Origin of the sequence: Janibacter zhangyanbonis (assembly GCF_050507325.1) — a bacterium.
In the GTDB taxonomy this organism is placed as follows: Bacteria; Actinomycetota; Actinomycetes; order Actinomycetales; family Dermatophilaceae; genus Janibacter.
On sequence record NZ_CP191481.1, the window covers coordinates 2249503 to 2356755 of the forward strand.

General features: G+C 72.3%; 112 protein-coding genes, 6 tRNA genes and 1 pseudogene (2 of these 119 cut by a window edge). 57 read left to right on the forward strand and 62 right to left on the reverse strand.

From position 1 onward, the window contains the following. The 9 genes in view from ACQBJO_RS10930 to ACQBJO_RS10970 are tightly spaced (at most 29 nt apart) and all read right to left on the reverse strand, a layout consistent with a single transcriptional unit that may run on beyond the window. Positions 1 to 555: the 5' portion of a peptidoglycan D,D-transpeptidase FtsI family protein gene (locus ACQBJO_RS10930; RefSeq protein ID WP_430407103.1), read on the reverse strand. 1407 nt of this gene lie to the left of the window's left edge; 555 of the gene's 1962 nt are visible here — the first part of the coding sequence; its start codon is at positions 553 to 555; its stop codon lies beyond the left edge, outside the window. 29 nt (positions 556 to 584) lie between these two features. Then, the gene (gene mreD, locus ACQBJO_RS10935; protein WP_255183836.1) at positions 585 to 1073 is read right to left on the reverse strand and encodes a rod shape-determining protein MreD; all 489 of its coding nucleotides are present in this window, start codon (positions 1071 to 1073) and stop codon (positions 585 to 587) included. Beyond that, positions 1070 to 1846: a rod shape-determining protein MreC gene (mreC, locus tag ACQBJO_RS10940; RefSeq protein ID WP_255183837.1), complete on the reverse strand. Its 777-nt coding sequence runs from the start codon at positions 1844 to 1846 to the stop codon at positions 1070 to 1072. The genes mreD and mreC overlap by 4 nt, the downstream gene beginning before the upstream one ends. Next, positions 1846 to 2898: a rod shape-determining protein gene (locus tag ACQBJO_RS10945; RefSeq protein ID WP_421007324.1), complete on the reverse strand. Its 1053-nt coding sequence runs from the start codon at positions 2896 to 2898 to the stop codon at positions 1846 to 1848. Before ACQBJO_RS10945 ends, mreC begins: the two co-directional genes overlap by 1 nt. A 1-nt stretch (position 2899) precedes the next feature. Then, positions 2900 to 3322, reverse strand: a complete 423-nt coding sequence (gene ndk / locus ACQBJO_RS10950) for a nucleoside-diphosphate kinase (protein ID WP_255186357.1) — start codon at positions 3320 to 3322, stop codon at positions 2900 to 2902. Positions 3323 to 3347: 25 nt separating this feature from the next. After that, complete coding sequence (locus tag ACQBJO_RS10955; protein WP_255183839.1) at positions 3348 to 4175, reverse strand: undecaprenyl-diphosphate phosphatase; 828 nt, start codon at positions 4173 to 4175, stop codon at positions 3348 to 3350. 5 nt (positions 4176 to 4180) lie between these two features. After that, positions 4181 to 4576: a DUF4233 domain-containing protein gene (locus tag ACQBJO_RS10960; RefSeq protein WP_421007325.1), complete on the reverse strand. Its 396-nt coding sequence runs from the start codon at positions 4574 to 4576 to the stop codon at positions 4181 to 4183. A 16-nt stretch (positions 4577 to 4592) separates the two neighbouring features. Further along, positions 4593 to 6035: a bifunctional folylpolyglutamate synthase/dihydrofolate synthase gene (locus tag ACQBJO_RS10965; protein WP_421007326.1), complete on the reverse strand. Its 1443-nt coding sequence runs from the start codon at positions 6033 to 6035 to the stop codon at positions 4593 to 4595. Between the two features lie 20 nt (positions 6036 to 6055). Beyond that, complete coding sequence (locus ACQBJO_RS10970; RefSeq protein ID WP_421007327.1) at positions 6056 to 7681, reverse strand: FAD-dependent oxidoreductase; 1626 nt, start codon at positions 7679 to 7681, stop codon at positions 6056 to 6058. Positions 7682 to 7764: 83 nt separating this feature from the next. Here ACQBJO_RS10970 and ACQBJO_RS10975 point away from each other — a divergent pair, with 83 nt between their 5' ends. The 5 genes from ACQBJO_RS10975 (at position 7765) to ACQBJO_RS10995 (ending at position 12290) form a co-directional block, all read left to right on the forward strand. After that, entirely contained in the window at positions 7765 to 8322 is a 558-nt protein-coding gene (locus ACQBJO_RS10975; protein WP_421007328.1) for a helix-turn-helix domain-containing protein, read from the forward strand. A gap of 93 nt (positions 8323 to 8415) precedes the next feature. Continuing rightward, complete coding sequence (locus ACQBJO_RS10980) at positions 8416 to 9447, forward strand: iron-siderophore ABC transporter substrate-binding protein (protein WP_421007329.1); 1032 nt, start codon at positions 8416 to 8418, stop codon at positions 9445 to 9447. A 10-nt stretch (positions 9448 to 9457) separates the two neighbouring features. Beyond that, positions 9458 to 10480: a FecCD family ABC transporter permease gene (locus ACQBJO_RS10985; protein WP_421007330.1), complete on the forward strand. Its 1023-nt coding sequence runs from the start codon at positions 9458 to 9460 to the stop codon at positions 10478 to 10480. Further along, positions 10477 to 11490 (forward strand): FecCD family ABC transporter permease, encoded by a 1014-nt coding sequence (locus ACQBJO_RS10990; protein ID WP_421007331.1) that lies wholly within the window; start codon positions 10477 to 10479, stop codon positions 11488 to 11490. The genes ACQBJO_RS10985 and ACQBJO_RS10990 overlap by 4 nt, the downstream gene beginning before the upstream one ends. After that, positions 11487 to 12290 (forward strand): ABC transporter ATP-binding protein, encoded by an 804-nt coding sequence (locus ACQBJO_RS10995; protein WP_255183847.1) that lies wholly within the window; start codon positions 11487 to 11489, stop codon positions 12288 to 12290. The genes ACQBJO_RS10990 and ACQBJO_RS10995 overlap by 4 nt, the downstream gene beginning before the upstream one ends. Positions 12291 to 12406: 116 nt before the next feature. On the opposite strand, the gene ACQBJO_RS11000 is transcribed toward ACQBJO_RS10995, so the two are convergent. Continuing rightward, positions 12407 to 12745 (reverse strand): cupin domain-containing protein, encoded by a 339-nt coding sequence (locus ACQBJO_RS11000; protein ID WP_421007332.1) that lies wholly within the window; start codon positions 12743 to 12745, stop codon positions 12407 to 12409. 53 nt (positions 12746 to 12798) lie between these two features. Between ACQBJO_RS11000 and ACQBJO_RS11005 the strand changes: the two genes are divergently transcribed. Continuing rightward, entirely contained in the window at positions 12799 to 13134 is a 336-nt protein-coding gene (locus ACQBJO_RS11005; protein ID WP_421007333.1) for an ArsR/SmtB family transcription factor, read from the forward strand. Then, entirely contained in the window at positions 13131 to 13634 is a 504-nt protein-coding gene (locus ACQBJO_RS11010) for an SRPBCC family protein (protein ID WP_421007334.1), read from the forward strand. The genes ACQBJO_RS11005 and ACQBJO_RS11010 overlap by 4 nt, the downstream gene beginning before the upstream one ends. A 76-nt stretch (positions 13635 to 13710) precedes the next feature. On the opposite strand, the gene ACQBJO_RS11015 is transcribed toward ACQBJO_RS11010, so the two are convergent. Genes ACQBJO_RS11015 through ileS form a run of 3 tightly spaced genes read right to left on the reverse strand, consistent with a single transcriptional unit; the run spans position 13711 to position 18080 of the window. Next, the gene (locus tag ACQBJO_RS11015) at positions 13711 to 14415 is read right to left on the reverse strand and encodes an LrgB family protein (RefSeq protein WP_421007335.1); all 705 of its coding nucleotides are present in this window, start codon (positions 14413 to 14415) and stop codon (positions 13711 to 13713) included. Further along, positions 14408 to 14773, reverse strand: a complete 366-nt coding sequence (locus tag ACQBJO_RS11020) for a CidA/LrgA family protein (RefSeq protein WP_255183852.1) — start codon at positions 14771 to 14773, stop codon at positions 14408 to 14410. The genes ACQBJO_RS11015 and ACQBJO_RS11020 overlap by 8 nt, the downstream gene beginning before the upstream one ends. A 7-nt stretch (positions 14774 to 14780) precedes the next feature. Then, a complete protein-coding gene (ileS, locus tag ACQBJO_RS11025; protein WP_421007336.1) occupies positions 14781 to 18080 on the reverse strand; it encodes an isoleucine--tRNA ligase in 3300 nt (1099 codons plus the stop codon). Between the two features lie 282 nt (positions 18081 to 18362). On the opposite strand from ileS, the gene ACQBJO_RS11030 reads away from it, so the two are divergent. Next, positions 18363 to 18902: an NUDIX hydrolase family protein gene (locus tag ACQBJO_RS11030; RefSeq protein WP_421007337.1), complete on the forward strand. Its 540-nt coding sequence runs from the start codon at positions 18363 to 18365 to the stop codon at positions 18900 to 18902. Between the two features lie 3 nt (positions 18903 to 18905). On the opposite strand, the gene ACQBJO_RS11035 is transcribed toward ACQBJO_RS11030, so the two are convergent. Then, entirely contained in the window at positions 18906 to 19349 is a 444-nt protein-coding gene (locus tag ACQBJO_RS11035) for a MarR family winged helix-turn-helix transcriptional regulator (RefSeq protein WP_421007338.1), read from the reverse strand. An 86-nt stretch (positions 19350 to 19435) separates the two neighbouring features. On the opposite strand from ACQBJO_RS11035, the gene ACQBJO_RS11040 reads away from it, so the two are divergent. Continuing rightward, positions 19436 to 21298 (forward strand): ABC transporter ATP-binding protein, encoded by a 1863-nt coding sequence (locus ACQBJO_RS11040; protein WP_421007339.1) that lies wholly within the window; start codon positions 19436 to 19438, stop codon positions 21296 to 21298. A gap of 133 nt (positions 21299 to 21431) precedes the next feature. Here the strand turns inward: ACQBJO_RS11040 and ACQBJO_RS11045 are convergent, their stop codons facing one another. After that, complete coding sequence (locus ACQBJO_RS11045) at positions 21432 to 22196, reverse strand: lysophospholipid acyltransferase family protein (RefSeq protein WP_421007340.1); 765 nt, start codon at positions 22194 to 22196, stop codon at positions 21432 to 21434. A gap of 85 nt (positions 22197 to 22281) precedes the next feature. On the opposite strand from ACQBJO_RS11045, the gene valS reads away from it, so the two are divergent. Beyond that, positions 22282 to 24900, forward strand: a complete 2619-nt coding sequence (gene valS / locus ACQBJO_RS11050; RefSeq protein ID WP_421007341.1) for a valine--tRNA ligase — start codon at positions 22282 to 22284, stop codon at positions 24898 to 24900. A 51-nt stretch (positions 24901 to 24951) separates the two neighbouring features. On the opposite strand, the gene ACQBJO_RS11055 is transcribed toward valS, so the two are convergent. The 9 genes from ACQBJO_RS11055 to tig all read right to left on the reverse strand — a co-directional run bounded on the left by ACQBJO_RS11055 (position 24952) and on the right by tig (position 35113). Further along, complete coding sequence (locus tag ACQBJO_RS11055; protein ID WP_421007342.1) at positions 24952 to 25683, reverse strand: hypothetical protein; 732 nt, start codon at positions 25681 to 25683, stop codon at positions 24952 to 24954. Between the two features lie 98 nt (positions 25684 to 25781). Beyond that, positions 25782 to 27059, reverse strand: a complete 1278-nt coding sequence (gene clpX / locus ACQBJO_RS11060; RefSeq protein WP_421007343.1) for an ATP-dependent Clp protease ATP-binding subunit ClpX — start codon at positions 27057 to 27059, stop codon at positions 25782 to 25784. A 155-nt stretch (positions 27060 to 27214) separates the two neighbouring features. Continuing rightward, the gene (locus ACQBJO_RS11065; protein ID WP_421007344.1) at positions 27215 to 27820 is read right to left on the reverse strand and encodes a hypothetical protein; all 606 of its coding nucleotides are present in this window, start codon (positions 27818 to 27820) and stop codon (positions 27215 to 27217) included. A gap of 112 nt (positions 27821 to 27932) precedes the next feature. After that, positions 27933 to 28607 carry an ATP-dependent Clp protease proteolytic subunit gene (locus tag ACQBJO_RS11070; RefSeq protein ID WP_072625038.1) on the reverse strand — a complete coding sequence of 225 codons (675 nt, stop codon included), beginning with the start codon at positions 28605 to 28607 and terminating at the stop codon, positions 27933 to 27935. A gap of 28 nt (positions 28608 to 28635) precedes the next feature. After that, positions 28636 to 29217 (reverse strand): ATP-dependent Clp protease proteolytic subunit, encoded by a 582-nt coding sequence (locus ACQBJO_RS11075; protein ID WP_255186358.1) that lies wholly within the window; start codon positions 29215 to 29217, stop codon positions 28636 to 28638. 184 nt (positions 29218 to 29401) lie between these two features. Further along, positions 29402 to 31669, reverse strand: a complete 2268-nt coding sequence (treS, locus tag ACQBJO_RS11080; RefSeq protein ID WP_421007345.1) for a maltose alpha-D-glucosyltransferase — start codon at positions 31667 to 31669, stop codon at positions 29402 to 29404. Positions 31670 to 31680: 11 nt separating this feature from the next. Continuing rightward, a complete protein-coding gene (locus tag ACQBJO_RS11085) occupies positions 31681 to 32418 on the reverse strand; it encodes a PaaI family thioesterase (RefSeq protein ID WP_421007346.1) in 738 nt (245 codons plus the stop codon). An 88-nt stretch (positions 32419 to 32506) separates the two neighbouring features. Further along, entirely contained in the window at positions 32507 to 33673 is a 1167-nt protein-coding gene (locus tag ACQBJO_RS11090; RefSeq protein ID WP_421007347.1) for an MFS transporter, read from the reverse strand. Positions 33674 to 33754: 81 nt separating this feature from the next. Continuing rightward, complete coding sequence (tig, locus tag ACQBJO_RS11095) at positions 33755 to 35113, reverse strand: trigger factor (RefSeq protein ID WP_421007348.1); 1359 nt, start codon at positions 35111 to 35113, stop codon at positions 33755 to 33757. 166 nt (positions 35114 to 35279) lie between these two features. On the opposite strand from tig, the gene ACQBJO_RS11100 reads away from it, so the two are divergent. Then, positions 35280 to 35807, forward strand: a complete 528-nt coding sequence (locus ACQBJO_RS11100; protein WP_421007349.1) for a hypothetical protein — start codon at positions 35280 to 35282, stop codon at positions 35805 to 35807. Positions 35808 to 35848: 41 nt separating this feature from the next. Then, a complete protein-coding gene (locus tag ACQBJO_RS11105; RefSeq protein ID WP_421007350.1) occupies positions 35849 to 36667 on the forward strand; it encodes a dienelactone hydrolase family protein in 819 nt (272 codons plus the stop codon). A 9-nt stretch (positions 36668 to 36676) separates the two neighbouring features. On the opposite strand, the gene ACQBJO_RS11110 is transcribed toward ACQBJO_RS11105, so the two are convergent. Then, positions 36677 to 36753, reverse strand: a tRNA-Pro gene (locus ACQBJO_RS11110). Between the two features lie 91 nt (positions 36754 to 36844). On the opposite strand from ACQBJO_RS11110, the gene ACQBJO_RS11115 reads away from it, so the two are divergent. The 5 genes from ACQBJO_RS11115 to ACQBJO_RS11135 all read left to right on the forward strand — a co-directional run bounded on the left by ACQBJO_RS11115 (position 36845) and on the right by ACQBJO_RS11135 (position 41017). Beyond that, positions 36845 to 36918, forward strand: a tRNA-Gly gene (locus ACQBJO_RS11115). A 79-nt stretch (positions 36919 to 36997) separates the two neighbouring features. Further along, positions 36998 to 37876 carry an iron uptake transporter permease EfeU gene (gene efeU, locus ACQBJO_RS11120; RefSeq protein WP_421007351.1) on the forward strand — a complete coding sequence of 293 codons (879 nt, stop codon included), beginning with the start codon at positions 36998 to 37000 and terminating at the stop codon, positions 37874 to 37876. Next, the gene (gene efeO / locus ACQBJO_RS11125) at positions 37873 to 39030 is read left to right on the forward strand and encodes an iron uptake system protein EfeO (RefSeq protein WP_421007352.1); all 1158 of its coding nucleotides are present in this window, start codon (positions 37873 to 37875) and stop codon (positions 39028 to 39030) included. Before efeU ends, efeO begins: the two co-directional genes overlap by 4 nt. A gap of 2 nt (positions 39031 to 39032) precedes the next feature. Continuing rightward, a complete protein-coding gene (efeB, locus tag ACQBJO_RS11130) occupies positions 39033 to 40358 on the forward strand; it encodes an iron uptake transporter deferrochelatase/peroxidase subunit (RefSeq protein ID WP_421007353.1) in 1326 nt (441 codons plus the stop codon). Positions 40359 to 40444: 86 nt separating this feature from the next. Next, the gene (locus ACQBJO_RS11135; RefSeq protein ID WP_421007354.1) at positions 40445 to 41017 is read left to right on the forward strand and encodes an AMIN-like domain-containing (lipo)protein; all 573 of its coding nucleotides are present in this window, start codon (positions 40445 to 40447) and stop codon (positions 41015 to 41017) included. A 36-nt stretch (positions 41018 to 41053) separates the two neighbouring features. Here ACQBJO_RS11135 and trmB read toward each other — a convergent pair whose 3' ends face one another. The 4 genes from trmB to ACQBJO_RS11155 all read right to left on the reverse strand — a co-directional run bounded on the left by trmB (position 41054) and on the right by ACQBJO_RS11155 (position 44143). After that, positions 41054 to 41770, reverse strand: a complete 717-nt coding sequence (gene trmB, locus ACQBJO_RS11140) for a tRNA (guanosine(46)-N7)-methyltransferase TrmB (RefSeq protein ID WP_421007355.1) — start codon at positions 41768 to 41770, stop codon at positions 41054 to 41056. Positions 41771 to 41828: 58 nt separating this feature from the next. Continuing rightward, positions 41829 to 42911, reverse strand: a complete 1083-nt coding sequence (locus ACQBJO_RS11145; protein ID WP_421007356.1) for a PP2C family protein-serine/threonine phosphatase — start codon at positions 42909 to 42911, stop codon at positions 41829 to 41831. 150 nt (positions 42912 to 43061) lie between these two features. Continuing rightward, on the reverse strand, positions 43062 to 43529 hold the full coding sequence (locus ACQBJO_RS11150) for a ribose-5-phosphate isomerase (RefSeq protein WP_421007357.1): 468 nt from the start codon (positions 43527 to 43529) through the stop codon (positions 43062 to 43064). Positions 43530 to 43540: 11 nt separating this feature from the next. After that, positions 43541 to 44143: a DsbA family protein gene (locus ACQBJO_RS11155; RefSeq protein ID WP_421007358.1), complete on the reverse strand. Its 603-nt coding sequence runs from the start codon at positions 44141 to 44143 to the stop codon at positions 43541 to 43543. 74 nt (positions 44144 to 44217) lie between these two features. Here ACQBJO_RS11155 and pepN point away from each other — a divergent pair, with 74 nt between their 5' ends. From pepN to ACQBJO_RS11195, 8 genes are read left to right on the forward strand one after another with little or no spacing between them, the layout of a single operon-like run. Continuing rightward, complete coding sequence (gene pepN / locus ACQBJO_RS11160) at positions 44218 to 46776, forward strand: aminopeptidase N (protein ID WP_421007359.1); 2559 nt, start codon at positions 44218 to 44220, stop codon at positions 46774 to 46776. After that, the gene (locus tag ACQBJO_RS11165; RefSeq protein ID WP_421007360.1) at positions 46773 to 47687 is read left to right on the forward strand and encodes a mechanosensitive ion channel family protein; all 915 of its coding nucleotides are present in this window, start codon (positions 46773 to 46775) and stop codon (positions 47685 to 47687) included. The genes pepN and ACQBJO_RS11165 overlap by 4 nt, the downstream gene beginning before the upstream one ends. Positions 47688 to 47721: 34 nt before the next feature. Next, complete coding sequence (locus tag ACQBJO_RS11170; protein ID WP_421007361.1) at positions 47722 to 48000, forward strand: hypothetical protein; 279 nt, start codon at positions 47722 to 47724, stop codon at positions 47998 to 48000. A 13-nt stretch (positions 48001 to 48013) separates the two neighbouring features. Further along, a complete protein-coding gene (locus ACQBJO_RS11175) occupies positions 48014 to 48418 on the forward strand; it encodes a globin (RefSeq protein WP_421007362.1) in 405 nt (134 codons plus the stop codon). Beyond that, positions 48415 to 50118, forward strand: coding sequence for a glycoside hydrolase family 13 protein (locus ACQBJO_RS11180; RefSeq protein WP_421007363.1), 1704 nt, complete (start codon positions 48415 to 48417; stop codon positions 50116 to 50118). Before ACQBJO_RS11175 ends, ACQBJO_RS11180 begins: the two co-directional genes overlap by 4 nt. Next, the gene (locus ACQBJO_RS11185; protein ID WP_421007364.1) at positions 50118 to 50669 is read left to right on the forward strand and encodes a dienelactone hydrolase family protein; all 552 of its coding nucleotides are present in this window, start codon (positions 50118 to 50120) and stop codon (positions 50667 to 50669) included. Before ACQBJO_RS11180 ends, ACQBJO_RS11185 begins: the two co-directional genes overlap by 1 nt. Positions 50670 to 50708: 39 nt before the next feature. Then, entirely contained in the window at positions 50709 to 51053 is a 345-nt protein-coding gene (locus ACQBJO_RS11190) for a VOC family protein (RefSeq protein ID WP_421007365.1), read from the forward strand. Between the two features lie 22 nt (positions 51054 to 51075). Next, the gene (locus ACQBJO_RS11195; protein WP_421007366.1) at positions 51076 to 51873 is read left to right on the forward strand and encodes a glycerophosphodiester phosphodiesterase; all 798 of its coding nucleotides are present in this window, start codon (positions 51076 to 51078) and stop codon (positions 51871 to 51873) included. A 10-nt stretch (positions 51874 to 51883) separates the two neighbouring features. On the opposite strand, the gene ACQBJO_RS11200 is transcribed toward ACQBJO_RS11195, so the two are convergent. Genes ACQBJO_RS11200 through ACQBJO_RS11210 form a run of 3 tightly spaced genes read right to left on the reverse strand, consistent with a single transcriptional unit; the run spans position 51884 to position 53777 of the window. Continuing rightward, entirely contained in the window at positions 51884 to 52678 is a 795-nt protein-coding gene (locus ACQBJO_RS11200) for an inositol monophosphatase family protein (RefSeq protein ID WP_421007367.1), read from the reverse strand. Positions 52679 to 52695: 17 nt separating this feature from the next. Next, the gene (locus ACQBJO_RS11205) at positions 52696 to 53325 is read right to left on the reverse strand and encodes a hypothetical protein (protein ID WP_421007368.1); all 630 of its coding nucleotides are present in this window, start codon (positions 53323 to 53325) and stop codon (positions 52696 to 52698) included. Further along, positions 53322 to 53777: an acyl-CoA thioesterase gene (locus ACQBJO_RS11210; RefSeq protein WP_421007369.1), complete on the reverse strand. Its 456-nt coding sequence runs from the start codon at positions 53775 to 53777 to the stop codon at positions 53322 to 53324. The genes ACQBJO_RS11205 and ACQBJO_RS11210 overlap by 4 nt, the downstream gene beginning before the upstream one ends. Positions 53778 to 53864: 87 nt before the next feature. On the opposite strand from ACQBJO_RS11210, the gene ACQBJO_RS11215 reads away from it, so the two are divergent. The 8 genes from ACQBJO_RS11215 to ACQBJO_RS11250 are packed head-to-tail and all read left to right on the forward strand — an operon-like array spanning position 53865 to position 61072. Continuing rightward, the gene (locus ACQBJO_RS11215; protein WP_421007370.1) at positions 53865 to 55982 is read left to right on the forward strand and encodes a RecQ family ATP-dependent DNA helicase; all 2118 of its coding nucleotides are present in this window, start codon (positions 53865 to 53867) and stop codon (positions 55980 to 55982) included. 36 nt (positions 55983 to 56018) lie between these two features. After that, a complete protein-coding gene (locus tag ACQBJO_RS11220) occupies positions 56019 to 56987 on the forward strand; it encodes an acyl-CoA thioesterase (protein ID WP_255183889.1) in 969 nt (322 codons plus the stop codon). Between the two features lie 18 nt (positions 56988 to 57005). Further along, on the forward strand, positions 57006 to 58175 hold the full coding sequence (locus ACQBJO_RS11225) for a ThiF family adenylyltransferase (RefSeq protein ID WP_421007371.1): 1170 nt from the start codon (positions 57006 to 57008) through the stop codon (positions 58173 to 58175). Beyond that, positions 58172 to 59401, forward strand: coding sequence for a molybdopterin molybdotransferase MoeA (locus ACQBJO_RS11230; protein ID WP_421007372.1), 1230 nt, complete (start codon positions 58172 to 58174; stop codon positions 59399 to 59401). Before ACQBJO_RS11225 ends, ACQBJO_RS11230 begins: the two co-directional genes overlap by 4 nt. After that, positions 59402 to 59881 carry a cyclic pyranopterin monophosphate synthase MoaC gene (gene moaC, locus ACQBJO_RS11235; protein ID WP_421007373.1) on the forward strand — a complete coding sequence of 160 codons (480 nt, stop codon included), beginning with the start codon at positions 59402 to 59404 and terminating at the stop codon, positions 59879 to 59881. It abuts the gene before it with no gap. Further along, on the forward strand, positions 59878 to 60537 hold the full coding sequence (mobA, locus tag ACQBJO_RS11240; protein ID WP_421007374.1) for a molybdenum cofactor guanylyltransferase: 660 nt from the start codon (positions 59878 to 59880) through the stop codon (positions 60535 to 60537). Before moaC ends, mobA begins: the two co-directional genes overlap by 4 nt. Further along, the gene (locus ACQBJO_RS11245) at positions 60534 to 60830 is read left to right on the forward strand and encodes a DUF6457 domain-containing protein (protein WP_421007375.1); all 297 of its coding nucleotides are present in this window, start codon (positions 60534 to 60536) and stop codon (positions 60828 to 60830) included. Before mobA ends, ACQBJO_RS11245 begins: the two co-directional genes overlap by 4 nt. Continuing rightward, a complete protein-coding gene (locus ACQBJO_RS11250; protein WP_255183894.1) occupies positions 60827 to 61072 on the forward strand; it encodes a MoaD/ThiS family protein in 246 nt (81 codons plus the stop codon). The genes ACQBJO_RS11245 and ACQBJO_RS11250 overlap by 4 nt, the downstream gene beginning before the upstream one ends. 23 nt (positions 61073 to 61095) lie before the next feature. Here ACQBJO_RS11250 and moaA read toward each other — a convergent pair whose 3' ends face one another. The 4 genes from moaA to ACQBJO_RS11270 form a co-directional block, all read right to left on the reverse strand. Beyond that, positions 61096 to 62097 (reverse strand): GTP 3',8-cyclase MoaA, encoded by a 1002-nt coding sequence (gene moaA, locus ACQBJO_RS11255; protein WP_421007629.1) that lies wholly within the window; start codon positions 62095 to 62097, stop codon positions 61096 to 61098. Continuing rightward, positions 62094 to 62528: a molybdenum cofactor biosynthesis protein MoaE gene (locus tag ACQBJO_RS11260; RefSeq protein ID WP_255183895.1), complete on the reverse strand. Its 435-nt coding sequence runs from the start codon at positions 62526 to 62528 to the stop codon at positions 62094 to 62096. Before ACQBJO_RS11260 ends, moaA begins: the two co-directional genes overlap by 4 nt. Further along, a complete protein-coding gene (locus tag ACQBJO_RS11265; RefSeq protein ID WP_421007376.1) occupies positions 62528 to 63016 on the reverse strand; it encodes a MogA/MoaB family molybdenum cofactor biosynthesis protein in 489 nt (162 codons plus the stop codon). The genes ACQBJO_RS11260 and ACQBJO_RS11265 overlap by 1 nt, the downstream gene beginning before the upstream one ends. A gap of 104 nt (positions 63017 to 63120) precedes the next feature. Then, positions 63121 to 64275, reverse strand: a complete 1155-nt coding sequence (locus tag ACQBJO_RS11270; protein WP_255183897.1) for an acyl-CoA dehydrogenase family protein — start codon at positions 64273 to 64275, stop codon at positions 63121 to 63123. An 82-nt stretch (positions 64276 to 64357) separates the two neighbouring features. On the opposite strand from ACQBJO_RS11270, the gene ACQBJO_RS11275 reads away from it, so the two are divergent. Both ACQBJO_RS11275 and ACQBJO_RS11280 read left to right on the forward strand, forming a co-directional pair. Beyond that, positions 64358 to 64969, forward strand: coding sequence for a TetR/AcrR family transcriptional regulator (locus tag ACQBJO_RS11275; protein ID WP_255183898.1), 612 nt, complete (start codon positions 64358 to 64360; stop codon positions 64967 to 64969). 118 nt (positions 64970 to 65087) lie between these two features. Beyond that, positions 65088 to 66134: an SGNH/GDSL hydrolase family protein gene (locus tag ACQBJO_RS11280; protein WP_421007377.1), complete on the forward strand. Its 1047-nt coding sequence runs from the start codon at positions 65088 to 65090 to the stop codon at positions 66132 to 66134. Between the two features lie 7 nt (positions 66135 to 66141). Here the strand turns inward: ACQBJO_RS11280 and ACQBJO_RS11285 are convergent, their stop codons facing one another. Beyond that, the gene (locus ACQBJO_RS11285) at positions 66142 to 66747 is read right to left on the reverse strand and encodes a pentapeptide repeat-containing protein (RefSeq protein ID WP_421007378.1); all 606 of its coding nucleotides are present in this window, start codon (positions 66745 to 66747) and stop codon (positions 66142 to 66144) included. Positions 66748 to 66833: 86 nt separating this feature from the next. Between ACQBJO_RS11285 and ACQBJO_RS11290 the strand changes: the two genes are divergently transcribed. Further along, the gene (locus ACQBJO_RS11290) at positions 66834 to 67991 is read left to right on the forward strand and encodes a macrolide family glycosyltransferase (RefSeq protein ID WP_421007379.1); all 1158 of its coding nucleotides are present in this window, start codon (positions 66834 to 66836) and stop codon (positions 67989 to 67991) included. Between the two features lie 64 nt (positions 67992 to 68055). On the opposite strand, the gene ettA is transcribed toward ACQBJO_RS11290, so the two are convergent. From ettA to ACQBJO_RS11305, 3 genes are all read right to left on the reverse strand, one after another. Beyond that, positions 68056 to 69738, reverse strand: coding sequence for an energy-dependent translational throttle protein EttA (gene ettA, locus ACQBJO_RS11295; RefSeq protein WP_255183902.1), 1683 nt, complete (start codon positions 69736 to 69738; stop codon positions 68056 to 68058). A gap of 68 nt (positions 69739 to 69806) precedes the next feature. Next, a complete protein-coding gene (locus ACQBJO_RS11300) occupies positions 69807 to 70334 on the reverse strand; it encodes a single-stranded DNA-binding protein (RefSeq protein ID WP_421007380.1) in 528 nt (175 codons plus the stop codon). Between the two features lie 10 nt (positions 70335 to 70344). Next, positions 70345 to 70482, reverse strand: coding sequence for a hypothetical protein (locus ACQBJO_RS11305; protein WP_255183904.1), 138 nt, complete (start codon positions 70480 to 70482; stop codon positions 70345 to 70347). Between ACQBJO_RS11305 and ACQBJO_RS11310 the strand changes: the two genes are divergently transcribed. Next, a complete protein-coding gene (locus ACQBJO_RS11310) occupies positions 70481 to 71119 on the forward strand; it encodes a maleylpyruvate isomerase family mycothiol-dependent enzyme (protein ID WP_421007381.1) in 639 nt (212 codons plus the stop codon). The genes ACQBJO_RS11305 and ACQBJO_RS11310 overlap by 2 nt on opposite strands. Positions 71120 to 71161: 42 nt before the next feature. On the opposite strand, the gene ACQBJO_RS11315 is transcribed toward ACQBJO_RS11310, so the two are convergent. The 3 genes from ACQBJO_RS11315 to ACQBJO_RS11325 form a co-directional block, all read right to left on the reverse strand. After that, positions 71162 to 72820 (reverse strand): GTPase family protein, encoded by a 1659-nt coding sequence (locus tag ACQBJO_RS11315; RefSeq protein ID WP_421007382.1) that lies wholly within the window; start codon positions 72818 to 72820, stop codon positions 71162 to 71164. Further along, positions 72817 to 74535 carry an ABC transporter gene (locus tag ACQBJO_RS11320; RefSeq protein ID WP_421007383.1) on the reverse strand — a complete coding sequence of 573 codons (1719 nt, stop codon included), beginning with the start codon at positions 74533 to 74535 and terminating at the stop codon, positions 72817 to 72819. The genes ACQBJO_RS11315 and ACQBJO_RS11320 overlap by 4 nt, the downstream gene beginning before the upstream one ends. Positions 74536 to 74636: 101 nt before the next feature. Beyond that, positions 74637 to 74710: transfer RNA gene (locus ACQBJO_RS11325), tRNA-Arg, on the reverse strand. 79 nt (positions 74711 to 74789) lie between these two features. Between ACQBJO_RS11325 and ACQBJO_RS11330 the strand changes: the two genes are divergently transcribed. Beyond that, a complete protein-coding gene (locus ACQBJO_RS11330) occupies positions 74790 to 75467 on the forward strand; it encodes a 4'-phosphopantetheinyl transferase family protein (protein WP_421007384.1) in 678 nt (225 codons plus the stop codon). Positions 75468 to 75521: 54 nt separating this feature from the next. On the opposite strand, the gene ACQBJO_RS11335 is transcribed toward ACQBJO_RS11330, so the two are convergent. Further along, on the reverse strand, positions 75522 to 76952 hold the full coding sequence (locus ACQBJO_RS11335) for a PrsW family intramembrane metalloprotease (protein ID WP_421007385.1): 1431 nt from the start codon (positions 76950 to 76952) through the stop codon (positions 75522 to 75524). 277 nt (positions 76953 to 77229) lie between these two features. On the opposite strand from ACQBJO_RS11335, the gene orn reads away from it, so the two are divergent. Further along, entirely contained in the window at positions 77230 to 77856 is a 627-nt protein-coding gene (gene orn, locus ACQBJO_RS11340; protein ID WP_421007630.1) for an oligoribonuclease, read from the forward strand. A gap of 21 nt (positions 77857 to 77877) precedes the next feature. On the opposite strand, the gene ACQBJO_RS11345 is transcribed toward orn, so the two are convergent. The 3 genes from ACQBJO_RS11345 to ACQBJO_RS11355 all read right to left on the reverse strand — a co-directional run bounded on the left by ACQBJO_RS11345 (position 77878) and on the right by ACQBJO_RS11355 (position 80179). Then, complete coding sequence (locus tag ACQBJO_RS11345; RefSeq protein WP_421007386.1) at positions 77878 to 78828, reverse strand: bile acid:sodium symporter family protein; 951 nt, start codon at positions 78826 to 78828, stop codon at positions 77878 to 77880. Between the two features lie 88 nt (positions 78829 to 78916). Further along, on the reverse strand, positions 78917 to 79969 hold the full coding sequence (locus tag ACQBJO_RS11350) for a phosphatase PAP2 family protein (RefSeq protein WP_421007387.1): 1053 nt from the start codon (positions 79967 to 79969) through the stop codon (positions 78917 to 78919). A 134-nt stretch (positions 79970 to 80103) separates the two neighbouring features. After that, positions 80104 to 80179: transfer RNA gene (locus ACQBJO_RS11355), tRNA-His, on the reverse strand. Positions 80180 to 80286: 107 nt separating this feature from the next. On the opposite strand from ACQBJO_RS11355, the gene ACQBJO_RS11360 reads away from it, so the two are divergent. After that, complete coding sequence (locus ACQBJO_RS11360; protein WP_421007388.1) at positions 80287 to 81138, forward strand: copper resistance protein CopC; 852 nt, start codon at positions 80287 to 80289, stop codon at positions 81136 to 81138. Between the two features lie 91 nt (positions 81139 to 81229). Here ACQBJO_RS11360 and ACQBJO_RS11365 read toward each other — a convergent pair. The 3 genes from ACQBJO_RS11365 to bcp form a co-directional block, all read right to left on the reverse strand. Next, positions 81230 to 81305 (reverse strand) — tRNA-Lys (locus tag ACQBJO_RS11365). A gap of 169 nt (positions 81306 to 81474) precedes the next feature. After that, complete coding sequence (locus ACQBJO_RS11370) at positions 81475 to 81777, reverse strand: DUF3618 domain-containing protein (protein WP_255183913.1); 303 nt, start codon at positions 81775 to 81777, stop codon at positions 81475 to 81477. A gap of 15 nt (positions 81778 to 81792) precedes the next feature. Further along, on the reverse strand, positions 81793 to 82263 hold the full coding sequence (gene bcp / locus ACQBJO_RS11375; RefSeq protein WP_255183914.1) for a thioredoxin-dependent thiol peroxidase: 471 nt from the start codon (positions 82261 to 82263) through the stop codon (positions 81793 to 81795). A gap of 83 nt (positions 82264 to 82346) precedes the next feature. Between bcp and ACQBJO_RS11380 the strand changes: the two genes are divergently transcribed. The 4 genes from ACQBJO_RS11380 to ACQBJO_RS11395 are packed head-to-tail and all read left to right on the forward strand — an operon-like array spanning position 82347 to position 84856. After that, positions 82347 to 83039 (forward strand): energy-coupling factor ABC transporter permease, encoded by a 693-nt coding sequence (locus ACQBJO_RS11380; protein WP_255183915.1) that lies wholly within the window; start codon positions 82347 to 82349, stop codon positions 83037 to 83039. Further along, complete coding sequence (locus tag ACQBJO_RS11385; RefSeq protein WP_421007389.1) at positions 83036 to 83338, forward strand: PDGLE domain-containing protein; 303 nt, start codon at positions 83036 to 83038, stop codon at positions 83336 to 83338. The genes ACQBJO_RS11380 and ACQBJO_RS11385 overlap by 4 nt, the downstream gene beginning before the upstream one ends. Positions 83339 to 83363: 25 nt before the next feature. Then, a complete protein-coding gene (gene cbiQ / locus ACQBJO_RS11390; RefSeq protein ID WP_255183917.1) occupies positions 83364 to 84101 on the forward strand; it encodes a cobalt ECF transporter T component CbiQ in 738 nt (245 codons plus the stop codon). Beyond that, positions 84098 to 84856, forward strand: a complete 759-nt coding sequence (locus ACQBJO_RS11395; protein WP_421007390.1) for an energy-coupling factor ABC transporter ATP-binding protein — start codon at positions 84098 to 84100, stop codon at positions 84854 to 84856. Before cbiQ ends, ACQBJO_RS11395 begins: the two co-directional genes overlap by 4 nt. A gap of 9 nt (positions 84857 to 84865) precedes the next feature. On the opposite strand, the gene ACQBJO_RS11400 is transcribed toward ACQBJO_RS11395, so the two are convergent. Next, a complete protein-coding gene (locus tag ACQBJO_RS11400) occupies positions 84866 to 85324 on the reverse strand; it encodes an OsmC family protein (protein WP_255183919.1) in 459 nt (152 codons plus the stop codon). 21 nt (positions 85325 to 85345) lie between these two features. Between ACQBJO_RS11400 and ACQBJO_RS11405 the strand changes: the two genes are divergently transcribed. After that, positions 85346 to 85427, forward strand: a tRNA-Leu gene (locus tag ACQBJO_RS11405). 86 nt (positions 85428 to 85513) lie between these two features. On the opposite strand, the gene rdgB is transcribed toward ACQBJO_RS11405, so the two are convergent. Continuing rightward, positions 85514 to 86143 (reverse strand): RdgB/HAM1 family non-canonical purine NTP pyrophosphatase, encoded by a 630-nt coding sequence (rdgB, locus tag ACQBJO_RS11410; protein WP_421007391.1) that lies wholly within the window; start codon positions 86141 to 86143, stop codon positions 85514 to 85516. Beyond that, entirely contained in the window at positions 86140 to 86898 is a 759-nt protein-coding gene (rph, locus tag ACQBJO_RS11415; protein WP_255183921.1) for a ribonuclease PH, read from the reverse strand. The genes rdgB and rph overlap by 4 nt, the downstream gene beginning before the upstream one ends. A 34-nt stretch (positions 86899 to 86932) precedes the next feature. On the opposite strand from rph, the gene ACQBJO_RS11420 reads away from it, so the two are divergent. Both ACQBJO_RS11420 and ACQBJO_RS11425 read left to right on the forward strand, forming a co-directional pair. Next, a complete protein-coding gene (locus ACQBJO_RS11420) occupies positions 86933 to 88675 on the forward strand; it encodes a glycosyltransferase (protein ID WP_421007392.1) in 1743 nt (580 codons plus the stop codon). Between the two features lie 9 nt (positions 88676 to 88684). Then, entirely contained in the window at positions 88685 to 89539 is an 855-nt protein-coding gene (locus tag ACQBJO_RS11425) for an alpha/beta hydrolase family protein (protein ID WP_421007393.1), read from the forward strand. Between the two features lie 18 nt (positions 89540 to 89557). On the opposite strand, the gene ACQBJO_RS11430 is transcribed toward ACQBJO_RS11425, so the two are convergent. The 3 genes from ACQBJO_RS11430 to ACQBJO_RS11440 are packed head-to-tail and all read right to left on the reverse strand — an operon-like array spanning position 89558 to position 91317. Further along, a complete protein-coding gene (locus tag ACQBJO_RS11430) occupies positions 89558 to 89989 on the reverse strand; it encodes a type II toxin-antitoxin system VapC family toxin (RefSeq protein WP_421007394.1) in 432 nt (143 codons plus the stop codon). Continuing rightward, positions 89986 to 90255, reverse strand: a complete 270-nt coding sequence (locus tag ACQBJO_RS11435; protein ID WP_255183925.1) for a FitA-like ribbon-helix-helix domain-containing protein — start codon at positions 90253 to 90255, stop codon at positions 89986 to 89988. Before ACQBJO_RS11435 ends, ACQBJO_RS11430 begins: the two co-directional genes overlap by 4 nt. Positions 90256 to 90279: 24 nt before the next feature. Next, positions 90280 to 91317: a S66 family peptidase gene (locus ACQBJO_RS11440; protein ID WP_421007395.1), complete on the reverse strand. Its 1038-nt coding sequence runs from the start codon at positions 91315 to 91317 to the stop codon at positions 90280 to 90282. A gap of 50 nt (positions 91318 to 91367) precedes the next feature. On the opposite strand from ACQBJO_RS11440, the gene ACQBJO_RS11445 reads away from it, so the two are divergent. Continuing rightward, complete coding sequence (locus ACQBJO_RS11445; RefSeq protein WP_421007396.1) at positions 91368 to 92000, forward strand: HAD family hydrolase; 633 nt, start codon at positions 91368 to 91370, stop codon at positions 91998 to 92000. A 12-nt stretch (positions 92001 to 92012) separates the two neighbouring features. On the opposite strand, the gene ACQBJO_RS11450 is transcribed toward ACQBJO_RS11445, so the two are convergent. From ACQBJO_RS11450 to clpS, 4 genes are read right to left on the reverse strand one after another with little or no spacing between them, the layout of a single operon-like run. Then, positions 92013 to 92780 (reverse strand): MBL fold metallo-hydrolase, encoded by a 768-nt coding sequence (locus ACQBJO_RS11450; protein ID WP_421007397.1) that lies wholly within the window; start codon positions 92778 to 92780, stop codon positions 92013 to 92015. Continuing rightward, positions 92777 to 93598, reverse strand: a complete 822-nt coding sequence (murI, locus tag ACQBJO_RS11455; protein WP_255183929.1) for a glutamate racemase — start codon at positions 93596 to 93598, stop codon at positions 92777 to 92779. The genes ACQBJO_RS11450 and murI overlap by 4 nt, the downstream gene beginning before the upstream one ends. Next, positions 93595 to 94290, reverse strand: a complete 696-nt coding sequence (locus ACQBJO_RS11460) for a DUF2017 family protein (protein ID WP_421007398.1) — start codon at positions 94288 to 94290, stop codon at positions 93595 to 93597. Before ACQBJO_RS11460 ends, murI begins: the two co-directional genes overlap by 4 nt. Beyond that, a complete protein-coding gene (gene clpS, locus ACQBJO_RS11465) occupies positions 94290 to 94580 on the reverse strand; it encodes an ATP-dependent Clp protease adapter ClpS (RefSeq protein ID WP_072625094.1) in 291 nt (96 codons plus the stop codon). The genes ACQBJO_RS11460 and clpS overlap by 1 nt, the downstream gene beginning before the upstream one ends. 75 nt (positions 94581 to 94655) lie before the next feature. On the opposite strand from clpS, the pseudogene ACQBJO_RS11470 reads away from it, so the two are divergent. The 3 genes and pseudogenes from ACQBJO_RS11470 to ACQBJO_RS11480 all read left to right on the forward strand — a co-directional run bounded on the left by ACQBJO_RS11470 (position 94656) and on the right by ACQBJO_RS11480 (position 99636). After that, positions 94656 to 96041, forward strand: a pseudogene (locus ACQBJO_RS11470) (nicotinate phosphoribosyltransferase). Between the two features lie 101 nt (positions 96042 to 96142). Continuing rightward, on the forward strand, positions 96143 to 97498 hold the full coding sequence (locus ACQBJO_RS11475) for an MFS transporter (protein ID WP_255183932.1): 1356 nt from the start codon (positions 96143 to 96145) through the stop codon (positions 97496 to 97498). Beyond that, complete coding sequence (locus ACQBJO_RS11480) at positions 97498 to 99636, forward strand: molybdopterin oxidoreductase family protein (RefSeq protein ID WP_421007399.1); 2139 nt, start codon at positions 97498 to 97500, stop codon at positions 99634 to 99636. Before ACQBJO_RS11475 ends, ACQBJO_RS11480 begins: the two co-directional genes overlap by 1 nt. 118 nt (positions 99637 to 99754) lie before the next feature. On the opposite strand, the gene ACQBJO_RS11485 is transcribed toward ACQBJO_RS11480, so the two are convergent. Continuing rightward, positions 99755 to 100027 (reverse strand): hypothetical protein, encoded by a 273-nt coding sequence (locus ACQBJO_RS11485; protein WP_430407187.1) that lies wholly within the window; start codon positions 100025 to 100027, stop codon positions 99755 to 99757. Between ACQBJO_RS11485 and ACQBJO_RS11490 the strand changes: the two genes are divergently transcribed. The 5 genes from ACQBJO_RS11490 to ACQBJO_RS11510 are packed head-to-tail and all read left to right on the forward strand — an operon-like array spanning position 99941 to position 105714. Continuing rightward, positions 99941 to 101173, forward strand: a complete 1233-nt coding sequence (locus tag ACQBJO_RS11490) for an FAD-dependent oxidoreductase (protein ID WP_430407180.1) — start codon at positions 99941 to 99943, stop codon at positions 101171 to 101173. The two genes, ACQBJO_RS11485 and ACQBJO_RS11490, sit on opposite strands and share 87 nt — an antisense overlap. A gap of 10 nt (positions 101174 to 101183) precedes the next feature. Next, a complete protein-coding gene (nirB, locus tag ACQBJO_RS11495; RefSeq protein WP_255183934.1) occupies positions 101184 to 103775 on the forward strand; it encodes a nitrite reductase large subunit NirB in 2592 nt (863 codons plus the stop codon). Next, a complete protein-coding gene (nirD, locus tag ACQBJO_RS11500) occupies positions 103772 to 104164 on the forward strand; it encodes a nitrite reductase small subunit NirD (protein ID WP_007928184.1) in 393 nt (130 codons plus the stop codon). The genes nirB and nirD overlap by 4 nt, the downstream gene beginning before the upstream one ends. Continuing rightward, on the forward strand, positions 104161 to 105270 hold the full coding sequence (locus tag ACQBJO_RS11505) for a uroporphyrinogen-III synthase (RefSeq protein WP_421007401.1): 1110 nt from the start codon (positions 104161 to 104163) through the stop codon (positions 105268 to 105270). The genes nirD and ACQBJO_RS11505 overlap by 4 nt, the downstream gene beginning before the upstream one ends. A gap of 45 nt (positions 105271 to 105315) precedes the next feature. Next, positions 105316 to 105714: a VOC family protein gene (locus ACQBJO_RS11510; protein ID WP_421007402.1), complete on the forward strand. Its 399-nt coding sequence runs from the start codon at positions 105316 to 105318 to the stop codon at positions 105712 to 105714. Here ACQBJO_RS11510 and ACQBJO_RS11515 read toward each other — a convergent pair whose 3' ends face one another. Continuing rightward, on the reverse strand, positions 105715 to 106299 hold the full coding sequence (locus tag ACQBJO_RS11515) for a nitroreductase family protein (RefSeq protein ID WP_421007403.1): 585 nt from the start codon (positions 106297 to 106299) through the stop codon (positions 105715 to 105717). A 73-nt stretch (positions 106300 to 106372) separates the two neighbouring features. Between ACQBJO_RS11515 and ACQBJO_RS11520 the strand changes: the two genes are divergently transcribed. After that, positions 106373 to 107253 carry the 5' portion of a serine hydrolase domain-containing protein gene (locus ACQBJO_RS11520; protein WP_421007404.1) on the forward strand. Its footprint extends 214 nt past the window's final position, so only the first 881 of its 1095 coding nucleotides appear in the window; it begins with the start codon at positions 106373 to 106375; its stop codon lies beyond the right edge, outside the window.

A 107253-nucleotide genomic window follows, 5' to 3' on the forward strand; every position in this document is an offset into this window, starting at 1 on the left:
CTCGACGGTCTGCGGGTCGGCCCGGGCCAGATAACCGGTCGTCTGCGGTGCGCCGCCACCGGACGCGCGCGGGTAGGCCCGCACCGGCTGCGTCGTCACGGCGACGCCCGGGTAGAGCTCGGGCCGCTCGGTGAGGGTTGCCGCGTCGCGCGCGCTGACGTCCTCGGCGACCGGCACCGGCACGAGCGCGGAGCCGGACCAGCACGACGGCGGGTCGGCGGCCCCGGGCGCCCCGCACAGCGTCGTGCGTCCCCACAGCCGGTCGAAGGGGAGGTCCAGCGCCTGCGCGAGGCGGCGCACCGTCGCCCGGCCCCCGTCCTCGGCGTCGGCGAGGGTCCGCCGGTCGATGGTGACGTCCGTGCGCACGGCGTTGTCGACGAGGGGGCGTCCGTCGCGGTCGAGGATGCGCCCGCGGAGGGCGGGCAGGTGCACGGTCGCGGTGCCCGGGCCGGCGACGACCGCGTCCCCGGCCGGGTGGTCGGTGAGCTGCAGCTGGCCGAGCCGGCCGATGAGCACGCCCGCGAGGAGGGTGAGCACCGCGAGGGAGGCGAGCATTCTCACCTGGAGCCGCGACCCGCGCCGTCTCATGCCCACCTGCGGGTGACCATGGTGGCCTCGAGCCGCTCGACGAGCCCGACGAGGACGAGGCCGAGGGTGGCCGTCGCGAGGACCTGCCAGGCGAGCGAGCCCCACGCGATCGGTCGCGCGCTGCCGAGGTCGACGAGGACGGGCGCGACCCGGGTCACGACCACGGCGAGGGCGACGACGGGCACTGGCCACCACCAGGGGTGCCCCGAGCGGCGGCGGGCCAGACCCGCGACCCAGCCGGCCGCGGCGTAGCCGAGGGCGGTCAGGCCGAGCGGGCTGGAGACCGGGGGCGCCAGGTCGAGCAACCAGCCGCCGACGAGGCCGAGGACGGCGCCGGAGGTCGACCCAGCCGACAGCGCGACCCCGACGACGAGGATGACGACGAGGTCGGGCGGGGCGAGCACCCCACGGGCGCCGAGCGCGAGCACGGCGACGAGCCCCGCGGCGAGCAGCAGCAGGCGCACCGGCCAGCGCAGCCCGGTCACGACGTGCGCCCGCTCGTGCGGCCGGGCCCGGTGACGACCGCGACGACGTCGACGGTGGCCAGGTCGACGGCCGGGCGGACGACGGCGGTGTCGGTGAGGCGTCCCGGCGCCCGCTCGACGCGGGTGACCTCGCCGACGGCGACGCCGGGCGGGTAGGGACGGGCACCGGGGCTGCCGAGCGTCGTCACGGCATCGCCGGGCCGCACACGGTCACGGGTCAGCTGGGTGATGACGAGCTCGTCGGCGCCGTGCGCGGTCGTCGGGTCGGAGCCCGACAGGGTGCCGATGACCCCCTTCGAGCCGGTGCGCACGCCGACGCCGGAGCCGGGAGCCCCGATGACGCTGACGTCGGCGCTCCACTCGCCGACCGAGACCACCCGACCGACGAGGCCGCCGGGAGCGATGACCGCACCGCCGGCACGCACCCCGTCGCGGCGGCCGACGTCGAGGGTGATCCGCTCGGGGCCGGAGGCACCGGCGCGGTCGAGCGCGACGACCCGCGCGGTGACCGTCGGGAGATCGCCGGTGTCGAGCTGCTCGGCCTGCGCCGACGTGTCCTCGCGGTCCCGCAGCCGGCGCACCTCCTCGGTCAGGCGGATGTTGTCGGCCCGCACCCGGTCGGTGTCGTCGGGGCGGGGCGCCACGAGCCGCTCGACCGGACCGAGGACCGCGTCGCCGACGCCCCGCACCGGACCCAGGGGCGCGCCCGCGAGATCCGCCAGCAGGACGAGGACGGTGAGCACCAGCAGCGCCGGCAGGGCACGGCGTCGCATCAGAAGCGGTGGCCGTCGACGAGCACGGGCTGCAGCGCGGCGAAGTCGTCGACGCAGCGGCCGGCGCCACGCACGACGGCGCGCAGGGGCGCCTCGGCCACTCGCACCGGCACCCCGAGCTCGTGGCGCAGCCGGGCGTCGAGGCCACGCAGCAGCGCTCCGCCGCCGGTGAGCGTCACGCCGCGCTCGAGGACGTCGCCGGCGAGCTCGGGCGGGCAGCGGTCGAGCACGTCGCGCACCAGCTGGACGATCTCCCCGACCGGCCCGGCGATGGCCCGCCGGATCTCCGCGGAGCCGACGTCGACGGTCTTGGGCAGGCCGGTGACGAGGTCGCGGCCGCGGACGCGGGTGCTCACCTCGCGGGCGAGCGGGAAGGCGGAGCCGACCTCGATCTTGATGTGCTCGGCGCTGCGCTCGCCGAGGAGCAGCGAGAGGTTGCGGCGCACGTGGTCGACGATCGCGTCGTCGACGGCGTCCCCGGCGGTGCGGGTGCTGCGCGAGGCGACGATGCCGCCCAGGGCGATGACGGCGACGTCGGTGGAGCCGCCTCCGATGTCGACGACCATCGAGGCCTCGGTGTCCGTGACGGGCAGACCCGCCCCGATCGCCGCGACCATCGGCTCCTCGACGAGGTAGACCCGGCGGGCGCCGACGCGCAGCGCGGCCTCCTCGACCGCGCGCCGCTCGACGCCGGTGATGTCGCTCGGGATGCACACGACGACGCGCGGGCGGAAGACGCTCGACATGCCCACCCGGTCGGTGAACCACCGCAGCATCTGCTCGGCGGCGTCGGGCTCGCTGATGACCCCGGCGCGCAGTGGTCGCACCGCGCGCACGGCGCCGGGGGTGCGCCCGAGCATCTCCTTGGCCCGGGTCCCGGCGGCCACGAGCTCACCGGTCTCGGCGCTCACCGCGACGACACTCGGCTCGTCGAGGACGACGCCGCGCCCCTGGTGGTGGATCAGGGTGTTGGCCGTCCCGAGGTCGATGGCCAGGTCGCGCGAGAAGCGCAGCCGCGCCCGCGGGCGCGCCTCTCGCGCTCCCGTGCCCACGTCAGAGGCTCGGGAACCAGATGCCGATCTCGCGGGCAGCGGACTCCGGGGAGTCGGAGCCGTGGACGATGTTCTCGTCCACGGTGCCCGCCCACTTGCGACCGAGGTCGCCGCGGATCGTGCCGGGGGCGGCCTCGGTCGGCTTCGTCGCGCCGGCGAGGGAGCGGAAGCCCTTGATGCACTCCTGGCCCTCGATGACGACGGCCGCGACCGGGCCGGAGGACATGAAGTCGAGGAGCGGCTCGTAGAAGGGCTTGCCCTCGTGCTCGGCGTAGTGGGCGGCCAGCTGCTCACGCGTCGGGGTGACGACGGCGAGGGCCGCGAGGGTGTACCCCTTCGCCTCGATCCGGCGGATCACCTCGCCGGTGAGGCCGCGGCGGAAGCCGTCGGGCTTGACGAGGATGAGGGAACGTTCGGTCTGCACAGTCTCGGTCACGGGGTCAGCGTAGTCACGCCGCGAGCACACCCGTACCCAGCAGGGCGAAGAGCACGAGCGCGAGGACGATCCGGTAGACCATGAAGAGCGTGAAGGTGTGGGTCTCGATGAACTTCATGAACCACGCGATGACGGCGTAGCCGACGACGAAGGCGATCGCCGTCGCGACGAGGATCGGGCCCCAGCCGGTCTCGCCGGTGCCCTCACCGCCGGCGATCTTGACGACCTGCAGGCCACCCGAGGCGATGACCGCCGGGATCGCGAGGAGGAAGCTGTAGCGGGCCGCGGCCTTGCGCGTGTAGCCCATGAAGAGACCACCGGCGATCGTGCCGCCGCTGCGGGAGACGCCGGGGACGAGCGCCAGCGCCTGCCAGAGGCCGTAGAGGATGCCGTGCTTCCACGTCAGGTCGGTGAGCTCGCGGCGCTGGGTGCCGACCCGCTCGGCCGCCATGATGACGAGGGCGAAGACGAGCAGCATCGTCGCGGTGATCCACAGGCTGCGCAGGGTCGACTCGATCTGGTCCTGGAAGAGCAGACCGAGCAGACCGATCGGGATGGTGCCGATGATGACGAGCCAGCCCATGCGCACGTCGGGGTCGTCCTTGGCGACCTTGCCCGCGAGCGCGAGGAACCACTTGCGGATGATCGTCGTGATGTCACGCCAGAAGTAGATGACGACGGCGGCCTCGGTGCCCAGCTGGGTGATCGCCGTGAAGGCGGCGCCGGGGTCCTCCTGCCCCATGAGCTGCCCGACGATCGAGACGTGGGCGCTCGAGCTGATCGGGAGGAACTCGGTCAGCCCCTGGACGAGGCCGAGGATGATCGCGGTGAAGAAGTCCACGGGTGTCAGCTCTCCTGCTGGGTCGCGGCCTGGGCGGCCTGCTCACGGTCGATGCGGCGGCCGATCCGCTGGCAGTAGCCGTAGAGCACCGCAAACATCACGCCGACGAGGATCATCATGGGCACGAAGACCCCGCAGAGGATGGACAGCACCTGAACGCCCCATCCGAAGGCGATGCCGAAGGGCCGCTTCATCAGGCCGGCGCCGACGAGGGCGACGACGGCCAGGACGCACATGAGGACGAAGGGGGTCAGCCCCGCCACCACCGGCTCCTGGTCGGGGTCCAGGCCCCGGCTGGTCAGGGCACCGAAGAAGATGACGAGCGACTGCGCGCCGAGGACGGTGGCGAGCATCCGCCAGGTGAACTTGCCCTGCGGGCGCGGCGGCTGGTCGGGAGTCACGGTCGACAAGGGTAGGTCAGCCCTCGTCCTCGACCTCGACGGGCACCTCGACCGGCGGCGCGACGGGCGCCTCGACGTCGGTCACCCCGAGCAGCAGCCGCACCTCGCCGACGGTGACGATCGAGCCGGTGGCGACGACACCACCGGCCACTCCCCCGTCGTCCGCGAGCTGGGCGGCGCGGTCGAGCGCGTCGGGCAGCTCCTCGACGACGGTGACCCGGTGGTCGCCGAAGACCTCTGCGGCGATCTCGCCGAGGCGGTCCGGTCGCATCGCGCGCGGCGACGTCGAGCGGGTGACGACGATCTCGTCGAGCGCCGGCTCGAGGGCCTCGAGGATCCCGACGACGTCCTTGTCCTTGAAGATCGAGACGACGCCGACGAGGTGGGTGAAGGTGAAGGAGTCCTTGAGCGCCGTCGCGAGGACCGTTGCGCCGTGCGGGTTGTGCGCCGCGTCGACGATGACCGTGGGGCTGCGCCGGACGATCTCGAGACGACCGGGCGAGGTCGCCGCGGCGAGACCGGCCGCGAGGACCTCCTCGCCGAGCGGCTGCTCGCCGCCACCGAGGAAGGCCTCGACCGCGGCCACGGCGAGCGCGGCATTGCTCGCCTGGTGCTCCCCGTGGAGGTTGAGCAGGAGGTCGGGGTGGTCGCCGGCGATCCCGCGCAGCGAGATCATCTGGCCGCCCACGGCGACGTCGCGCTCGAGGACCCCGAAGTCCAACCCCTCGACGAGCAGTCGCGCGCCGACCTCCTCCGCGCGGTCGCGCAGGATCGCGAGCACCTCGGGCTCCTGCGGTGCGCTCACGGCGATGGCATCGGGGTGGATGATCCCCGACTTCTCGGTCGCGATCTCCTCGATCGAGTTGCCGAGGAAGTGCTGGTGGTCGATGCCGACGGGCGTGATGACCGCGACGTCGGCCTCGACGACATTCGTCGCGTCCCACGAGCCGCCCATGCCCACCTCGACGATCGCGACGTCGACGGGCGCGTCGGCGAAGGCCGCGTAGGCGAGCGCGACGAGCACCTCGAAGTAGGTCATCCGCGGCCCGTCCTCGGAGACCGAGCGGGTGTCGACGGCGTCGACGAAGGGAGCGATGTCAGCCCATGCGTCGAGGAAGGCCTCTCGGCTGATCAGCTCGCCGCCGATGGTGATCCGCTCCCGGATGTCCTGCAGGTGCGGCGAGGTGAAGCGCCCGGTCTTCAGGCCTGCCTCGCGCAGCACCGACTCGATGATCCGGGCGGTCGAGGTCTTGCCGTTGGTCCCCGTCACGTGGATGACGGGGAAGGTGCGCTGCGGCTCCCCGAGCAGGTCCATGACCGCGCGGATGCGGTCGAGGCTCGGTTCGAGGTCGTGCTCGGGGGCGCGGGAGAGGATCTCGTCCTCGACCAGGCGCATGCGCTTGCGCAGCTCGAGGGAGGCGGCGGCCTGCCGCTGGGCGGCGTCGGGGGCGGGACTCATGGGCCCGATTGTCGCACCCGTCAGCCGACCCTCCGGGCCCGCAGGACGACGTCGTGCACGTGGTGGGTCGACACGGCACCGGCGGGCCGCTCCCTTCGCTCGTGGCCCTCGACCGCCCAGCCCGGCGCACCGGCCAGGGCTGCCGCGATGGCGTCCGTGTCGACATACGCCTCGTGGTCGAAGGGGCGGGTCTGCTCGGGGGCGGCCGCCGCCAACCCCATGTCGTGCTGGTCGTGGGCGATGACGAGCAGGGTGCCGCCCGGGGCCACCGCGCCGAGCAGGTTGGCGATGCCGCGGCCGTCGGGCGTGCGCGGGATCGATGCATAGGCGGCGGTGACGAGGTCGTAGCGCTCGGCGCCGAAGGGGGCCGCAGCGTTGGCGTCGGCCTGCACCAGACCCACCTCGAGGCCGCGGCCGGCCGCGGCCACCCGCACCCGGTCGAGGGCGAGAGCGGAGATGTCGTTGGCGGTCACCTGCCAGCCCTGCTCCGCGAGATAGATGGCGTCTCCCCCTTCGCCGGCGCCGACGTCGAGGACGGTGCCGGGGGTCATCCCGGTGGCCTCGGCGACGAGCGAGCCGTTGGGGTTGCCGCTCCACTGCAGGTCGCCGCTGTAGCGGCCGTCCCAGTCGGCGGCGTGGGCGCTGGGCCGCGCGGCCCGCTCGAGGTCCTGCTGCGCGAGGTCGAAGCTGACCATCGAGCCCACCCGGCTGCCCGCCGCCGCGGTCGGCAGCACCTGGAGCATCGGCTCGGCGAGCGTGCCGGCGGCGTAGAGGCCGGGCACGTCGGTGGCTCCGGTCATCAGGTCGGCGACGACGTGGGTCGCGACCCCGCTGGGGTGATCGGTGGCCTCGAGGCCGACCCCGGCGAAGGGGGCGACCCGGGCGTGCAGACGCGTCCCGACGAGGATCGTGTCGGCCGAGATCTCGGACCCGTCGGCAAGCCGGATGCCGCGCAGGGCCCCGTCGGCGTCGCTGAGGACCGCGTCCGCCCGCTGCACGACGACGGTCACGCCGGCGGCACGCAGCGCCTGCAGCTGGGGCTCGTCGACATCGACCCCGGCGTGGACGAGCACGGTGAGGTCAGGGGTGAGCTGGCGCAGCAGCGGGAGCGGGTGCAGCCCCATGGGCGAGGTGACGAGCGCGATGATCCGCCCGTCGCGCGCCTCGTAGCCATGGCAGAAGGGGCAGTGGATGACCGCGCCGCCCCAGTGGTCGGCGAGACCGGGCACGTCGGGCAGCTCGTCGGTCAGGCCGGTCGCGGCGACGACGCGGCGCGCGTGGACGACGTGGCCGCCGGTGAGGCCGAGGCGGAAGCCGTCCTCCTCGCGCGTGACCTCGAGAACCCGACCGGTGAGGACCTCGGCCCCGTAGGAGCGCACCTCCTCGCGGGCGATGCGCAGGAAGTCGGCCGGCGGCCGCCCCTCGTGCCCGAGGTAGCTGTGCATGTGCGCGGCCGGGGCGTTGCGCGGCTCGCCGGAGTCGACGACGAGCACCGAGCGACGCTGCCGCGACAGCTGCAGGGCGGCCGCGAGGCCGGCGGCGGACCCACCGACGACGGCGACGTCGACGTGGCGCTCGATGACGGGGTGGCTCGCGTGGTGGGCACCGTGGTCGTGGACGGCGGGGTGCTGGGACTGTGCGCTCATGATGTCCACCGTAGATGCGCCTGACGGATAGTGCATACTTGCTTGCAGAATATGCAAGGCAACATCGGCCCCCGAGGAGCACCGTGAGCGAGATCGAGCGGACCGTCCGGACCCGACTGCGCGGGCTGCGCCGCGCCCAGTCCCTCTCCCTCGACGACCTCGCCGAGCGCTCCCACCTCAGCCCCTCGACGATCAGTCGCATCGAGACCGGCAAGCGAGCGATCAGCCTCGATGTCCTGCTCCCCCTGGCCCGCGCCCTGCGCACCGACGTCGAGACCCTGCTCGCCGAGGACGACGACGAGGACGTCGTCATCCGCCCGACACCGACCCGCGAGCACGGCCGCACCACGTGGGTGCTCACCAAGGCGACGGCGACGACGACGGCGATGAAGGTGCGCCTCGAGCCCGGCCCCCGCCCGCAGCCACGGGTGCACCCGGGTCACGACTGGTTCTTCGTCCTCGAGGGCAGCGTCGAGCTGACCCTCGGCAAGCGCGTCGTGCGCGTCGAGGCCGGCGAGGCAGCGCAGTTCGAGACGATGACGCCGCACGCCTTCGTCGCTGTCGACGGCCCGGCCGAGGTCGTCATGATCTTCGACCCGGACGGGCACCGGGTCCACCGACGTGATGGCGCCACGGACTGACCCCCTGCGTCGTGACCACCGAAGGTTAGGTTAGGGTCTCCTAACGTTCGAGCCGGTCACGGGACCGGCCTCCCCTTCGCAAGGACGACGACGATGCCCCTGAACCGCCTGCGCGCGACCACGACCGCGCTCCTGCTCGCCGCCCCGCTCGCCCTCGCCGGCTGCGGCTCCGACTCCGGCTCGGACGCCGACGCGACGTCCGGCGGCGGGGGCGACGCCTTCCCCGTCTCCATCAAGAGCGCCCTCGGCACCGCCGAGATCCCCGAAGAGCCGAAAAAGGTCGTCACGCTCGGCCAGGGCTCCACCGAGACCTCGATCGCCCTCGGCACCATCCCCGTCGGCATGGAGGAGTACGCCTGGGCCGCGGACAAGACCGGCTACACCCCGTGGGTCCACGAGGCCGTCACGGACGAAGGGGGCGAGCTGCCCGAGTTCGTCGGCGCCGGCGAGGAGCTCGACATGGAGAAGATCGTCGAGCTCGAGCCCGACGTGATCCTCGCCCCGTGGTCGGGCATCACCCAGGAGCAGTACGACTCGCTCAGCGAGATCGCCCCGACGGTCGCCTACCCCGACCAGGCCTGGAGCATCGACTGGGACGAGCAGATCGAGACGATCGGGACCGCCCTGGGCAAGGAGGAGGACGCCGACAAGCTCGTCGACGACCTCGAGAAGCAGCTCGCCGACGAGGCGAAGAAGCACCCGGACTGGAAGAACTACAGCTTCAGCTACGTCTACACGACGCCCGACACCCTCGGCGTCTTCAAGCCGACCGAGCAGCGTGCCGACATGGTCCGCAAGCTCGGGCTCAAGAGCGACCCGGCGGTCGACAAGATGAAGGAGACCGAGGGCACCGACTCGGCGGTCATCGGCTACGAGAATGCTGACCAGCTGAACGACAGCGACCTGATCTTCACCTTCTACAGCGACCCCAAGGCGAAGAAGCAGGCGCTCGACAACAAGCTCTACGCCTCCATCCCGGCGATCAAGGCCGGTGCCGTCGTCTCCAGCGAGGACAACGCCTTCGTCACCGCCTCGTCGATGATCAACCCGCTCACCGTGCCCTACGCCCTCAAGACGTACCCGGACATGATCGACGCGGCCATCGCCAAGGCCGAGAAGAAGTAGCCTCCGCCGCGTGACCTCGCGCCCCACGGCACGACGCACCCCACGGACCGCGCTGGTCCTCGTGGGGTGCGTTGCCGTGCTCACCCTCGTCGCCCTGACCTCGCTGGCCGTCGGCTCGAAGTCGACTTCGCTGCCCGAGGTCGTCGACGCGCTCACCGGCCGCCCCGACGCCTACCTCGCGACGGTGCTCGATGCCCGGATCGAGCGCACCCTGCTCGCCATGGGGGTCGGCGCGGCCCTGGCGGTCTCCGGCGCGCTCATGCAGGCGGTGACCGTCAACCCGCTCGCCGACCCCGGCCTGCTCGGCATCAACGCGGGCGCCGCCGCGGCGATGGTGAGCGCCAGCGTGTGGCTCGGCATCTCCACCGGCACGGTCGCCTCCGCATGGGTCGCCCTGCTCGGGGGCGGCATCGCCGCCCTCGTCGTCCACACCATCGGCACGGCCGGCGACACCGGCGCCAGCATGGTCCGGCTCGTCCTCGCCGGTGCCGTCGTGGCGGCGGTGCTCACCGCCTACGTCCAGGCGATCGCGCTGTCCCTGCCGAGGCACTTCGACAACTACCGCTTCTGGGTCGTCGGCTCGCTCGGCGACGGCGGCCTCGACCAGTTGCGGGCGGTCGCTCCCTTCGTCGTCGTGGGGCTGGTGCTCGCGCTGCTCTGCGCGAGCAGCCTCAACGCGCTCGCCCTCGGGACGGAGGCGGCCGCGGGCCTGGGGGTCAACACCGCGCTGGTACGCACCGCCGCCCTCGGGGCCGCGACGCTGCTGTGCGCGGCGGCGACCGCGGCCGTCGGGCCGATCGCCTTCGTCGGTCTCGCCGTGCCGCACATCGCGCGTGCCCTCGTCGGCCTCGACGTGCGCGCCCAGCTGCTCGGCTGCCTCGTCGTCGGCCCGACCCTGCTGCTCGGCGCCGACATCATCGGCCGGATCGTGCTGCGACCGCAGGAGCTCATGGTCGGGGTCGTCACCGCCTTCGTCGGGGCTCCCGTGCTGCTCCTCGCGGTCCGCCGGCTCGGCCGGAAGGCACAGGCATGAGCACCCTCGCTCCGGCCCGCCGTCGGGCGAGTGCGCTCGGCCTCGTCCTCGTGGGGCTCGTCGTCGCGACGGCCCTGGCAACACTGACGATGGGCGGCCTCGGCGTGGCACTGGCGGACCTGCCGGCCGGCATCGTCGAGGTGGCTCGTGGCGAGGCGACGGGCAAGGCCAACTTCGTGCTCGGTCACCTGCGCGGCCCGCGCCTGCTCGTCGCGCTGGGTGCCGGCGCCGCGCTCGGTGCCTCGGGCGCGCTCTTCCAGTCCGTGACCCGCAACCCGCTCGGCTCCCCCGATGTCATCGGTGTGAGCGCGGGCGCGGGTGCCGGAGCCGCCTTCGTCGGGCTGCTCCTGCCCGGCGCCACGTCCATCGTCCTCGGCTCGGTGGCTGGCGCGGCGCTGGCCGTCGGGCTCGTCGCCGTGAGCACCGGGACCGGGCTGTCCAACCCGATGCGCATGGTCCTCGCAGGCATCGGGGTCTCGGCGATGGCCTACGCCTTCACCCAGTACGTCGTCTACGTCGTCGCGCGCGACAAGGCGACGGTCCTGTCGGCCTATCTCAACGGCAGCCTCAACGCGCGCGGCTGGGACCACGTCATGACGATCTGGCTGGTCCTCGCGGTCGCCGCGGTGCCGCTCGCGCTGCTGTCGGTCCCCCTCGGCCTCACCGAGATGGGCGACGAGGTGGCCGCCTCGCTCGGCGTGCACTCCGGTGCCGTGCGACGAAGGGCGGTCCTCCTGTCGGTCCTGCTCGCCGGCGGGGCGGTGGCCGTCGCCGGGCCGATCGCCTTCGTCGCGCTCACCGCGCCGCACGTCACCCGGCGGCTGGCCCGCAGCGCCCGACCGCTGCTCGGGCTGTCCGCCGTGACCGGCGCCCTCCTGCTGTCGGCGGCCGACCTGGCCACCCAGCAGGTGCCGCTCTTCGACGGGCTGCCCGTCGGCATCCTCACGCTCGCGATCGGCGGCGTCTACCTCGGCGCCCTGCTCGTCTCCGAATGGAAGAAGGCGACATGACCTCCCCTTCGCTCGTCAGCGCCCGCCAGATCACCGTCGGCTACGGCGGGGAGCCGGTGATCCGTGGGCTCGACCTCGACATCGCCCGCGGCGACTTCACCGTCGTCGTCGGGCCCAACGGCTGCGGCAAGTCGACGCTGCTCAAGGCGCTCTGCCGGGTCAACCAGCCGTCCGACGGCCGGGTCGAGCTCGGCGGCGACGACCTGCACAGGATGCGCGGACGCGCTGTGGCACAACGGGTCTCGCTGCTGCCGCAGAGCGCGATCGCCCCGGAGGGGATCACCGTGGGCGAGCTCGTGACGCGCGGCCGGCACCCCCACCACAGCCTGCTGCGGCAGTGGTCGCCGGACGACGATCGGGCGATCGCCGCGGCACTGGATCGCACCCACCTCACCGATCTCGCCGACACCCCGGTCGCGACGCTCTCCGGTGGTCAGCGGCAGCGGGCCTGGGTCGCGATGGTCCTCGCGCAGGACACCGAGGTGATCCTCCTCGACGAGCCCACCACCTTCCTCGACATCGCGCACCAGTACGAGCTGCTCGAGCTCTTCGCCGGGCTCAACCGCGAGGGCCGCACGATCGTCGCCGTGCTCCACGACCTCAACCAGGCGGCGCGCTTCGCCTCACGTCTGGTCGTCATGCACGAAGGGAGGATCCGCGGCGACGGTCCACCCGCGCAGGTGCTGACGAGCGAGCTCGTCGAAGAGGTCTTCGGCCTGGCGTGCGACGTCGTCGACGACCCGCAGTCGGGCACGCCGATGGTCGTCCCCCACGTGCGTCAGCAGCCGCTCACGCCCTGACCCGTCAGCCCGCGCCACCCGACGGCGCGCCGGACTTCGACTCGCGCGCGGGTCATCGAAGCAGGCGCGAGAAATACCTGGTGCGGCAGTCGATGACTCGTGCGCCTGTCGACAGCTCAGTCCGGCCTCGCCGCCGGGTCAAGCATGACCAGCTGGAAGACGGCATCGGTGACCCCCCGCACCTCGTGGGGGACGCGCGCGTCGAGGTTGGCGACGGCTCCGGGACCGAGGGTCACTACCTGCTCCCCCGCGGCGAACTCCACGGTGCCGGAGAGGCACTGGACGAGGATCGGGAAGGCCGCCGTGTGCTCCGCGAGCACCTGACCGGCCGCGAAACGAAACATCACCACCCGGCAGCCGTGGCCCACGAGCGCCTTCTTGACGCCGGGGCGACCCCCTTCGCTCGTCGGCGCGAGGTCGAGGAGGCCGGATGCGGAGTGCAGAGTCGTGTCCATGACTCCGACCCTAGGCCTTGATAGGTGACCATATGGTCACCTATGGTGATCAGGTGAGCGATGACGACCTCGTCTTTAAGGCCCTGGCGGACCCGATACGCCGGCTGCTGTTGGACGCACTCTTCGAGCGGGACGGGCGCAGCCAGTCCGAGCTCGAGGAGGTCGTGCGCGAGCACACGGAGATGACGAGGTTCGGGGTGGCCAAGCACCTGCGGCTGCTCGAGGAAGCGAACCTCGTCGTCACCCGCAAGCAGGGGCGGACCAAGCTGCACCACCTCAACGCCGTCCCCATCCGCGCGATCCACGACCGGTGGATCGGCAAGTACACGGCGGCGCGGGCCTCCGCGCTGCTCGATCTCAAGCGAGTCCTGGAGGACGACGAGTCATGAGCGACACCGAGATCCAGATCCACCGCATCTTCATCAATGCCACGCCCGAGCGGGTGTGGGCGGCCATCACGTCGGCGGAGTTCAGCCGGCTCTACGGCTACGCCGGCGACGTCGACTACGACCTGCAGCCGGGTGGACGCTTCGAGCACCGGGCCGGCGAGGACATGAAGGCGGTCGGCATGCCCGACGTCGTCGTCACCGGCGAGGTCCTCGAGGCCGACCCGCCGCGCCGCCTCGTCCAGACCTGGGCCCCGGTGTGGATCGAGGACGAGGAGCCGGGCACCCTCACCTGGGAGATCGAGCCGAGCGCCCACGGCGCGGTCCGCCTGACCCTCACGCACGACCTCACCGGCCGGCCGACGACGGCCGAGCAGGTGGCGGGCAACCCCGACCCGAGCAACGAAGGGGGCGGCGGCTGGCCCTGGGTGCTCTCGGGCATCAAGACCGTCCTCGAGACGGGCGCACCGATGGAGCCGCACGCGGCCGACGGCGCCGCCTGACCGGCCCCGCTCGCCCCTCCCAACTCTGCAAAACCCTAGGGTCTTGCAGAGTTGGGAGGGCGCGGACGAAGGGGGGTCAGAGGAGGGCGATGACGAGCGGCACGAGCACGCTCGTCAGGAGCGCGGTCAGGCCCATGGCCAGGCCGGCGAAAGCCCCCTCCGTGAGGTCGTCGTGCAGCGAGCGCGAGGTGCCGACGCCGTGGGAGACCGCACCCATCGCCAGCCCCCGCACCCGCCGGTCGTGCACCCGCAGACGGTCGAGCAGCCACGGGCCGAAGACCGCACCGAGCATGCCGGCGAGCATCGTGAAGGCGGCGACGAGTGCCGGCACTCCCCCGATGTGGTCGGCGATCGCGATGGCCACGGGCGTCGTCGCCGCCTTGGGCGCGATCGTGGCCTCGAGCGCCTCGGAGCCACCGAGGGCACGCACCGTGAGCGCGGCCGAGCCGATCGAGACGAGTGCGCCGGCGGGCAGGGCGATCGCCAGCGGCAGGGCCATCTCGCGCAGGTGGTGCGCCTGCCGGTGCAGCGGCACCGCGAGCGCGACCGTCGCCGGACCGAGCACGAGGTGGATGAGCGCGCCGCCGGTCATGTAGGTGTCGTAGTCGATGCCGAGGACGGCGAGCAGCGTGATGAGCAGCGCCGCGGCGACGAGCACCGGCTGCGCGAGCGGGTGCCCGCCGGTGCGGTCACGCACCCACACACCGGCCCGGTAGGCGAGCAGGGTGAGGAAGACCCAGGTGAGCGGCGAATCACGCAGCCAGTCGATCGCCTCAGTCATGCGAGCGCACCCGCACTCCCCGGCGCCCCTGCAGCCACGAGGCCAAGCCGGCGACGGTCACCAGGCCGAGCCCCCACGACAGGACGAGCCCGCCGGTGACCGGCAGCCACTGCCGCCCCAGCTCCGACGCGTGCACCATGATCCCGACCGTCACCGGGACGAAGAAGAGCTGCAGGTGTCGCAGCAGCCCGTCGGAGAAGCGCAGCGTCCCCGAGACCTCCCCCGGCCGGCGCACGGACAGCACCGCGAAGAGCAGCACCATCCCCACGACCGGCCCGGGGATCGACAGCCCGAGGACCCGGACGAAGACCTCCCCGACGAGCTGGCAGCCGAGGACCCACAGGATCCCGTTGATCATCGGCGGCTCACAGGCGCGTGACCTTGACCCGGACCCTCTCGCTGCCGGAGAGCTCGGTCTCGACGACGCCGTCGCCGAGCGGCAGCGCCTCGAGATTGGGAGCGGAGCCGAACTGGCCGGCGAGCGTCTCGTCGACGATCAGGCCCTGGTGGGCGACGGTCGCCTGCCACACCTGCTGCGAGCCGGTGATCGTCAGACTGATCCGGTCGGAGACCTCGAGCCCGGCCTGCTTGCGCGCCTCCTGGACGGCGCGGATGACGTCACGCGCCAGACCCTCGGCCGCCAGCTCGTCGGTGACCTCGGTGTCGAGCACGATGAAGCCGCCCACGGACCCGGGGAGCATCGCGGTGGCGCGGTGGCTCCCTTCGTCATCGGCCGCGACGGTCTCGAGCGTGTACTCGCCCTCGACCAGCGCGATGCCGCCGGAGGTCACGGTGCCGTCGTCGGCGACGGACCAGTCGCCCGACTTGCTGCCCTTGATCGCGACCTGGACCTGCTTGCCCAGGCGCGGTCCGGCCGCACGGGCGTTGACGGTGAGCTTCTGGCTCACGCCGAAGTCCGCGGCCGCCGGGTCGGCGATGTCGAGCAGGCTCACCTGGCGCACGTTGACCTCGTAGGCGACGATCGCGCCGAAGTCCGCGAGCTTCGCGGCGTCGGGCACGACGACCGTCAGGTCACGCAGCGGCAGGCGGTTGCGCAGCTTGTTGGCCTTGCGCAGCGCGCTGGCCGAGCTGCACACCGCGCGGGCGGTGTCCATGGCGACGACGAGGTCGTGGTCGGCCGGCAGGTCCTCCGCCTTGGGCCAGTCGGCCAGGTGCACCGACCGCTCCCCCGTGAGCCCGCGCCAGACCTCTTCGGTCATCAGCGGCAGAAGGGGGGCGGCGACGCGGCAGAGCACCTCGAGTGCCGTGTAGAGCGTGTCGCAGGCGGCCTCGGCATCCGCACGGTCGTCACCGGTGGCCCAGAAGCGCTCCCGGCTGCGCCGGATGTACCAGTTGGTCAGCACGTCGGTGAAGGAGCGGGTGCTGTCGCAGGCGCCGGCGATGTCGTAGGCGTCCATGCGTGCGGTGGTGTCCTCGACGAACTCGCGCAGCTTGGCCAGCAGGTAGCGGTCGAGCGGGTCGGTGGAGTCCGTCGACCACTTCGCCTCGTAGCCGTCGCCGAGGGCGTTGGCGTAGAGGGTGAAGAAGGAGTAGCTGTTCCACAGCGGGATGAGCACCTGCCGCACACCCTCGCGGATGCCCTGCTCGGTGACGACGAGGTTGCCGCCGCGCAGGATGGGGCTGCTCATGAGGAACCAGCGCATCGCGTCGGCGCCGTCGCGGTCGAAGACCTCGGAGACGTCGGGGTAGTTGCGCAGCGACTTGGACATCTTCTGCCCGTCGTTGCCCAGGACGATGCCGTGGCTGATGACCGACGAGAAGGCCGGCTTGTCGAAGAGCGCGGTCGCGAGGATGTGCAGCGTGTAGAACCAGCCGCGGGTCTGGCCGATGTACTCGACGATGAAGTCGGCCGGGAAGTGCTGCTCGAACCACTCCGCGTTGTCGAAGGGGTAGTGCACCTGGGCGTAGCTCATCGACCCGGAGTCGAACCACACGTCGAGCACGTCCTCGACGCGCCGCATCGTGCTCTTGCCGGTCGGGTCGTCGGGGTTGGGCCGGGTCAGCTCGTCGACGAAGGGACGGTGGAGGTCGGGCTCGCCGTCCTCGCCGAGCGGCAGCCGCCCGAAGTCGCGCTCGATCTCCTCGAAGGAGCCGTAGACGTCGATGCGCGGGTAGGCCGGGTCGTCGGACTTCCACACCGGCACCGGGCTGCCCCAGAAGCGGTTGCGGGTGATCGACCAGTCACGCGCGTTTTCGAGCCACTTGCCGAACTGGCCGTGCTTGACGTGGTCGGGTGTCCAGGTGATCTGCTCGTTGTTGGCGAGCATCTTGTCCTTGATCGCCGTGACCTCGACGAACCACGACTCGACGCCCTTGTAGATCAGCGGCTGCCGACAGCGCCAGCAGTGCGGGTAGGAGTGCTCGTAGGACTCGCGGCGCAGGAGGATCGTGCCCTCGCTGACCGAGTCGGCCTGCTCGCCGCGGGTCGTCGCCTTGAGCGCGTCGATGATCGGGCCGTTGGCGTCGAAGACGAGCATGCCCTCGTAGTCGGTGACCGGCGCGGTGAAGCGACCGTCCTTGGCCACCGGCATGACGGCGGCGATGCCCTCGCGGTCGGTGACCTCCTTGTCGACCTCACCGAAGGCACCGGCGGTGTGGACGAGGCCGGAACCGTCGGTCGTCGTCACGGCGTCGTCGGCGGCGACGACGCGGAAGGCGCCCTCGTGGCCGGCGTAGTAGGACATCGGCGGGGTGTAGGAGCGGCCGAGCAGCTGGGCACCGGTGTAGCGGCCGAGGATCGTCGGCTCGTCGCCGAGCTCGCGGGCGTAGTGGCCCAGTCGCGCCTCGGCGAGGACGTACTTCGCCGTGCTCCCCTCGACACCGGGGACCGGCGCCTCGACGACGACGTAGTCGATCTCGGAGCCGACCATGACGGCCAGGTGGCTCGGCAGGGTCCACGGGGTCGTCGTCCACACGAGCAGGTGGGCGTCGTCGAGGACAGGGTCCTCGCCGGTGGCGTCCATCCGCAGGCCGACGGTGACCGCCGGGTCCTGGCGCATCTGGTAGACGTCGTCGTCCATGCGCAGCTCGTGGTTGGACAGCGGCGTCTCGTCCTGCCAGCAGTAGGGCAGCACGCGGAAGCCCTCGTAGACCAGGCCCTGGTCGTACATCGACTTGAAGGCCCAGATGACCGACTCCATGAAGGTCGGGTTGAGCGTCTTGTAGTCGTTGTCGAAGTCGACCCAGCGCGCCTGGCGGGTGACGTAGTCGCGCCACTCGCCGGTGTACTTCAGGACCGACTCGCGGCAGGCGGCGTTGAACTTCTCGATGCCGAGCTCGCGGACCTCGTCGGTCGTCTTCAGCCCGAGCTGGCGCATGGCCTCGAGCTCGGCGGGCAGACCGTGCGTGTCCCAACCGAAACGCCGCTCGACCCGCTTGCCGCGCATCGTCTGGTAGCGGGGGACGACGTCCTTGACGTAGCCGGTGAGCAGGTGGCCGTAGTGCGGCAGGCCGTTGGCGAAGGGGGGTCCGTCGTAGAAGACGAACTCGTTGCTGCCGTCCGTGCCGGCGTCGCGGGCGTCGATGGATGCCTGGAAGGTCCCGTCCGCCTCCCAGTAGTTCAGCACGTGCTTCTCGATGTCGGGGAAGCTCGGGGAGGAGGCGACGGTGGTCGCGTCGGTGGTGGAGACCTTGGGATAGGTCATCGCGGCGGCTCCGGGGTACTCGGCGGGTCAACTCGTCAACTGCCACGAGGACGACGGCCGTCGGGCCACCGCGGTACCACCCCGCTTGTCCACCCCCAACGCCGGCGAAGGGAGGAGACCGCTCTTGGTCGATCAGTCGTCACGTGACCACTCGTCCGGGTCTAGTGAGGAGCAGAGCTCCCGTTCTTCCGGAAGGCTCGCCGCTGATGACGGCTCAGGCGCCTGTGGCTCCAGTGTAGGACGCCCCGGTGGAGGGCCGAAACCGCGTGCGAGGATGGCCGCATGCCGACCGACCTCGACCGTCAGGAAGCGTGGCTCAGCCGCGAGGAGCTCGACAACGTGCGCGGCCGCGTGCCGATCCTCTACGTCGCGGCGGTGCCGGTGCGGGTCGCCGACAACGGCGACGTCACCGCGGTCGGGCTGCTGCTGCGGGCCAGTGAGAGCGGCACGATGGAGCGCGAGCTCGTCGCCGGCCGGGTCAACTACCACGAGCGCGTGCGCGACGCCCTCGTGCGTCACCTCGAGAAGGACCTCGGCCCGATGGCCCTGCCGAGCGTGCCGGCCTCGCCGATCCCCTTCACGATCGCCGAGTTCTTCCCGACGCCGGGGGTCACGCCCTTCCACGACCCGCGCCAGCACGCCGTTGCGCTGAGCTTCATCGTCCCGGTGCGCGGCGACTGCGCGCCGCAGCAGGACGCCCTCGACCTCGCCTGGCTCACCCTCGACGAGGCCGCCGAGACCGGGCTGCAGGCCGAGATGGCCGGTGGCCAAGGAGCGCTGCTGCGTCAGGCGCTCGCCCACCTCGGGCACAGCTCCTTCTGACCCTCAGCAGCCCAGCCCCTCCTCGAGCGTCGTCAGCGCGTCGGCGAGCGCCGCGCGCTGCTGCCCGCTGAGCGCGCCCATCTGGTCACCGACGCTGCGGCGACGCGCCTCGTGCACCGCCGACCGCACCTGCCGTCCGGCGTCGGTGACGACGACGACACTCGCCCGCCGGTCGTGCGGGTCCGGCTCGCGGACGACATAGCCCTTGCTCTCGAGCGCATCGACGACATCGGTGACCGACCGCGGTGCGATGCGAAGGGAGTCGGCCAGGTCGCGCAGCCGCGGCGCCTCCGCGCGGTCCGCCGCCACGCGCAGGGCGCGGGCCTCGTGGGGTGACAGGTCGTGCTCCGACAGGTCGACCATCCAGGCCCGGCGCAGGCCGCGGGCCACCCGCAGCAGCTGCTCACCGAGGTCCTCCGTGCCCTGCCCGACCACCCGCTCGCTCATGCCGACCACGGTAGCCGAGTTGCCTCCTTCCCTCATAGTGAGGTAACCTCAGCACCACGAACAGACCTGAGATGAAAGGGGACCGCATGGACACCCCGACAACCTCCCCCAAGCCCGGCGGCGGGCACGGACCCCGCCGCATCGACCCGCGTGACCGCGCCCAGCTCGCCGAGAGCCCCGTGAGCGCCCGCCGGGTCATCGCCTACTTCCGTCCCTACCGCTGGCAGGTCGCCGCGGTCGTGGCGCTCATCGTGGCCAGCTCGCTGATCTCGATGGCCTCTCCCTTCCTCCTGCGCACCGTCATCGACGACGCGCTCCCCCACCAGGACGTGCGCCTGCTGCTGCTCGCCGTCGGCGGCATGCTGCTCGTCACCATCGCGACCGCCCTCATCGGCGTGCAGCAGACGTGGATCTCCACGCGCGTCGGGCAGGCGGTCATGCACCGGCTGCGCACCGACGTCTTCACGCACCTGCAGCGGCAGGCGATGAGCTTCTTCACCCGCACCCGCTCCGGCGAGATCACCTCACGCATCACCCAGGACATCGCCGGCATGCAGTCGGTCGTGACGAGCACGGCCGTCTCGATCGCCTCCAACCTCACGACCGCCGTCGCCACCGCGGTCGCCATGGCCGCCCTCAGCTGGCGGCTGTCCCTGCTCTCCCTGCTGGTCCTGCCCCCGGCGATCTGGACCACCCGCAAGGTGGCCCTCGCCCGGCGCGAGATCACCTCACGGCGGCAGCGTCGCCTGTCCGACCTGCAGGCCCAGGTCACCGAGGAGCTCTCGGTCAGCGGCGCGCTGCTCTCCAAGACCCTCGGCACGGCCGAGCGCGGAGCCCGTGAGTTCACCGAGACCTCGACCGACCTCGTCGGCCTCGAGGTGCGCAGCGAGCTGGCCGGGCGCTGGCGGATGGCGACGATGTCGATCGTCTTCGCCGCGATCCCGGCCCTGATCTACCTCGCCGCCGGCTTCCCCGCGACGAGCGGCGGCATGACCATCGGCACGATCATCGCCTTCACGACGCTGCAGTCGGGCATCTTCCGGCCGATCATGGGGCTGCTCAACGTCGGCGCCTCGTGGGTGGCCTCGATGGCCCTCTTCAGCCGGGTCTTCGGCTACCTCGACCTCGAGCCCGAGGTCACTCCCCCGGCCGCTCCGGTCGACCTCGACCCGACGACGGTGCGCGGCGACGTGCGCATCGAGGGCGTCGGCTACGGCTACCCCGACGGCGACCGGCTCGCCCTCGACGGCATCGACGCCGTCATCCCCGCCGGCTCGCACCTCGCGCTCGTCGGCGCCACCGGCAGCGGCAAGTCGACCCTCGCCTCGCTGCTCGTCCGGCTCGCCGACCCGACGAGCGGGCGGATCACCGTCGACGGGGTGGACCTGCGCGACATCGACCCCCAGACCCTCACCCAGGTCATCGGCATCGTCACCCAGGAGACCTACCTCGCCCACGACACGGTGCGCGCCAACCTCCTGCTCGCCGACCCTGAGGCCACCGAGGCTCGGCTGTGGCAGGCCCTCGCCACCGCCCAGGCGGCCGACCTCGTCGCCGCCCTGCCCGACGGGCTCGACACGGTCGTCGGCGCGCGTGGCCACCGCTTCTCCGGCGGGGAGAAGCAGCGGATCGCCATCGCCCGCACCCTGCTGCGCGACCCGGCCGTCCTCGTCCTCGACGAGGCGACGAGCGCCCTGGACAACGACACCGAGCGTGAGCTGCAGGCCGCCCTCGACGCGCTGGCCCGCGGCCGGACGACGATCACCATCGCCCACCGGCTGAGCACCATCGAGTCCGCGGACGAGATCCTCGTGCTCGCGGGCGGGCGGGTCGCCGAGCGGGGCGAGCACCTCGCCCTGCTCGCCCGGCGCGGCGCCTACGCCCGGCTCGCCGGGGAGGAACCTCGGCAGGGTGACCGTCGGGATGCCGAGGTCGCCCTCACCGCGTGAGGTGCGGGGCTCCCCCTTCGCCACTGCCCCGCCTGCGGACTCCAGAACGGCGAACTGCGCAAGACCCTGGGGTCTTGCGCAGTTGACAGGTCGCCACTCTGCAAAACCCTAGGGTCTTGCAGAGTTCTCGGGCTCAGTCCTTGGTGAACTGGTCCTTGGTGCGGGTCATGTCCTTGTGGTCCTTGGCCCAGGCGTCCTCGTAGGTCGGGGCGGTGCCACCGAGACGGGCCGGGTGGAAGCGCAGCTCGTCGCCCGTCAGGGGCGGGTAGGCGGCGATGGTCTCGTCGAGGAGCTGCTTCATGACCTCGCGCAGCCGCTCGGTGACCTCGTTGACGTCGTCGTCGGGCCCGACGTGGATCGGGTCACCGATGGTGATGTGGATCGGGAAGTTGGTGCGCCCCAGACGCTTGGGTACGTCCTTGGTCCAGATCCGGTGCGCGCCCCACACGATCGTCGGGAGGATCGGCACGCCCGCCTCCTGCGCCATCCGGGCGGTGCCGCTCTTGAGCTCCTTGATCTCGAAGGAGCGCGACATCGTCGCCTCGGGGTAGACCCCGACGACCTCGCCGTCCTTGAGCTTGGCCACGGCCTCCTTGAAGGCAGCCCCACCCGCGTGCCGGTCGACCGGGATGTGCTTCAGCCCCCGCATGAAGAACCCGGCCACCTTGTGCTGCCAGATCGACTTCTTCGCCATGAAGCGCACCCAGCGCTGGCTGCGGCGTGCCCCCAGCCCGGCGAGGACGAAGTCGATGTAGCCGGTGTGGTTGATCGCCATGACCGCGCCGCCACGCTTGGGGACGTTGCGGTCGCCCTTGATGGTGAAGCGGTAGCCGTTGATGAGGAAGATGGTCCGCGCCACGATGATGATCGCGCGGTACAGGGGCTCGGGTCGGCGCATGACTGCAGCCTACGGTCTCGTAGGTCGCCGGAGCAGGCACGGACCGATTGGTCCGCGCCACACCGGTGATGGGAAGATCCACCCCATGACCGAGCACTCCCCCGCCCCCGACGCAGCCCGCATCCCGGACCGTCCCTCGCTGGACGGCCTCGAGGACACGTGGGGCGCCGTATGGCGTGAGCAGGACACCTACGCCTTCGACCGCGAGGGTGCCCGGGAGCAGGTCTTCTCCATCGACACCCCGCCGCCGACCGCGAGCGGGTCGCTGCACATGGGGCACGTCTTCAGCTACACGCACACCGACTGCATGGCCCGCTACAAGCGCATGCGCGGGCTCAACGTCTTCTACCCGATCGGCTGGGACGACAACGGCCTGCCGACCGAGAAGCGGGTGCAGAACTACTACGGCGTGCGCGGCGACTCCTCGCTCCCCTACGACCCGGACTTCACGCCCCCCTTCGAGGGCACGACGAAGACCATCAAGGCCGCGGACCAGGTCCCGATCAGCCGGCAGAACTTCATCGAGCTGTGCGACGAGCTGACGGTCAAGGACGAGGAGGCCTTCGAGTCCCTCTTCCGCCGCCTCGGCTTCAGCCTCGACTGGAACATCCAGTACCGCACCATCGACGACCGCTCCCGCGCGACGGCGCAGACCGCCTTCCTGCGCAACCTCGCCCGCGGCGAGGCCTACACCGCCGAGGCCCCCGGCCTGTGGGACGTGACCTTCCAGACCGCCGTCGCGCAGGCCGAGCTCGAGGCCCGCGACTACCCCGGCGCCTACCACCGCGTCGCCTTCCACGGCGCCGACGGCCCGGTCCACATCGAGACCACCCGTCCCGAGCTGCTGCCGGCCTGCGTCGCCCTCATCGCCCATCCCGACGACGAGCGGTACCAGGGCCTCTTCGGCTCCACCGTCACCTCCCCGCTCTTCGGGGTCGAGGTGCCCGTCGTCGCCCACCCCTCGGCGGAGATGGACAAGGGCGCCGGCATCGCGATGTGCTGCACCTTCGGTGACCTCACCGACGTCATCTGGTGGCGCGAGCTGCAGCTGCCGACCCGCTCCGTCGTCACCCGCGCCGGCCGGATCCTCGGCGAGACGCCCGAGTGGATCCAGAGCGAAGGGGGCGCCGCCACCTTCGCGGAGATGTCCGGCAAGACCGTGCACTCCGCCCGCGAGGTCGTCGTCGAGGCGCTGCGCGCCTCGGGTGACCTCGACGGCGAGCCGCAGAAGACCCAGCGCAAGGCCAACTTCTACGAGCGGGGCGAGAAGCCGCTCGAGATCGTCACCTCGCGCCAGTGGTACATCCGCAACGGCGGCCGCGACACCGAGCTCAACCAGGCGCTGCAGGCCCGCGGCGACGAGATCGACTTCCACCCCGACTTCATGAAGTCGCGCTACAAGAACTGGGTCGCCGGGCTCAACGGCGACTGGCTGATCTCCCGCCAGCGCTTCTTCGGCATCCCGATCCCCGTCTGGTACGCCCTCGACGGTGACGGCCAGCCGCAGTACGAGAGCCCGCTCGTGCCGACCGAGGAGCAGCTGCCGGTCGACCCGATGACGCACGTGCCCGCCGGCTACACCGAGGAGCAGCGCGACCAGCCGGGCGGCTTCACCGGCGACCCCGACGTCATGGACACCTGGGCGACCTCCTCGCTCACGCCGCAGATCGCCGGCGACTGGCTCGCGGGCGAGCGCGGCGAGAGCGACCTCTTCGGCAAGGTCTTCCCGATGGACGTGCGCCCGCAGGGGCACGACATCATCCGCACCTGGCTCTTCGCGACCGTGGTGCGCGCGCACTTCGAGCACGGCAGCGCCCCGTGGAAGAACGCCGCGATCTCCGGGTGGATCCTCGACCCCGACCGCAAGAAGATGAGCAAGTCGAAGGGCAATGTCGTCACGCCCGAGGACGTCGTCGTCGAGCACAGCGCCGATGCCGTGCGCTACTGGGCCGCCTCGGGCCGACTCGGCACCGATGCCGCCTACGACACCGGCCAGATGAAGATCGGCCGCCGCCTGGCGATCAAGCTGCTCAACGCGAGCAAGTTCGCCCTCGGCTTCGGCGAGCCCGAGCTCGACGACCGCCAGGGGCTGGCCTCGGTGATCACCGAGCCGCTCGACCGGGCGATGATCGCGGCCCTGCAGCAGGTCGTGGGCGATGCGACCACCGGCTTCGAGGCGTGGGACTACACCCGCTCGCTCGACGTCACCGAGACCTTCTTCTGGACCTTCTGCGACGACTACATCGAGCTCGTCAAGGACCGCGCCCACGGCGGTGACCCGTCGGCGCGCGCCGCGCTGCGACTGGCACTGTCGGTCCTGCTGCGACTGCTCGCGCCCTTCCTCCCCTACGCGACCGAGGAGGTCTGGTCGTGGTGGCAGGAGGGCTCGGTGCACCGCGCGACCTGGCCCGAGGCCAGCGAGCTGGCCCTCGCCGACGCCGGTGACCCGCAGGTCCTCGCGGCCGTCGGCACGGCCCTGAGCCAGGTGCGCAAGGCCAAGTCCGACGCCAAGGTCGGCATGCGCAGCGAGATCACCTCGGCGACGCTCGTCGCCCCGGCCGCGACCGCCGAGCGGGTGCGCGCCGGCGAGGCCGACCTGCGGGCCGCGGGCCGCCTGACGGGGAGCTTCGACTACGCGGAGGGCGACGAGGTCGTCCTGCGCGACGTCGAGCTCATCCCCTTCGTCAAGCCGCCGAAGAACTGACGACCTGATGACGCAGGGCCCGCCTCCCCGAGGGATGCGGGCCCTGCGTCATCAGATGGTGTCGGCGTCCGCCCCGCGCAGCAGGTCGGTCGAGGGCTCGGGCGCCAGCCGGGGCACCCGCCAGGCGGCCGTGGCCGCCGACCCGTCGAGCACACGTCGGTGACCGGTCGGCTGGACGAGGATCCACGGCACGGCCCAGCCGCCCAGGCGCAGTCGGCGGGTGGCGAAGGCGTCCTCCTCGAGCACCTGCACCGAGCCGCTCGCCGGCTCGTAGACGTGGAGCACGTCCGGCCGCTCGCCCGGGAGCACGAGCGTGACGTGCCGAGGCAGCAGGCGGCTGCCGACGTAGAGCGCGGCCGGCTCCCCGTCGACGACGAGGTCGAGCAGCCGCCGGTAGCGGGCGCGCAGCGACTCCTCGGAGTGGGCTCGCACGGAGATGATCCGATAGCGCGTGCCCGGCCGGGAGCCGCCGTGCTCGAGCTCGTGCGCGAGGCCCCACGGGGGCGTGCCGAGCGCCTGCGGCCACGCGAGAGTGAAGCCGCCGCCGGGGCCGCGCCAGCCGTTGGTGCGAGCGTGGACGACCCGCTCCCAGGCCGCGAAGCGCTCCGCTGCGGTGGCACCCTCGGCGCCCGGCACCGGATGCCCCTCACCGGTGGCGACCCAGCGGGCGAAGGGAGCGTCGACGAGCATCCGGGCGACCGTCGCGCACGCGGACCCGCACGTCGTCGGGCTCTGCTGCCGTGGCCCGGACGATCCCTGCACGAGGCGGAAGGGCGCGTTCACACCGACATCCTGTCAGGCTTCGAGACGGCCGCGGACGGCCTCCGGTTCCTGCCCTCCGAGACGGTCGCTTCGCGACCTCCTCAGGGACCGGTGGGAGGTCAGGCGGAGCGCTTGTGCTTGCGCTTGCCGCTCTCCTCGTGACGCACGATCGTCGGCAGGACGTTGTCGCGCACGACCTCGGCGCTGACGACGATCTGCTTGATGCCGTCGTCGCTCGGGGTGTCGAACATGACCGGCATGAGGACCTCCTCCATGATCGCGCGCAGGCCACGGGCTCCCGTGCCGCGGGCGATGGCGGAGTCGGCGATCGCCTCGAGGGCGTCGTCGGTGAACTCCAGCTCGACGCCGTCGATCGCGAACATCTTGCGGTACTGCTTGACGAGAGCGTTCTTGGGCTCGGCGAGGATCTGCACGAGGGCCTCGCGGTCGAGCGGGGTGACCGTCGTGATGATCGGCAGACGGCCGATGAACTCGGGGATGAGGCCGAACTTCATCAGGTCCTCGGGCATGACGTCGGTGATCGCCTCGGCGAGGTCGGTCGCCTTGTGCAGCTCGGAGCCGAAGCCCAGGCCCTTCTTGCCGACGCGCGACTCGATGATCTTCTCCAGGCCAGCGAAGGCGCCGCCGACGATGAAGAGCACGTTGGTCGTGTCGATCTGGATGAACTCCTGGTGCGGGTGCTTGCGCCCGCCCTGCGGGGGCACCGACGCCGTCGTGCCCTCGAGGATCTTCAGCAGCGCCTGCTGCACGCCCTCGCCGGAGACGTCACGGGTGATCGAGGGGTTCTCCGACTTGCGGGCGACCTTGTCGATCTCGTCGATGTAGATGATCCCCTGCTCGGCCTTCTTCGTGTCGTAGTCGGCGGCCTGGATGAGCTTGAGGAGGATGTTCTCGACGTCCTCGCCGACGTAGCCGGCCTCGGTCAGTGCGGTCGCGTCGGCGATCGCGAAGGGGACGTTGAGCATGCGGGCGAGGGTCTGCGCGAGATAGGTCTTGCCGCAGCCGGTCGGGCCGATGAGCAGGATGTTGGACTTCGCGATGTCGACGTGGTCCTCGTCGCGCTTGGCGACCGCGCCCTCGTCGGCCTGGATCCGCTTGTAGTGGTTGTAGACGGCGACGGCGAGCGCCTTCTTCGCCTTGTCCTGACCGATGATGTAGGTCTCGAGGAAGTCGTAGATCTCGCGCGGCTTGGGCAGCTCGTCGAGGCCGAGGTCACCCGAGTCGGTGAGCTCCTCCTCGATGATCTCGTTGCACAGGTCGATGCACTCGTCGCAGATGTAGACGCCGGGCCCGGCGATGAGCTTCTTCACCTGCTTCTGGGACTTGCCGCAGAAGGAGCACTTGAGCAGGTCGCCGCTCTCTCCGACTCGTGCCACGTCAGGTGTCCTCTCGATCCCGGGTCGACCACGTGGGTCGCGTGCCTCGACCGTACCCAAGTGGGTGCCGGTCACCTCCCATTGGACACCGACCGACAGGGGCGCGTCGCGCCGTTCCGCTGACAGCGCAACCGCCCGACCCGCCCCGCCGTCCGTCAGTCGTCGGCCTCGTCGTCGTCCCGCATGATCTGCGCGATGCCCACGACGAGCGCCAGGACGAGCGAGAGGCACAGCCACGCCGCCTCGCGAGGCCGCCACCACCCGCCGGAGCCCTCGTCGGACGTCGGCGCGGACGAAGGGGAGGCCGCCGCCGGTGTCGTCCCGGCCCCGAGCCGCTCCTTGACGTCGGCGACCGTGACCGCACCCTGCGGGGTGCCAGGGGCCAGCGCCGTCGTCCCGCCGCACAGGTCGACCCGCCAGGCATCGCCCGCACGCGTGCCCAGCAGCAGGTACTCCCGCCCGACGGCGAGGCGCACGCCGCAGGAGGCGGAGTCGTCACGGCTGACGACGGCCACCCGCTGCTGCCCGGGCCCCTTCCACTCCCTTCGCACGACGACGTCGTAGCGCGAGCCGGCCATCCCGTCGGCGCTCGTGTGCTCGTCGCGGGCGGCGACCTCGACCCGCGCGACGAGCGCCGCGCGGTCGACGAGACGTGCCGGGCTGCTCACGGCGCACGAGCAGGCCTGGGCCGCGGGCGCGGTGAGGACCACGACCGGCAGGGCCAGCAGAGCCGCCAGGAGCGGCAGAAGCAGACGTCGCATGGTCCTTGGACGTCTCCCACCCTGGTTCGGTTCCACGTCCGGCGCGGCACGACGCAGGGCCCCGGAGATCGCTCTCCGGGGCCCTGCGGTCGTGGTGGCTCTGTCGCCGCGGTCAGTCCTCGAGCGAGGCCTTGCGCGGGGTGAGCACCTCGTCGATGAGGCCGTAGTCCTTGGCCTCCTGCGCCGAGAGGATCTTGTCGCGCTCGATGTCCTCGCGCACCTCCTCGGCCGTCTTGCCGGAGTGCTTGGCCCAGGTCTCCTCGAGCCAGGTGCGCATGCGCAGCACCTCGTTGGCCTGGATCTCGATGTCGGAGGCCTGGCCGTACTCACCGCCGGCGAGCGCCGGCTGGTGGATGAGGATGCGGCTGTTGGGCAGGGCGAAGCGCTTGCCCGGGGCACCGGCGCCGAGGAGCACCGCCGCCGCCGACGCGGCCTGACCGATGACGAAGGTCTGGATGTCGGGACGGATGTACTGCATCGTGTCGTAGATCGCCGTCATGGCGGTGAAGCTGCCACCCGGGCTGTTGATGTACATGAGGATGTCGCGCTCGGGCTCCATCGACTCCAGCACGAGCAGCTGGGCGATGATGTCGTCCGCGGAGGCGTCGTCGACCTGCACGCCGAGGAAGATGATCCGGTCCTCGAAGAGCTTGGTGTACGGGTCCATCCGCTTCATGCCGTAGGAGGTGCGCTCCTCGAAGTTCGGCAGGATGTAGCGGCTGGACGGCCCGGGACGAAGGGGGGCCGAGCCCGGCTGGTGGGTACGCAGCTGTGCGTCGAAGTTCATGGTGTCTCCTGGAAGGCTCGGGGTCGGCTCAGTCGCTGATCGGGTTGTCGGTCGGGCGACCGGCCTGGTCGGAGCGCTCGAAGACGTGGTCGACGAAGCCGTACTCCTTGGCCTCCTGGGCGCCGAACCAGCGATCGCGGTCGGAGTCCTTGTGGATCTGCTCGACGGTCTGGCCGGTGTGCTCGGCGATGAGCTCGGCCATCTGCGTCTTGACGAAGAGCATCTGCTCGGCCTGGATCTTGATGTCCGAGGCGGTACCGCCGATGCCGCCGGAGGGCTGGTGCATCATGACCCGCGCGTGCGGGGTCGCGTAGCGCTTGCCCTTCGTGCCGGCCGACAGCAGGAACTGGCCCATCGAGGCGGCCAGACCCATGGCGACCGTCGCGACGTCGTTGGGGATCCACTTCATCGTGTCGAAGATCGCCATGCCCGCGGAGATCGAGCCACCGGGGCTGTTGATGTACAGCCAGATGTCCTTCTCGGGGTCCTCCGCCGCGAGGAGCAGCATCTGGGCGGCGATGGCGTTGGCGTTGTCGTCACGCACATCGGAGCCGAGGAAGATGATGCGCTCCTTGAGGAGGCGCTGGTAGATGTGGTCGTCGAGACCCATCCCGCCCTGCGGGCCGGCTGCGACGATCTCGCTGCTGTTGCTCACGCTCACTCGCTTCTCCGCCGTGTCGGCGGTTGCTCTCGTGTTCACGACTTTCACTGACCCTAACGCCCGCTCCCCGCGCATGTTTCCCGCCTCCCGGCCGTGTTCGCCGTGAGCGCAACACCATGGCGAAGGGGGGAGCTCACCCCTTCGCCGGCGTCACCAGGAGCGACAGGCCGGCGAAGCCCTCGAGCTCGACGTGGAAGCCGTGGAGCTGGTCGACCTCGCCGAAGGTCGAGCCGTCGCCCATGTCCATCAGGCGCGAGCCGGGCTCGAGGTGCTCGCTGATGACGGTGCCGCTGATCGGTTCCCCGCTGAAGTTGAGCACCGTCACCTGCAGCTGACCGGGGACCTGCTCGTAGTCGTGCACCATGACGAGCATCGACCGGTGCGCCACCTCCGGCACGTCGACCTGCCGGGTCGTCGCGATGGCGAAGTAGCCGCGCAGGTGGAGCAGGTCCTTCAGGCGCCGGACGAAGGAACGCGGGTCCTGCAGCTGCGCGTCGATCGGGCCGTAGAGCGTCCGGGCCCGCGGCATGCCGGAGGCGGACCCGGTCGCCTCCGGAGCGACGTCGAGCAGGTCGTAGGCCGGCCGGTGGACCCAGCGGGTGTCGCCCTCGCGCAGCAGCGGCTCGATCTCGTCGGCGGGGATCGGCAGCGCCCCGACGAGGTCCCACCCCGACAGGGCGAAGACGCCCGGCTGCAATGCGTTGAACATCGCGAGCAGCAGGTGCGCCCGCGTCACCCGCTCGACGTCCTCGTCGGTGAGCGCGTCGAGGTCGCGCAGACCGAGGGCGGCGGTGATGACGGACGCGGTCGTCGAGGCGATGCCGTTGGTCGTGAAGACGAGGTTGTAGGGCGCCGCGTCGCCGGTGAGGGCCTCGGTCAGCTCCTCACGGATCGTCGCGGCGAGCCCCTCCCCCGTCGTCACCTCGCCCCGGAAGTCGAACTCGTCGTCGCGGTGCCGGCTGGCGAAGTGGACGAGCTCGTAGGTCATCTCGTCGTGGTTCTGCAGGGCGTGGACGAGTCCGGCCGCGTCCACCCCGAGCTCGTGCGCCTGCCGCAGGGTCAGCCGGAGGAACTCGGTGTCGCCGGTCGCGAGGGCGTGGTGGTAGGCGGGTCGGTTGACGAAGTCGTAGGACAGGTCGGCACCGCCCGCGGCGGTGTCGCGGATGTCCTCGATCGAGAGATTGAGCTCCTGGAAGGTGAAGCCGCCGACCTTGCGCACCATCGACCCGATGAGCTGGTTGGCCGCCTGCGACAGCGGGTGCCCCTCGGACCACGCCGGGCCCTCGAGGGTGCGCTCGACGCCGAGGAATCCGTTGGCGTCCAGCCTCAGACCGCCGGAGCCGAGGTCACCGAGACTGTGCAGCGCGTCGCCGATGACGAGTCGCATCCCGGCAAAGGTGGGGTCGAGCCAGTTGATCGACGGCTGCCCCTCCTTGAAGTAGTGCAGGTAGACCCAGCGGCGGGTCACCCCGTCGGGTCCGGTCACCGGGGCGGTCACCGACCAGTTGGTGTCCTTGAGGCCCGGCACGTGGAAGATCACCCGCTGCATCTCGCCGACGATGAGCCCGGCGTCGGCCAGGGCCGCCTCGGCGGCCTCGTCGAGGTTGACCGAGTCCCGCCCCTCGGGCACGTCGGGCAGCAGGTGCCAGTCCTCCTGCGGGATGGCGACCATGTGGTAGATCCCCGGGTAGTCGTCGACGCCCATCTCGGCGAGCCGGAAGTCGGCCCCCTTGCCCGTGTGACCGGGGACGATGTCGTCGATGACCGTGCCGTCGTGGTCGGCCGCGACCCGGCACATCTCGCGGTAGTCGTCCTCGCTGCCGAAGAGCTCGTCGATGTGCGTGCCCACCCGGTCGAAGTGCCCGTCGACGCTCGGGGTCGGGCTCCAGCCCGACAGCCCACCGGCCCGCTTGACCGGCCCGGTGTGCAGCGCGTGGATGCCGATCTCCTGGAAGGTCTGCCACAGGACCGGGTCGGCGAGCGAGGCGAGGAAGGAGGTGCCCGGGCGGGTGATCATCGAGATCGGGTAGGCGGTGAACCACACCGACGCCGTCTGCACGGCCGCCCGGGGGTCGGGCTGGGCGAAGGGGTTCTGCCACATCGACCCCTGCCCGGTGAACTGCGCCGCGATCTCCTTGGCGTCCTGGAGCATCGACTGCCCCCGCAGCCACTCGACGTAGACGGGGTTGGACCCCAGCGGCTCCCCCGAGCGCACCTGCGCTGCCGAGGGAGCGCCCTGCGGACGCAGCCGGGCACGGGGCCGCAGCGCCCGCGGGCGGGCGGGGAAGAAGACCTGCGCGAAGTTGGGCTTGCCCGGGTCCTCGACCTCGAGGGCCTCGACCTCGACGGTCTCGTGGTCAGCAGGCACCTGGTCGGCGGGCACCTGGTCGCGATCGCTCATGTCCGCCAACGCTACGACGTGGCGGTGCCCTCCGCCGTGTCGGTGCTGCCCTCGACCGACGCACCCGCCGGCGGGTCGAAGTCCCCGGCGTCACCGGTCGGCGTGCCCAGGTGCTCACGGGCCCACCGCGGGACGACGAAGAGCGCCTCCGCCTCGGCCGTCACCCGTCCCTGCGGGTCGACGATCTCGCCGCTGGCGAAGACCTTCCACCCCTCGAGCCGGTCGACGCGGGCGCGGCAGACGTGGTCGGTCCCCAGCAGCGTCGGCCGGCGGTAGGTGGTGTTGAGGTAGGCCGTCAGGCCGGGCACCCCGCGCTTGGCCGCGGCCGTGCCGAGGACCTGGTCGAGGACCGAGGCGACGAAGCCGCCGTGCACGCACCCGGGCGGTCCCTCGTAGGCGGCTCCGAGGGAAAAGGTGCACGCCACTCCCCCTTCGTCATCGGTCATGACGAGGGGCGGGGCGATGGGGTTGCGCATGCCGACCATGGGGTTGGCGTGGTCGCGCAAGCGACCGTCGCTGCTCGTCTCGACGCCGAGCGGACCCTCCTGCGACCGCTCGAGCAGCCGGGCCACGAGCACGTCGACCTGGGCGGCAACCTCGTCGAGGACCGGACCCTCGTGACGGGTGCGCACGGTGGCGTCGACGAGCCGACCGACGGCGCGGGCGAGGTCGCCCTGCGCCCGCTCGAGCTCGGCCAGGGCCTGCGGGTCCTCGACGGGGAAGGGCGAGGGGAAGGTGCCGTCGGTCATGCGTCCTCCTCGTGAGTGGCGGTTGAACACGCGTTCAATCTCCGCATCACCCTAGGGTAATGCGGGTTCAGGTCGGTGGTCGGGCGGCTCAGCCGCGCGCCGCGCCGCGCTCGCAGACGGCGGGGACGGCGAGCACCGCCGGCACCGCGAGCAGGCCGACGAGCAGCAGCGAGCGCAGGACGCCGACGTGGTCGCCGAGCATGCCGAGCAGGGGCGGTCCGACGATGAAGGCGAGGTAGCCGATCGTCGAGACCACCGACAACCGGGCCGCGGCCCGGCGCGGGTCGTCGGCGGCCGCACTCATGCCCGTGGGGAAGCCCAGGCTCGCGCCGACACCCCACAGCACGACGCCGACGAAAGCCAGCGCCGTCGTGCCGAGCACGACGAGCAGCGAGCCGACCGCCGCCAGCGCGAAGAGGACCCGCAGCACGACCACCCGGCCGTGGCGGTCGAGCAGGCGCACCCCGAGGAGCCGGCCGGCGGTCATCGCCGCGAGGAAGGTCGCGAAGGCGAGCACCCCGATCTCCTCCGGCTGGTCGTGGCCCTCGGTGACGGCCAGGGCGATCCAGTCGTTGGCCGTGCCCTCGGTGAGGGCGGCGACGAGCACGACGACGCCGATGGCCAGGGTCCGCGGCTCGCGCCAGGCGCTGCCGGGTCGCCCCGCGACGTCACCTTCCTCCCCCGCCTCGAGCCGGCGGGGCAGGAAGCCGCGCGGGATCCACAGCCCGACGACGAGGACGAGAGCGGCGACGACGGCCAGGTGGGCGAGGACCGGGACACCGGCGCGGACGATCCCCGCCGCGGCGAGCGCGCCGACCACCGTGCCGCCGGAGAAGAAGGCGTGGAAGACCGGCATGACGGTGCGGCCGAGCTGCTGCTCGACGGCCGCCCCCTCGTGGTTCATCGACACGTCCCACAGCGAGATACCGACGGCGATGACGAAGATCGCCGCAGCCGTCGCGGGCGCGCTCGCGAGCACGTCGACGGCCAGTCCCAGCCCGAGGAGGCCGAGCACGACGACGACCACGCCGATCATCACCGCGCGGGCGGCACCCACGGCCGTGATGACCCGCCCGGCGAGGGGCAGGGAGACGACCGAGCCGAGGGCGCCGAAGAGCAGCGTGCGGCCGAGCTCACCGGGCGTGAGGTCGAGCTGGGCGCGGATGGCCGGGATCCGCGCCGCCCACGTCGAGAAGGCCAGCCCGGAGACCGCGAAGGTCGCGAGCACGGCATTGCGTGCGGTGGTGGTCGCCATGGCGGGCTCCCTCCTGGGGACGGACGAAGGGGGGTCACCGCACGTGGCGGCGACCCCCCTTCGTCGGGGTGGTGCTGGGGGTCAGGCCTGCTCGTCGGCCGTCTCGGCGGTCTCCTCGGCCGGAGCCTCGGTGGCCTCGTCGTCGAGCTCCTCGACGTCACCGGTGCGCTCGCCCTCGGGGACGATGTCGTCCAGGTCGATGGCATTGCCGTCGGCGTCGACGATCTTGGCCTTGTCGAGGGCCGCGGCCAGCGCCTTGCGGCGGGCGACCTCGGCCACCATCGACTGGACCTGGCCCTGCTGGTCGAGCAGCTGGGCGAACTGGTTGGGGTCCATGCCGTACTGCTGCGACTGCATGATGAGGTACTCGACGAGCTCGGGCTGGCCGACCTCGATCTCCTCGGTCTTGGCCAGGGCGTCGAGCAGGAACTGGGTCTTGAGCGTCGAGCGGGTCGACTCGTCGACCTCGGCACGGTGCTCGTCGTCCTCGAGACGACCCTCCTGCTCGAGGTGCTGGTTGACCTCTGCCTCGATGATGCCCTCGGGCAGCGGGATCTCGGTGTTGGACAGCAGGTGGTCGAGGACCTTGTCGCGGGCCTGGATGCCCTGCTCGAACTTCTTCGACTGCTCGGCCTGCTTCGCGACGTCGGCGCGCAGCTCCTCGGCGGTGTCGAACTCGCTCGCCATCTGGGCGAAGTCGTCGTCGACCTCGGGCAGCTCGCGCTCCTTGACCGACTGGACCGTGACGGTGCAGTCGGCGGACTGGCCGGCCTTGTCGCCACCGGCGAGCGGGGCGGAGAAGTCCTTGGTCTCGCCCTTCGACATGCCGACGAGCGCCTCGTCGAGGCCCTCGAGCATGTTGCCGGAGCCGATCTCGTAGGAGACGCCCTCGACGGCGTCGACGTCCTCGCCGTCCATCGTCGCCTTGAGGTCGATGGAGACGAAGTCGCCGGTCTGGGCGGCGCGCTCGACACCGACCAGGGTGCCGAAGCGCTCGCGCAGCTCGGTGAGCTTGGCCTCGACGTCCTCGTCGGTGACCTGGAGGTTGTCGACCTGGATCTCGATGCCGTCGTAGTCGGGGAGGGTGACCTCGGGGCGCACGTCGACCTCGACGGTGAACTTCAGCTGCTCGCCGTCGGTCATCGGGACCTCGGTGATGTCGACCTCGGGCTGGCCGATCGGCTCGACACCGGTCTCGTCGACGGCCTGGCCGAAGAACTCGGGGAGGGCCTCGTTGACGGCCTCCTGGATGACCGCGCCCTTGCCGACCCGCTGCTCGATGATGCGGGTGGGCACCTTGCCCTGGCGGAAGCCGGGCACGTTGATCTGGGACCCGATGGACTTCAGGGCCGCGTCGACGTGCGGCTGGAGCTCCTCGCTCGGGACCTCGACGGTCAGCTTGACCCGGGTCGGGCTGAGGTTCTCGACGGCACTCTTCACTGCAGGCACTCCACACGATCTGGACGACGAAGGGGGTTGCGGCGCAGGCTGTCGGGTCCGCTGGACGGCCCTCCGGCGCGCACGCACCGTCCCGGGTGTCCGGGACACAAGCAGTCACTCTATCCGTTGCCCGCCCGCAGGCCGAATGCGCCGCTACCTTGGCCCCATGAGCGCCGACCGCGAGTCCTTCGTCCGCACCCGCCTGCAGAGCCTGCGCATCATCGCCGGATCGCTCATCGGGGCCCTGGTGATCTTCGCCGTCGTCGCGGTCGTCGTCCTCGGGCTCGAGGAGTACCCGTCGCCGGTCACGGCCGCGGCGCTCTTCGCGATCAACGTCGCGGCCTTCATCGTCGTCGAGGTCGTCGGCTACCGGACCCCGGCGGTCCCCCGCGACGCCGACGAGGACACCGCCCTGCGGATCGGGCTCGACGCCCTCCAGCAGACGACCATCACCCGCTTCGCCATCATTGAGGCGCCCGCGCTCCTGTCGCTCGCCTGGGCCTTCACGACCGGGTCGGCGTGGGCCTACCTCGTCGGCGGGTTCTGGGCGCTGCTGTCCATGGCCTGGCACGTGTGGCCCACCCGCCGGGTCGCGGCCCGCCTCGAGCGCAGCCTCGACCGCGAAGGGGGCCGCTCGCGGCTGTCCGAGGTCGTGGGCGGCGGCGCCGCCACCCCCGGCGTCCAGCAGTACTGACCGGCCGACCTGCGGCCTGGCGAGATCGAGCGAGGAATGACGTGGCCGACGACCCCCTGACCGACTTCACCCGCGAGGGCTTCGACCACGAGGGCACCGACCACACGGTGCTGCGCTCGGGCACCGGCCCGGCCGTCGTCGTCATCGCCGAGTTCCCCGGCATCACGCCGCAGGTCGCGGCCTTCGCCCGGAGGGTGCGCGACCTCGGCTGCACCGTCGTCCTGCCCGACCTCTTCGGCGTCGCCGGGCGCGACGCGCTGGCGGGGTCCTCCCTTCGCATCGCGGCCGGTGGTGTCCGCACGGCGGCGCAAGTGTGCGTCAGCCGGGAGTTCTCCCTCCTCGCGCTCGGGCGCACCTCGCCGGTGATCCCGTGGCTGCGGGCCCTCGCTCGCGCCGAGCACGCCCGGTGCGGTGGCCCCGGGGTCGGCGCCGTCGGCATGTGCCTGACCGGCGGCTTCGCCCTGGCCATGGTGACGGACGAGAGCGTCCTCGCCCCGGTGCTCTCCCAGCCCTCGCTCCCCCTGCCCGTCGGCCGCCGACGCCGGGAGACGACCGACATCAGCGAGGAGGACCTCGCGATCGTCGAGCAGCGCTGTGCCGCTGGGCTGCAGGTGCTCGGGGTGCGCTTCGAGGGCGACCGGCTCTCGCCGGGGTCGCGCTTCGCGACGCTGCGGCGACGGCTGGGCGACGCCTTCGTGGTAGTCGAGCTGCCGGACGACTCGGCCAACCCCGACGGCTTCGGTGCGCCGCACTCGGTCCTGACCACGCACCTCGTCGACCGCGAGGGCGAGCCGACCCGCGCCGCGCTCGACGAGGTCCTCGACCTCTTCCGCCAGCGCCTGCTGCGCAGGCCCTCCTGAGACCTCAGATGGTCGGGGTAGCCGGATTCGAACCGACGGCCTTCCGCTCCCAAAGCGGACGCGCTACCAACCTGCGCCATACCCCGCGCGCCCCGATTGTGACCGGGCCACGAGCGGGCACTAGGCTAACGCCTGCTCTTCCAACGGCTGCGCCCCAGGCGTGCTCGAGGGGAGCGCGCGGGCGTAGCTCAATGGTAGAGCCCCAGTCTTCCAAACTGGCTACGCGGGTTCGATTCCCGTCGCCCGCTCCACACGCCGTGGCGATCATCTCGTGAGACATTCGCCCGTCCTTAGGTGAGGCTCACCTAAGGAGGAGTACATTCCTGCTTCGTGCTCGCCAACTACCTCATCGGACTGCGCGAGGGCCTCGAAGCGGCCCTCGTCGTCAGCATCCTCGTGGCCTACCTCGTCAAGAGCGACCGACGCCACCTCCTCTCCCGCATCTGGCTCGGCGTCGCCGCGGCCGTGCTCGTCAGCCTCGGCTTCGGCGCCCTGCTGACCTTCGGCCCGCGCGGCCTGACCTTCGAGGCCCAGGAGCTCATCGGCGGTGGGCTCTCGATCATCGCGGTCGGCTTCGTCACCTGGATGATCTTCTGGATGGCCCGCACCGCCCGGGGGCTCGGCGGCGAGCTGCGCGGCCGGATCGACGCCGCGTCCGAGGGCAGCGCCTGGGGCCTCGTCCTCGTCGCCGTCCTCGCGGTGGGTCGCGAGGGCCTCGAGACCGCGCTCTTCCTGTGGGCGACCTCCCGCGCCACGAGCAGCGACGGCGGCTCGACGTGGACCCCGCTGCTCGGGGCCGTGCTCGGCCTGGCCACGGCCGTCGTCCTCGGCTGGCTGATCTACCGCGGCGCGATCTCGATCAACCTGTCGACCTTCTTCACCTGGACCGGCGCCTTCCTCGTCGTCGTGGCCGCCGGCGTCCTCGCCTACGGCATCCACGACCTGCAGGAGGCGCGCTTCCTGCCCGGGCTGCACGACCTCGCCTTCGACGTCTCGCACATCGTCGACCCCAACACCTGGTACGCCGCCCTGCTCAAGGGGATCTTCAACTTCACCCCGCAGACGACCGTGCTGCAGGCCATCGCCTGGGTCGCCTACGTCGTCCCCGTGCTCACGCTCTTCCTCGTCGGCGCCCGCCGACGCACCCGCCCGGCCGCACCGGCCTCCCCTTCGCTCGCCACCACGACCGCCTCCAAGGACGCCCGATGACCCTCCGCCACCTCACCGCCGTCGCCCTGCTCGTGCCGGCCCTGGCCGCCTGCACCTCCAACTCCCCCTCCGGCGACGCGAAGGGGGACGATCGCACCATCGCCGTCACGTCCACCGACGACGGCTGCGAGGTCTCGACCGCCGAGGTGCCCGAGGGCGCCGTGACCTTCAAGGTCAAGAACGCCGGGACCAAGGTCACGGAGTTCTACCTCCTCGGCGAGGACGGGCTGCGGATCGTCGGCGAGGTGGAGAACATCGGGCCCGACCTCGCCCGCGACCTCGTCGTCAACGTCCCGGCCGGCAGCTACACGACGGCCTGCAAGCCCGGCATGGTCGGCGAGGGCATCCGCGCCGACTTCACCGTCGCGACGTCGAAGGGCTCAACCGTCGCGGCCGGTGACCAGGCCACCGTCGCCCAGGCGGAGAAGAACTACGCGGCCTACGTCAAGGACCAGTCCGACCAGCTGCTCACCAAGACGACGACGTTCGTCGACCTCTACGAGGCCGGCAAGGACGACGAGGCGCGCGAGCTCTACGCGCAGGCCCGGGTCCACTGGGAGCGCATCGAGACCGTCGCCGAGTCCTTCGGCGACCTCGACCCCAAGATGGACGCCCGCGAGGCCGACCTCGAGCCCGGCCAGAAGTGGACCGGCTGGCACCGGATCGAGAAGGACCTGTGGCCGCAGGAGGCCAAGGACTACACGCCGCTCACCGACGCCGAGCGCACGACCTTCGGCGACGACCTGCTGAAGAACACGAAGACCCTCGACAGCCGCATCCAGAAGATGAGCTTCACCGTCGACCAGATCGCCAACGGCTCGCGAGGGCTGCTCGAGGAGGTCGCGACCGGCAAGGTCACCGGCGAGGAGGAGGCCTGGTCGCACACCGACCTGTGGGACTTCCAGGCCAATGTCGACGGCGCCAAGGTCGGCTACGACGGCGTCCGGCCGATCCTCATGGACAACGGCAACTCCGCCCTGGCCAAGCAGCTCGACTCCCGCTTCGCGGAGCTGCAGGACCTGCTCGACGAGCACAAGAAGGGCGACGGCTTCGTCTCCTACACCGACCTGAGCAAGGACGAGGTCAAGGAGCTGTCGGACGCGGTCAACGCGCTGTCCGAGCCGCTGTCCAAGCTCACCGCGGCGGTCGTCTGACGATGAGCGAGGAGCCGCGCCAGGAGCCGTCGCAGGAGTCGCCCGAGCAGCCGCAGGAGCGTGCGGGGCGCACCCCCTCGCGTCGGGCGATGCTCGGCACGGGTGCGGTCGCGGCCGCCGTGGGCGTCGCCGGCGGCTTCGGCGCGGGACGGGCCACCGCGGCCGAGCCGACGAAGGGGGCGACCTCCTCCCCCTTCGCCCTGCGGGGTGCCCACCAGCCGGGGATCACGACCCCGGTCCAGGACCGGCTGCACTTCGCGGCCTTCGACGTCACGACGACGTCGCGGGCGCGGCTGATCTCGCTGCTCAAGGAGTGGACCGAGGCCGCCGAGCGGATGATGGCGGGCGGCTCCGCGGGGCCGATCGGTCCCGTCGAGGGCGACTACCGGCTGCCGCCGGACGACACCGGTGAGGCGATCGGGCTGCCGCCCTCGCGCCTGACGATCACCTTCGGCTTCGGCCCGGGGCTCTTCGCCGACGCTGACGGCAAGGACCGCTTCGGCCTGGCAGACCGGAGGCCGGCGGCGCTCGAGCCGCTCCCCCACTTCCCCGGTGACCTCCTCGACCCCGCGCGCAGCGGCGGCGACCTGTGCGTCCAGGCCTGCGCCGACGACCCGCAGGTGGCCGTCCACGCGATCCGCAACCTGGCCCGAGTCGGCATGGGCACCGTCGCGGTGCGCTGGTCGCAGCTCGGCTTCGGCCGCACCTCGAGCACGACGAGCGGGCAGGCGACTCCCCGCAACCTCTTCGGCTTCAAGGACGGGACGAAGAACATCCTCGCCGAGGAGACCGACGCGCTCGACGAGCACGTGTGGGTCCAGCCCGAGGACGACGGCGCGCCGTGGCTCGCCGGCGGGTCCTACCTCGCCGTCCGGCGGATCAACATGGTCATCGAGACCTGGGACCGGCAGGGTCTGGCCGACCAGGAGGCGGTCATCGGGCGCACGAAGTCCTCGGGGGCGCCGCTGTCCGGTGGCGAGGAGCACGCCGACCCCGACTTCACGATGCCCGGCCGCGGCGGCCCGATCGTGCCCACGGACTCGCACGTCGCCGTCGTGCACCCCGACCACAACGACGGCGTGCGCATCCTGCGCCGGGGGTACAACTTCGTCGACGGGTCGACCGACCTCGGAACGCTCGACGCCGGCCTGTTCTTCCTCGCCTACGTGCGCGACCCCTCAACCCACTTCATCCCGATGCAGACGGCGATGGCCAAGAACGACGCGATGATGGAGTACCTGAAGTTCACCGGCTCCGCGCTCTTCGCCGTGCCCCCGGGCGCTGGTGAGGGCGAGTACATCGGGCAGGCGCTCTTCGCGACGTCGTGACCCGGCCGGGGCAACCCTCGAGCCGGCTCGTGCGTCTTCATCCATGACGCGGGCAACGCGGCCCCGTCGGACGAAGGGGGACTCTGATGACCACTCGCACGCACACCCGGATCGGTCTCGGGGTGAGCGCAGCAGCCGCGGCCCTGCTGCTCACCGCGCCCGCAGCCGCACCAGCGACCTCGGCCACCACCGCCTGCAGCACCACGTGGGGCTCGCTCGCCAAGTCCCGGGGCACGCACCACAGCCTCGGCACGCTCTCGGACGTCCGCTCCGGGCGGCACACGTGCTTCGACCGGCTCGTCGTCGACGTCGACCAGCCGCACCGCTCGCTGTCCTACGACGTCCGCTACGTCCCGACCTTCTCCGAGGACGGCAGCGGCAAGGTCATCCCCCTTCGCGGTGGGGCCAAGCTGCAGGTCGTCGTGCGCACGCCGGCCTACGACGAGGACTTCGACCCGACCTACTCGCCGGCCGACCGCACGGAGCTCGTCGACACCTCGGGCTACCGCACCTTCCGCCAGGTGGCCTGGGGCGGGAGCTGGGAGGGCCAGTCCACGCTGGGCATCGGCACGCGGGCCCGCCTGCCCTTCAAGGTCACCGAGCTCGCCGGCCCCGGCGACCGCTCGCGCCTCGTCATCGACGTCGCGCACACCTGGTGACGCCTCCGGCCGGCCGCCGGACCGCCACGGGCCCGGTCACCCTCGCTCGGTGACCCGGAACTCGTGGATCTCGCGGCCGGCCGCACGGCCCTTGTCCTCGAAGCCCGCCGACGGGCGCCACGCGGGACGCTCGCCCTCGACGACGGCCACCCGCGGGTGCTGCGCGAGCTGCTCGCGCACGTGCTCGGCATAGCTCGCGTGGTCGGTGGCGACGAGCAGGTGGCCACCGGGCCGCAGCCGCTCGAGCACGAGGTCGAGAGTGTCCTGCTGGACGAAGCGCCGCTTGGCGTGACGCGCCTTGGGCCACGGGTCGGGGAAGAAGAGGTGCACGGCCTCGAGCTGATCGCGGCCGACGCACTCGATGAGGTACTCCAGGGCGTCTCCGCGGAAGGTCCGCACGTTGTCCAGGCCCTCGCGCTCGGCCTTCTCCATCAGCGTGGCCACGCCCGGCACGTGCACCTCGGCCGCGATGATCCCGTGCTCGGGGTGCTCGCGGGCGTAGGCCACCGCGGCCTCGCCGTAGCCGGACCCGATCTCGAGGACGACGGGCAGGTCTCGGCCGAAGATCTGGATCGGGTCCAGGGGCGTCGTCGGGACGGCGTAGCGCGGCAGGAGCCGCTCCATGAGCTCCTCGACCCGCGGCGACATCCGCCAGCGCGGGGTGAAGGTGCGCACGGTCGCCCGGTACCGGCCGTCCGCGGTGCGCGGGGTGTCGGTCAGGGGCAGCTTGTGCGGGTCGGGCTCGGAGGTCACGGCCGCAAGGATACGGCGCGGCGGCACCGTCAGATCGCCGACGCGGGACGAAGGGGGGTCAGTCTCGCCACACGAGGACGGCGGCGCGATCGTCCTCGACCCCGGCGCGGCCGCCGGCGACGAGCCGCTTGGCCAGACCCGAGAAGCCTTGCGCGACACGGGCCTCCGCCTGCCCGAGCATCCAGTCGATGCCGTCGTCGAGGTCGCGCTGGCGCGACTCGATGATGCCGTCGGTGTAGACGAGCAGCGCGTCGCCGCGCTGCAGGACGGTGTGGGCGGGGGTGTAGTGCGTGCCGGGCAGCAGGCCCAGGGCCGGGCCGCGCTGGTCGTCGAGCGCCGACCACCGGCCGCAGCCCGCGTCGTAGTGCATCGCCGGCGGGTGGCCGGCCGTGAAGACGAGGGTCTCGCCGGTCACGAGGTCCATGTGCACGTGCACGGCGGTGGCAAATCCCTCGTCCCAGCCGTCACGCTCGAGGAACTCGTTGGCCATCGGCAGGACCTCCTGCGGGGCGCTGCCGCCGATGACTCCCCCGATGGCGCCGGCGAGGACGAGCGCGCGGGTGCCGGCCTCCTGCCCCTTGCCGCTGACGTCGGCGAGGACCATCTCGAGGGTGTTGCCGCAGCGGCTCGTCGTCGCGACGTTGAAGTCGCCGGCGAAGGCGCTGCCGTGGGCGGTGGCGAAGGAGCGCTCGGCGTGCCAGCCACGCGGCAGGGTCGGGATCGCGCCCATGCCGTGCAGTCGCGAGCGCAGGTCGCCGAGCATGCGGTCACCGGCGAAGGCGGCGACGCCGTGGCTGGAGCGTGAGGCGGCGATGGCGTACATCAGGCCGAGCGAGAGCAGCAGGGGAAGGTGACGGGCCACCCCTTCGCCCGAGGCGACCGTCGACCACAGGAGGTAGGCGAGGACGAGCGCGAAGACGACGCGGACCTGGCCGATCGGGCAGAGGGTGGCCGCGAGCAGGCAGGGCGGCACGAGCGCGACGAGCGGGACCGCCTCCGGCCAGACGACGTGGGCGGCGGCGACGAGCACGACGGCGGCGACGACACCGACGACGAGAGGGGTGCTGCTGGTCGATGACATCGCCCACGACGGCTGGCGTCGCTCGGACCACAGGGTCCGGCTGGGCAGGATGGCGGACAAACGTCTTCTCCCCGGTCGTTCGTCACGGCCCCGTCCGGGACCGTTGACCGCACCCTAGGCGCCGATTTGCCTGTCTGTGAAGGGTTGTGACCAATCAGAGACCCGCCGCACACACCGTGCGACGGGTCTCTGGTGCTATGGGATCCGCGGTCAGGGCAGGGGCGGGACCGTGCCGTCGACCTCGAAGGCGCTCACCATGTCGATGCGGCGCTGGTGGCGCTCCTCGCCGGTGAAGTCGGTGGCGAGGAAGACGCGGACCATCTCCTTGGCCTCCTCGACCGACTGCATGCGGCCACCCATCGACAGCACCTGGGCGTCGTTGTGCTCGCGGGCCAGGCGGGCCAGCTCGGCGTTGTAGCACAGGGCCGCTCGGATGCCGGCGACCTTGTTGGCCGCCATCTGCTCGCCGTTGCCGGAGCCCCCGAGGACGATGCCGCGGCTGCCCGGGTCGGCCGCGACGGCCTGGGCTGCACGGATGACGAAGACCGGGTAGTCGTCGAGGGCGTCGTAGGCGAAGGGCCCGTGGTCGGTGACCTCGTGGCCCTCGTCGGCGAGGAAGGTGAGCAGCTCCTGGTGGAGCTCGAAGGCGGCGTGGTCGCCGCCGATGTGGACGCGCAAGGAAGTGCCTCTCAGTCGAAGATCGGGTCGCGGGTGCGGGAGCGCTTGAGCTCGAAGAAGCCGTCGGTGCCGGCGACGAGGACGCAGCCGTCCCACAGTCGGCCGGCGGCCTCTCCCTTGGGCGCCGGCGAGACGACCGGGCCGAAGAAGGCGGTGTCCGCCACGGAGATCACGGGCGTGCCCACGTCGTCGCCGACGAGGGCGATGGCGCGGTCGTGGCTCTCGCGCAGGAAGGCGTCGTGCTCGTCGGTGTCGGCGGCCTCGATGAGCTCGGCCGGCAGGCCGACCTCGGCGAGCGCGGCGGCCGTGGCGGCGACGAAGTCGCGCTCACCACCGAGGTGCAGGCGGGTCCCGATGGCGTCGTAGAGCGGCTTGGTCACCTCGTCGCCGTGCGCCTTGCGCGCGGCCGCGATGACCCGGACCGGAGCCCAGCCACGGTCCATCATCTCGCGGTACTCGTCGGGGAGGTCACGCCCTTCGTTGAGGACCGACAGGCTCATCTGCGACCAGGTGACCTCCAGGTCACGCACTTGCTCGACCTCCATGAGCCACCGGCTCGTCATCCAGGCCCAGGGGCACAGCGGGTCGAACCACATCTCCACGGTCTGCGTCATGGCGCCATCGTCTCAGACCTGTCGTCGTGCTGTGACAGCATGGCGCCAAAACGTCCCACGCGAAGGAGCAGCACGTGCCCGGGAAGAACCTCACCCGTGAGGAGGCCGCGGAGCGCGCGGCCCTCGTCACGGTCGACAGCCACGAGATCACGCTCGACCTGACGACCTCGGAGACGACCTTCGCGACGACGAGCACCATCCGCTTCAGCGCGAAGGGGGGCGCCTCCACCTTCGTGGACTTCATCGGCGAGTCCGTGGAGGGCGTCGAGCTCAACGGCACGCAGCTGGACGCCGCGGCGATCTTCGCCGACCACCGGATCCGTCTCGACGACCTCGCCGAGGACAACGTCGTGACGATCGCGGCCACGGGTCGGTACATGAACACCGGCGAGGGCCTGCACCGCTTCGTCGACCCCGTCGACGGCGAGGTCTACCTCTACACGCAGTTCGAGGTGCCCGACAGCCGCCGCATGTACCCCGTCTTCGAGCAGCCGGACCTCAAGGCGAGCTTCACGCTGACCGTCACCGCGCCGGCCCACTGGCAGGTCATCGGCAACTCCCCCACCCCCGAGCCGACCCCCGTCGAGGGTCAGGAGGGCGTGGCGACCTGGGCCTTCGCCCCGACCGAGCGGATGAGCAGCTACATCACCGCGCTCGTCGCCGGCCCCTACGACGTCGTGCGCGACTCGCTCACCTCGCGGGACAAGGAGGTGCCCCTGGGCATCTTCTGCCGCAAGTCGCTCACCCAGTACCTCGACGCCGACAACCTCTTCGCCCTGACCAAGGCGGGCTTCGCCTTCTTCGAGGAGGAGTTCGACCACGCCTACCCCTTCACGAAGTACGACCAGGTCTTCACGCCGGAGTACAACATGGGCGCGATGGAGAACGCCGGGTGCGTGACCTTCCACGAGATGTACGTCTTCCGCTCCAAGGTGCCCGACGCCCTCGTCGAGCGCCGCGCCCTCACCGTGCTGCACGAGCTGGCCCACATGTGGTTCGGCAACCTCGTGACGATGAAGTGGTGGAACGACCTGTGGCTCAACGAGTCCTTCGCCGAATGGGCCTCGACGACCTGCCAGGCCGAGGCCACCGAGTGGGCCGACGCGTGGACGACCTTCTGCACCCACGAGAAGGCTTGGGCCTACCGCCAGGACCAGCTGAGCTCGACCCACCCGATCGTCGCCCCGATCCGCGACCTCGCCGACGTCGAGGTCAACTTCGACGGCATCACCTACGCCAAGGGCGCGTCGGTGCTCAAGCAGCTCGTCGCCTATGTCGGGCGTGAGCCCTTCCGCGACGGCCTGCGCGCCTACTTCGCCAAGCACGCGTGGGGCAACACCACGCTCGACGACCTGCTCGACGAGCTCGAGGCCACCTCGGGTCGCGACCTGCGCTCCTGGTCGAAGCTGTGGCTCGAGACGGCGGGCGTCAACACCCTTCGACCGCAGGTCGAGGTCGACGACCGCGGGCACTACGTCGACGCGGTCATCGAGCAGAGCTTCGCCGAGGGCTTCGAGACGATCCGCCCGCACCGCCTCGCCGTGGGTCTCTACGACCTCGTCGACGGCACGCTGCAGCGCCGCGAGCGCATCGAGGTCGACGTCGACAGCGAGCGCACCCCGCTCCCCCAGCTCGTCGGTCAGCGCCAGCCCGACCTGCTGCTGCTCAACGACGACGACCTGACCTACGCCAAGCTGCGCCTCGACGAGCGTTCCCTCGCAACGCTGCTCGCCCACCCGACGGCCTTCGAGGACTCGCTGCCGGCGTCGCTGGCGCTGGCCTCGGCCTGGGACATGACGCGTGACGCCGAGATGCCGGCGAGCGACTACGTCGAGCTCGTCCTGCCCGTGCTCGACGGGCTGTCCGACTCGACCCTGCTGCGCACGCTCGTCGCCCAGGCCAGCACCGCCGTGCTCACCTACTCCGCGCCCGAGCACCGCGAGCAGCTGCGCCAGCAGGTCGTCACGCACCTGGCCGCCCTGGCGCAGCGCGCCGCTCCGGGCAGCGACGCCCAGCTCCAGCTCGTCACCGGCCACGCCAACCTCCTGGCCCCCGGCGACGACACGACGTGGGTCGCCGGCCTGCTCGACGGCAGCACGACGCTCGAGGGCCTGGCGGTCGACACCGACATGCGGTGGACCCTGCTCACCGGCCTGGCCGCGGCCGGGGTCGCCGACGCCGATGCCGTGGCCACGGAGGCCCAAGGGGACAACACCGCCACCGGTCGCGAGCGCGCGGCCCGGGCCGCGGCGAGCATCCCCACGGCCGAGGCCAAGGAGGCCGCGTGGCAGGCCGGCGTCGTCGCCACCGACACGCCCAACTCCGTCGTCGACGCGCACGCGCTCGGCTTCGGCCGCACCGGCGACACGGCGCTGCTCACCCCCTTCGTCCAGCGCTACCACGAGGCGCTGGAGCAGGTCTGGTCCGAGCGGACCCACGCCATCGCCGAGGGCATCGTCATCGGCTTCTACCCCATGTCGCTCGCGGGGCCGGAGCTGCTCGCCACGACGCAGACCTGGCTCGACGAGCACCCGGATGCGCCGGCAGGCCTGCGGCGCACCGTCGCCGAGAGCCGCGACACGGTGGCGCGTGCAGTGGCTGCTCAGGAGCGTGACGCAGACTCCGTGGGATGATCGACGTGCCCCACCCGCTTGCCATCGACCTCACCTGGGAGTCCGCCCTCGACTGGGCCCTCGGTGCGCCCCTGCAGATTCTCGTCACGGTCGTCGTCGCCTTCCTCGGCCGGTGGCTCGCCCACCGGGCGATCACCAAAGCGGTCGACGCGTCGATCGCCCGCAGCGAGGCCAGCCGCGCCAAGCGTGAGCGCAGCAGCGGGATCCCCGCGTCCGCCGCCAAGGAGCGTTATCGCCAGCGAACGCTGACGATGGGCTCGCTGCTGCGCAGCATCGCGACCTTCGCCATCGCCGTCATCACCGTGCTCACCGTGATGTCGCTCCTCGGGATCCCGCTCGCGCCGCTGCTGGCCTCCGCCGGAGTCGGTGGTGTCGCGCTCGGCTTCGGCGCGCAGGCCCTGGTCAAGGACTTCCTCTCCGGGATCTTCATGATCCTCGAGGACCAGTACGGCGTGGGCGACCTCATCGACACCGGCGAGGCCGTCGGCACCGTCGAGGAGGTGACGCTGCGCGTCACCCGGCTGCGCGACCCCGATGGCGTCGTGTGGTACGTCCGCAACGGCGAGATCATCCGGATCGGCAACCGCAGCCAGGGCTGGTCGACGGTGATGGTCGACATCCCCTTCAGCTACCGCGAGGACATCGAGCGGGTCCTGGAGATCATCCGGGGCACCGTCGAGCAGATCGACGACGATCCGCACTGGCACGAGGTGCTGCGCGAGGACCTGCAGGTCCTCGGCGTCGAGTCGATCACCGGGGGCACCGTCACCGTGCGAGTCCTCGCCCGCTGCGCCCCCGACGAGAACTGGGGCATCCAGCGCGAGATCCGACGTCGGGTCAAGGAGACCTTCGACCGCGAGGGCATCGCGGGTCCCCCGATCCCGATGTCCGGTGGCGGGCACCAGATCTGAGTACGCTCGGCACCACTGACGAAGGGGGAAGGTCATGACCGCGTGCTACTCGTGCGGGCGCACCATCAAGGGCACGGTCCACCGCTCGACGATCGGCAAGCCGGCCTGCCGGGGGTGCAGCAACCTGCAGATGGGTGCAGTCGTCGGCGGCGCCACCGGCGCCTCGACCGGGGAGACGCTCGGCCTCATCCACATCCTCAACTCGTGGCGCACCGGCACGAGGAAGAGCACGGCCCGCGACGAGGCCGACACCCGGCCGCTCGTCGAGATGCCGTGGAAGCGTCCCCGTCGCAAGGACGAGGGCGACGCCTGACACACTGACGGGCATGTTCGCCCAGCCCGGAGACAGCTTCTACGAGCAGGTCGGGGGGCACGAGACCTTCGTGCGCCTCGTGCGTGCCTTCTACGAGGGCGTCGCGCAGGACGCGCCGCTTCGCGCGCTCTACCCCGAGGAGGACCTCGGCCCCGCCGAGGTGCGACTGCGGATGTTCCTCGAGCAGTACTTCGGCGGCCCGGGCACGTACAGCCAGGAGCGTGGTCACCCACGCCTGCGGATGCGGCACGTGCCCTATGCCGTGACCCCCGACATGCGCGACCGGTGGATGCGGCACATGCTCGCCGCGATGGACACGCTCGAGCTGCCCGAGTCGCACGACGCGGCGATGCGCGACTACTTCCGCCGGGCGGCGGACATGCTGATCAACGCCGACGACGAGGGGCAGCGCCTGTGACGACCGGACCGACCCCCTTCGCCCGCACCGTCGGGCTGCACGTCGCCGACCCGGCGGACGCCCCGTGGTGGCGCGATGCCGTCATCTACCAGGTGTACCCGCGCTCGTGGGCCGACGCCTCGGGCGACGGCGTCGGGGACCTGCCGGGCATCACCTCGCGGCTGGAGCACCTGCGCGACCTCGGCGTCGACGCCGTATGGCTCTCGCCCTTCTACCGCTCGCCGCAGCGCGACGCCGGTTACGACGTCGCCGACCACCGTGACGTCGACCCGCTCTTCGGGACCCTCGACGACGCCGACGCCATGATCGCCCGGGCCCACGAGCTCGGCCTGCGCGTCGTCGTCGACCTCGTGCCCAACCACACCTCCTCCGACCACCCGTGGTTCCAGGCGGCACTGGGCTCCGGGCCGGGCAGCCCCGAGCGCGAGCGCTACGTCTTCCGTGACGGCCTCGGCGATGACGGGTCGCAGCCGCCGACCGACTGGCTGGCCAACTTCGGGGGCGGCGCCTGGACGCGTGTCACCGAGCCCGATGGCACGCCCGGACAGTGGTACCTCCACCTCTTCGACCCGAGCCAGCCGGACCTCAACTGGACCAACCCGCAGGTGCGCCAGGACTTCGAGACGACGCTGCGCTTCTGGCTCGACCGGGGGGTCGACGGATTCCGCGTCGACGTCGCCCACGGGCTGGTCAAGGACCCGACCTTCCCGCCCTTCGGCAAGCACCCGGGCGGGCTCATGGAGGTGACCCACGAGGCGCCCTACTGGGACCAGGACGGCGTCCACGAGATCTACCGCGCGTGGCGCGAGCTGCTCGACTCCTACGGCGAGCCCGCCCGCATCATGTGCGCCGAGGCATGGGTCGCGCCGGCGGATCGGGCCGCCCGCTACGTGCGTCCCGACGAGTTCCACCAGGCCTTCAACTTCGACTTCCTCGAGACGACCTGGCGGGCGGCCGACCTGCGCACGGTCGTGCGTCGCTCGCTCGAGGCCAACGACTCGGTCGGCGCGCCGTCGACGTGGGTGCTCAGCAACCACGACGTGCTGCGCCACGCCAGCCGCTTCGGCCTGCCCGTCGGCCAGCCGCGGCCCAACGGCATCGGCGCCGACGACCCGCAGCCGGACGCCGAGGTGGGGCTGCGCCGGGCGCGGGCCGCCACGACGCTCATGCTCGCGCTGCCCGGTGGCGCCTACGTCTACCAGGGCGAGGAGCTCGGGCTGCCGGAACACACGAGCCTGCCCGACGAGGTGCGCCAGGACCCGACCTTCGCCCGCACCGGAGGACTCGAGCTGGGCCGTGACGGGTGCCGTGTGCCGATGGCTTGGGAGCAGGGGGCACCGGCCCTGGGTTTCTCCCCCACCGGCGCCGCGTGGCTGCCGCAGCCGCCCGCCTACTCCGGCCTCGCCGTCGACGCGCAGACGGGCGTCAAGGGGTCGACCCTCGAGCTCTACCGCTCGCTGCTCGCGCTGCGGCGCGAGCGCCGGCTCGGGCTCGCCGGACTCGAGGAGGTCGAGGGCCTGGGCGATGACGTCGTGGGCTACGTCGCGACCTCACCCGACGGCACGCGCACCCTCGTCGTGGCCAACCTCGGCACCGAGCCGGTGACGCTGCCCGAGGGTGCCAGGCTGTTGGTGGCATCCGGTGACCTCGTCGACGGCCGAGTGCCGACGGACACCGCGGTGTGGGCGGACCTGGGCTGATGGCCCACGTCCTGCTGCTCCACTCCGCGCTCGGGCTGCGGCCGGGGGTGCACACCTTCGCCGACCGGTTGCGCGAGCTCGGGCACGAGGTCGTCGTGCCCGACTACTACGAGGGGCACGTCTTCGAGCAGGAGGTCCCCGGCATCGCGCACCGCGACGCCCACCCCGAGTACTTCGAGGCGGTCCGCGAGCTCGCGGCGCAGATGCCGCCGGAGACGGCCCTGATCGGCATGTCGCTCGGGTCCTTCTTCGCCCAGCGGCTGGCCGCGCGCAGGCCCCGCGCCCGGGCGGCGATCCTCATGCACTCGGTCGCCGCGCCCCGCCACGACTGGTCGGGCGTACCCGTCCAGGTCCACCGGCACGAGGACGACCCGTGGATCGCCCCGGGTGACGTCGTCGTGCTCGGCGCCGCGGTCGAGGCGAGCGGGGCCCCCTTCGAGGACCACGTGACGCCCGGTCGCGGGCACCTCTTCGCCGACCCCGACCTGCCCGGCTACGACGAGGCGGCGACCGGCGCGACGGTCGAACGGATCGACGGCTTCCTCCGCTGAGGCCCGATCGCTGTCGGAGGCCGTCGCTACGGTCGGTGCATGACCCTCACGCTCGGCATGATCACGACCGACACGACCGACGCCACCGCCCTGGCCGACTGGTGGGCGGAGCAGACCGGCGGCGAGGTCCTCGAGACCAACGACGGCTGGTTCGTCACCGTGCAGCTGCCCGGCGGGCCGCTGCTCGCCTTCCAGCGGGTCGACGACCCGACACCCGGCAAGAACCGGCTGCACCTCGACCTCGGTGCGCCCGACCTCGATGCCGAGGTCGAGCGGCTCACCGGCGTGGGCGCAACGGTCGTCGCGCAGCGGCAGATGGGCGACTTCCGCTGGGTGACGATGGCCGACCCGGACGGCAACGAGTTCTGCGTCGCCAACCACTGACGGGCGCGCGTACGGTGAGCGGGTGAGGCCCGCGCGCGACTACGCATACTTCAGCGACGAGACCCCCATCGCCCTCGCCCACCGGGGCGGGTCGACCTTCGAGCCCAACCTCGGTCGTGAGAACACCGTCCACGCCTTCCACCAGGCGGTCGACATGGGCTACCGCTACCTCGAGACCGACGTGCACGCGACGGCCGACGGTCGGCTCGTCGCCTTCCACGACGAGGTCCTCGACCGGGTGACGGACGCGCAGGGAGCCATCGCCGGGCTGCCGTGGGCGCAGGTGTCGCAGGCGCGGATCCACGGGATCGACGCCGTGCCCCTGATGGACGAGCTCTTCGAGACCTTCCCCGAGGCGCGCTTCAACATCGACGTCAAGGCCGACGGCGCGGTCGTCCCGCTCGTCGAGGCGATCCGACGACACGACGCCGTCGAGCGGGTGTGCATCGGGTCCTTCAGCGACGCGCGGCTGCGTCGGGTGCGCCGCGCGCTCGGCCCCGACCTCGCGACGTCTGCCGGCCCGGTCGGCGTCGCCTCGCTCCGGCTGCTCCCGAGGGTGTTCTCCCGGCTCGTCCACTCCCCCGCCCAGGCGCTGCAGATCCCTGTCACCCACGCCGTCGGGCCGAGGTCGGTGACGGTCGTCGTGCCCCGGCTGGTCGAGGTGGCGCACCGGCTGGGCAAGCAGGTGCACGTGTGGACGATCGACGACGCCGACGAGATGCATCGCCTGCTCGACCTCGGCGTCGACGGCATCGTCACCGACCGGATCGACACCCTGCGGGACGTGCTCGCGGAGCGGGGTCACCCCCTTCGCCCGTAGTCGCGGCAGGTCAGGACTGCAGCGCGGCGAGGACCTGCTCGACGGCGGTGGGACGCCCGGCGACGCTCCACACGTGCCCACGGACCTGGACCTGCTCGGCCCGGCCGCCGACGGCCGTGACGAGCGCGGCGCCGGGCAGCCAGTCCCACTCGGGCACCGCCTGCTGGGCCCAGACGCCGATGCGGCCGGCGGCGACCGCGGCGAGGTCGCACGAGCCGGAGCCGAACATGCGGACCGTCGCCGCGCCCTCGATCGCGGCCAGCCAGGGCTCGCGCAGCGTGGCGTCGGGCAGGCGCGCGGGGTGGAGATAGGTCGCCATGGCGACCTCGGCCAGGGGCAGGTCGGCGAGTTCGCCGACGGGTGAGCCGTTGAGCGCCGTCGGCAGGTCGCGACCACCGAGCCACGCCTCGTCGACGGCAGGTTGGTGCACGGCCCCGAGAGCCAGCCCGGCGTGGTCGCGCAGCGCGAGCGCGCTGCACCAGGTGCCCAGGCCGGAGAGGAAGTTGTAGGTCCCGTCGACGGGGTCGATGACCCACGTGCGACCGGAGCGGCTCTCGGCCTCGGCCCCCTCCTCGCCGACGATCCCGTCGTCGGGACGCAGCCGGGCCAGCGTGCCGGCGACGAGCTCCTCGGCGGCGTGGTCGGCCGCCGTGACGACATCGGAGATCGACGTCTTGTGCTGTGCCTGCAGCCCCTCGGTGCGCATGCGCGCGGCGAGCCGCGCCGCGTCACGGGCCAGCGCTGCGGCCAGCGCGGCGTCGTCGAGGTCGGTGAGGTGGTCGAGTTCAGTGAGATGGTCGTCCACGCGCCCCACACTATGCGTCAGCGGGTGAGCACGAAGCCGCGGTCGGTCGCCACCCGCGTCCACGGCCCGATCGTGTGCACCTGAGCCTGCACGCCGGCCTCCGGCCGCAGGAAGCCCAGTGCGTGCAGGCCGAAGGCGGTGCCCGCCGGGACCGGCGGGACGGTGGCGGTCGACCTGCCCCACACCCGCGAGCGCAGGTCGCCGACGGCTGACGCACCGGAGCCTTCCGGAGCCCCCTGGGCGACCTCGGCGATCCCCTCCCGGGCGACGGCCAGCAGGTCGGTGTCGGCGACGAGCCCGACGGGCTCCCAGCCCGAGCGGGGCGGGGTGAGCGCACGCCAGGTCGGCTGCGAGGTGACCGGCGGCGCCTCGAGCTGGGTCCTGCCCCGGGCGAGGCGATCGGTCACGGCAGCGATGGGGACGCAGGTGTCCCACGTGGCCGGCTCCGCCAGGGCGCAGGTCCGCAGGCCGAGGACGAGGCCGCTGCTGCCGAGCCCGCGGCCCGGCAGCACGCAGGTCCAGGCGGCGAGGACGGACCCGACCGCCTGGAGCCGGACGTCGCCCTCGTCGTCGAGGCGCTTGGCCCGGGTCAGATAGGTCGCGAGGTCGGCCGCGGTCTGCTCGTCGGCGAGGCGAAGGGGGGTCATCGCCGGCGCCGCATCGGCACCGGGTCGCCGAGCCCCGCGCGCAGCGCGTCGCGCTCCTCGTCGGTGAGTCGACGGGCGCTCTGCGCCGCGACGTCGAACGCGACGAGCGTCGACTCCGCGCGGGCGAAGACGGCCTCCTCGTCGCGGATCGTGTAGCCCATGTCCCAGCTGGCACCGCCGAGCGAGGTCACCCACATGTCGACCAGGATCGGCTCCGGGCGGTAGACGAGCTGCTCGAGGAACTCGATCTCCTGCCGGGCGAGGAGCACGCCCGAGCGGAGCATGCTGTCGCCGCCGCTGGAGTGGAACCACTCGCCGAAGGCCCGGATGCGAGCCTCCTCGAGCAGCCGGTGGTACTGCACGTTGTTGACGTGGCCGTAGGCGTCCATGTCGCCCCAGCGGAGGGAGATCTCGGCCGTGAAGGCCCGCGGCTCGATGGTCTCGCTCGTCATGTCCACATCCTCGCACCGGCAGGGGCGCTCGTCCCCAGCCGTCCCGACGCTCGGGCGTCGTCGGACCGCTCGCCTACGGTGGAGGCCATGACCACCTCACCCGCCAGCACCCTGGCCGCCGACGCCACCGCCGTCCTGCGCCGCCTCGTCGGCCGTGACGACGTCGACTTCCGCGACGGGCAGCTCGAGGCGATCGAGGCGCTCGTCGGGGAGGGGCGCCGCGTGCTCGTCGTGCAGCGCACCGGGTGGGGCAAGTCGGCCGTCTACTTCGTCGCCTCCCGGCTCCAGCGGGCGCGGGGCGCCGGGCCGGCGCTCATCGTCTCGCCTCTGCTCGCGCTCATGCGTGACCAGATCGCCGCGGCCGAGCGGGCCGGCGTGCGCGCGGTGTCGATGAACTCCGCCAACGCGCAGGAGTGGGACGACGTTCGCGGGCGGCTGGCCCGCGACGAGGTCGACGTCCTGCTCGTGAGCCCGGAGCGGCTCAACAACCCACGGTTTCGGGCCGAGCAGCTGCCCGACCTCACCCGCCGGTGCGGCCTGCTCGTCGTCGACGAGGCGCACTGCGTGAGCGACTGGGGCCACGACTTCCGGCCCGACTACCGCCGGATCAAGGACCTGCTCGGCGAGCTGCCGCAGGGCACGCCGGTGCTCGCGACGACCGCCACGGCCAACGAGCGCGTCGTCCACGACGTCGCCGAGCAGCTCGCCGCCGGCGCCGAGAGCGAGGTGCTGACCGTCCGGGGCCCGCTCGCGCGCGACAGCCTGCGGCTGGCCGTGCTCCCCCGGGCCGGCATGGACCACCACCTCGCCTGGCTCGCGACCCATCTGGGGCAGCTCGAGGGCAGCGGCATCGTCTACACCCTCACAGTGAGCGCGGCCGAGGACGTCGCAGCCGCGCTGCAGTCCGCGGGCCACGAGGTCGCCGCCTACACCGGCCGCTCAGACACGGAGGAGCGGGCGGCGATGGAGGAAGCGCTGCGCCACAACCGGGTCAAGGCCCTCGTGGCGACGAGCGCGCTGGGCATGGGCTTCGACAAGCCGGACCTCGGCTTCGTCGTCCACCTCGGGGCGCCCTCCTCTCCCGTCGCCTACTACCAGCAGGTCGGTCGTGCGGGCCGCGCCACGGAGCGGGCCGACGTGGTCCTGCTGCCCGGGCACGACGACGTGTCGATCTGGAAGCACTTCGCCTCCGCGTCCATGCCCCGCGAGGACCAGGCCGCGGCCGTCATCACCGCGCTCGCCGAGGCCGGGCGTCCCCTGTCGACGGCCGCCCTCGAGACGATCGTCGACATCCGGCGCACCCGGCTGGAGCTGCTGCTCAAGGTGCTCGACGTCGACGGCGCCGTCCAGCGGGTGAGCGGCGGCTGGATCGGCACCGGGCAGCCGTGGGTCTACGACGCGGAGCGCTACGAGCGGGTCGCCGCGGCGCGTGAGGCCGAGCAGCAGCACATGCTCGACTACATCTCGACCCCCGACTGCCGCATGGCCTTCCTCCAGCGCACCCTCGACGACCCGACCGCCCACGACTGCGGCCGCTGCGACCGCTGCGCGGGGGCGTGGATCGACGCCGAGGTCGCCGACGACGCGCTCGGCTCGGCGCGCTCCACGCTCGACCGCGCCGGTGTCGACCTCGACCCCCGCGCCCAGTGGCCGACCGGCATGGACCGGCTCGGCGTCCCGGTCAAGGGCAAGATCCCGCCCGCGGAGGCCATGCTCCAGGGCCGCGCCCTCGCCCGCGTCACCGACCTGGGCTGGGGCCCCCGGGTGCGTGAGCTCCTCGCGACCGACCAGCCGGTGCCTGAGGGTGCCGTGCGCGCCTGCGTCCGGGTGCTCGCCGAGTGGGGCTGGCAGACGCGCCCGGTCGGCATCGTCACGGTGCCCTCCCGCTCCCGTCCGACCCTCGTCACCTCGCTCGCCGAGCAGCTCGGCCAGATCGGGCGGCTGCCGGTGCTCGGCGCTCTCGACCTCGCCGAGGGCGGACCCGTCGGCGAGCCCGGGGGCAACTCCGCCTACCGCCTGAGCAATGTCTGGGAGCGGCTGGTCGTCGGCCCGGACCTCGCGGGGGCCCTGTCGTCCGTCGCGGGGCCGGTGCTGCTCGTCGACGACGTGGCCCACTCCCGGTGGACCCTCACCGTCGCCGCCCGGGCACTGCGCCGCGCCGGGGTCGACGAGGTCCTCCCCTTCGTCCTGGGTCTGGACGGCTGAGTAGGCTCACGACGTCCACCCCGAGCGAGGAGCAGCATGGCCGACGAGTCGATCGAGCACGCCCAGCGCGTTGCCCTGAGCACCGCCCTGTCCACGCTCGACCTCGAGGAGGTCGGCCACGCGACGATCCGCGTCGAGGGCCCTGAGGGGGTCGGCGAGCTCGGCGCCAGCTCGGCCGACGTCTACGAGGGTGAGAGCATCGCGATGCCGCACGGACGGGTCTTCGGCGGGCAGGTCCTCGCCCAGGCCCTCGTCGCGGCCGGCCGCACGGTCAACGACGAGCTGCCGCACCGCATGCCGCACTCGCTGCACGCCTACTTCATGCGTCCGGGCGACTCGAGCCTGCCGATCCGCTTCGCCGTCGAGCGGATGCGCGACGGGCGCTCCTTCTCGACCCGCCGGGTCCACGCGCTCCAGCACGGCCGTCCGATCCTGTCGATGACCGCGTCCTTCCAGGACCCCTCCGACGGTCTCGACCACCACCTGCCGATGCCCGACGTCCCCGGGCCCGACGAGCTGGTGTCGGTCTCGGACAAGTACGCCGGCGTCGATCACCCGCGGGCGAAGTACATCACCACGCGACCCGTCGACCACCGCTATGTCGACGGCGACATCCTCGCGGTCCCCGCGCCCGACCACGAGGGCCGCCAGCGGGTGTGGTTCCGCACCGTCGCCCAGCTGCCGCACGACCAGCTGACCCGCTGTGCGGTCCTGGCCTTCGCCTCCGACTACACGCCGATCGACGTGATGCTGCGGGCCCACGGGCTGTCCTGGACCCAGCCCGGCCTGACCCCGGCGACGATCGACCACACGATCTGGTTCCACCGCCCCGTCGACCCCGGCGAGTGGCTGCTCTACGAGCAGGAGTCGCCCTCCACGCGCTCCGGCCGCGGGCTCATGGTGGGCAAGGTCTACACCGAGACGGGTGTCCTCGTCGCGACGATCGCCCAGGAGGCGATGGTCCGCATCAAGCAGCGTCCCGGCGCCCAGACCGCTGGCCCGTGACAGGGTGACGGTCTCGGCATGACGCTCCCCCCGCTCGTCTCTCCCGGGCCGGCCCTCACGGCCGACCAGGTGGCCCGCTACTCGCGCCACCTGCTCATGCCTGCCATCGGCGAAGGGGGTCAACGTCGCCTCCTCGCCGCCCGCATCGCCGTCGTCGGCGCGGGGGGCCTGGGCTCCCCTTCGCTCCTCTACCTCGCCGCCGCGGGCGTCGGGTCGATCACCCTGATCGACGACGACGTCGTCGAGGAGTCCAACCTGCAGCGGCAGGTGCTGCACTCCGCCGACGACATCGGGCGGGCCAAGACCGACAGCGCCGTCGAGCGGCTGCGCGCGCTCAACCCCGACGTGGCGGTCACCCCGGTCGACCGGAGGCTCGACCCGACGAACGCCCGGGAGATCCTCGCCGGGCACGACCTCGTCCTCGACGGGAGCGACAGCTTCGACACGCGCTATGCCGTCGCTGACGCCTGCGACGCCCTCGGGCTGCCGCTCGTCTGGGCCGCGGTCTTGCGCACCGAGGCCCACGTCACCGTCTTCTGGACCGCGGCCCCCGAGGGCGTCCCCGCGCCGGGGCTGCGCGACCTCTTCCCCGTGCCGCCCGCACCCGGCAGCGTGCCCGCCTGCGGCGACGCCGGTGTGCTCGGCCCGCTCGTCGGGCAGATCGGCTCGATGATGGCGACGGAGGCGATCAAGCTCATCACCGGCTGCGGCGAGCCCCTGCTGGGACGGCTCCTCTTCGTGGACGTGCTCACCGCCACCCAGCGGGAGATCCCGCTCCTGCCCCGGCACGACCGCCCGCGCCGCGCCCCTGCGTCGTCGCCCACCGACGCCGCCACCGACGTCGAGGAGTCGACGCCCACCGACGTCGAGCACGTCTCCCCCGCCGAGCTGGCCGCTCGCCTCGCCGGGGGCGAGGCCCCCTTCGTCATCGACGTGCGCGACGCCCACGAGCTGGCCGAGGGCACTGTCGCCGGAGCCGTGCACATCCCGGTGGCCGACCTGCTCTCCGACCCCGCCTCGACCCGCGACGTCCCGAGCGACCGCGAGGTCGTGCTCGTCTGCCGTGCCGGTCCTCGCGCCCGGCTCGCCGCCGCTGCGCTGCGGGCGCGGGGGCACGAGGGCCTGCTCGTCCTCGATGGTGGGATGCTCACGTGGCCCGACCCCGTGCCGCACGAGGAGACGACATGACGACGCAGCGCCTGCTGCTCACCGTCGAGGAGTACCTCGACGAGCTGCTCACCGACCTGCTCGCCGGGGCGGGCCCCTTCGCGGAGATCGAGACGGTGCCCCTGGCCGAGGCCCTCGGCCGCGTGCTCGCCGAGCCGGTGACCGCGCGCGGTGACGTCCCGGCCTTCGCCAACTCCGCGATGGACGGCTATGCCGTGCGGCGCGCCGACCTGACGAGCCTGCCCGCCACGCTGCGGGTCGTCGGCGACGTGCCCGCCGGGTCGCCCGACGACCCGGCGATCGCCCCGGGCGAGTGCGTCCGGATCATGACCGGCGCCCCGCTGCCCACCGACGCCGACACCGTCGTGCCGGTCGAGCGGACCGACGCGGGCACGAGCTCGGTCCGCATCGACGAGGTCGGCGAGCGCGGGGCACACGTGCGCGGCGCCGGCGAGGACGTGCGCGGCGGTCAGACGATCGCCAGCGCCGGCACGACCGTCACCGCCCGCGTCCTCGGGTCGCTCGCGGCCGCCGGCGCCGGCTCGGTCCTCGTGCGGCGACGGCCGGTCGTCGCCGTCGCCGCGACCGGCGACGAGCTGGTCCCCCCCGGCGGTGAGCTCGCGCGCGGGCAGATCTTCGAGTCCAACGGCACCCACCTGACGGCCACCCTCACCGAGCTCGGTGCCGACGTGCGCGCCACGCAGGTGCTCACCGACGACGCCGAGGACTTCGTCGCCGGCCTCGACGCGCTCACCGAGGGGGCCGACCTCGTCCTGCTCACCGGCGGGGTGAGCGTCGGCGACTTCGACGTCTCGCGGATCGTCCTCGAGCGCGACGGCGGCGGCACCTTCCGCCACGTGCGGATGCAGCCCGGCAAGCCGCAGGGATGGGCCCGCTGGCGTGGCGTGCCGGTGCTGGCGCTGCCGGGCAACCCCATGAGCACGGCGATCAGCTTCGAGGTCTTCGGCCGGCCGCTCGTCGACCACCTGCTCGGTCGCACGCCGGTGGCCGGCCCGACCACGGCAGTCGCCGGGTCCGGCTGGCGCTCCCCCGCCGGCCGCCGTCAGCACGTGCCCGTGCACCTGACGAGCGACGAGACCGGTCGACTCGTCGCGACCCCGACCCACCGACGCGGCTCGGCATCACACCTGGTGACCTCGCTCGCCGGCGCCGACGCGCTGGCCGTCGTCGCCGAGGACACCGACACCGTCACGCCCGGCGACCTCCTCGAGATCAGGAGCCTGTAGATGGAGCACCCGCTGACCCACCTCGACGAGTCCGGCCGCGCCCGGATGGTCGACGTGACCGACAAGCAGCCGACCGTGCGCGCTGCCACCGCTGCCGGTCGCGTCGTCACCTCCCCCGAGACCGTCGCGCTGCTGCGGGACGGCGCCGTGCCGAAGGGGGACGTGCTCGCCGTCGCGCGCATCGCCGGCATCCAGGCGGCGAAGAAGACCCCCGAGCTGCTCCCTCTCGCGCACGTCATCGGCGTGCACGGCGCCGTCGTCGACTTGACGATCACCGACACCGGCGTCGACATCACCGCGACCGTGCGCACCGCCGACCGCACCGGCGTCGAGATGGAGGCCCTGACGAGCGTCAGCGTCGCCGCCCTCGCCGTCATCGACATGGTCAAGGGGCGCGATCGCAGCGCCCACGTCACCGACATCAGGCTGCTGGAGAAGACCGGCGGCCGCAGCGGCACCTGGACCCGGGAGGACTCATGAGCGACCCCACCCCCTTCGACGCCGTCATCCTCGCCGGCGGCACCGGCTCCCGTCTCGGCGGGGCGAGCAAGGCCGACCTCGAGCTCGACGGGCAGCGCCTGCTCGACCGGGTGCTCGTCGCGGTGGCCGATGCGCAGGATATCGCCGTCGTCGGTGACGTCGACGTGCCCGACGGGGTGCACCGCACCGTCGAGGACCCGCCGCGGGGCGGGCCGGTGGCCGGGCTCGCGGCCGGGCTGTCCGCGCTCGAGGCCGCCGGCTCGACGGCCGAGTGGACGCTGCTCGCCTCGTGCGACCTCGCCAACCCCCTCCCGGCACTCGGGCGGCTGCTCGCGGCGTGGTCCTTCGCGGTCCGCAGCGACGAGGTCACCACCGACGAGCACGACGGCTGGTGCCTCGCCGACGCCGACGACCGTCCCCAGTGGCTGCTCGGCATCCACCGCACGAGCGCGTTGCGCCAGGGGCTCGAGCGACTCGGCTCGCCGCGCGACCGGTCGCTGCGCGAGCTCTTCGCGGAGGCGACGCTCGTCACCCTGCCGGCGAGCCGCGACGACGTCGCCGACATCGACACCTGGGCCGAGCTGGCCCGGTGGGCCGAGCGGCTCGAGCACCCGCAGGAGCCCGCGTCGGAGCCCGGGCAGCAGGTGGAGCGATGAGCCCGCAGACCGAGGACCAGCAGGCGCAGCAGCGCTGGGCCGACTGGATCGAGCAGGCCTGTGCCGCACTGGGGCTCGACCCCGAGGCGGTCGACGTGCGCAGCATCCTCGACATGACGAAGACGATCGCCCACGGCTTCGAGCGCCCGATGGCGCCGGTCGGTGCCTACGTCCTCGGCCTCGCCGTGGGCCGCCTGCAGGAGCAGGGCCGCCCCGTCGACATCGACGCCCTGCGCACCACGCTCGAGGCGACCCTGCCGGGGGCCACCGACGAGCCGCAGGAGCACCGATGAGCCGGGCCACGATCCGCTACTTCGCCGGGGCGGCGGAGGCTGCCGGCACCGACGAGGAGCAGCTCGACGGAGCGACCATCGGCGAGGTGCTGGCCGCGGCTCGCCGCGCGCACGACGACCGCCTCGCCGAGGTCCTCGAGCGGTGCTCCGTGCTGCACGCGGGCCGCTACGTCGACGACGACGACACCCCCGTCACGGACGGCGCGACGATCGACGTGCTGCCGCCCTTCGCCGGGGGCTGATCGGGCCGGGGGCTGATGACGGCTCAGCCGCCGATGGCGCTCATCGGTCGCGGCGGCTGGAGGAATCCGGGCTCGTCGATGCCGTGCCCGGGGCGCTTGCCCTGCAGGCACTCGTGGACGAGCGCGTGGATCTCGGGCTCGCTCGCGCCCGCACGCAGCGGGCCGCGCAGATCGGTCTCGCCCCGCGCGAAGAGGCAGCTGCGCAGCTGCCCGTCGGCCGTCAGGCGAAGCCGGTCGCACGACCCGCAGAAGGGCATGGTCACCGACGCGATGACCCCCACCGTGGCCGGGCCGCCGTCGACGAGGAAGCGCTCGGCGGGCGCCGCGCCACGGCCGGGGACCTCCGTCAGGTCGAAGGCCGAGCGCAGGGACGCCAGGATCTCCTGGCCGGTGATCATCTCGGTGCGCTGCCAGGTGTGCCCGCCGTCGAGCGGCATCTGCTCGATGAAGCGCAGCTCGTAGCCGCGCTCGACCGCCCACCGGGTGAGGTCGACGGCCTCGTCGTCGTTGATCCCCCGCTGCAGCACGGAGTTGACCTTGACCGGCCGCAGCCCGGCGGCGTCCGCCGCGGCGAGCCCCTCGACGACGTCGTCGAAGCGGTCGCGACGGGTGATCTCGGCAAAGCGCTCCGGCTGGAGCGTGTCGAGGCTGATGTTGACCCGCGCCAGGCCGGCATCGGCCAGCGCGCCGGCGACCTTGGCCAGGCCCAGGCCGTTGGTCGTCATCGACACCTCGGGCTGGCCGCCCGGACCCTCCATCGCGCTGATCCCGGCGACGATGTCGACGACGTCGGGGCGCACGAGCGGCTCTCCACCCGTCAGGCGCACCTCGGTGATGCCGGCGTGGACGGCGGCCTCGACGAGGGTGAGCAGCTCTCGGGTGGTGAGCAGCTCGTCCTTGGGCAGCCAGGGCAGCCCCTCGGCGGGCATGCAGTAGGTGCAGCGCAGATTGCACTTGTCGGTCAGGGAGACCCGCAGGTCGCGGTGGACCCGGCCGTGGGTGTCGAGCAGCTCGCGCACCGTCAGCACCCCAACCCGGACCAGGCGTGGGAGCCGTCGGCCTCGAACTGCTGCTTCCACACCGGCAGCTCGTGCTTGATCGCCTCGACGACCGCACGGCAGAGCGTGAAGGTCAGGTCACGGTGGGCGCTGCCGACGGCGACGACGAGGGCGAGGTCACCGACGTCGAGGTCACCCACGCGATGCGTCGCCGCCACGTCCGCCTCGCCCGCGGGGTCGTGCTCGGCGACGGTCCGCGCGACGATCTGCTCGATGAGGGCGGGTGCGTCGGGGTGGCAGGTGTAGCGCAGCGCGACGACCCGGCCACTGGCCTCGGGGTCGTGGTCGCGCACCTGCCCGACGAAGCTCGTCACCGCGCCGTGCGTCGGGGCGTCGACCCGGGCGAGCAGGGCCGGCAGGTCGATGGGCTCGGCGGACACCCAGGCGGAGGCCGTCATCAGTGGTCACCGCCGGTCAGCTGGTCGAGGACGTGGTCGACGAGCGGGAGGAGGATCTCGAGGCCCTGGCGGACCCCCTTCGCGCTGCCGGGGAGGTTGACGACGAGGGCACCGGGCTGGTCGGGGGTGGCGTCGACGACCCCGACGAGACCCCGCGAGATCGCCGCGAAGGGGGTCTGCCGCGCCCCCTCGGCACGCAGCAGCTCGGCGAGCCCGGGCACCTCACGGTCCAGCACGGGGGCGGTCCCCTCCGGGGTGCGGTCCCGGGGCGTCACGCCGGTGCCACCCGTGGTGACGACGATGCGGTGACCCGCGGCGAGCGACGCACGCAGCACGGCCTCGACCTCGGCGGCACCGTCGGGGACGACGCTCGTCGTCACGTCGTGGCCCGAGGCCTCGAGCAGCTCGACGGCGGCAGGGCCCGACAGGTCCTCGCGCTCGCCCCGACTGACCCGGTCGGACACGGTGATGACGTGCGACGTGCTCACCGGGCTCCCTTCGTTGACGTGTCGTCCAGTCTCTCAAACTCGGCGGGTAGCGCGACGGCCGGCCGCACCATGGACTGGTGCGACCGGCCGTCGGTCAGAGAATCTCAGAGACCCAGGTCGCGGCCGATGAGCTCCTTCATGATCTCGTTGGTGCCGGCCCAGATCTTGTTGATCCGGGCGTCACGCCAGGCGCGGGCCACGCGGTACTCGTTCATGTAGCCGTAGCCGCCGTGCAGCTGGACGCACTCGTCGAGGACCTTGCTCTGGGTCTCGGCGGCCCACCACTTCGCCTTGGCGGCGTCGACGGCGGAGAGCTTGCCCTCGGCGTGCGCCGCGACGCAGTCGTCGACGTAGGCCTGGGCCACCTCGATGCTCGTGACGAGCTCGGCGATCTTGAACTTGTTGTGCTGGAAGGAGCCGATCGGCTGACCGAAGGCCTTGCGCTCCTTGGTGTACTCGATCGTCTCCTCGAGGATCTGCGCAGCGTGGGCGACACAGCCGATGGCATTGCCCAGACGCTCCTGCGGGAGCTTCTGCATCATCGAGATGAAGCCCATGCCCTCGGGGCCGAGGAGCCGGTCCGCGGGGACGCGCACGTTGTCGAAGAAGAGCTCGGAGGTGTCGGACTCGGGCTGGCCGACCTTGTCGAGCGGCTTGCCCTTGGTGAAGCCCTCGTCCTCCTTCTCGAGGACGAAGAGCGAGATGCCCTTGGCACCCTTGCTCGGGTCGGTGCGGATCGCGACGACCGCCAGGTCGCACTGGTGACCGTTGGTGATGAAGGTCTTCGAGCCGTTGATGATCCAGTCGCCGGAGCCGTCGTCGGCCTTGACCGCCGAGGACTTGAGGGCGGCGAGGTCGGAGCCACCGTTGGGCTCGGTCATGCCGATGGACAGGATCTTCTCGCCGGTGGCGACCTGCGGGAGCCAGCGCTGCTTCTGCTCCTCGGTGCCCAGCGCGACGATGTAGGGCGCGGTGATGTCGGCGTGGATGCCGAAGCACGAGGAGACCGCGACGTTGAACTTCGACAGCTCCTCGGCGAGGACGGCGTTGAAGCGGTAGTCGTCGATGCCGGCGCCGCCGAACTCCTCGGGGATGGTCAGACCGAAGAAGCCCTGCTTGCCGGCCTCGAGCCACACCTCACGCGGGATCGAGTGCTCGGCGATCATCGACTCGGCGCGGGGCACGAGGTTGCGGTCGACGAACTCCTTGACGGAGCTGCGGAAGGCCTCGTGGTCCTCGTCGTAGATGTTGCGGGGCATGTGTCCACCTCTTCTGGGACGTGACGTGCGGTACGGACTAAGCGCTTGCTTAGTCTCGTGCCCAGCGGGCATGCTGTCAACCGTGACGACGCCGACACCCTCCCTGCCCGAGCACAGCAACCCGACGGTCGTGCGTCTCTTCGAGGCGGCCGCGGATGCCTTTGCCGACAAGGGATTCCACGCGACGACGACGCGCGACATCGCCTCGCGCGCCGGTCTGTCCCCGGCGGGTGTCTACGTCCACTTCGCGAGCAAGGAGGACCTGCTCTTCCAGCTCAGCCGCGTCGGCCACGAGGGGGCGCGTGACGACCTCGCCGCCGCAGCAGCCCGCGCCGACTCCCCCACCGAGGCCCTCGCCCACGTCATCTCGGCCTTCGCCCGCTGGCACGCAGAGCAGCACCAGGTCGCGCGGATCGTCCAGTACGAGTTCCGCCACCTCTCCCCCGAGCACCAGCGCGAGGTCCTCACGCTGCGCCGCGAGATCGACGGCGTTGTCGAGCAGATCATCGCGGCCGGTGTCGAGGCCGGCGACTTCGAGGTCGAGGACGTGCGCGCCACGGCCCTGGCCGCCCTCTCCCTCGTCGTCGACGTCGCCCGCTGGTACCACCCGGGCATCAAGCGCACGACGCCCGAGCAGATCGGGCGCACCTACGGCGCCCTGGCCCTGCGCCTCGTCGGGGCGCGCGCCAGCTGACCCACCCCCTTCGTCGACAACTCGTCAGGACTCCCACCGGACTTCGTCAGCTCGGGACGCACCGGGCTCGGCCCAGCCCTAGCGTGCGATGTGGCCCACCCCACACCGAGGAGTCCGCATGCACCCGTCCCGCCCCATGGCGACCACCGCCATCGCCCTCGCCCTCGCCGCGGTCGCGGCCCCGTCGCCGGCGACCGCCGCGCCCGGCGACAGCTATGTCGCGCTCGGCGACTCCTACTCCTCGGGGACGGGGACGCGCCAGTACATCTCCGACGGGACCGAGTGCCTGCGCTCGACACTCGCCTACCCCTCGCTCGTCGCCGCCGCGGGTGACCTCGACCTCGACCTGCGGGCCTGCAGCGGCGCCACGATCTCCGACGTGACCACCACCCAGCTGTCGGCCCTGTCCACCGGGACCGACCGGGTGAGCATCTCCGTCGGCGGCAACGACGCGGGCTTCGCCGACGTGCTCACCGAGTGCGCGATGCCGGGCTGGGCGAGCGACTGCCAGGGCGCGATCGACGGGGCGCAGAGCTTCGTCAGCACCACGCTGCCCGGCCGGCTGACGACCCTCTACTCCTCGATCCGCAGCAAGGCCCCCAATGCCGCGGTCGTCGTCGTGGGCTACCCGCGCATCTTCATGGGCGAGGACTGCAATGCCCTGACGTGGTTCGCCCCCGAGGAGCAGACCCGGCTCAACGAGATGGCCGACCTGCTCAACTCCCGCCTGCGCACGGCTGCACAGGAGGCCGGCTACACCTTCGTCAACCCGACGAGCGCCTTCACCGGACACGCCGTCTGCGACGACCCCGAGTGGCTCAACGGCCTGTCCGACCCGATCGTCGAGAGCTACCACCCCAATGTCGCCGGGCACCGCGACGGCTACGCGCCCCTCGTGTCGGGCCCGATCACCGGCGCGACGCAGCAGGTCACCGCGAGCACGATCGAGCGGGCCACGGCCGGGGCCGACGAGCAGGCGCGGCGGCAGCGTGCGCGTGCCGACGTCGACCGCACCATCGAGCCGAAGACGGTGCGTCTGCCCGACCTCGACAGCCCTCGAGTGCGCCAGGCGGCGGCTCGTGCCGGCGTCGACATCGACTCTCCCGCAAGCGTGCTCGCGGCCGACCGCGCGTGGTCGGCACGGCAGGCGCGCGACCACGGCTGACCGCGCATCACTCCACGACGACGCCGAAGGGAGCGAGCAGCCCGAGCGCGCCGACGGGGTCGACGCGCAGCCCGGCCAGCTGCGCATCGCGTGCGTCGACGACGTAGTCGCGCGCGGTGCGCAGGTCGGCCTCGCGCAGGTCGACCCGCACGAGACGGGCCCCGGCCAGCGAGCAGTCGTCGACGACGGCCTCGCGCAGCACCGCCCCGTCGAAGTCGGCGTCGGTGAGGACGCACCGCTCGAAGCGCGCGCCCGTCAGGTCGAGCCCGCCGAAGCTGCCCATCGACAGCTGGCAGTCCACCCACGTGCACGGGTCTGGCGCGAGCACCGGCTCGCGCAGCATCGACCACGACGTGGCGAGCGCCTTGCAGCCGGTGAAGATGCACCCGTCGAGCACCGAGTCGGGCAGCCGCACGCGCGAGAGGTCGACCTGCTCGACGGTGCACCTCTCGAGCCGCACCCCCGCGAGGCTCGCGCCCGCGAGGGACCCGCCGCGCAGGGTGCACCCGACCAGATCGACACCGGTGAGGACCTCCCCTTCGTCCAGCGAACCGGTGAGCACCTCGTCGACGACGCTCGTGCGGCCGGCGACCTGGTCCAGGAGTGAGGGCATGGCGGCACGCTACCGAGGCGTGGCGACAATCGGCCGGGACGAAACTCGCTGGCGTCACGTCGGGGGCCGAGGCGATCATCGAGGGCATGGCCCACCTCGCGATGTTCGGCGTCGATGCCGTCAGCCACACCCTGCCCAGCCTGGAGATCCTCCGGGAGCTCGTCGCGCGCGGGCACCGGGTGAGCGTCGTCAACGACCCGCACCAGCGCGAGCTCGTCGAGGGCACCGGGGCGCGCCTCGTGCCGTGCACCTCGACCCTGCCGGACGGTGACTGGCCCAGCGACCCGATCGCGGCCATGCGCACCTTCCTCGAGGACGCGATGCAGGGTCTGGAGCAGGTCCGGGAGCACTTCACCCGTGACCCCGCCGACCTGTACCTCGCGGACATCGGCGGCTACGGCGGGCGGGTGCTCGCCGAGGCGCAGGGAGCCCCCTTCGTCCAGCTCTCGCCCACCTATGTCGCCTGGGAGGGTTATGCGCAGGAGGTCGGCGACCAGGTGATGGCCCTGCCCGGAGCCGCGCAGTACCGAGCGGACTTCGCCGCCTGGCTCGAGCGTGCCGGGGCCACCACGCACGACCCGGACGCCTTCGCCGGCATCCCGCCGCGGGCCCTGGCCCTGGTCCCCCGGGCAATGCAGCCGCACGCCGACCGGGTCGACGAGCAGCGGGTCACCTTCGTCGGACCCTGCATCGGCGAGCGCGTCGACCAGGGCTCGTGGCAGCGCCCGGACGGTGCCGAGGTCGTCGTCCTCGTCTCACTCGGCTCGAGCTACACCGACCAGCCGGACTTCTACCGCCAGTGCCTCGCCGCCTTCGGCGGCCGCGCGGGCTGGCACCTCGTGCTGCAGGTCGGGCGACGGATCGACCTCGACGCGCTGGGCGCGATCCCCGAGGGGGTCGAGGTCCACCGGTGGGTGCCCCAGATGGCGATCCTGCGCGAGGCCGACCTCTTCGTCACGCACGCCGGCATGGGTGGGTGCGGCGAAGGACTGCTCACGGCGACGCCCATGATCGCCGTCCCCCAGGACGTCGACCAGTTCGCCAATGCCGACACCCTCGTCGGGCTCGGCGTGGCCCGACGGCTCGACACCGCCGAGGCGAGCGCCGCCGCCCTGCGCTCCGCCGGCGACGAGCTCCTCGCGGACCGCGAGGTCGCCGCGCGGCTGGCCGAGCTGGCACACGCGGCACGGGCCGAAGGGGGCACCTCGCGGGCGGCCGACCTCGTCGAGGCCGAGCTGCGGTAACGACGCGCGACGGGCGCTCGCCCCCGTCGTGGGGGGCGAGCGCCCGTCGTCGTGCAGCGATGTCTCAGTCGCGGGTGAGGCGACGGTGGGTGACGCGGTGCGGACGCGCCGCCTCCTCGCCGAGGCGCTCGATCTTGTTGGCCTCGTAACCCTCGAAATTGCCCTCGAACCAGTACCAGCTCGCGGGGTTCTCCTCGGTGCCCTCGTAGGCGAGGATGTGCGTCGCGACGCGGTCGAGGAACCACCGGTCGTGGGAGATGACCACGGCACAGCCCGGGAAGTCGAGCAGCGCATTCTCGAGCGACCCGAGGGTCTCGACGTCGAGGTCGTTGGTCGGCTCGTCGAGGAGCAGCACGTTGCCACCCTGCTTGAGGGTCAGCGCGAGGTTGAGACGGTTGCGCTCACCACCGGAGAGCACGCCCGACTTCTTCTGCTGGTCCGGGCCCTTGAAGCCGAACTGGCTGACGTAGGCGCGCGAGGGGATCTCGACCTGGCCGACCTGGATGTGGTCGAGCCCGTCGGAGACGACCTCCCAGACGTTCTTCTCCGGGTCGATGCCGCCGCGGTTCTGGTCGACGTAGGAGAGCTTGACCGTGTCACCGATGTCGACGACGCCCGCGTCGGGCTCCTCGATGCCGACGATGGTCTTGAAGAGCGTGGTCTTGCCGACGCCGTTGGGACCGATGATGCCGACGATGCCGTTGCGCGGCAGGGAGAAGGACAGGTCCTCGATGAGCACGCGGTCGTCGAAGCCCTTCTTCAGGCCCTTGACCTCGATGACCTTGCTGCCCAGGCGCGGGCCCGGCGGGATCTGGATCTCCTCGAAGTCGAGCTTGCGGGTCCGGTCGGCCTCCGCCGCCATCTCCTCGTAGCGCTCGAGGCGTGCCTTGTTCTTCGTCTGGCGCGCCTTGGGGTTGGAGCGCACCCATTCGAGCTCGTTCTTCAGGCGCTTGGCGAGCTTGGCGTCCTTCTTGCCCTGGATCTGCAGACGCTCCTGCTTCTTCTCCAGGTAGGTCGAGTAGTTGCCCTCGTAGGGGTAGAGCCGGCCACGGTCGACCTCGGCGATCCACTGCGCGACGTTGTCCATGAAGTAGCGGTCGTGCGTCACGGCGACGACGGCGCCCGGGTAGGACGCGAGGTGCTGCTCGAGCCAGAGCACGGACTCGGCGTCGAGGTGGTTGGTCGGCTCGTCGAGCAGGAGCAGGTCGGGCTTCTGCAGGAGCAGCTTGCACAGCGCGACGCGGCGGCGCTCACCACCGGAGAGCACGGTGACGTCGGCGTCCGGCGGCGGGCAGCGCAGGGCGTCCATCGCCTGCTCGAGCTGGGAGTCGAGGTCCCAGGCGTCGGCGTGGTCGATGTCCTCCTGGAGCTTGCCCATCTCCTCCATGAGCGCGTCGAAGTCCGCGTCTGGCTCGGTCATCAGCTCGGAGATCTCGTTGTACCGGTCGAGCTTGGCCTTGATCTCGCCGGCGCCCTCCTCGACATTGCCCAGGACGGTCTTGTCCTCGTTGAGCGGCGGCTCCTGGAGCAGGATGCCCACGGTCGCGCCCGGCTTGAGCTGCGCCTCGCCGTTGCTCGGCTGGTCGAGCCCGGCCATGATCTTGAGGATGGTCGACTTACCGGCCCCGTTGGGCCCGACCATCCCGATCTTGGCTCCGGGGAAGAAGGACATCGAGACGTCATCGAGGATGACCTTCTCGTTGTGCGCCTTGCGCGCACGGACCATGGTGTAGATGTAGTCGGCCATGGGGGCAGGCTATCCACTCCTGCCCCCGCGCCCGAATCCTCCCTGCCCGCCCTGCCCCGCCCGGCACCTCAGACCGGCTGCGGGACGGGAGCCTCCTCCCCTTCGTCCTCGTGCTCGGGCGACTCCGTGGGCGACGCGGACCCCGCCCAGCCCGGCTCGTCGCTGCTCGCGACGCGATCGGCAAGGGCCACCAGCCCCTCGACCCCCGCCTCCTGGGCGGGCGAGTCGGTCACGCCGCGGCTGACCTTGGCGTAGTCGCTCGTGCCGAAGGTCATGTCGTGCCCGACGCTCACCGCCTCGATGTCCGCAGAGCTCCCCCACGACTCGTCCGCCCGCTGCCAGGAGTTGATCGTCAGCCGCCCGTGCACGACGACCGGGTCGCCCTTGTGCAGGGACAGGTGCGCGTTCATCCCCAGCGAGCGGAAGGCCGCGACGTTGTAGAAGCTCGTCGACACGTCGACGAAGACGCCCTCGCGATTGCGCCGGCGCACGGTCGTCGCGACGCGGAAGGTCGTGAACTGCCGACCCTGCGTCGTCTGGCGGTGCTCCGGGTCGGCGACGACCCGGCCGGCGACGGTGATCTCGACTTCGTTCATGGTGCTGTCCTCACTCCCCGCCCACCGCGGTCGGTGGGCCCGTGGATCCAGCCTCACCGAGGCGAAGGGGGCGCAGCCGCACCCGGAGCAGGATGTGGACGACGAGGGTCTGGCGCGCGAGCCTGTGGACGAGGATGATCGTCGCCATGGACACGGCCACGGTGTGGCGCTGGACCCACGCCGAGCGAGCGGCCCTCGAGGCGACCCTGACGTCCCTGCCCCCGCAGGCCTGGGAGCACCCCTCGCTGTGCGACGGCTGGAGCGTCAAGGACGTCGCCGCCCACGTCATCTCGAACCCCCAGATCGGCTGGGCCCAGATGCCGGGCCTGGTCGCCCGCAACCTCGGTCACGGCTACAACGGGATGATCAAGCGCGAGGTCCAGCGGCTCGGCGCGACCCAGACCCCGGAGTCGGTCCTCGCCGACTTCGAGCGATATCGGGGGTCGACACGTCACGTGCCCACGACGACGGCCGTCGAGCCCCTCGTCGACGCGATCGTCCACCACCAGGACATCCTGCGTCCCCTCGGCCTCGAGCACTCGCCGGACCCGACGGCGGCCGTGGTGGCGGCCGACCGGTGCCGTCTGCTCAGCCCGCTGCTCGGCGGCCGTCGGCTGCTGCGCAGCGTGCGGATGGTCGCCACCGACGTCGACTGGGTCCGCGGTGACGGGCCGGAGCTCACCGGCCCGGTCCTCGAGCTGCTCATGGTGTGCGCGGGCCGGGCCCGCGCCGCACGCGGGCTGACCGGCGAGGGCGCGGCGCTGCTGCCGCCGGCGGCGGCCTAGGGCGTCCGGCCCCAGCCGTCCGGCGGGCCCGCTCCTCGAGTCCTAGCGCGTCCGGCCGAGAGCCCGCTCGATCCCCGCGCGGGTGCGCTCGTGCTCGGCGAGCACCTGCGTCACGGGCTCGACGACACGAGCATCACCGACCTCGCCGATGGCCCGACGCAGCCGCTTGTCGACCGTCGCGGCGCGCTTGCGGGCGCCGATGCCGGCCAGCCAGCGGGCGATGGCGGCGAGCAGCAGCCCGCCGAGCAGACCGCCGACGAGCAGCAGGAAGGGCATCGCGAAGGGCCCGACGTCCGCCGTCGGGATGTCGGGCAGCTGCAGCCACCCGGCGAGCGCGATGACGACGAGCCAGACGAGGCCGACGACCGCCGCGAGCGCCAGGACGATCTGCAGCAGGCTGAAGACCGCCCACCACGCCGGCTTGCGTCCGCGCAGCGAGGTGCGCAGCACCGCCTGATCGAGCTCGTCGGCGAGGTCGGCATCGGAGGGACGGGCGGCGTCGGCGACGGCATCGGCCCAGCGCGTGGGCAGGCCCTCGCCGGCGCTCGATCCGATCCGCCGGGCCGCGAGGTCGACCGCTGCCCGGGCCGCGGGTGCCGGCGGCGGGATCGACGAGCGTCCGAGCACGGCACGCACGTCCTGCTCGGTGATGTCCGGCGACCCGGCGACGTCGCGGTCGAGCCGCAGCCGCTTGAGCGGAGCGGGACGGAAGGCGCGGACCCACCGGGTGAAGGGCCAGCCGGTACGCGCCCACGACTCCATCCGGAAGTCGCGTGCGACGGCATCGACGACGGTCGGCACCCCCGCGCTGCGGGCGAGGGCGTCGACGAGCTCGGCACGCGCCCGGTCGGACACCCCGGCGCCCTGCTCGCCGACCGAGTCGAGCAGCTCGCCGGCGGCGGTGCGCACATCGGCACCGAGGCGGTGGCGGGCGGCATCGGCGTGCTCGACGGCGTCGTGCAGGCGGGCGCGCAGGTCGTCGAGACCCGCTCCGCTGCGGGTCGAGGTGCCGACGACCTCGTGCTCGTCGAGGCCGTCACGCTCGAGCAGGCGGGTCAGGTCGGCGGCGATCTGCTCCTGCCCCCCGGCCGGCAGCCGGTCGACCTGGTTGAGCACGACGAGGGTGACGGCGCCGTACTCGCGCAGCACGGCGACGTAGTCGTCGTGGAGGACGGCGTCGGCGTACTTCTGCGGGTCGGTCACCCAGACGAAGACGTCGACGAGCTCGAGCACCCGGCGCGCCTCCTCGCGGTTGGCCGACTCGCGGGAGTCGAAGTCGGGCAGGTCGACGAGGACGAGCCCCTCGAGGTCGCCGGGGTCAGGCACCTGGTGGCGCGTGCCGACGGACAGCCAGTCGAGCAGCGCGCCCGCGGGCTCGCTCCCCCAGACCGCGGCGGTCGGGGTCGAGGTCGTCGGGCGACGCTGCCCCACCGTCGCCACGTCGGCACCGGCGAGTGCGTTGAAGAGCGACGACTTCCCCGAGCCCGTCGCCCCCGCGAGCGCGACGACCGTGTGCCCGCCGACGAGGGCGGTGCGCTCGTGCACCTTGTCGACGACCTCGCGGGCACGCCCCGCGGCCCGGGGGTCGAGACGGTCGGCCCCGGTGTCGAGCGCGGTGGCCAGGGCGTCGGCGCGCGCGGTCAGCTCGTCGGCCGTGAGGGCGCCCTGCGTCCCACGACGAAGGGGGTTGCGCCGGCTCATCGCGCCTCCTCACCGACCGCGGCGGCGGCCTGCTGCAGTCGACGGATCTGCGCCTCGCTCACGCTCAGCTCACCGGTGACGGCGGTGTAGCGGTCGCGCTCGTCCTCGTAGAGCGTCTCGACCCGGTCGAGGAGCAGCTGGCGTGCCTTGCGGGCCATGTCGCGCACCGCCTGGTCGCCGAAGATCGCCTCGAGCACCTTTTGCGCCAGTGCGGTCGTGCCGCCGGCGATGGCCACCTCGGGGGCGACGAGCACCCCGCCGGTGTGGGCGAAGGAGACGAGCATGAGGAAGAGGCCGATGCCGTTGACCCCGTAGGCGGCGATGCGCGCGTTGGTGCGACGGTTGCCGCCCTCCGAGCGCACGATGTCGAGCACGTCGCCCTGCCAGTCGCGCACGAGGCGCTCGACCTCGCTCTCGAGGCCCCGCGAGGAGCGGGCCAGCTCGGGGTGTGCCTCGAGGACGAGGGGGCCGGCCTCGGTGCCACGCCAGGTGCGGGTGATCGTCGCGGCCGCCGCATCGGCCTCGGCGATGAGCAGCGCGCTCACCCCGGTGTGCAGGGCCTGGTCGAGCTCGGCCGCCGGTGACGGCCCGCCGGCGACGGCGGAGGTGACCCGGTCACGCAGGCGGGAGACTCCCTTCTCCACCTTGCGGAAGAACTCGCCGGTGCCGACGAACTCCTGCCACCGGGCGAGGACCTCGCCGCGCAGCAGCTGCCCGTCCTTCATCCCGTCGGTGACGCCCTGCTCGGCAGCGTCGTAGGCGTCGTAGGCGACCTGGGTGAGCGAGCTGGCCTGCTCGCGCTGGGCCTGCGCCGCCTCGATGACCGAGGTGGCCCGGCCGTCGAGCGACCGCAGGGCGCCCTGCAGCGTCTGGCGGATGATGATCGTGCGGGCCCGCTGGTCGCCCGCGAGCGCCGTGAGCCAGCCGCGCACCCGCTCGATGTCGGCATCGGGGATCAGACCGTCGGTCGTCAGCTCGGTCTCGGGGACGGTGAAGACCGGCGCGGTCTCCAGACCCTGCTCGCGCAGCATCTCGACGAGGTGGGTGCGCACATCGGCCATCGCCGGCCGGTCGACGCGGTCGAGGACGATCGCGACGGCGGTGCCGCGCTCGGAGGCCTGCCGCAGCAGCCGCCACGGGATCGCGTCGGCGTAGCGCGCGGCGGTCGTCACGAAGAGCCACAGGTCGGCCGCCGCCAGCAGCTGGGTCGCCAGCTCGCGGTTGGCCGAGACGACCGAGTCGATGTCGGGTGCGTCGAGGATCGCCATGCCCGGCGGCAGCGTCGTCGACGGGGTGAGCCGCACCGTGCCCGGCTGCGGCTCCCCTTCGCCACCGGTGACCCGGGCGAGCGAAGGGAGGACCCTCGCGTCGCGGAACCAGCGCTCGTCGTCGGGGTGGTGGATGAGCACGGGGCTGGTCGTCGTCGGGCGCAGCACGCCGGAGCGGCTCACCTCGCGACGGAGGATGGAGTTGACCAGCGTGGACTTGCCGGAGCCGGTCGAGCCGCCCACCACCGCGAGCAGCGGGGCGTCCATCGACTCGAGTCTGGGGATGACGTAGTCGTCGAGCTGGTCGAGCAGCGCCTGACGCTCCCCGCGCGCCTGCCGCGTGCTCGGCAGGTCGAGCACCAGCCGGCTCCGCTCGACCTCGTCACGCAGGGCGGTCACGCGGGTCAGGAGGCTGCCGTCGTCGCGTCCCCTCGGCATCTCACCCATGCGGCCCACCCTATCCAGCGACGCGCGTCCGGCAGGGTCACCCGGGGGCGATGCGCCCGGCGGGTCGCACCCGGCCCGGCGTCGCCCTTGCGGACGGTCGGCGCCCCCGGCAGGACTCGAACCTGCGACCTAGGGATTAGAAGGCCCTTGCTCTGTCCAGCTGAGCTACGGAGGCACGCCCGGGTGAACGGGACATGTCCACGACCCGGGCGGCATCAGTGTAGTGAGGGGCCCGACCTGCCATGATCGGCACCATGCCTGTCCGGATCACCGTGCGTGAGGCGGGGGTCTCCGACTCCCCCGACGACCTGGCGATCCTCGACGCGGGCGAGCGCACCCGCGCCGGGCGCAAGCGCGAGGCAGCTCCCTTCGTCACCGGGCACGCCCTCGTGCGGCGGGTCCTCGGCGAACTGCTCGACCGCGACCCGGGGGCGCTCGAGTTCGCCCGGCGCTGCGCCACCTGCGGCAGCGACCAGCACGGCAAGCCCAGCCTCGTCGGCGCCCCCGGCTGGCACTTCTCCCTCTCCTACACCGGTGCCGGTGCGATCGTCGCCGTCGCCCGGGGCGTCGAGGTGGGCGTCGACATCGAGGACCTCACCGACGCCGACTTCGAGGGCTTCGCGCGCACGACGCTCGCGGCCGACGAGGTCGCCGGCTTCGGCAGCCTCGACGGTCACGACCTCCTCGTCGCCCGTGCGCGGGTGTGGGCACGCAAGGAGGCCGTCCTCAAGGCGACCGGCCGCGGGCTCGTCGTCGACCCCTCCGAGGTCCTCGTCTCCGGGCCCGGCGAGCCGGCGCGACTCGTCGACTGGCGGGCCGACGAGCCGCGCCCCGCGCAGATCTCCCTCGCCGACGTCGACGTCACGACCGACGACCACCGGGCCGCCGTCGCCGCCCTGACCGACGAGCAGCTCGTGGTGGAGCCGGCCTGACCGGACACGGGCAGGTGGGGAGCCTCCGCAGCAGCCCACCCACCCGCGCGACGATCAGGCGCCGGCGAACTCCCTTCGCCTGGCCGTCATCGAGTCGAGGAGGACCCGCTCCTGCTGGAGCGCGTCGTGGTCGGCCTCGTGGCGCAGCTTGCGGAAGCGCAGCAGCGCCAGCTCGGAGGCGGAGTCCTGGAAGGCCCGCATGGACTGCAGGCTGACCGCGCCGCCGCTGGCGCGGGCCCAGCGGCGGGCCACCCGCCGCTCCTTCATCGACGCGAGCATCGCGACCTCGTCGCGGGAGATCCACCCGGAGTCCGCGTAGGGCAGCAGGTGCTCACCGATGACCTTGCCCTCCCGCGAGCGGGTCCAGATGACGAAGGCGACGAAGGAGACGAAGGCGACGAAGCCGAAGCACAGGCCGAGGATCAGGCCGGTCGTGCCGGAGGAGGCGCTGAGGTTCCACAGCCCGTGGAGCAGCACCGCGGCGCACCAGCCGATGATCGGCGCGACGACCTTGACCGGCGTCGAGCGCGACAGCGCCGCCATGCCGACCGCGATACCGGTCATCGTCGTGAACATCGGGTGGAGGAAGGGGCTGATGATGCCGCGCAGCACGAAGGTGACGACGAAGGCCGGCGTCCCGCCCTCGGTGAGCGCGCGGCCGAGGTAGAGGATGTTCTCGGTGAAGGCGAAGCCCGCCGCGACGATGCCGGCGTAGACGATGCCGTCGGTCAGGCCGTTGAACTCCTTGCGCATGAACCACCACATGACGAGCAGGAAGACCCCCTTGAAGGTCTCCTCCACGAGCGGGGCGACGATGACGGCGCCGAGCACGTTGGCCGACTCCGGGTCGGTGACGCCGAGCAGGAAGACCCCGCCGATCGTGTTGAGCACGAGCGAGATGAGCGTCGAGCCGAGCGCGCCGTAGAGGAAGGCCGTGACGAGGTAGCGCCACGGCTCGGCCTCGAAGCGGTCGAGCCACAGGAAGATCGGCACGACGATCGCCAGCGGGATGAGCGCGAAGACGAGCCCGATGAGGGTGGTCAGGATGCCGAAGCTCAGCCCGAAGTAGAGCGCGAAGATCAGGGCGAGCACGAGCGAGCCGACGACCACGGTGCCGCCGAGCAGCCAGGTGCGCAGCGTGGGGCGCGGGGTGGGGTTGGCCTGCGCCTGCGCGGGCACGTAGTGGGCGGTGTAGCTCTGCTGCTGCAGCCACGCGGCGTGCTGGGCCTGCTGGTGGGCCCAGGCGGCGTTGGCCTGCTGCTGGGCGCCTGCGTGCTGGGCACCGGCCTGCTGGTGCGCGTAGGCGGCCTGCGCCTGCTGCTGGGCCTGGGCCTGCTGGGCCAGGCGCTGCTGCTCCTCGTAGGCCTGCTGCTGCGCGAGCACCTGCTGACGGGAGTCGGTGCGGGCCGCCTCCTCGGCGAGCAGGACCGAGCGGGTGGCGGTGCGGTACCACTCGGGCTCCTCCGGTGCGCTGCGGCGCAGCATCCGGCGGCTGAGGGTGTCCTCGGACGGCGTCGAGCGGGGCGCGGGCGGCGCCGGCGGCTGGCCGACGGGCGGCGCGGGAGGCTTCGGGGTGGTCGGGGGCGCGGGCGGGGCGGGAGGCTGCTGGCTCCCGGACGATGCGGGCGGTGGCGGCGGAGGACCGGCGGGAGCCGGGGGCTGCCCGGCGGGCGGAGGAGGCGGCGTGGAGCTCATGGCCGCCACGGTAGTGCGGCAGCGGCCTCTCGTCGGTGGGGAGGACTACCCATCCAGCGGTCTGGATATGGTGGAAGACGTGACTTCTTCGACTCCCTCCTCCGAGCGCATCGTCTGGATCGACTGCGAGATGACCGGCCTCTCCCTCGAGCACGACGCCCTCATCGAGGTCGCGGCCCTGGTCACCGACTACGAGCTCAACCAGCTCGACGAGGGCATCGACATCGTCGTCCGCCCGCCCGAGGCGGCGCTGACGCAGATGAACGACTTCGTCCGCGACATGCACACGACCTCGGGACTGCTCGACGTGCTGGCCGAGGGCACGACCCTCGCCGAGGCCGAGGAGGCCGTCCTCGCCCACATCAAGGAGCACGTCCCTGACGCCGGCAAGGCACCGCTCGGCGGCAACAGCGTCGCGACCGACCGCGCCTTCCTCGTGCGGGACATGCCGGCCCTCGAGGGGCACCTGCACTACCGAATGATCGACGTCTCCTCGATCAAGGAGCTCTCGCGCCGCTGGTACCCGCGGGCGTACTTCGCCTCCCCGGACAAGAACGGCGGCCACCGCGCGCTCGCCGACATCACGGAGTCGATCGCCGAGCTGCGCTACTACCGCGAGGCGGTCTTCCGCCCCCAGCCCGGTCTCGAGACGGCCGAGCTCAAGGAGATCGCCGCGCGCCACCAGGTCGGCTGACCGGGCACGGTCCTCGCGTCGCTACGGGCGGTCGCGGCGCCGGCACCACGCGGCGAAGAGCGCGCCGGAGACGTTGTGCCACACCGAGAAGACCGCGCCCGGCAGGGCCGAGAGCGGCTCCATGTACTGCGCGGCCAGGCCCGCAGCGAGCCCGGAGTTCTGCATGCCCACCTCGATGGCGGTCGTGCGCCGAGCGGGCACCGGGAGCCGGGCCACCCTGGCGGCCAGGTAGCCCAGGCCCATGCCGAGCACGTTGTGCACGACGACGGCCAGGAGCACGAGGGGACCCGCGGTGAGCATCGCGTCGGCGCTGCCCGAGACGACGATCGCCACGATGACCGAGATCGCGGCCACCGACAGCCACGGCAGGGCCGGCAGGAGCGCCTCGGCGAGCGGCGCGAGCAGCAGGCGCACGACGAGACCTGCGAGGACCGGCAGCAGGACGATCGTGACGATGGTGCGGGCCATGCCGGCTCCGTCGAGGGGCATGTAGCGCCCGGCCAGCCACAGCGTGAGCAGCGGCGTGAGGAAGGGCGCGAGCAGCGTCGAGACCGAGGTCATCGTCACCGACAGCGCCACGTCACCGCGGGCGAGGTAGGACACGACGTTGGACGCCGTCCCCCCGGGTGCGCAGCCGACGAGGATGACACCGGCGGCCAGCTCGGGCGGCAGGCTGAGCACCGTCACCACGAGCACGGCGACCAGCGGCATGATGACGTACTGCGCGACGACCCCCAGCAGCACCGGCAGCGGGCGCCGCAGCACGAGGCCGAAGTCGACGGGCCGCAGCGTCAGGCCCATCGTGAACATCACCAGCCCGAGCAGCGGGTTGACGAAGGGGGCCGCCCCCGACACCGTGTCGGCGGCCAGGTAGCCGACCACTCCCCCGGCGACGATGAGCAGGGGGAAGACGAGGACGGCGACGTAGCCGCTGCGGTCCTCGGTGGTCGAGGTGACGAGTGGTGCGCTCACGAGCGGCCACCGTACACAGCCGGCAGGTCCGGCGCCGTCCGGCGTCGGACGCTGCTGCGCGGGGTCCGGCGCCGGACGCCGGTGGTGCTCAGGCGCTGGCGAGCGACCGCGAGCCCTCGGTCTCGCCCGTGACGACGACGGCCTGGTTGCCGCGCCGACGCTGACCGGTGGCCCAGCCGCCGACGACGACGGCGATGTAGCCGATGAGCATGCCGGCGATGTTGTCGAGGACGTAGTGCCAGCCGAAGTAGATCGTCGCGAGGAAGGTCAGACCGAAGAAGGTCCACGCGGCGATGCGCAGCGGGCGGGTCGAGGCCGTGCGCTGCAGGAAGAGCGCCAGGGCGAAGGTGACCGACACGTGCAGCGACGCGAAGGCCGCGACACCCTGGATGACATCGCTCGAGCGCGGGTCGGCGAGGAACTCCAGACGGTTGCGCAGGAGCGCGGTCTGCAGCTCACCGACACCCGAGTCGGGCAGGCCGGCGAAGAGGTCGGGCCGCACGTAGACCGGGCCGAGCGCGGGCAGGATGTAGTAGCTCACCGCACCGAGCACCCAGTTGAGGCTGAGCGAGGTGGCGTACCAGGCGCCCACGGACAGGTCGCGGCACAGGACGAGGACCGCCATGAGCGAGACCGGCACGAGGGGCAGGTAGAGCAGGTAGACGAAGGACAGCACCGGGGCCGCGAGGTCCGGCGGCAGGATCGTGTGCAGGACCGCCGCCGGGTCGGCACCGCCGAAGAGCACGCGGTCGACGTCGAGCAGCTGGTTGTCGAAGAGGACGTCCTGCCGGTAGACCGGCAGCACGCTCTTGAGGTTGCGGTAGCCCACGTAGCAGACGTAGAAGGTGATCAGACCGGTCGCGATGTAGACGATGCGCCGCAGGCTCCACTCGTGGCGGGCGACCTCGGCCATGCCGCGCGGCAGCTCGCGCCACCCGGCGCGGCGCAGGCCCGCGATGACCAGGCCGATGCCGAAGAGGAGGAGGGCGAGTGCGGGGAGGCGCACGTAGGCAGGACCGAGGAATCCCTCGGGGTCCTTGAGCGGGATCCCGAGCGAGTGGGTCCCGACGAGTGCGGTCGCCCCGACGAGGATCGAGACGACCACAGCGACGGTGTAGGGCCAGCTGCGAACGGTCTGCATCCGACCAATAATGGCCTGAAAGGGGCGCGAAGGTTAAATCGACGTGCCGAATAGTGTCCAATCGGTGATGGACGCCACGCTGAGGACCGGGGACGACGAAGGGCCCCGGGACGATCCCCGGGGCCCTTCATCCTTGGGGTGAGTAACGGGACTTGAACCCGCGACACCCGCGACCACAACGCGGTGCTCTACCAGCTGAGCTATACCCACCAAGTGCCACCTCATCGGGCAGCGCGGACCATCGTACCTGCTCCGAGAGGGTGCTCATGACCACCCACCTCCAGCGCCCGCACAGGCCCATCGGGCACGATGGGCGGGTGACGACGACACCCCGGACAGCCACCCCCTTCGCCCGTGCCGCCACCGCGATCCTCGCTCTCGCAGCGCTGCTCGCGACGATGGTGGGTCTGGCCGCCCCCGCCTCGGCGCACGCCCGGCTCGAGGCCTCGAGCCCGAAGGAGGGCTCGACCCTCACCGCGACTCCGCCGGAGATCATGCTGCGCTTCAACGAGCCGATCCAGTCCGGGCTCAACGAGGTGAGCGTGCGCACCGGCTCGACCGACGCGACCGACGGCAACCTCGAGGTCGACGGCGGCACCGTCTACCAGCCGCTGAAGTCCTCGCTGCCGGCCGGCTCCTACACGGTGTCCTACAAGGTCGTCAGCGCCGACGGGCACCCGATCAGCGGGTCCTACTCCTTCACCTACGCCCCGCCCGGTGGCGACACCGGCCCGAGCGGCAGCGAGACGACGAGCGACGGCGGGTCGGGCAGCAGCTCGAGCACCACGTCGGGCAGCGACTCCCCCACCACCTCCGCCCCGACGGCGCCGACGTCGTCGAGCACTTCGGCGGGCGAGCCGTCGAGCACCTCGGCGCCGAGCAGCACGACCGAGCCCAGCTCGTCGAGCACCACCTCCTCGTCGACCTCGTCGTCGACGACCTCGGGCGACGGCGAGAGCGAGCCCAGCAGCGCCTCGAGCTCGTCGAGCTCCACCGCCGCGCCCGTCGAGGGCGACGACGCGAGCAGCGACGGCGGCTTCCCCGCCTGGGGCTGGGCCGTCCTCGTCGGCGCCCTGCTCGTCGTCATCGCCGGCGTCGGGCTGCTCCTGGGCCGCCGGCGCCACGCCGAGGAGGACGAGCAGGTCGACCTCGAGGAGTGGCGCGGCTGACCCGTCGACCCCGGCCGGCTCCGGTCGGCCGGGGTGACCGCCCGGGTACGACGAAAGGGCCCCACCGCAGTGCGGTGGGGCCCTTCGTGGGTGGTGCGCCAACAGGGACTCGAACCCCGAACCCGCTGATTAAGAGTCAGCTGCTCTGCCAATTGAGCTATTGGCGCGCGAGGAGAAACATTAGCACCACGATGGCGGAGGGCGAAATCGACTCCGGGACAGGGCTCTTGGCGCCTCGATCGGCGCCCTGCCGCGGTGCGGTCCACCTCCTGCCACGACGCCGAAGGGGGGTGGCACCGGTCGGTGCCACCCCCCTTCGTCAGTGCCGAGGTGACGTCACCAGGAGCGCTTGGCGCGCTGGCGCTCCCACTTCTTGGCCTTGCGGTTGCTCGAGATGACCTTGAGAACGACGAGGCCGACGACGGCCGCGGCGGCGATCGCGACGCGGTCCATGCGCAGCTCGCCGGACTCGGTGCGGGTCGCGGCAGTGAAGGAGGCCTTGGCCTGCTCCTTCTGCCGGGCGACGACGTTCTTGGGCGCGGCGCGCACGCTCAGCTCGTCGATGGTCTGGGCGAGCCGGTCACGCGTCGTGATGATGTCGTTCTCGAGCTTGGTCATGCTCGGGGTGTCGTTGCTCACGTGGGGGTTCCGTCCTTACTCGATGCCGAGGTCGCGGCGGATGCGGGCCACATGGCCCGTCGCCTTGACGTTGTACTGGGCGTGGGTCACCACGCCGTCCGGTCCGACGACGACCGTCGAGCGGATGACTCCCTCGACGACCTTGCCGTACAACTTCTTCTCACCATAAGCGCCCCAGGCCGTCATCACCGACTTGTCCGCATCGGACAGCAGGGTGATCGTCAGCCCGTCACGCTCACGGAACTTCGCGAGCTTCGCCGGCTGGTCCGGCGAGATGCCGATGACCTCGGTGTCGGCGGCGCGCAGGGCCTCGAGCGAGTCGCTGAAGTCGCACGCCTGCTTCGTGCAGCCGGGGGTCATCGCCGCCGGGTAGAAGTAGACGATGACCTGCTTGCCGCGGAAGTCGCTCAGGGAGACCTCCGCGCCGGTGTCGTCGGGGAGGGTGAAGTCGGGGGCTGCATCGCCCGGGGTGAGTCTCTCGCCCACGGATCGCATCTCCTGTCTCGGCGGAATGCAGTATGGTCACCCCAACCTATCCTCCCAGGGGCAGAGTCACGTAGGAGTGACCTATGCACGTGCCCGATGCTTTCCTCGATGCTCCGACCTCCCTCGCCACGGGGGGTGTGGCGATCGCGGGGGTGGCCCTAGCGCTGCGACGAACCCCGAGCGATCTCGACGACCGGGTGGCCCCGCTCGCCGGTCTCGTCGCCACCTTCGTCTTCGCCGCCCAGATGCTGAATTTCCCCGTCGCCGGCGGCACCTCCGGCCACCTCCTCGGCGGCGCACTCGCGGCAGTCCTCGTGGGACCGTGGACCGCCACCCTGTGCATCACCGTCGTCCTGCTCGTCCAGGCGCTCGTCTTCGCTGACGGCGGCCTCACCGCCCTCGGAACCAACGTCACACTCATGGCGCTCGTCGGCGTGTGGGTCGGCTGGGTCGTCTTCGTCCTCGCGCGACGCCTCCTGCCGGCGCGGCCGGCCAGCATCCCCGTGGCCGCCGCGATCGGCGCCTTTGCGTCCGTGCCCTGCGCCGCGGTCGTCTTCGCCGGGCTCTTCATGGTCGGTGGCACCGCGTCCGTCGACGCCGGCGCCCTGCTCACCGCCATGGTGAGCTGGCACCTGCTCATCGGCCTCGGCGAGGCGGCCATCACCTTCCTCGTCGTCTCGGCGGTCGTCGGGGTGCGGCCTGACCTCGTGCGCGGTGCGGAGCACCTCTCACCCTCGGCACACGTGCCCCGCGAGAGCATGAGAGCGACCCGATGAAGGCCCGCGTCTCGACCCGCGCCCTCGTCCTCGGCGGACTGGTCGTCTGCCTCATCCTCTCCTCCGTCGTGAGCTTCTGGGCCTCCGGGCACCCCGACGGGCTCGAGCACGTGGCCGAGACGCTCGGCTTCGCCGGTGCCGCGGGCGACCACGGCGCATCCGGCTCCCCGTTCGCCGACTACGGGACAAAGGGAATCGGTGACGGCTTCCTCTCCGGCGGTCTGGCGGGGTTTGTGGGCGTGCTACTCACGGGTGCCCTCATGTGGGTCCTGCTCCGACTCGCCCGTCGTCGCGGCTGAGGTGGCCAACCCCCACCGCCACGCGTTGAGCCTGCACTCCCCCACGAGACTCCACGCGTTCCCGGCGCACCTCAAGATCGTCGCGGCGATGCTCTACGTCATCGCCGTCGTGCTCACCCCGCGGGAGGCGGTGTGGGCGCTCGGGCTGCAGGCACTGCTCCTGCTCGGCGTCGTCCTGGTGAGCAGGGTGCCGCTGCGGCACCTCGCTCCTCGGCTGCTCGTCGAGGTGCCTTTCGTCCTCTTCGCCGTACTCATGCCCTTCGTCGCGACTGGCCCCCGCGTCGACGTCGGGCCGCTGTCGCTGTCAGAGGCGGGGCTCTGGGGCGGGTGGAACCTCCTGGTCAAGGGCACACTCGGCGTCGGTGCCTCACTGGTGCTCGCGGCGACGACCACCCCCTCCGACGTCGTCGCCGGGCTGGCTCGGCTACGTCTGCCGGCGCAGCTCGTGCTCATCCTCGGCTTCATGGTCCGCTACACCGAGGTCATCAGCGGGCAGCTGCAGGCGATGCGGGTGGCCCGGGAGTCGCGCGGCTTCAGCGGCCGCGGACTACGCGCGTGGCCAGCGCTCGCGAGCACCGCGGGGTCGCTCTTCGTCCGCAGCTACGAGCGGGGTGAACGCGTGCACCTGGCAATGCTCGCGCGCGGGTTCGACGGACGGACCCACGTCGAGCGGACACCTGTCGCCGGCTCGACGTGGGCCGTGGCGATGCTCCTGCCCGTCGGCGCGACGATCGTCCTCGCGGCTGCGAGGCTGGGCGCATGAGCATTCCCGTCATCGACCTGCGCGGCGTGGATCACGTCTACCCCGATGGGCACCGCGCGCTCGACGGTGTCGACCTGCACGTGCATCCCGGCGAGCGGGTCGCCCTGCTCGGCCCCAACGGCGCCGGCAAGACGACGCTGGTGCTGCACCTCAACGGGATCCTCACCCCGACGAGCGGCTCGATCTCGGTGTCGGGGGTGCCGGTGAGCCACGCGCACCTGCTCGACGTGCGGCGCCGGGTGGGCATCGTCTTCCAGGACCCCGACGACCAGCTCTTCATGACGACGGTGGCCCAGGACGTGGCCTTCGGTCCGCACAACCTCGGGCTGCCCGCTGCCGAGGTCGAGGCGCGGGTGCACGAGGCGCTCTCCGCGGTCAGGATGCTCGAGGTCGCCGACCGGCCCCCGCACCACCTGTCCTTCGGGCAGAAGCGGCGCGTCGCGGTCGCGACCGTGCTCGCGATGCGACCGGAGATCCTCGTGCTCGACGAGCCGAGCAGCAACCTCGACCCGGCCTCGCGTCGCGAGCTCGCCGAGATCGTCGACGGCCTCGACATCACGGTGCTCATGGTGACGCACGACCTGCCGTACGCCCTCCAGCTGTGCGAGCGCTCGGTCGTGCTCTCCGAAGGGAGGATGGTCGCCGACGCCGCGACGCGCGAGGTGCTCTCGGACGGCGAGCTCATGGCGGCGCACCGGCTGGAGCTGCCCTACGGCTTCGACCCGCGGTCGGTGCCGGGGCGCACGCGCGGCTGACCGGTGCGATCAGTCGCTGATGCCGACGAGGGTCGGCTCGAGGAGGATCTCGCTGCGCAGGCTCTGCGCGATGAAGCACTCCCGGTGGGCGACCTCGACGAGCCGCTCGACCTTGGCGCGGGGGGCCGGGGCAGCGAGGGTGATGTGCGGACGCAGGACGATGCGCGTCACCCACATCGGCCGCTCGCCCTCCGGCATCTCCCCGACGGCCTCGTCCCGGTAGTCGACGACGTCGAGCCGGGCCCGGGCGGCGACGGCCAGGAAGGAGAGCATCTGGCAGCTGCTCGCCGCCGCGACGAGCAGCTGCTCGGGGTTGGGCAGCGATGCGTCACCCCGGAAGGCGAGGTCGCTGCTCGCCCGGGTCGTCGTCGAGGCCATCGTCAGCTCGTGCTCGCGGGAGTAGGCGTCGTAGCCGACACCCGTGGATCCCGACCAGGCGAGGGTCGTGGTGAAGGAGTGGTCGCTCACCCGCCTAGACTGCCTGACCGAGCCGAAGTGGCGGAATTGGCAGACGCGCGTGGTTTAGGTCCACGTGCCCACGGGCGTGCGGGTTCAAGTCCCGCCTTCGGCACCCCACCCAACGTCGCAAAACCCTAGGGTTTTGCGACGTTGAGCGTCCTGAACTCTGCAAGACCCTAGGGTTTTGCAGAGATCGGGTCAGGCCAAGTGCTCGCGCAGCAGCGGCACCATGGCGCGGAAGGCGCGGCCGCGGTGGCTGATCGCGTTCTTCTCGACGTCCGTGTACTGCGCCAGGGTGCGGGTGTCGCCGTCGGGACGGAAGATCGGGTCGTAGCCAAACCCGTTGTCCCCCACCGGCTCCCGCACGACGACGCCGGGGACCTCCCCTTCGCTCGTCACGGTGGCACCACCGGGGATCGCGAGGACCGCGGCGCAGCGGAAGGCCGCGCGGCGGTGCTCGTCGGGCACGTCGGCGAGCTGGTCAAGCAGGAGCTGGAGGTTGCGGCGGTCCTTCTCGGCCCGGGGCAGGTCCGCACCGTCGTGCAGACCGGACCACCGCGCCGAGAAGATGCCCGGGCTGCCGCCGAGCACCTCGACGGCCAGGCCGGAGTCGTCGGCGAGCGCGGGCAGCGAGGTGCGCATCGCGACGTGCTCGGCCTTGAGGCGCGCGTTGCCGGCGAAGGTCACCTCGGTCTCCGGGATCTCGCCAACCTCGGGGAAGGCGGCCATCGAGACGATCTCGAGGCCGAGATCAGCCTCGCCGAGGATCTGCTGCAGCTCGTGGACCTTGTGCTCGTTGTGCGTCGCGAGGACGACCCGCTGGGTCACAGCACGCGCTCCCGGGGGGTCTCGGCGAGGGCTTCCTGCTGCTTGGCGGTGAGCGCGGCGCAGCCGGTGGTCGCGAGGTCGAGCAGCTCACCGAGCAGCGCCCGGTCGAAGGGAGCGCCCTCCGCCGTGCCCTGCACCTCGATGAACTCGCCGGTGCCGGTCATGACGACGTTCATGTCCGTCTCGGCGGTGGAGTCCTCGGGGTAGTCGAGGTCGCAGACCGCGCGGCCGTCGACGACGCCGACCGAGACCGCGGCGAGCGAGCCGGTGAGCGGCGTCGCGCCGGCCGGGATCAGGCCACGGCTGCGGGCGTCCTCGACGGCGTCGACGAGGGCGACGTAGGCGCCGGTGATGGCCGCCGTGCGGGTGCCGCCGTCGGCCTGCAGGACGTCGCAGTCGAGGACGATCGTGTTCTCCCCCAACGCCTTGGTGTCGATGACGGCGCGCAGGCTGCGGCCGATGAGGCGCGAGATCTCGTGGGTGCGACCGCCGACCTTGCCCTTGCGCGAGTCGCGCCCGCTGCGGGTGTTGGTCGAGCGCGGCAGCATCTCGTACTCGGCGGTGACCCAGCCGGTGCCCTGGCCCTTGAGCCAGCGCGGCACCCCCGCCTCGAAGCTCGCGGCGACGAGCACCCGGGTGCGGCCGAACTCCACGAGCACCGAGCCCTCGGCGTGGTCGAGCCAGTTGCGGGTGATGCGCACCTCGCGCAGCTGCTCGGGGGTGCGTCCGTCGTGCCGGGGGGTGGTGTCAGTCATGGGGCAAGGCTAACGATCCGACAGGATGGCTCGGGTGAGGCCGTCCTTCGACCACGTCCTGCTCACCCGCTTCAGCGCGGTGCTGCACCCCGATGCGCCGCCGCCCGACGAGGACTGGCTCTTCTACCGGCTCGGCTTCTTCGTCGACGCCTGCCTGCCGTCGGTGCTCTCGCAGCGCGACGCGCAGCCCTTCGACTGGTTGGTGATCTTCGACGACCGGTGCTCCGCGGACTTCCGGGCGCAGGTCGAGGAGCTCGCCGAGGGCGCCTTCACCCCGATCTGGACGCATGCCCCCTTCACCCGCGACGGCTTCGCCCAGCACGTCGCCGACCGGTGCCACTCCCCCTTCGTCATCACGACCCGGATCGACAGCGACGACGCGATGGCGGTCGACCTCATGGCCTCGGTGCAGGCGCAGTTCGCCGGGCAGGAACGGCTCTTCGTCAACTTCCCCCGCGGCATCCAGATCGACCGCAGCGGTGCCGTGCACCGAGCGACGATTCTCTCCAGCCCCTTCCTCTCGCTCATCGAGGCCCGCGAGGAGGGCCGGCTGCCGGACACGGTCTTCGTCGCCAAGCACGCCCGCGCCCGCGGCCACGGTCCGCTGCGCGAGGTGCGCGCGCCGGTCATGTGGGCGCAGGTGCTGCACGGCACCAACCTCGCCAACATCGTCAACGGCGTGCGGGTGCACCCGCGGGTCGTCGCCAAGCGCTTCGACCTCCACCTCGGCTACGACGCGACTCCGGGGCGAGCCCGGCTGCTGCGCGGGCGGGCCACCCAGCTCGGACGGCTCGCCCGGCTGTGGGCGGCCCACCCCGGCGAGCTGACGAAGTGGGTCGAGGCCACCGCGTGGACCGCCCGCGGCACCCACGAGCGCCCGCCGGAGGCCGGCGCGCCGACGCTCACCGACCGGGTGCAGGAGTGGGAGTCCCGCACTCGGGTGCGGGTGCGGGACCTGCGCTGGCGGGCGAAGGGGGCGGCCAACGACCGCCTGCCCGCGCGGGAGGGCGTCGTGGCCGGCGACATCGCAGACGTCCTCGCGAGGGACCGGGTCGTCGTCCTCGCGGAGTGGTCTCCCGGTGCCCGGGTGAGGCCGGACGCCCTGGCTGCGGCCACGGCCTGGGCCGAAGGGGGCTTCGGTGTCCTCCTCGTCGCAGCCCGCGACCCGTGGGTGCGGCTCGCCGCACCCGACCTGCCCGCGGATGTCGCGCTCGTGCGGCGGCGCAACACCGCCTACGACTTCGGCTCGTGGGCGCACGCCCTGGCGACCTGGCCGGCGGTGGCGCGCAAGGACCTCGTCGTCCTGACCAACGACTCCCTCGTCGGCCCGCTCGGGCCGCTCGACGAGCTCATCCGTCGCATCGACGCCGGTACGAGCGATGTCTGGGCGGCGACCGCCAACCACCACCCGGCGGAGCACCTGCAGAGCTATCTGCTCGCGGTCCGTGGTGGCGCGCTCGCCCGCGAGCCGCTCGCGGGGTTCTTCGCGCGGGTGCGCCCGCTGGAGTCCAAGCGTGCGGTCGTCGAGGCCTACGAGATCGGGCTCACCACCACCGTCGATGCCGCCGACCTGACCCGCGAGACCGGCTGGACCCATGACGAGCTCGGACTCCCGCTCGACGTCGACCTCTCCCTGCACGGCTGGCGAGCGCTCCTGGCGGCGGGCTTCCCCTTCGTCAAGCGGATGCTGCTCACGGCGCCGCAGTACGCCGACCAGCGCTCGGAGGTCGCCGCCGTCGTGGCGTCGCTGCGCGATGAGGGCCGCTCGACGCCCTAGGCTCCCGCCGTGGACCAGCACAGCCAGATCAGCCTGCCCGGAGGCGGGACGACGACCCTGCACGCCGCCGGGACCGACGCGACGTCGGCCCCCTTCGTCCTCGTCATGCCGGCCATGGGGGTGCCGGCGGGCTACTACGGCCCCTTCGTCGACGAGCTCGCGCGGCACGGCGTGGCCGCCGGCGTCGCCGACTACACCGGGCAGGGCGATGCGACGCCGCACGTCGGCCGTAGACGCGACCTCGGCTACGACGACCTCGCCCACGGCTGGCTGCCGGCGGTCGTCGACCGGGTCCGCGAGCAGCACGACGGCCCGGTCGTCGCGCTCGGCCACTCCCTCGGTGGCCACCTCCTCGCCGCCCACCTCGCCGGCCCGACGCCCGCGGTCGACGCCGCCGTGCTCATCGGGTCGGGGACGCCGCACTGGCGCGCGCAGCAGGGGCTCAAGACCCTCGTGCAGACCCAGCTCGTCGCGGTCGTCTCGCGGCTGTGCGGCTACTGGCCCGGCGTGCGCCTCGGCTTCGGCGGGACGCAGGCGCGGACGCTGATGCGCGAGTGGGCGGCCTTCTCCCGCACCGGGCGTCTGGCTCCCGGGGGCCGAGACATCACGGCGGGGCTCGCCGGGCGCTCGCTGCCCTTGCTCGCCGTCGACCTCGACAACGACACCCTCGCTCCGCCGGCCGCCGTCGACGAGCTGGTCGGGCTCTTCGCGAGTGCCGAGGTCGAGCGCTTCACCTTCGCCAAGGCGGCGGGCGACCCGGGCAAGCCGGTCAACCACTACAGCTTCGCCCGCTCCCCCGAGATCATCGGCGAGCGGATCGCCGCCTGGGTCACCGGACGGGTCGGCGAGCGCGCACGACCCTGAGGACCGCAGGCGGACCGGTCAGCGAGCCCGGCCTGCCGACCAGGGGTCGATCAGCTCGATGCCGGTACCGGTGAAGTCCTTGGTGTTGCGCGTGGCGAGGGAGGCTCCGTGGGCCCGGCACGTCGCGGCGATGAGTGCGTCCACGGTGCCCACGGGCCGGCCGGACAGCTCTCGGCCGGACATGACATGGGCATAGGCCACGGCCGCCGGCCCGTCGAGAGGGAGGACCCGGTCGTCGCCGAGCCGCTGGAAGAATGCATCGAGCGCGCCCTCCAGCCGCTGCCGCCGAGCACCCGCGGGCATTCGTCCCAGCCCGTGCAGGAGCTCCCCGGCGACGACGGCGGGCACGGCGAGGTCGGCGTCGGCGACCGAGGCCGCCCATCTCACGACCTCGGCCTCGGGCTGCAGTCTCATCAGCTCGGAGACGACGTTGGTGTCGACCGCGATCATCCGAAGGCCGGGTCGGTGAAATCGACGCGAGGTGGGTCGGACTCACGTGGGGGCGGCTCCAGGTCGGACTCCATCTCGACCACCACGTCGCCACGACCTGCCCAGTACAGATCCATCAGGGCATTGGGCCGCTGCTGCCGGTGGCCGGCCGCCGCCGTCAGGATCGAGCGGACCTCTGCCTCCATCGAGTGACCGTGCTCCGCCGCCATCAGGCGCAGTCGGTCACGGACGTCGTCATCGAGGTTGCGAACGGTGATCGCTGCCATCGCTATCATCTCCCGCTCTCGATGCTAGCACTCCGGTCGGACGAGCTCCTGGGTGACCCGCTGCGCCTCCGGCCCAACCTCGACCCGGGTGGGGACGCCGAGGACGAGCGGCATCTGCGGCTGCTGGTGCCCCACGTCGGCGTCGAGCACGACCGGCACCCCGAGACCGTCGAGGGCATCGCGCACCGCCTCGTGCTGAGTCAGGGTCGGCGCATCGGGGGCGGGCGTGCGGCCGATGACGACGCCGGCGCACCGGTCGAACCACCCCGCCAGCCGCAGTCCGTGCAGGCAGCGGGCGATCTCGAAGGCATTGCCCTCCGCGGCCTCGAGCAGGACGACGGGCGGCTGCTCCTGCACCTGCGCCCAGGACCACACGTCACCGAAGGCGGTGCCCGCCAGCGGCGAGAGCACCTCGATGCAGCCACCGACGAGCGGTCCGGCGAAGCTGGCCGCCTCCCCCTCGAGCAGCGACCACCGGGTCGGCTCGGTGAGCGTCATCTCGTCGACGCCGGGGTCACCCTCGTAGTCGTCCCAACCCGCGGCGCGGCGGTGCGTGGCGGCGGTCTGGGTGAGCTCGCCGCCCTCGGCGGTCGCCACGTCGAGCCAGTGCAGGTGGCCGGGGGCGGGCGCGTAGGGCGTGTCCATGAGGTTGCTGCCGTGGAGGGTCGCCCACCCGGCGCGCAGGGTGAGCGGCAGCATCGTCGTCGCCGTGTCGGAGAAGCCGACGTACCAGGTCGGGTCGCACTCGGCGAGCAGGTCGAGGTCGAGCCACGGCAGCACGTCGATGCCGGTCTCACCACCCCAGGGCGGGATGACCGCGTGGACGTCGGGGTCGACGAGCAGGGCCATGAGCTCGTCGGCGCGGGCCTCGCGCGAGGCGCTCACGTGGGTGTCGGTCGTGTCGCGCAGGCAGACCCCCTCGACGACCTCGAAGCCGCGCCGCCGCAGCCCGGCGATCGCCAGGTCGAGGCGGGGCTGCAGGGTCGGCGGGACCCCGGAGCTGGGTGCGGTGACCGCGATCGTGTCACCGGGGCGAAGGGGGGCGGGCAGGCGCGCGTCCATGCCCCCAGTCCACCAGTGACCGGCCACCGCGTCGAGTTAGATTGCGGCACATGACGCGACGAGCCATCTGCTTCGACCTCGACGGCACGCTCGTCGACTCCCTGCCGGACATCATCGGGAGCATCACGGCCGCGATGGTCGAGCACGGGCTGCCCGACCCGGGCGACCCGCCGGTCCGTGCGCTCGTCGGCCTCCCCCTCGAGGACATGTTCACCGCCCTCGCTCCCGAGGGGGACGTCGCCGCCCTCGCGGCGTCGTACCGCCGGATCTACCCGGCCCGCTTCACCCAGCGATCCGCTCCCTTCGTCGACACCATCGAGGTGCTCGAGGCCCTCCGGGCCAAGGGATATCTGCTCGCGGTGACGACGACGAAGCGCAGCGAGATGGCACGCGACCTCGTCACCGCGCTCGGGCTCGCCGACCACCTCGACCACGTCCAGGGCACCGACGGCTTCCCCGCCAAGCCGGCGCCGGACGTCATCGAGCGGGCACTGTCCGCTCTGGACGCGGAGGGCACGTGGATGGTGGGCGACACGACGCACGACGTGCACGCGGGTGCGGCCGCGGGGCTGCGGACCTTTGCCGTGTGCCGCCCGGAGGCCACCCACGACCGGGCCACGCTCGCCTCGGCAAACCCCGACCGGCTCGAGGAGTCGCTGCTGCCGCTGCTCGACCTCGCCTGAGCCGGGAAGCGCTCAGATGTCGTAGGTCGCGTCCGGGCGGGCCAGCTCGACCTCACCCGGCCACACGGCGGCGGCCTCGGCGCGGCAGACCTCGGGGTCGTTCCACGCGGGGATGTGGGTGAGCATGAGGCGCCCCACTCCCCCGGCGGCGACCGCGGCCTCGGCGGCCCGGCGCCCGGTGAGGTGGATGCCGCGGGCCTCGTCGCGCCCCTCGACGAAGGCGGAGTCGACGAGCACGAGGTCGGCATCGGCGAAGAGCGGGGTCAGCGCGTCGCAGGAGTCGGTGTCGCCGCTGTAGGCGAGCACCCGACCGTCGGCCTCGACGCGGAAGCCGTAGGCCTCGACCGGGTGGTTGACGAGGAAGGGCCGGACCACGAAGGGCCCGATGTGCGTCGGCACGCTCGTGGAGATGCGGCGGAAGTCGAGGACCCCGGTCATCCCGGCCTCGTCAATGCCCTCGTAGGCCGCGGCGAGGCGCTCGGCCGCACCCGCGGGGCCGTAGACCGGCAGCCGCTCGGTGAGCGCACCCTCGGGTCGGTAGGTGCGGGTGACGTACATGCCGGTGAGGTCGATGCAGTGGTCGGGGTGCAGGTGGCTGAGCACGACGGCATCGAGGTCCGCGAGGTCGATGTGCCGCTGCAGGGCGCCGAGCGCGCCGTTGCCCAGGTCGAGCACGATGCGCCAGGTGCGCCCCTCGTGCTCGGCCGTCACGAGATAGCAGGAAGCGGGCGACTCGGGTCCCGCGAAGGACCCGGAGCACCCGACGACGGTGAGCCTCACGACTCTTCCCCCATGTTGCCGAAGACGTCCGCCACCTCGGGTCCGAGGAAGCGACGGGCCAGCGACCGGAAGCGCTCCGGGTCCCCCGTCGTGGTGAACCCGTGCCCCGGAGCCGGCAGCGACTCGGGACGCAGCAGGTCGTGGTCCGCAAGAACACGGTAGACGTCCTTGGCCGTCTCCTCGGCAGATGAGACGAGGGTGACACCCTCGCCCATGACGTAGGACAGGGCGCCGGTGAGCAGCGGGTAGTGGGTGCAGCCGAGGACGAGCGTGTCCACCTCGGCCCGACGAAGGGGGTCGAGGTAGCCGTGGGCGACGTCGAGCACCTCCGGCCCGGACGTCGTGCCGGCCTCGACGAGCTCGACGAAGCGCGGGCAGGGCTGGGAGAAGACCTGCGTGTGCGGCGCCGCGGCGAAGGCGTCGAGGTAGGCGCGCGAGCGGTGGGTGCCCTCGGTCGAGATGACCCCGACGCGGTGGTTGCGGGTGGCCAGGACCGCGCGCCTCACGGCCGGGCGGATGACCTCGATGACGGGCACGTCGTAGCGCTCGCGCGCGTCGTGCAGGACGGCTGCGCTCGCGGTGTTGCACGCGATGACGAGCAGCTTGACCCCGTGGTCGACGAGTCGGTCGAGGCACTCGAGGGCGAACTCGCGGGTCTGCGCGATCGGCCTGGGGCCGTAAGGCGCTCGCGCCGTGTCACCGAGGTAGGCGACCGACTCGTGGGGCAGCTGGTCGATGACGGCGCGGGCGACGGTCAGCCCCCCGAAGCCGGAGTCGAAGATGCCGATCGGCTGGGCAGCGGTCGACGGGTCGCTCACTCGCCCTCGTCCTGTGCGTCGTCCTCTGCGTCGTCCTCGTCGTCGGGCAGCAGGAGGTCGACGTCCTCGCCGGTGAGCGCGCGGGTGAGCGACTCCTGCAGCCAGGTGAGGAAGTCGTAGACGCTCAGCGCGAAGATCGCCGGGTCGTCGGAGGGCAGCGACTCGACGAGCTCCTCGAGCCGGGTCGCGTCCTCGTCGGTGCGCAGCCCGAGCCGCTCGCCCATGACGAGCCGCACGTCGGTCAGGGCGACGAGCACGAGGGGCGCCTCGCGGCGGGGCACGACCCACCGCTCGTCCTCGGCCTCCTCGAGCAGCCGCACCGTCGCCGCCAGACCGGCGTGCTTGCGCTGCCGCAGGCCCTGCTCGGTGAAGCGGCGGAACTCCGCCGCCTCCTGCTCGTCCTCGCGGTTGCCCGTCGGGAAGAGCCGGTCGAGCGCCGGGTCACGGTCCTCGTCGAGGCCGAAGGCCCGGTCGGGGACCCCGACGCCCGCAGCACCCTCCTCGGTGTCCGTGGCGAGGTCACCCAGCCCCGCGACGATCGCCTCGAAGGGGTCGGCGTGCTCCCCCTTCGTCACGGAGGCGGGGGCGACGAGGTCCATGACCTGCAGGCACAGGCCGGCAACGACCGCCCGCTCGCTGTCGTCCATGATCGCGACGAGCTCGTCCCCGTCCGCGGCAAAGGCGGTGGCCATCAGGCGTCCTTCTGGAAGGTCGCCCACAGGCCGTAGCCCTGGAGCGCCTCGGTGTCGGCTTCCATCTGCTCCTTGGGGCCGTGCGCGACGACGGCGCGGCCCTTGAGGTGCACGTCCATCATGAGCTTCTCGGCCTGCTGCTTCGGATAGCCGAAGTGCGTCTGGAAGACCCAGGTCACGTACGACATGAGGTTGACGGGGTCGTTCCACACCAACGTGATCCACGGGGTGTCGACGGCCTCGACGACGTCGGGCTCGCTCGTCTGCTGCTCGGCGGGGGCGATGGACACGCCCTCCACCCTAGAGTGGCCGGCGTGACGATCCGACCCAGCACCGCCCTGCTCACCGATCACTACGAGCTGACGATGCTCCAGGCCGCCCTGCGCAGCGGGGCCGCGTCACGGCGCTGCGTCTTCGAGACCTTCGCCCGGCGGCTGCCGAGCGGGCGTCGCTACGGGGTCCTCGCCGGCACGGGTCGCGTGCTCGACGCCATCGAGGACTTCCGCTTCGGGCCGGAGGAGCTGCGGGACCTGCGCGAGCGCCAGGTCGTCGACGAGGACACCCTCGGCTTCCTCGCCGACTACCGCTTCGACGGCGACGTCTGGGGCTATGCGGAGGGCGAGACCTACTTCCCCTACTCCCCCGTGCTCGTCGTCGAGTCCGACTTCGCCCACGGCGTGATCCTCGAGACGGTGATCCTGTCGATCCTCAACCACGACTCCGCCGTGGCCTCGGCCGCGTCGCGGATGACCGGTGCCGCCGGGTCGCGGCCGGTCATCGAGATGGGCAGCCGCCGCACGCACGACGAGGCGGCGGTCGCGGCGGCGCGCGCGGCCTACATCGCCGGATTTTCCTCCACCTCCAACCTCGAGGCAGGGCGGCGGCACGGCGTGCCCACGGGTGGCACCGCGGCGCACGCCTTCACCCTGCTGCACGAGAGCGAGCGGGAGGCCTTCGAGGCGCAGGTGGCGTCGCTGGGTGCCGGCACCACCCTGCTCGTGGACACCTACGACGTGACCGAAGGGGTGAGGACGGCCGTCGAGGTCGCCGGCACCTCCCTCGGCGGCGTGCGTCTCGACTCGGGTGACCTCGTGGTCCAGGCGAGCGAGGTCCGTGAGCAGCTCGACGCGCTGGGCGCGACCGAGACCAAGATCGTCGTCACCTCCGACCTCGACGAGTACGCCATCGCGGCGCTGGCGGCCGCCCCCGTCGACACCTATGGCGTCGGCACGCGTGGTCAACGGGTCGGGCCACCCGACGGCGTCGATGTCTACAAGCTCGTCGCCCGCGAGGACGACAGGTACGCCATCGCGGCGCTGGCGGCCGCCCCCGTCGACACCTATGGCGTCGGCACGCGCGTGGTCACCGGGTCGGGCCACCCGACGGCGTCGATGGTCTACAAGCTCGTCGCCCGCGAGGACGACGAAGGGCGGATGATCGGCGTCGCCAAGAAGAGCAAGGACAAGCAGTCGGTCGGTGGGCGCAAGTACGCGCTGCGTCGGCGCAACCCGCTCGGCGTCGTCGAGGCCGAGGTCCTCGGCATCGGCGAGCAGCCGGTCGGTGACGCCGACGACCGCGACCTGCTCGTGCGGCTCGTCAAGGGCGGCGAGGTCGTCGGGCGCGAGCACGCGAGCCTCGAGGGCGCGCGTGCCCGGCACGAGGCATCCGTGGCCGAGCTGCCGCGCTCGGCGCACCAGCTGAGCCAGGGTCAGCCCGCGGTGGAGACGGTCTTCCTCACCGACACCCCCTAGGACGTCCCTCACAGCACCCCGCCCCCGGATGTGCGGGCAGGGTAACGCGGGCTTTACGTCCGCAGACCGGGCGCGAAACACGGCCTTGCGAGCCTCCCGGCATGACCACGACGCTGCCCACGAGCACCGCTGACGCCACCGCCCCCGCCGGTCCGATTCGTCGGGCCGGACGGTGGATCGACCAATGGGACCCGGAGGACCGGGGCTTCTGGGAGGGCGGCGCACGTGCAGTCGCCCACCGCAACCTGCGCTGGTCGGTGCTCGCCGAGTTCCTCGGCTTCTGCGTGTGGGCACTGTGGAGCGTCGTCGTCCCGCAGCTGAACGGCGTCGGCTTCGCGCTCACCCTGGACCAGCAGTTCTGGCTCATCGCGGTGCCGAGCCTGATCGGCGCCTTCCTGCGCGTCCCCTACACCTTCATGGTCCCGCTCGTCGGCGGGCGCAACTGGACGATCATCTCGGCGCTGCTGCTCCTGCTGCCCACTCTCTCCCTCGCCTGGGTCGTGGGCCGGCCGGAGACCCCCTTCGCGCTGCTCCTCGGCATCGCCGCACTCGCCGGCTTCGGCGGAGGCAACTTCGCGTCGTCGATGACCAACATCTCCTTCTTCTTCCCCGAGGCGGAGAAGGGGAAGGCGCTGGGGCTCAACGCAGCCGGCGGCAACCTCGGCACCGGCATCGTGCAGCTCGTCGTCCCCGCCGTCATCGCGATCGGCGCCGGGATCCACCTCGAGCGGGCCGGCCTGCTCTTCGTGCCGCTCGTGCTGCTCGCCGCGCTCGGCGCCTGGCGCGGCATGGACAACCTCAGCACCGCGCGGTCCGACCACCGCAGCTGGGCGAAGGCCGCGACCCACCCCCACACGTGGATCATCTCCTTCCTCTACATCGGCACCTTCGGCTCCTTCATCGGCTACTCGGCCGCCTTCCCGACGCTGCTCACGAGCCAGTTCCCCGAGGTGACGACGTCGATCGCCTTCGTCGGCGCGGTCCTCGGTGCCGCGAGCCGGCCGCTCGGCGGGACCATCGCCGACCGACTCGGCGGCGCACGGGTGACCATCGCGGCCTTCGTCGTCATGGGGCTCGCCGCGGGGCTGGCGATCCTCGCCCTCTCCGCGCACTCCTTCGTCCTCTTCCTCCTCGCCTTCCTCGTGCTCTTCACCGGGGCCGGCATCGGCAACGGCGCGACCTATCGGATGATCCCGGCCGTCTTCCGGGCCGGGGTGCGCGACGGCGAGGAGCTCGCCATCGCGCGCCGCAGCGCCGCCGGCTGCATCGGGATCGCCGGTGCGGTCGGTGCCGTCGGCGGCTTCCTCGTACCGCGTGGCTTCGCGATGTCGACGACGGGCTTCGGCTCGCTCGTGCCGGCGATCGGGGTCTTCATCGCGGCCTACGTCCTCATGGCGACGCTCACGTGGGCGGTCTACGTCCGCCGCGGCGCGCGCCTGGCCGACGAGGGCATCTGATGGTCGACAGCCACTGCCCCTACTGCGCGCTGCAGTGCGCGATGAGTCTGGAGCCAGAGGGTGAGCGGGTCGAGGTCACGGCCCGCGACTTCCCGACCAACCGGGGCGGCATGTGCCGCAAGGGGTGGACGTCGGCCGAGGTGCTCCGCGCCCCCGACCGGCTCACCACTCCCCTGGTCCGCGGCTCCGACGGCGAGCTGCACCCGGTCGGCTGGGACGAGGTGCTCGACCTCCTCGCCGGCCGGCTCCGTGAGATCGCGGCCGAGCACGGACCCGACGCGGTGGCCGTCTTCGGAGGTGGCGGGCTGACGAACGAGAAGGCCTACCAGCTCGGCAAGTTCGCCCGGATCGCCCTGCGCACCAAGCACATCGACTACAACGGCCGCTTCTGCATGGCATCGGCGGCGGCTGCCGCCAACCGGTCGCTCGGCATGGACCGGGGCATGCCCTTCCCCATCACCGACCTGGACACCTCCGGCGCGATCCTGCTCCTCGGCAGCAACGTCGCCGAGACGATGCCTCCCTTCGTCGGGCACCTCGCGGGAGCCCGCGCCGCCGGTGGGCTCGTCGTCGTCGACCCGCGCCGGTCGGCCACGGCCGACCTCACCGACGACGGGCAGGGCGTCCACCTGCAGCCCGTCCCCGGGACCGACCTCGTCGTGCTCCAGGCGCTGCTGCACGTCGTCCTCGCCGAGTCGCTCGCCGACGAGACCTACCTCGCCGAGCGGACGAGCGGGCTCGACGACGTCGCCCGCTCGGTCGCCTCGTGGTGGCCTGAGCGGGCCGAGCAGGTCTGCGGGGTCCCGGCCGACGACCTGCGGGCCACCGCCCGGCTGCTCGCGGCCGCCAGCCCCTCCCGGGGCGGCGCGGGCGCGCACGTCCTCACCGGGCGCGGTGTCGAGCAGTCCAGCCAGGGCACCGCGACGGTCACCGCCGCGATCAACCTCGCCCTCGCGCTCGGCCTCGTCGGACGCGAAGGGAGCGGCTACGGCGCCCTCACGGGTCAGGGCAACGGCCAGGGTGGGCGCGAGCACGGGCAGAAGGCGGACCAGCTGCCCGGCTACCGGATGATCGCCGACTCGGCCGCCCGCGAGCACGTCGCCGCGGTCTGGGGCGTCGACGCCGACGACCTGCCCGGCCCCGGCCTGCCGGCCGTCGAGCTGCTGCGCTCCCTCGGCACCCCCGGCGGACCCCGAGCACTCCTCGTCCACGGGGCCAACCCCGTCGTGAGCGCGCCCCGGGCGGACGCGGTCGCTGAGCGACTGCGCGCCCTCGACCTGCTCGTCGTCTGCGACGTCGTCCCCTCCGAGACCGTCGCCCTCGCCGACGTCGTCCTGCCCGTCACGCAGTGGGCCGAGGAGGAGGGCACGATGACCAACCTGGAGGGCCGGATCATTCGGCGCCGCAAGGCGATCGACCCGCCCGAGGGAGTCGTCTCGGAGCTGTGGGTGTGGTCGCAGCTCGCCGCTCGCCTCGATGCCCCGGGCACGTGGTCGACGGTCCCGTCGGAGGTCTTCGACGAGCTGGCCAGGGCGAGCGCCGGCGGCCGCGCCGACTACTCCGGGCTCAGCCACGCCCGCCTCGACCGCGAGAGCGACCTGCACTGGCCCTGCCCCGCCAGCGGCGAAGGGGAGGCACCTCACCCGGGCACCCCGCGCGCCTTCCTCGACGACTTCCCCACGCCCGACGGCCGTGCCCGGCTCGTGCCCGTCGACCACGTCGGCCCGGCCGAGGACCTGCGGCGCGACGCCCCGCTCTTCCTCATCACCGGGCGCGTCCTCGAGCACTACCAGTCGGGGGCACAGACCCGCCGGGTGGCAGCGCTCCTCGCGGCGCAACCGACCCCCTTCGTCGAGGTGCATCCACTCCTCGCCCACCGCCTGGGCATCGAGGAGGGCGACCAGCTCGACCTGCGCACCGCGCGGGCCACGGTCAGCGCGCCCGCGCGGATCACCGACCGGGTCCGGCCGGACACGGTCTTCATGCCCTTCCACTTCGCCGGTGCCGGGAGCGTCAACCGGGCGACCAACGACGCGGTCGACCCGATCTCGTCGATGCCGGAGTTTAAGGTGTGCGCCGTCGACGTCGCCGCCAGCACGGCCGATCACGTCCCCGAGCCGCTGGAGGTCAGCGCATGAGCCACATCGTCGTCATCGGCTACGGGATGGTCGGGTCCCGATTCGTCGAGGACCTCACGGCCGCCGACCACGCCGGCGAACACCTCGTCACGGTGCTCGGCGACGAGGCCTGCGAGCCCTACAACCGGGTGCTGCTCAGCGACGTCGTCGCGGGCACGCGCGGGCTCTCGGCGATCGCCCTCCCCGCGCCCGACCACCCGCGCGTCACGGTGCAGCGCGGCGTCGCGGTGCGGGCGATCGACCGTGGGCGCCGCGACGTCGTCCTCGCGACGACGACACGCGCGTCCCCTACGACGAGCTCGTCATCGCCACGGGTGCGGCCGCCCGGGTCCCGACGATCCCGGGTCTCGGTGACGATCCAGCCGGCGGTGACCTGCCGAGCGGCGTCCACGTGCTGCGCTCCATCGACGACGCCCGCGAGATCATCGCGGCGACGCTCAACGCCCGACGCGCCATCGTCCTCGGGGGCGGCGTGCTCGGTCTCGAGGCCGCGAGCGGGCTCGCCCGACGCGACCTCGCCGTCACCGTCGTCCACCCCTCCCCCGCCCTCATGGAGCGTCAGCTCGACGAGGCCGCCAGCCGCGTCGTCGAGTCGACGCTGCGCCGCACCGGTGTCGACCAGCGCGTCGGCGTCGGGGCGCAGGAGGTCGTCATCGAGGAGGGCCGGCTGCGACGGGTACACCTGACGAACGGCGAGGTGCTCGCCGCCGACCTGCTCGTGCTGTCGACCGGCACCGTGCCCAGCACCCAGCTGGCCGAGGCGGCCGGGATCGACGTCGACCGCGGCATCCTCGTCGACGCCGACCTGACGACGAGCGACCCGCACGTGCACGCCATCGGTGACTGCGCCCAACCTCCCGGCGGCGCCACCGGCCTCGTCGCCCAGGGGTGGGAGCAGGCCCGTCGTCTCGCCGACCTGCTCACCGGTCGCGACCCCGAGACCGTGACCACCGGCGTCGGCGACGTCGTCAAGCCCAAGACCCACGGTGTCGACATCGTGACGATGGGCGTGTGCGGCAGCGGCCGGGTCGAGGACCCCGGCCTGCGCGTCCTGCAGCTCAGCGACCCCTCGGCCGGCCGGCACCTCGAGATCGTCGTGCGCGACGGCCTGCTCGTGGGCGCCACGACCGTCGGCGCGGGTCGCGTCGGCACCGACCTGATCACGACCTACACCCGCCGCACTCCCCTGCCCGCGGACCCGGCGCACCTGCTGCTGCCGGCCATCGCGCCGGCCGCCACGACGACGCGACGGGACTCCCCTTCGCTCATCCCGGACCGGGCGACGATCTGCCGCTGCAACGGCGTGACGAAGGGGGACATCCGCGCCGAGTTCGCCTCTGGCGCAACGACGGTGGAGCAGATCGCCGCGAGCACCAGGGCGACGACCGGCTGCGGCGGGTGCACCGACGCGGTGTGCGGGATCCTCGACTGGCTCGGCGCCGACGGGGCCCACTCACAGCCCGCGACCTCGCCCGGTGAGGACGGGTTCACACCGGGGAAACACGACCAAGACCGAGCCGAAACGAGGGCTTCCTAAGTTGAGCGCCATGCCAGAGACCACGACCTCCACCACTGAGCCGCAGCAGCTCGTCGTCGTCGGCGGCGGCATGGTCGCCCGCCGGCTCGTCGACGCGCTGCGCGCCCGGGACGACGCCGGGCGCTGGGCCGTCACGCTGCTGTGCGAGGAGCCGCGCGCGCCCTACGACCGCGTCGCCCTCACCTCCTACTTCACCGGGCGTCACCCCGAGGACCTCGCCCTCGGCGGGCAGGAGCTGTGGGACGACCCGCTCGTCACGCTGCGCCGAGGTGTACGGGCCGAGAGCATCGACCGCGACGCCAGGACGGTGACGACGAGCAGCGGCCAGGTCCTGCCCTACGACTCGCTCGTCCTCGCGACCGGCTCCTACGCCGCCGTGCCGCCCGTGCCCGGCAAGGACCTGCGCGGGGCCTTCGTCTACCGCACGATCGACGACGTCGCCGACCTGCGGGAGTTCGTCGAGACCCGCCGGGAGGAGCTCGACCGGCCGGTCCGCGGCGCGGTCGTCGGCGGCGGCCTACTCGGCCTCGAGGCGGCCGGCGCCCTGCGAGCCCTCGAGGTCGAGACGACGGTCGTCGAGTTCGCGCCGCGACTCATGCCGCTGCAGGTGGACGAGGGTGGCGGCGAGGGGCTCAAGCGGCTCATCGAGGGGCTCGGGGTCTCGGTGCGCACCTCGACCGCGACGTCGAAGATCGTCGGCGAGCGGGGCGCCGTCTCCCGGATGAAGTTCAGCGAGGGCCCCGCGCTCGACGTGGACGTCGTCGTCTTCGCCGTGGGTGTCCGCCCGCGTGACGAGCTCGCCCGCGAGGCCGGCCTCGAGATCGGCGAGCGCGGGGGCGTCGTCGTCGACGACGCCTGTGCCACAGCCGATCCCGCGATCCACGCGATCGGCGAGGTCGCCTGCATCGGCGGTCGCTGCCTCGGCCTGGTCGCCCCCGGGTACACGATGGCCGAGATCGTCGCCGACCGGCTGCTCGGCGGCGCCGGGACCTTCCCCGGCGCCGACCTGTCGACCAAGCTCAAGCTCCTGGGCGTCGACGTCGCGAGCTTCGGCGATGCCTTCGCGCAGGAGCCCGGCTCGCTCGAGGTCGTCATCTCCGACCCGGTCGCGGGGGTCTACAAGAAGCTCGTCATGAGCGACGACGCCCGCACCCTGCGCGGCGGCATCCTCGTCGGCGACGCCAGTGCCTACTCCTCCCTTCGCCCGATGGTCGGCCGTGAGCTCGGCGGCGACCCCGCGGCCTACCTCCTGCCCGAGGGGGCCGCCGCGGCACCCGCCGGGGACCTGCCGGACGAGGCCGCGGTCTGCTCCTGCAACAACGTCACCGCAGGTGAGATCCGCTGTGCCGTCGGCGAAGGTGGCTGCACCGACCTCGCGGGGGTCAAGGCGTGCACCCTCGCGGGCACGAGCTGCGGCTCCTGCCTGCCGCTGGTCAAGAAGCTCGTGACGAGCGAGCTCGCCGCCGCCGGCGTCGAGGTGAGCAGTGCGCTGTGCGAGCACTTCGAGCAGTCGCGTGCCCAGCTCTTCGACATCGTCCGGGTCCAGGGGTTGCGGACCTTCAGCGAGATCATCGAGCGCCACGGGACCGGCCGCGGCTGCGACATCTGCAAGCCGGTCATCGGCTCGATCCTCGCCTCGCTCGGCACCGGGCACATCCTCGACGGCGAGCAGGCGACCCTCCAGGACACCAACGACCACGTCATGGCCAACCTGCAGAAGGACGGCTCCTACTCGGTCGTCCCGCGCATCCCGGGCGGCGAGGTGACGCCCGAGGGGCTCATCGCCATCGGCGAGGTGGCCCGGGAGTTCGGCCTCTACACCAAGATCACCGGCGGCCAGCGGATCGACCTCTTCGGTGCCCGGATGGACCAGCTGCCCGGCATCTGGCGGCGGCTGGTCGACGCCGGCTTCGAGTCGGGTCACGCCTACGGCAAGTCGCTGCGTACGGTGAAGTCCTGCGTCGGCTCGACGTGGTGCCGCTTCGGCGTGCAGGACTCCGTCGGCCTCGCGATCGACCTCGAGCTGCGCTACCGCGGGCTCCGCTCGCCGCACAAGATCAAGCTCGGCGTCTCCGGGTGCGCCCGTGAGTGCGCCGAGGCCCGCGGCAAGGACGTCGGCATCATCGCCACCGACAAGGGGTGGAACCTCTACGTCGGCGGCAACGGCGGATTCACCCCCAAGCACGCCCGCCTGCTCGCCGAGGACCTCGACACCGAGACGCTCGTGCGCACCATCGACCGCTTCCTCATGTACTACGTGCGCACGGCTGACCGGCTGCAGCGCACCGCCCCCTGGGTCGAGGAGCACGAAGGGGGTCTGGACGCGATCCGTGCCGTCGTCATGGACGACAGCCTCGGCATCGCCGACGACCTCGACGCCGCGATGGCCGCGCACGTCGGCAACTACCGCGACGAGTGGGCGGCCACGCTCGCCGACCCCGACAAGCTGGCCCGCTTCGCGTCCTTCGTCAATGCCCCGGACGCGGTCGACGACTCGCTCGCCTACGTCGGCGAGCGCGGCCAGGCCCGTCCCGCCACCCCGGAGGAGCGCACCTCCGGGTCCGTCCTCATCGCCGGCACGACTCTGGAGGTCCGCTCATGACCGCTGCTCCCCCACAGGCCCGCGTGCGCCTGTGCGCCCTCACCGACCTCGTTCCCGAGCGCGGCGCGGTCGCCCTCGTCGATGGTGTGCAGGTCGCGCTGGTCCGCACGCATGACGACGAGGTCCACGGCATCGCCAACCGCGACCCCTACAGCGGCGCGCACGTCATCGCCCGCGGCCTCGTCGGCACGCGTGGTGGGGTCCCGACCGTCATCTCGCCGATGTACAAGCAGGTGTGGGACCTGCGCACCGGCACCTGCCTCGACGGGGCCGGCAGCGAGCCGGTCGACCTGCGCACCTGGCCCGTGACGGTCGTCGACGGCGAGGTCTGGGTCGAGCCGTTCGGCGACGAGGTGACGGGACCTCCCTTCGACCGCAGCGTCACGTGAGCCTGCCGCAGCTGCTCGCCGGGTGCGTCGTCCTCGTCACCGGGGACCGACGCGCCGGCGACCTGCGCGCCGCCCTCGAGCGGCGCGGTGCCCGGGTGCTGCACACGCCGACGCTGACGATCGTGCCCCACACCGCGGACGCGGAGCTCGTGGAGCGGACGCGGAGCCTCCTCGCCGCACCGCCCGACGTCGTCGTGGTGACGACGGCGATCGGGTTCCGCGGGTGGGTGGAGGCGGCCGACGCCGCAGGTCTCGGAGAGGAGCTGCACGAGGTCCTGGACCGGACCCGGATCGTCGCCCGCGGCCCCAAGGCGCGCGGCGCGATCCAGGCGGCCGGGCACGACGCGGACTGGGTCGCCGAGTCGGAGACCTCCGCTGAGATCCGTGACTTCCTGATCACCGAGGGCGTTGCGGGACAACGCATCGCGATCCAGCACCATGGCGCAGGGTGCGACGAGCTCGACGTCGATCTGGCGACCGCCGGTGCCACGGTGACTTCTCTCGTGGTCTACCGCTGGGGGCCACCACCGGATGCCGACGCGGTGACCTGCGGCGTCGAGCAGGCGGCCGTGGGTGACATCGACGTCGTCGTCTTCACCTCCGCGCCGGCTGCGGCGGCCTGGCTCGACACGGCTCGGGACGCCGGCGTCCTGCCGTCGATCGTCGGCCGGGTCCGCACCGGCCGTCTCGTCGTCGCGGCCGTCGGGCCGGTCACCGCGCGCCCGCTGGAGCACGTCGGCATCAGCCCGCTGCTCCCGGAGCGGGCCCGGCTGGGGTCGCTCGTGCGAGCCGTGGTCGGCCACTACGAAGCGGTGATGGCCACCGCCGTCGAGACCGTCGCCGGACCGCTGCAGCTGCGCAGCACCGCCGCGCTCCTCGGCGACCGGGTGCTCGCCGTCTCCCCGAGCGGCCTGTCCGTGCTCCATCTGCTCATCGACGCGAAGGGAGATGTCGTCACCCGTGCCGAGGTCCTCGAGGTGCTGCCGGGCGACTCCGCGAGCGGTCACGCCGTCGAGGTGGCCGTCGGACGGCTGCGTGAGGCGATCGGGGACCGACGGGTCGTCGAGACGGTCGTCAAGCGGGGCTACCGGCTCGCGACGGCCTGACGCAATCCGCTTGCGGCTCCGCTGACCTGCCGGGAGGGTGAGCGGATGACCTCCCGCATCTCGCACACCACCCTCGACTGCCGCGACGCCTACGCCCTCAGCGAGTGGTGGAAGGGCGTCATCGGCTACACCGACGTGCCGGGCGATCCCAACCTCCCCGGGCACGAGGAGTGCATGCTCGTCGACCCGGTCACGGGGCACCGGGTGCTCTTCATCGAGGTCCCCGATCCCACGCCGGGCAAGACCAAGATGCACTACGACCTGCGGCCGACCGACCTGACGCAGGCCGAGGAGGTCGAGCGCCTGCTCGCCCACGGCGCGAGCCTCCACGACGACCTGCGGGGGAAGTACGGGCCCGGCACCGGGTGGGTGACCCTCGCCGACCCGGAGGGCAACCTGTTTTGCGTGCTGAGGTCCGACGGTGAGCTGGCCGCCCGGGACTGATCAGGCCCCGTCGCCGGCGTCGAGCCAGACGATCTCCTCGAGAGCGAGCCGCTCCCGACTGGTCCCGGGTGACGGGATCTCGCCCGGGCGATGATCGGCCACGCCGAAGGCCGTCATCGAGACGACCTCGAGGTGCGGCGGGACGGCAAGCTCCGCCGCCACCCCCTCGCGGTCGAAGGCCCGGAACTGGTGGCTGTCCAGCCCGATGGTCAGCGCCTGGACGCACATGTGCGCCACCGCCTGACCGAGGTCATAGGTCGCGAACTCCGAGTACTCCCAGCCCGGCGCGTCCTCGATGCCCACCACGGCGAGGTTGACCACGATCGCCGACGCGGCGGGCGCCCACGCCCCTGAGCTACGGGCCAGGTGGCGCACGATGCGCTCGTGCACGTCGTCCCCCCGCACCCCCACGACGAAGCGCCACGGCTGCGAGTTGCCCGCGGAGGGCGCCCGCCGAGCGGCCTCGAGCATCGTCTCGACGTGTGCTCGCTCGACCACGGCGTCCTCCCGGAAGCGCACCGGGCTGAAGCGGTGGGCCAGCGTCGGGTGCAGCTCGGGGAGGTCGGGGATCGTGCACGAGGTCATGGCTCCAGTGTGCTGCCGAAGGGGGGGCACTCCCCCTTCGCCGCGCCCGGCAGATCCGTGCCACGGTGGGGCGATGAACGCACTCGAGGACCTCACCCGCACCCTCAACCGGCTGCAGGGTGCCGGCGAGCTCGCGGGCTGGGCGGTCGGCGTGGCGGATGCCGACGGAGCCCGCCTGCGCGTGGGTGGGGCCCGCTCCCCCGGCGGAGCACCGATGACGCGGGACACCCAGGTCGCCCTCAGCTCGTGCACCAAGCCCATCGGTGGCGTCCTCGCACTGCGCCTGGTCGAGCTCGGCGTCCTCACCCTCGACGACCCCGTGGCGGCGTGGCTGCCCGAGCTGGCCGACCCGAGGGTGCTCGTCGACCCCGCTGCCGATCTGTCCGCCACCGTCCCCGCCGAGCGACCGATCACGCTGCGGCACCTGCTGACGATGACCCCGGGCTTCGGCTGGGTGAGCGAGCCCGGCCCCCTCGCCGATGCCCTCGCCCGTGAGCAGGTCGCCCCCGGCCCCTGGTGCCCGCCCATGTCACCCGACGACTTCGTGCGGCGACTCGGCAGCCTGCCGCTGGCCGACCAGCCGGGCACGGCCTGGCGCTACCACACGGGAAGCGACGTCCTCGGGGTCCTGCTCGCCCGGGCCACCGGGTCGAGCGTCCCCGAGCTGCTCGCCGAGCACGTGCTGCGGCCGCTCGGGATGACGGGCACGGGCTACACCGCCGACCCCGGCCGTCTCGCGCCACCGCTGGCTCCCGAGGAGGGAGGGATCAAGCCCGTCGAGCTCCCGGCGGGCACCTACGTCGAGCCACCTGCCTGTGCCTCGCTCTCCACCGGACTCGTCTCGACCGTGCCCGACCAGCTGGCCTTCCTGCGCTCCCTCGTGGGCGGGCCCAGCGTCCTGTCGCCGGAGTCCCTCGCGGCCCTGCGCACCGGGTCCCTCACCGACGAGCAGCG

What these genes read in the sequence shown, in the direction of transcription:
- ACQBJO_RS10980 (WP_421007329.1), top strand. Translation starts at nt 8,416, where the DNA reads ATGCCCCTGAACCGCCTGCGCGCGACCACGACCGCGCTCCTGCTCGCC.
- ACQBJO_RS11000 (WP_421007332.1), bottom strand. Translation starts at nt 12,745, where the DNA reads ATGGACACGACTCTGCACTCCGCATCCGGCCTCCTCGACCTCGCGCCG.
- ACQBJO_RS11030 (WP_421007337.1), top strand. Translation starts at nt 18,363, where the DNA reads ATGCCGACCGACCTCGACCGTCAGGAAGCGTGGCTCAGCCGCGAGGAG.
- ACQBJO_RS11480 (WP_421007399.1), top strand. Translation starts at nt 97,498, where the DNA reads ATGGTCGACAGCCACTGCCCCTACTGCGCGCTGCAGTGCGCGATGAGT.
- efeB (WP_421007353.1), top strand. Translation starts at nt 39,033, where the DNA reads ATGAGCGAGGAGCCGCGCCAGGAGCCGTCGCAGGAGTCGCCCGAGCAG.
- ACQBJO_RS11040 (WP_421007339.1), top strand. Translation starts at nt 19,436, where the DNA reads ATGGACACCCCGACAACCTCCCCCAAGCCCGGCGGCGGGCACGGACCC.
- ACQBJO_RS11430 (WP_421007394.1), bottom strand. Translation starts at nt 89,989, where the DNA reads ATGATCGCGGTCGACACCAACGTCGTCTCCGAGCTGATGAGACTGCAG.
- moaC (WP_421007373.1), top strand. Translation starts at nt 59,402, where the DNA reads ATGGAGCACCCGCTGACCCACCTCGACGAGTCCGGCCGCGCCCGGATG.
- ACQBJO_RS11085 (WP_421007346.1), bottom strand. Translation starts at nt 32,418, where the DNA reads ATGACCGACGGCACCTTCCCCTCGCCCTTCCCCGTCGAGGACCCGCAG.
- ACQBJO_RS11320 (WP_421007383.1), bottom strand. Translation starts at nt 74,535, where the DNA reads ATGGGTGAGATGCCGAGGGGACGCGACGACGGCAGCCTCCTGACCCGC.
- ACQBJO_RS11015 (WP_421007335.1), bottom strand. Translation starts at nt 14,415, where the DNA reads ATGACTGAGGCGATCGACTGGCTGCGTGATTCGCCGCTCACCTGGGTC.
- orn (WP_421007630.1), top strand. Translation starts at nt 77,230, where the DNA reads ATGGTGGAAGACGTGACTTCTTCGACTCCCTCCTCCGAGCGCATCGTC.
- valS (WP_421007341.1), top strand. Translation starts at nt 22,282, where the DNA reads ATGACCGAGCACTCCCCCGCCCCCGACGCAGCCCGCATCCCGGACCGT.
- ACQBJO_RS10970 (WP_421007327.1), bottom strand. Translation starts at nt 7,681, where the DNA reads ATGAGCGCACAGTCCCAGCACCCCGCCGTCCACGACCACGGTGCCCAC.
- ACQBJO_RS11515 (WP_421007403.1), bottom strand. Translation starts at nt 106,299, where the DNA reads ATGACCTCGTGCACGATCCCCGACCTCCCCGAGCTGCACCCGACGCTG.
- ACQBJO_RS11310 (WP_421007381.1), top strand. Translation starts at nt 70,481, where the DNA reads ATGGACACGGCCACGGTGTGGCGCTGGACCCACGCCGAGCGAGCGGCC.
- ACQBJO_RS11280 (WP_421007377.1), top strand. Translation starts at nt 65,088, where the DNA reads ATGCACCCGTCCCGCCCCATGGCGACCACCGCCATCGCCCTCGCCCTC.
- ACQBJO_RS11100 (WP_421007349.1), top strand. Translation starts at nt 35,280, where the DNA reads ATGAGCGCCGACCGCGAGTCCTTCGTCCGCACCCGCCTGCAGAGCCTG.
- ACQBJO_RS11065 (WP_421007344.1), bottom strand. Translation starts at nt 27,820, where the DNA reads ATGCGACGTCTGCTTCTGCCGCTCCTGGCGGCTCTGCTGGCCCTGCCG.
- ACQBJO_RS11385 (WP_421007389.1), top strand. Translation starts at nt 83,036, where the DNA reads ATGAAGGCCCGCGTCTCGACCCGCGCCCTCGTCCTCGGCGGACTGGTC.
- ACQBJO_RS11210 (WP_421007369.1), bottom strand. Translation starts at nt 53,777, where the DNA reads ATGACGAGCGAGACCATCGAGCCGCGGGCCTTCACGGCCGAGATCTCC.
- rph (WP_255183921.1), bottom strand. Translation starts at nt 86,898, where the DNA reads ATGACTGACACCACCCCCCGGCACGACGGACGCACCCCCGAGCAGCTG.
- ACQBJO_RS11185 (WP_421007364.1), top strand. Translation starts at nt 50,118, where the DNA reads ATGGCCCACGTCCTGCTGCTCCACTCCGCGCTCGGGCTGCGGCCGGGG.
- ACQBJO_RS11245 (WP_421007375.1), top strand. Translation starts at nt 60,534, where the DNA reads ATGAGCCCGCAGACCGAGGACCAGCAGGCGCAGCAGCGCTGGGCCGAC.
- ACQBJO_RS11135 (WP_421007354.1), top strand. Translation starts at nt 40,445, where the DNA reads ATGACCACTCGCACGCACACCCGGATCGGTCTCGGGGTGAGCGCAGCA.
- mreC (WP_255183837.1), bottom strand. Translation starts at nt 1,846, where the DNA reads ATGCGACGCCGTGCCCTGCCGGCGCTGCTGGTGCTCACCGTCCTCGTC.
- ACQBJO_RS11175 (WP_421007362.1), top strand. Translation starts at nt 48,014, where the DNA reads ATGTTCGCCCAGCCCGGAGACAGCTTCTACGAGCAGGTCGGGGGGCAC.
- ACQBJO_RS11335 (WP_421007385.1), bottom strand. Translation starts at nt 76,952, where the DNA reads ATGCTGCGCCGCAGCGCACCGGAGGAGCCCGAGTGGTACCGCACCGCC.
- ACQBJO_RS11020 (WP_255183852.1), bottom strand. Translation starts at nt 14,773, where the DNA reads ATGATCAACGGGATCCTGTGGGTCCTCGGCTGCCAGCTCGTCGGGGAG.
- ACQBJO_RS11475 (WP_255183932.1), top strand. Translation starts at nt 96,143, where the DNA reads ATGACCACGACGCTGCCCACGAGCACCGCTGACGCCACCGCCCCCGCC.
- ACQBJO_RS11445 (WP_421007396.1), top strand. Translation starts at nt 91,368, where the DNA reads ATGACGCGACGAGCCATCTGCTTCGACCTCGACGGCACGCTCGTCGAC.
- ettA (WP_255183902.1), bottom strand. Translation starts at nt 69,738, where the DNA reads ATGGCCGACTACATCTACACCATGGTCCGTGCGCGCAAGGCGCACAAC.
- ACQBJO_RS11215 (WP_421007370.1), top strand. Translation starts at nt 53,865, where the DNA reads ATGACCACCTCACCCGCCAGCACCCTGGCCGCCGACGCCACCGCCGTC.
- ACQBJO_RS11300 (WP_421007380.1), bottom strand. Translation starts at nt 70,334, where the DNA reads ATGAACGAAGTCGAGATCACCGTCGCCGGCCGGGTCGTCGCCGACCCG.
- ACQBJO_RS11270 (WP_255183897.1), bottom strand. Translation starts at nt 64,275, where the DNA reads ATGCCCCGCAACATCTACGACGAGGACCACGAGGCCTTCCGCAGCTCC.
- ACQBJO_RS11075 (WP_255186358.1), bottom strand. Translation starts at nt 29,217, where the DNA reads ATGGGTCTCGACGACCACATCTACCAGCGCCTCCTCAAGGAGCGCATC.
- ACQBJO_RS11035 (WP_421007338.1), bottom strand. Translation starts at nt 19,349, where the DNA reads ATGAGCGAGCGGGTGGTCGGGCAGGGCACGGAGGACCTCGGTGAGCAG.
- ACQBJO_RS11250 (WP_255183894.1), top strand. Translation starts at nt 60,827, where the DNA reads ATGAGCCGGGCCACGATCCGCTACTTCGCCGGGGCGGCGGAGGCTGCC.
- ileS (WP_421007336.1), bottom strand. Translation starts at nt 18,080, where the DNA reads ATGACCTATCCCAAGGTCTCCACCACCGACGCGACCACCGTCGCCTCC.
- ACQBJO_RS11070 (WP_072625038.1), bottom strand. Translation starts at nt 28,607, where the DNA reads ATGAACTTCGACGCACAGCTGCGTACCCACCAGCCGGGCTCGGCCCCC.
- ACQBJO_RS11350 (WP_421007387.1), bottom strand. Translation starts at nt 79,969, where the DNA reads ATGCAGACCGTTCGCAGCTGGCCCTACACCGTCGCTGTGGTCGTCTCG.
- ACQBJO_RS11435 (WP_255183925.1), bottom strand. Translation starts at nt 90,255, where the DNA reads ATGGCAGCGATCACCGTTCGCAACCTCGATGACGACGTCCGTGACCGA.
- ACQBJO_RS11290 (WP_421007379.1), top strand. Translation starts at nt 66,834, where the DNA reads ATGGCCCACCTCGCGATGTTCGGCGTCGATGCCGTCAGCCACACCCTG.
- ACQBJO_RS11155 (WP_421007358.1), bottom strand. Translation starts at nt 44,143, where the DNA reads ATGACGCAGACCGTGGAGATGTGGTTCGACCCGCTGTGCCCCTGGGCC.
- ACQBJO_RS11225 (WP_421007371.1), top strand. Translation starts at nt 57,006, where the DNA reads ATGACGCTCCCCCCGCTCGTCTCTCCCGGGCCGGCCCTCACGGCCGAC.
- ACQBJO_RS11165 (WP_421007360.1), top strand. Translation starts at nt 46,773, where the DNA reads ATGATCGACGTGCCCCACCCGCTTGCCATCGACCTCACCTGGGAGTCC.
- treS (WP_421007345.1), bottom strand. Translation starts at nt 31,669, where the DNA reads ATGAGCGATCGCGACCAGGTGCCCGCCGACCAGGTGCCTGCTGACCAC.
- ACQBJO_RS11170 (WP_421007361.1), top strand. Translation starts at nt 47,722, where the DNA reads ATGACCGCGTGCTACTCGTGCGGGCGCACCATCAAGGGCACGGTCCAC.
- ACQBJO_RS11510 (WP_421007402.1), top strand. Translation starts at nt 105,316, where the DNA reads ATGACCTCCCGCATCTCGCACACCACCCTCGACTGCCGCGACGCCTAC.
- ACQBJO_RS11380 (WP_255183915.1), top strand. Translation starts at nt 82,347, where the DNA reads ATGCACGTGCCCGATGCTTTCCTCGATGCTCCGACCTCCCTCGCCACG.
- ACQBJO_RS10995 (WP_255183847.1), top strand. Translation starts at nt 11,487, where the DNA reads ATGACCTCCCCTTCGCTCGTCAGCGCCCGCCAGATCACCGTCGGCTAC.
- ACQBJO_RS11315 (WP_421007382.1), bottom strand. Translation starts at nt 72,820, where the DNA reads ATGAGCCGGCGCAACCCCCTTCGTCGTGGGACGCAGGGCGCCCTCACG.
- nirB (WP_255183934.1), top strand. Translation starts at nt 101,184, where the DNA reads ATGCCAGAGACCACGACCTCCACCACTGAGCCGCAGCAGCTCGTCGTC.
- ACQBJO_RS11205 (WP_421007368.1), bottom strand. Translation starts at nt 53,325, where the DNA reads ATGACCCCCCTTCGCCTCGCCGACGAGCAGACCGCGGCCGACCTCGCG.
- ACQBJO_RS11440 (WP_421007395.1), bottom strand. Translation starts at nt 91,317, where the DNA reads ATGGACGCGCGCCTGCCCGCCCCCCTTCGCCCCGGTGACACGATCGCG.
- ACQBJO_RS10990 (WP_421007331.1), top strand. Translation starts at nt 10,477, where the DNA reads ATGAGCACCCTCGCTCCGGCCCGCCGTCGGGCGAGTGCGCTCGGCCTC.
- ACQBJO_RS11045 (WP_421007340.1), bottom strand. Translation starts at nt 22,196, where the DNA reads ATGCGCCGACCCGAGCCCCTGTACCGCGCGATCATCATCGTGGCGCGG.
- ACQBJO_RS11395 (WP_421007390.1), top strand. Translation starts at nt 84,098, where the DNA reads ATGAGCATTCCCGTCATCGACCTGCGCGGCGTGGATCACGTCTACCCC.
- ACQBJO_RS11220 (WP_255183889.1), top strand. Translation starts at nt 56,019, where the DNA reads ATGGCCGACGAGTCGATCGAGCACGCCCAGCGCGTTGCCCTGAGCACC.
- ACQBJO_RS11285 (WP_421007378.1), bottom strand. Translation starts at nt 66,747, where the DNA reads ATGCCCTCACTCCTGGACCAGGTCGCCGGCCGCACGAGCGTCGTCGAC.
- ACQBJO_RS11330 (WP_421007384.1), top strand. Translation starts at nt 74,790, where the DNA reads ATGCCTGTCCGGATCACCGTGCGTGAGGCGGGGGTCTCCGACTCCCCC.
- ACQBJO_RS11260 (WP_255183895.1), bottom strand. Translation starts at nt 62,528, where the DNA reads ATGACGGCCTCCGCCTGGGTGTCCGCCGAGCCCATCGACCTGCCGGCC.
- ACQBJO_RS11090 (WP_421007347.1), bottom strand. Translation starts at nt 33,673, where the DNA reads ATGGCGACCACCACCGCACGCAATGCCGTGCTCGCGACCTTCGCGGTC.
- mobA (WP_421007374.1), top strand. Translation starts at nt 59,878, where the DNA reads ATGAGCGACCCCACCCCCTTCGACGCCGTCATCCTCGCCGGCGGCACC.
- ACQBJO_RS11230 (WP_421007372.1), top strand. Translation starts at nt 58,172, where the DNA reads ATGACGACGCAGCGCCTGCTGCTCACCGTCGAGGAGTACCTCGACGAG.
- ACQBJO_RS11010 (WP_421007334.1), top strand. Translation starts at nt 13,131, where the DNA reads ATGAGCGACACCGAGATCCAGATCCACCGCATCTTCATCAATGCCACG.
- ACQBJO_RS10965 (WP_421007326.1), bottom strand. Translation starts at nt 6,035, where the DNA reads ATGAGTCCCGCCCCCGACGCCGCCCAGCGGCAGGCCGCCGCCTCCCTC.
- ACQBJO_RS11305 (WP_255183904.1), bottom strand. Translation starts at nt 70,482, where the DNA reads ATGGCGACGATCATCCTCGTCCACAGGCTCGCGCGCCAGACCCTCGTC.
- nirD (WP_007928184.1), top strand. Translation starts at nt 103,772, where the DNA reads ATGACCGCTGCTCCCCCACAGGCCCGCGTGCGCCTGTGCGCCCTCACC.
- ACQBJO_RS11460 (WP_421007398.1), bottom strand. Translation starts at nt 94,290, where the DNA reads ATGGCCACCGCCTTTGCCGCGGACGGGGACGAGCTCGTCGCGATCATG.
- efeO (WP_421007352.1), top strand. Translation starts at nt 37,873, where the DNA reads ATGACCCTCCGCCACCTCACCGCCGTCGCCCTGCTCGTGCCGGCCCTG.
- ACQBJO_RS11190 (WP_421007365.1), top strand. Translation starts at nt 50,709, where the DNA reads ATGACCCTCACGCTCGGCATGATCACGACCGACACGACCGACGCCACC.